At 66.1% G+C, this 107,990-nt stretch carries 98 protein-coding genes and 1 tRNA gene (1 of these 99 cut by a window edge); 37 read left to right on the top strand and 62 right to left on the bottom strand.

Going from position 1 to position 107,990, the window contains the following annotated elements:
* Positions 1-363 precede the first annotated feature (363 nt).
* Entirely contained in the window at positions 364-1,797 is a 1,434-nt protein-coding gene (locus AC07OD_RS11560) for a hypothetical protein (protein WP_494596725.1), read from the top strand.
* A gap of 79 nt (positions 1,798-1,876) precedes the next feature.
* Entirely contained in the window at positions 1,877-2,239 is a 363-nt protein-coding gene (locus AC07OD_RS11555) for a DUF6984 family protein (protein WP_369641055.1), read from the top strand.
* Between the two features lie 120 nt (positions 2,240-2,359).
* Here the strand turns inward: AC07OD_RS11555 and AC07OD_RS11550 are convergent, their stop codons facing one another.
* Complete coding sequence (locus tag AC07OD_RS11550) at positions 2,360-3,535, bottom strand: tyrosine-type recombinase/integrase (RefSeq protein ID WP_494596737.1); 1,176 nt, start codon at positions 3,533-3,535, stop codon at positions 2,360-2,362.
* Positions 3,536-3,911: 376 nt separating this feature from the next.
* Between AC07OD_RS11550 and AC07OD_RS11545 the strand changes: the two genes are divergently transcribed.
* Both AC07OD_RS11545 and AC07OD_RS11540 read left to right on the top strand, forming a co-directional pair.
* Positions 3,912-4,247, top strand: coding sequence for a hypothetical protein (locus AC07OD_RS11545; RefSeq protein ID WP_494596722.1), 336 nt, complete (start codon positions 3,912-3,914; stop codon positions 4,245-4,247).
* A 120-nt stretch (positions 4,248-4,367) separates the two neighbouring features.
* Positions 4,368-4,820: a GFA family protein gene (locus AC07OD_RS11540; protein ID WP_492244531.1), complete on the top strand. Its 453-nt coding sequence runs from the start codon at positions 4,368-4,370 to the stop codon at positions 4,818-4,820.
* 254 nt (positions 4,821-5,074) lie between these two features.
* Here the strand turns inward: AC07OD_RS11540 and AC07OD_RS11535 are convergent, their stop codons facing one another.
* A complete protein-coding gene (locus AC07OD_RS11535) occupies positions 5,075-5,275 on the bottom strand; it encodes a hypothetical protein (RefSeq protein WP_218295992.1) in 201 nt (66 codons plus the stop codon).
* Between the two features lie 290 nt (positions 5,276-5,565).
* Here AC07OD_RS11535 and AC07OD_RS11530 point away from each other — a divergent pair, with 290 nt between their 5' ends.
* A complete protein-coding gene (locus AC07OD_RS11530) occupies positions 5,566-6,399 on the top strand; it encodes a hypothetical protein (protein WP_494596720.1) in 834 nt (277 codons plus the stop codon).
* 52 nt (positions 6,400-6,451) lie between these two features.
* On the opposite strand, the gene AC07OD_RS11525 is transcribed toward AC07OD_RS11530, so the two are convergent.
* The gene (locus AC07OD_RS11525; protein ID WP_218295993.1) at positions 6,452-6,667 is read right to left on the bottom strand and encodes a hypothetical protein; all 216 of its coding nucleotides are present in this window, start codon (positions 6,665-6,667) and stop codon (positions 6,452-6,454) included.
* 330 nt (positions 6,668-6,997) lie between these two features.
* Positions 6,998-7,888: an EamA family transporter gene (locus AC07OD_RS11520; protein WP_218295994.1), complete on the bottom strand. Its 891-nt coding sequence runs from the start codon at positions 7,886-7,888 to the stop codon at positions 6,998-7,000.
* An 88-nt stretch (positions 7,889-7,976) separates the two neighbouring features.
* Between AC07OD_RS11520 and AC07OD_RS11515 the strand changes: the two genes are divergently transcribed.
* Positions 7,977-8,462, top strand: coding sequence for an Lrp/AsnC family transcriptional regulator (locus AC07OD_RS11515; protein WP_218339647.1), 486 nt, complete (start codon positions 7,977-7,979; stop codon positions 8,460-8,462).
* 4 nt (positions 8,463-8,466) lie between these two features.
* Here the strand turns inward: AC07OD_RS11515 and AC07OD_RS11510 are convergent, their stop codons facing one another.
* From AC07OD_RS11510 to AC07OD_RS11500, 3 genes are all read right to left on the bottom strand, one after another.
* On the bottom strand, positions 8,467-9,459 hold the full coding sequence (locus AC07OD_RS11510) for a 2-dehydropantoate 2-reductase (protein WP_494596717.1): 993 nt from the start codon (positions 9,457-9,459) through the stop codon (positions 8,467-8,469).
* 197 nt (positions 9,460-9,656) lie between these two features.
* Positions 9,657-11,042: an ATP-binding protein gene (locus AC07OD_RS11505; RefSeq protein WP_494596715.1), complete on the bottom strand. Its 1,386-nt coding sequence runs from the start codon at positions 11,040-11,042 to the stop codon at positions 9,657-9,659.
* A complete protein-coding gene (locus AC07OD_RS11500) occupies positions 11,039-11,698 on the bottom strand; it encodes a response regulator transcription factor (protein ID WP_218295998.1) in 660 nt (219 codons plus the stop codon). The genes AC07OD_RS11505 and AC07OD_RS11500 overlap by 4 nt, the downstream gene beginning before the upstream one ends.
* Positions 11,699-11,885: 187 nt before the next feature.
* Between AC07OD_RS11500 and AC07OD_RS11495 the strand changes: the two genes are divergently transcribed.
* A complete protein-coding gene (locus tag AC07OD_RS11495; RefSeq protein WP_218295999.1) occupies positions 11,886-12,914 on the top strand; it encodes an ABC transporter substrate-binding protein in 1,029 nt (342 codons plus the stop codon).
* A gap of 51 nt (positions 12,915-12,965) precedes the next feature.
* On the opposite strand, the gene AC07OD_RS11490 is transcribed toward AC07OD_RS11495, so the two are convergent.
* The 10 genes from AC07OD_RS11490 to AC07OD_RS11445 all read right to left on the bottom strand — a co-directional run bounded on the left by AC07OD_RS11490 (position 12,966) and on the right by AC07OD_RS11445 (position 24,542).
* Complete coding sequence (locus tag AC07OD_RS11490) at positions 12,966-14,489, bottom strand: DegQ family serine endoprotease (protein ID WP_494596712.1); 1,524 nt, start codon at positions 14,487-14,489, stop codon at positions 12,966-12,968.
* Positions 14,490-14,693: 204 nt separating this feature from the next.
* Positions 14,694-15,683: a catalase family protein gene (locus tag AC07OD_RS11485; protein WP_494596710.1), complete on the bottom strand. Its 990-nt coding sequence runs from the start codon at positions 15,681-15,683 to the stop codon at positions 14,694-14,696.
* 76 nt (positions 15,684-15,759) lie between these two features.
* Positions 15,760-16,872: an aldose epimerase family protein gene (locus AC07OD_RS11480; protein WP_494596708.1), complete on the bottom strand. Its 1,113-nt coding sequence runs from the start codon at positions 16,870-16,872 to the stop codon at positions 15,760-15,762.
* Positions 16,873-16,893: 21 nt separating this feature from the next.
* Positions 16,894-17,832 carry a DMT family transporter gene (locus AC07OD_RS11475; protein ID WP_494596706.1) on the bottom strand — a complete coding sequence of 313 codons (939 nt, stop codon included), beginning with the start codon at positions 17,830-17,832 and terminating at the stop codon, positions 16,894-16,896.
* A 261-nt stretch (positions 17,833-18,093) separates the two neighbouring features.
* On the bottom strand, positions 18,094-19,668 hold the full coding sequence (gene garD / locus AC07OD_RS11470; RefSeq protein WP_492807117.1) for a galactarate dehydratase: 1,575 nt from the start codon (positions 19,666-19,668) through the stop codon (positions 18,094-18,096).
* 45 nt (positions 19,669-19,713) lie between these two features.
* Positions 19,714-21,006, bottom strand: a complete 1,293-nt coding sequence (locus tag AC07OD_RS11465) for a TRAP transporter large permease (protein ID WP_218296005.1) — start codon at positions 21,004-21,006, stop codon at positions 19,714-19,716.
* Between the two features lie 217 nt (positions 21,007-21,223).
* Complete coding sequence (locus AC07OD_RS11460) at positions 21,224-21,712, bottom strand: TRAP transporter small permease (RefSeq protein ID WP_218296006.1); 489 nt, start codon at positions 21,710-21,712, stop codon at positions 21,224-21,226.
* Positions 21,713-21,783: 71 nt separating this feature from the next.
* Positions 21,784-22,761 carry a TRAP transporter substrate-binding protein gene (locus tag AC07OD_RS11455; RefSeq protein ID WP_218296007.1) on the bottom strand — a complete coding sequence of 326 codons (978 nt, stop codon included), beginning with the start codon at positions 22,759-22,761 and terminating at the stop codon, positions 21,784-21,786.
* Between the two features lie 57 nt (positions 22,762-22,818).
* A complete protein-coding gene (locus AC07OD_RS11450) occupies positions 22,819-23,715 on the bottom strand; it encodes an SMP-30/gluconolactonase/LRE family protein (protein ID WP_492244537.1) in 897 nt (298 codons plus the stop codon).
* An 8-nt stretch (positions 23,716-23,723) separates the two neighbouring features.
* Entirely contained in the window at positions 23,724-24,542 is an 819-nt protein-coding gene (locus AC07OD_RS11445; protein WP_492253821.1) for an NAD-dependent epimerase/dehydratase family protein, read from the bottom strand.
* A 128-nt stretch (positions 24,543-24,670) separates the two neighbouring features.
* Here AC07OD_RS11445 and AC07OD_RS11440 point away from each other — a divergent pair, with 128 nt between their 5' ends.
* The 3 genes from AC07OD_RS11440 to AC07OD_RS11430 all read left to right on the top strand — a co-directional run bounded on the left by AC07OD_RS11440 (position 24,671) and on the right by AC07OD_RS11430 (position 27,860).
* Complete coding sequence (locus tag AC07OD_RS11440; protein ID WP_218296010.1) at positions 24,671-25,399, top strand: FadR/GntR family transcriptional regulator; 729 nt, start codon at positions 24,671-24,673, stop codon at positions 25,397-25,399.
* A gap of 337 nt (positions 25,400-25,736) precedes the next feature.
* Positions 25,737-27,176, top strand: coding sequence for an aldehyde dehydrogenase family protein (locus AC07OD_RS11435; protein ID WP_494596702.1), 1,440 nt, complete (start codon positions 25,737-25,739; stop codon positions 27,174-27,176).
* A 366-nt stretch (positions 27,177-27,542) separates the two neighbouring features.
* The gene (locus AC07OD_RS11430; protein ID WP_218296012.1) at positions 27,543-27,860 is read left to right on the top strand and encodes a hypothetical protein; all 318 of its coding nucleotides are present in this window, start codon (positions 27,543-27,545) and stop codon (positions 27,858-27,860) included.
* A 94-nt stretch (positions 27,861-27,954) separates the two neighbouring features.
* Here the strand turns inward: AC07OD_RS11430 and AC07OD_RS11425 are convergent, their stop codons facing one another.
* Positions 27,955-29,589 carry an ABC transporter permease gene (locus tag AC07OD_RS11425; RefSeq protein WP_494596700.1) on the bottom strand — a complete coding sequence of 545 codons (1,635 nt, stop codon included), beginning with the start codon at positions 29,587-29,589 and terminating at the stop codon, positions 27,955-27,957.
* A 125-nt stretch (positions 29,590-29,714) separates the two neighbouring features.
* Here AC07OD_RS11425 and AC07OD_RS11420 point away from each other — a divergent pair, with 125 nt between their 5' ends.
* The gene (locus tag AC07OD_RS11420; RefSeq protein ID WP_218296014.1) at positions 29,715-30,779 is read left to right on the top strand and encodes an ABC transporter ATP-binding protein; all 1,065 of its coding nucleotides are present in this window, start codon (positions 29,715-29,717) and stop codon (positions 30,777-30,779) included.
* 24 nt (positions 30,780-30,803) lie between these two features.
* On the opposite strand, the gene AC07OD_RS11415 is transcribed toward AC07OD_RS11420, so the two are convergent.
* The 9 genes from AC07OD_RS11415 to AC07OD_RS11375 form a co-directional block, all read right to left on the bottom strand.
* On the bottom strand, positions 30,804-31,193 hold the full coding sequence (locus tag AC07OD_RS11415; RefSeq protein ID WP_494596698.1) for a thiol-disulfide oxidoreductase DCC family protein: 390 nt from the start codon (positions 31,191-31,193) through the stop codon (positions 30,804-30,806).
* A complete protein-coding gene (locus AC07OD_RS11410; protein ID WP_492253826.1) occupies positions 31,190-31,750 on the bottom strand; it encodes a DUF4166 domain-containing protein in 561 nt (186 codons plus the stop codon). The genes AC07OD_RS11415 and AC07OD_RS11410 overlap by 4 nt, the downstream gene beginning before the upstream one ends.
* A 211-nt stretch (positions 31,751-31,961) precedes the next feature.
* Positions 31,962-33,194, bottom strand: a complete 1,233-nt coding sequence (locus AC07OD_RS11405) for a Yip1 family protein (RefSeq protein WP_494596696.1) — start codon at positions 33,192-33,194, stop codon at positions 31,962-31,964.
* 218 nt (positions 33,195-33,412) lie between these two features.
* A complete protein-coding gene (locus AC07OD_RS11400) occupies positions 33,413-34,150 on the bottom strand; it encodes a lysophospholipid acyltransferase family protein (protein ID WP_218339665.1) in 738 nt (245 codons plus the stop codon).
* A 138-nt stretch (positions 34,151-34,288) separates the two neighbouring features.
* Positions 34,289-35,578 (bottom strand): dihydroorotase, encoded by a 1,290-nt coding sequence (locus AC07OD_RS11395; protein ID WP_218296019.1) that lies wholly within the window; start codon positions 35,576-35,578, stop codon positions 34,289-34,291.
* A 79-nt stretch (positions 35,579-35,657) separates the two neighbouring features.
* On the bottom strand, positions 35,658-36,620 hold the full coding sequence (locus tag AC07OD_RS11390; RefSeq protein WP_218339666.1) for an aspartate carbamoyltransferase catalytic subunit: 963 nt from the start codon (positions 36,618-36,620) through the stop codon (positions 35,658-35,660).
* Between the two features lie 2 nt (positions 36,621-36,622).
* Entirely contained in the window at positions 36,623-37,147 is a 525-nt protein-coding gene (pyrR, locus tag AC07OD_RS11385; RefSeq protein WP_218296021.1) for a bifunctional pyr operon transcriptional regulator/uracil phosphoribosyltransferase PyrR, read from the bottom strand.
* Positions 37,144-37,563, bottom strand: a complete 420-nt coding sequence (ruvX, locus tag AC07OD_RS11380) for a Holliday junction resolvase RuvX (RefSeq protein WP_218296022.1) — start codon at positions 37,561-37,563, stop codon at positions 37,144-37,146. The genes pyrR and ruvX overlap by 4 nt, the downstream gene beginning before the upstream one ends.
* Positions 37,560-38,159 (bottom strand): YqgE/AlgH family protein, encoded by a 600-nt coding sequence (locus tag AC07OD_RS11375; RefSeq protein ID WP_218296023.1) that lies wholly within the window; start codon positions 38,157-38,159, stop codon positions 37,560-37,562. Before AC07OD_RS11375 ends, ruvX begins: the two co-directional genes overlap by 4 nt.
* 21 nt (positions 38,160-38,180) lie before the next feature.
* On the opposite strand from AC07OD_RS11375, the gene AC07OD_RS11370 reads away from it, so the two are divergent.
* Positions 38,181-39,671, top strand: a complete 1,491-nt coding sequence (locus tag AC07OD_RS11370) for a cryptochrome/photolyase family protein (protein WP_494596692.1) — start codon at positions 38,181-38,183, stop codon at positions 39,669-39,671.
* Between the two features lie 183 nt (positions 39,672-39,854).
* On the opposite strand, the gene AC07OD_RS11365 is transcribed toward AC07OD_RS11370, so the two are convergent.
* Genes AC07OD_RS11365 through AC07OD_RS11340 form a run of 6 tightly spaced genes read right to left on the bottom strand, consistent with a single transcriptional unit; the run spans position 39,855 to position 49,916 of the window.
* Positions 39,855-46,019 (bottom strand): hybrid sensor histidine kinase/response regulator, encoded by a 6,165-nt coding sequence (locus tag AC07OD_RS11365; protein WP_494596690.1) that lies wholly within the window; start codon positions 46,017-46,019, stop codon positions 39,855-39,857.
* Between the two features lie 47 nt (positions 46,020-46,066).
* A complete protein-coding gene (locus AC07OD_RS11360; RefSeq protein ID WP_218296026.1) occupies positions 46,067-48,355 on the bottom strand; it encodes a methyl-accepting chemotaxis protein in 2,289 nt (762 codons plus the stop codon).
* A 21-nt stretch (positions 48,356-48,376) separates the two neighbouring features.
* A complete protein-coding gene (locus AC07OD_RS11355) occupies positions 48,377-48,904 on the bottom strand; it encodes a chemotaxis protein CheW (protein WP_218296027.1) in 528 nt (175 codons plus the stop codon).
* A gap of 15 nt (positions 48,905-48,919) precedes the next feature.
* Positions 48,920-49,285 carry a response regulator gene (locus AC07OD_RS11350; RefSeq protein WP_010459520.1) on the bottom strand — a complete coding sequence of 122 codons (366 nt, stop codon included), beginning with the start codon at positions 49,283-49,285 and terminating at the stop codon, positions 48,920-48,922.
* A complete protein-coding gene (locus tag AC07OD_RS11345; RefSeq protein ID WP_005796099.1) occupies positions 49,286-49,684 on the bottom strand; it encodes a response regulator in 399 nt (132 codons plus the stop codon). It lies immediately after the preceding gene.
* A gap of 58 nt (positions 49,685-49,742) precedes the next feature.
* Positions 49,743-49,916: a rubredoxin gene (locus tag AC07OD_RS11340; protein ID WP_082836248.1), complete on the bottom strand. Its 174-nt coding sequence runs from the start codon at positions 49,914-49,916 to the stop codon at positions 49,743-49,745.
* Between the two features lie 94 nt (positions 49,917-50,010).
* On the opposite strand from AC07OD_RS11340, the gene thiD reads away from it, so the two are divergent.
* Together thiD and hemL are read left to right on the top strand one after the other, a co-directional pair.
* Positions 50,011-50,970 carry a bifunctional hydroxymethylpyrimidine kinase/phosphomethylpyrimidine kinase gene (gene thiD, locus AC07OD_RS11335; protein WP_218296028.1) on the top strand — a complete coding sequence of 320 codons (960 nt, stop codon included), beginning with the start codon at positions 50,011-50,013 and terminating at the stop codon, positions 50,968-50,970.
* A complete protein-coding gene (gene hemL, locus AC07OD_RS11330; protein ID WP_218296029.1) occupies positions 50,954-52,264 on the top strand; it encodes a glutamate-1-semialdehyde 2,1-aminomutase in 1,311 nt (436 codons plus the stop codon). The genes thiD and hemL overlap by 17 nt, the downstream gene beginning before the upstream one ends.
* An 81-nt stretch (positions 52,265-52,345) precedes the next feature.
* Here hemL and AC07OD_RS11325 read toward each other — a convergent pair whose 3' ends face one another.
* Positions 52,346-53,125: an IclR family transcriptional regulator domain-containing protein gene (locus tag AC07OD_RS11325; protein WP_494596683.1), complete on the bottom strand. Its 780-nt coding sequence runs from the start codon at positions 53,123-53,125 to the stop codon at positions 52,346-52,348.
* 210 nt (positions 53,126-53,335) lie between these two features.
* Here AC07OD_RS11325 and pobA point away from each other — a divergent pair, with 210 nt between their 5' ends.
* A complete protein-coding gene (gene pobA / locus AC07OD_RS11320) occupies positions 53,336-54,520 on the top strand; it encodes a 4-hydroxybenzoate 3-monooxygenase (RefSeq protein ID WP_494596681.1) in 1,185 nt (394 codons plus the stop codon).
* An 83-nt stretch (positions 54,521-54,603) separates the two neighbouring features.
* On the opposite strand, the gene purH is transcribed toward pobA, so the two are convergent.
* From purH to AC07OD_RS11300, 4 genes are all read right to left on the bottom strand, one after another.
* Positions 54,604-56,217 (bottom strand): bifunctional phosphoribosylaminoimidazolecarboxamide formyltransferase/IMP cyclohydrolase, encoded by a 1,614-nt coding sequence (gene purH, locus AC07OD_RS11315; protein WP_494596679.1) that lies wholly within the window; start codon positions 56,215-56,217, stop codon positions 54,604-54,606.
* A 95-nt stretch (positions 56,218-56,312) separates the two neighbouring features.
* On the bottom strand, positions 56,313-56,546 hold the full coding sequence (locus tag AC07OD_RS11310) for a Fis family transcriptional regulator (protein WP_218296033.1): 234 nt from the start codon (positions 56,544-56,546) through the stop codon (positions 56,313-56,315).
* Positions 56,543-57,589 carry a tRNA dihydrouridine synthase DusB gene (gene dusB / locus AC07OD_RS11305; protein ID WP_218296034.1) on the bottom strand — a complete coding sequence of 349 codons (1,047 nt, stop codon included), beginning with the start codon at positions 57,587-57,589 and terminating at the stop codon, positions 56,543-56,545. The genes AC07OD_RS11310 and dusB overlap by 4 nt, the downstream gene beginning before the upstream one ends.
* 151 nt (positions 57,590-57,740) lie before the next feature.
* Positions 57,741-58,322 carry a D-Ala-D-Ala dipeptidase gene (locus tag AC07OD_RS11300; RefSeq protein ID WP_494596676.1) on the bottom strand — a complete coding sequence of 194 codons (582 nt, stop codon included), beginning with the start codon at positions 58,320-58,322 and terminating at the stop codon, positions 57,741-57,743.
* A 150-nt stretch (positions 58,323-58,472) separates the two neighbouring features.
* Between AC07OD_RS11300 and AC07OD_RS11295 the strand changes: the two genes are divergently transcribed.
* Positions 58,473-58,955, top strand: coding sequence for a YqaA family protein (locus AC07OD_RS11295; protein ID WP_494596674.1), 483 nt, complete (start codon positions 58,473-58,475; stop codon positions 58,953-58,955).
* Between the two features lie 97 nt (positions 58,956-59,052).
* On the opposite strand, the gene AC07OD_RS11290 is transcribed toward AC07OD_RS11295, so the two are convergent.
* From AC07OD_RS11290 to AC07OD_RS11275, 4 genes are all read right to left on the bottom strand, one after another.
* Positions 59,053-60,288 (bottom strand): GGDEF domain-containing protein, encoded by a 1,236-nt coding sequence (locus tag AC07OD_RS11290; RefSeq protein ID WP_494596673.1) that lies wholly within the window; start codon positions 60,286-60,288, stop codon positions 59,053-59,055.
* A 228-nt stretch (positions 60,289-60,516) separates the two neighbouring features.
* Positions 60,517-61,395 (bottom strand): EamA family transporter RarD, encoded by an 879-nt coding sequence (rarD, locus tag AC07OD_RS11285; protein ID WP_494596671.1) that lies wholly within the window; start codon positions 61,393-61,395, stop codon positions 60,517-60,519.
* A 130-nt stretch (positions 61,396-61,525) separates the two neighbouring features.
* Entirely contained in the window at positions 61,526-62,620 is a 1,095-nt protein-coding gene (gene ychF, locus AC07OD_RS11280) for a redox-regulated ATPase YchF (RefSeq protein ID WP_218296038.1), read from the bottom strand.
* A gap of 82 nt (positions 62,621-62,702) precedes the next feature.
* The gene (locus AC07OD_RS11275; RefSeq protein WP_494596669.1) at positions 62,703-63,572 is read right to left on the bottom strand and encodes an MOSC domain-containing protein; all 870 of its coding nucleotides are present in this window, start codon (positions 63,570-63,572) and stop codon (positions 62,703-62,705) included.
* Positions 63,573-63,661: 89 nt separating this feature from the next.
* On the opposite strand from AC07OD_RS11275, the gene AC07OD_RS11270 reads away from it, so the two are divergent.
* The 12 genes from AC07OD_RS11270 to mdoH all read left to right on the top strand — a co-directional run bounded on the left by AC07OD_RS11270 (position 63,662) and on the right by mdoH (position 77,873).
* Positions 63,662-64,795, top strand: coding sequence for an FAD-dependent monooxygenase (locus AC07OD_RS11270; protein ID WP_494596667.1), 1,134 nt, complete (start codon positions 63,662-63,664; stop codon positions 64,793-64,795).
* 52 nt (positions 64,796-64,847) lie between these two features.
* A complete protein-coding gene (locus tag AC07OD_RS11265) occupies positions 64,848-65,576 on the top strand; it encodes a DsbC family protein (protein WP_218296041.1) in 729 nt (242 codons plus the stop codon).
* A gap of 76 nt (positions 65,577-65,652) precedes the next feature.
* Positions 65,653-67,464: a M61 family metallopeptidase gene (locus tag AC07OD_RS11260; RefSeq protein WP_494596665.1), complete on the top strand. Its 1,812-nt coding sequence runs from the start codon at positions 65,653-65,655 to the stop codon at positions 67,462-67,464.
* Positions 67,465-67,569: 105 nt separating this feature from the next.
* Entirely contained in the window at positions 67,570-68,349 is a 780-nt protein-coding gene (locus AC07OD_RS11255) for an enoyl-CoA hydratase (RefSeq protein ID WP_218339678.1), read from the top strand.
* A gap of 25 nt (positions 68,350-68,374) precedes the next feature.
* A tRNA-Met gene (locus AC07OD_RS11250) sits at positions 68,375-68,451 on the top strand.
* A gap of 199 nt (positions 68,452-68,650) precedes the next feature.
* Entirely contained in the window at positions 68,651-69,088 is a 438-nt protein-coding gene (locus AC07OD_RS11245) for a hypothetical protein (protein WP_494596663.1), read from the top strand.
* A gap of 95 nt (positions 69,089-69,183) precedes the next feature.
* Positions 69,184-70,527 (top strand): tRNA (N6-isopentenyl adenosine(37)-C2)-methylthiotransferase MiaB, encoded by a 1,344-nt coding sequence (gene miaB / locus AC07OD_RS11240; RefSeq protein WP_218296045.1) that lies wholly within the window; start codon positions 69,184-69,186, stop codon positions 70,525-70,527.
* Positions 70,528-70,549: 22 nt separating this feature from the next.
* Complete coding sequence (locus AC07OD_RS11235) at positions 70,550-72,010, top strand: sensor histidine kinase (protein ID WP_494596734.1); 1,461 nt, start codon at positions 70,550-70,552, stop codon at positions 72,008-72,010.
* 55 nt (positions 72,011-72,065) lie between these two features.
* Positions 72,066-72,698 (top strand): hypothetical protein, encoded by a 633-nt coding sequence (locus tag AC07OD_RS11230; protein ID WP_492244553.1) that lies wholly within the window; start codon positions 72,066-72,068, stop codon positions 72,696-72,698.
* An 18-nt stretch (positions 72,699-72,716) separates the two neighbouring features.
* Positions 72,717-74,132, top strand: coding sequence for a sigma 54-interacting transcriptional regulator (locus tag AC07OD_RS11225; RefSeq protein ID WP_494596661.1), 1,416 nt, complete (start codon positions 72,717-72,719; stop codon positions 74,130-74,132).
* A gap of 238 nt (positions 74,133-74,370) precedes the next feature.
* On the top strand, positions 74,371-75,882 hold the full coding sequence (locus AC07OD_RS11220) for a glucan biosynthesis protein G (RefSeq protein ID WP_494596732.1): 1,512 nt from the start codon (positions 74,371-74,373) through the stop codon (positions 75,880-75,882).
* Positions 75,855-77,873: a glucans biosynthesis glucosyltransferase MdoH gene (gene mdoH, locus AC07OD_RS11215; protein ID WP_492244555.1), complete on the top strand. Its 2,019-nt coding sequence runs from the start codon at positions 75,855-75,857 to the stop codon at positions 77,871-77,873. The genes AC07OD_RS11220 and mdoH overlap by 28 nt, the downstream gene beginning before the upstream one ends.
* A 129-nt stretch (positions 77,874-78,002) precedes the next feature.
* Here mdoH and ffh read toward each other — a convergent pair whose 3' ends face one another.
* Positions 78,003-79,382 carry a signal recognition particle protein gene (ffh, locus tag AC07OD_RS11210; protein WP_492244556.1) on the bottom strand — a complete coding sequence of 460 codons (1,380 nt, stop codon included), beginning with the start codon at positions 79,380-79,382 and terminating at the stop codon, positions 78,003-78,005.
* Positions 79,383-79,481: 99 nt separating this feature from the next.
* On the opposite strand from ffh, the gene AC07OD_RS11205 reads away from it, so the two are divergent.
* From AC07OD_RS11205 to ampD, 5 genes are read left to right on the top strand one after another with little or no spacing between them, the layout of a single operon-like run.
* Complete coding sequence (locus tag AC07OD_RS11205) at positions 79,482-80,279, top strand: cytochrome C assembly family protein (protein WP_218339681.1); 798 nt, start codon at positions 79,482-79,484, stop codon at positions 80,277-80,279.
* On the top strand, positions 80,276-80,497 hold the full coding sequence (locus AC07OD_RS11200; protein ID WP_218296050.1) for a PP0621 family protein: 222 nt from the start codon (positions 80,276-80,278) through the stop codon (positions 80,495-80,497). The genes AC07OD_RS11205 and AC07OD_RS11200 overlap by 4 nt, the downstream gene beginning before the upstream one ends.
* An 8-nt stretch (positions 80,498-80,505) precedes the next feature.
* On the top strand, positions 80,506-82,209 hold the full coding sequence (locus AC07OD_RS11195; protein WP_494596657.1) for a two-component system sensor histidine kinase NtrB: 1,704 nt from the start codon (positions 80,506-80,508) through the stop codon (positions 82,207-82,209).
* Positions 82,210-82,220: 11 nt separating this feature from the next.
* Positions 82,221-83,738 (top strand): sigma-54-dependent transcriptional regulator, encoded by a 1,518-nt coding sequence (locus AC07OD_RS11190; RefSeq protein WP_218339684.1) that lies wholly within the window; start codon positions 82,221-82,223, stop codon positions 83,736-83,738.
* Positions 83,722-84,354: a 1,6-anhydro-N-acetylmuramyl-L-alanine amidase AmpD gene (gene ampD, locus AC07OD_RS11185; protein WP_492244561.1), complete on the top strand. Its 633-nt coding sequence runs from the start codon at positions 83,722-83,724 to the stop codon at positions 84,352-84,354. Before AC07OD_RS11190 ends, ampD begins: the two co-directional genes overlap by 17 nt.
* Before the next feature lie 21 nt (positions 84,355-84,375).
* Here ampD and AC07OD_RS11180 read toward each other — a convergent pair whose 3' ends face one another.
* Positions 84,376-84,549, bottom strand: coding sequence for a hypothetical protein (locus tag AC07OD_RS11180; RefSeq protein WP_492244562.1), 174 nt, complete (start codon positions 84,547-84,549; stop codon positions 84,376-84,378).
* A 174-nt stretch (positions 84,550-84,723) separates the two neighbouring features.
* Between AC07OD_RS11180 and AC07OD_RS11175 the strand changes: the two genes are divergently transcribed.
* The 3 genes from AC07OD_RS11175 to AC07OD_RS11165 all read left to right on the top strand — a co-directional run bounded on the left by AC07OD_RS11175 (position 84,724) and on the right by AC07OD_RS11165 (position 89,765).
* Positions 84,724-87,666 carry a ribonucleoside-diphosphate reductase subunit alpha gene (locus tag AC07OD_RS11175; protein ID WP_218296055.1) on the top strand — a complete coding sequence of 981 codons (2,943 nt, stop codon included), beginning with the start codon at positions 84,724-84,726 and terminating at the stop codon, positions 87,664-87,666.
* Positions 87,667-87,800: 134 nt separating this feature from the next.
* Positions 87,801-88,997 carry a ribonucleotide-diphosphate reductase subunit beta gene (locus AC07OD_RS11170; RefSeq protein ID WP_494596654.1) on the top strand — a complete coding sequence of 399 codons (1,197 nt, stop codon included), beginning with the start codon at positions 87,801-87,803 and terminating at the stop codon, positions 88,995-88,997.
* A 183-nt stretch (positions 88,998-89,180) separates the two neighbouring features.
* Positions 89,181-89,765, top strand: coding sequence for a histone (locus AC07OD_RS11165; protein ID WP_218296057.1), 585 nt, complete (start codon positions 89,181-89,183; stop codon positions 89,763-89,765).
* 141 nt (positions 89,766-89,906) lie between these two features.
* On the opposite strand, the gene AC07OD_RS11160 is transcribed toward AC07OD_RS11165, so the two are convergent.
* The 7 genes from AC07OD_RS11160 to AC07OD_RS11130 all read right to left on the bottom strand — a co-directional run bounded on the left by AC07OD_RS11160 (position 89,907) and on the right by AC07OD_RS11130 (position 96,466).
* Positions 89,907-90,803, bottom strand: coding sequence for a carbohydrate kinase family protein (locus AC07OD_RS11160; RefSeq protein WP_218296058.1), 897 nt, complete (start codon positions 90,801-90,803; stop codon positions 89,907-89,909).
* 30 nt (positions 90,804-90,833) lie between these two features.
* Entirely contained in the window at positions 90,834-92,273 is a 1,440-nt protein-coding gene (locus AC07OD_RS11155; protein WP_494596651.1) for a zinc-ribbon and DUF3426 domain-containing protein, read from the bottom strand.
* A gap of 55 nt (positions 92,274-92,328) precedes the next feature.
* Positions 92,329-93,243 (bottom strand): 50S ribosomal protein L11 methyltransferase, encoded by a 915-nt coding sequence (gene prmA, locus AC07OD_RS11150; RefSeq protein ID WP_218296060.1) that lies wholly within the window; start codon positions 93,241-93,243, stop codon positions 92,329-92,331.
* 79 nt (positions 93,244-93,322) lie between these two features.
* Entirely contained in the window at positions 93,323-94,672 is a 1,350-nt protein-coding gene (accC, locus tag AC07OD_RS11145) for an acetyl-CoA carboxylase biotin carboxylase subunit (RefSeq protein ID WP_218296061.1), read from the bottom strand.
* A gap of 7 nt (positions 94,673-94,679) precedes the next feature.
* Positions 94,680-95,135: an acetyl-CoA carboxylase biotin carboxyl carrier protein gene (accB, locus tag AC07OD_RS11140; protein ID WP_494596649.1), complete on the bottom strand. Its 456-nt coding sequence runs from the start codon at positions 95,133-95,135 to the stop codon at positions 94,680-94,682.
* A gap of 150 nt (positions 95,136-95,285) precedes the next feature.
* On the bottom strand, positions 95,286-95,870 hold the full coding sequence (locus AC07OD_RS11135) for a TlpA family protein disulfide reductase (RefSeq protein ID WP_492253841.1): 585 nt from the start codon (positions 95,868-95,870) through the stop codon (positions 95,286-95,288).
* Positions 95,867-96,466, bottom strand: coding sequence for a hypothetical protein (locus AC07OD_RS11130; RefSeq protein ID WP_218296064.1), 600 nt, complete (start codon positions 96,464-96,466; stop codon positions 95,867-95,869). The genes AC07OD_RS11135 and AC07OD_RS11130 overlap by 4 nt, the downstream gene beginning before the upstream one ends.
* A gap of 181 nt (positions 96,467-96,647) precedes the next feature.
* Between AC07OD_RS11130 and mpl the strand changes: the two genes are divergently transcribed.
* Positions 96,648-98,072, top strand: coding sequence for a UDP-N-acetylmuramate:L-alanyl-gamma-D-glutamyl-meso-diaminopimelate ligase (mpl, locus tag AC07OD_RS11125; protein ID WP_494596646.1), 1,425 nt, complete (start codon positions 96,648-96,650; stop codon positions 98,070-98,072).
* A 50-nt stretch (positions 98,073-98,122) separates the two neighbouring features.
* Here mpl and AC07OD_RS11120 read toward each other — a convergent pair whose 3' ends face one another.
* The 11 genes from AC07OD_RS11120 to rodA all read right to left on the bottom strand — a co-directional run.
* Positions 98,123-98,434, bottom strand: a complete 312-nt coding sequence (locus AC07OD_RS11120; RefSeq protein WP_218296066.1) for a hypothetical protein — start codon at positions 98,432-98,434, stop codon at positions 98,123-98,125.
* Positions 98,435-98,550: 116 nt separating this feature from the next.
* The gene (locus tag AC07OD_RS11115; protein ID WP_218296067.1) at positions 98,551-99,672 is read right to left on the bottom strand and encodes a 3-deoxy-7-phosphoheptulonate synthase; all 1,122 of its coding nucleotides are present in this window, start codon (positions 99,670-99,672) and stop codon (positions 98,551-98,553) included.
* Positions 99,673-99,952: 280 nt separating this feature from the next.
* Complete coding sequence (locus tag AC07OD_RS11110; protein ID WP_218339694.1) at positions 99,953-100,489, bottom strand: hypothetical protein; 537 nt, start codon at positions 100,487-100,489, stop codon at positions 99,953-99,955.
* 113 nt (positions 100,490-100,602) lie between these two features.
* Positions 100,603-101,751 (bottom strand): SGNH/GDSL hydrolase family protein, encoded by a 1,149-nt coding sequence (locus AC07OD_RS11105; protein WP_492253843.1) that lies wholly within the window; start codon positions 101,749-101,751, stop codon positions 100,603-100,605.
* Between the two features lie 3 nt (positions 101,752-101,754).
* A complete protein-coding gene (locus AC07OD_RS11100; protein WP_218296070.1) occupies positions 101,755-101,907 on the bottom strand; it encodes a DUF5989 family protein in 153 nt (50 codons plus the stop codon).
* The gene (locus tag AC07OD_RS11095) at positions 101,907-102,299 is read right to left on the bottom strand and encodes an SxtJ family membrane protein (protein WP_492253844.1); all 393 of its coding nucleotides are present in this window, start codon (positions 102,297-102,299) and stop codon (positions 101,907-101,909) included. Before AC07OD_RS11095 ends, AC07OD_RS11100 begins: the two co-directional genes overlap by 1 nt.
* Positions 102,300-102,337: 38 nt before the next feature.
* A complete protein-coding gene (locus AC07OD_RS11090; protein ID WP_494596730.1) occupies positions 102,338-104,167 on the bottom strand; it encodes a carbamoyltransferase family protein in 1,830 nt (609 codons plus the stop codon).
* Positions 104,168-104,245: 78 nt separating this feature from the next.
* Positions 104,246-105,541 (bottom strand): sialate O-acetylesterase, encoded by a 1,296-nt coding sequence (locus AC07OD_RS11085; RefSeq protein WP_494596642.1) that lies wholly within the window; start codon positions 105,539-105,541, stop codon positions 104,246-104,248.
* Positions 105,542-105,571: 30 nt separating this feature from the next.
* Positions 105,572-107,056: a metalloprotease TldD gene (gene tldD / locus AC07OD_RS11080; RefSeq protein WP_494596640.1), complete on the bottom strand. Its 1,485-nt coding sequence runs from the start codon at positions 107,054-107,056 to the stop codon at positions 105,572-105,574.
* An 83-nt stretch (positions 107,057-107,139) separates the two neighbouring features.
* Positions 107,140-107,478 carry a YegP family protein gene (locus tag AC07OD_RS11075; RefSeq protein ID WP_218296075.1) on the bottom strand — a complete coding sequence of 113 codons (339 nt, stop codon included), beginning with the start codon at positions 107,476-107,478 and terminating at the stop codon, positions 107,140-107,142.
* A gap of 144 nt (positions 107,479-107,622) precedes the next feature.
* A protein-coding gene (rodA, locus tag AC07OD_RS11070; RefSeq protein ID WP_492806940.1) for a rod shape-determining protein RodA crosses the window boundary here: on the bottom strand, positions 107,623-107,990 show its final stretch. Its footprint extends 805 nt past the window's final position; the window shows 368 of its 1,173 coding nt (coding positions 806-1,173); its start codon lies beyond the right edge, outside the window; the stop codon is at positions 107,623-107,625.

Raw genomic sequence — 107,990 nt, 5'->3', positions numbered from 1 at the left:
TCACTATCTGAGCTTCGGAGGATTCTTCGCCAACTTTGAGCGAGAAACAGATGAGCATCCCTGTCTGCTTTGGGCCCCAAGCCGCCGTTCAGAAGTGCCGCCTGGAAGCCGCCATTGACTTGCTGCAGCAGCTACTGGAAATCCGGGTGTCTGCCTACGGCAAGCTATAGTTTGCTGACTTAACGCGTGCCGGGTTTCATGGAATTTTTATGCCTGGACGTTTGAACAGCTCATCGCTTGCAAAGCTATGCAGCAAGCGGACTCCAGGAGAAATCAGTGTCCAGAATATCCCGCACGGTCCAGTTTATCCCGCAGGTCTTGCGGTCAAAATTAGGTTGAGCGTCACAAGAGAGCGCACCGCGTATGGCAAAGCAAATCCTCAGGGTAGGTGTCGACCTCGCAACTGACGCGGTTTCTGAGGAGGACTTCGACTCAAGAACCTCCCTGCTCGACTGGGACATCATTCTTTTTCGTCCATCAATCGAGAGCTGGATTTCTTACCGCGATCAATACAAAGGTAAGCCCAGCCTAGGCGATCAAGCATCCTTCAAGATCAAGGAGGCAAGTGAACATTGGCGGCGGGAGATCAAACAAGCGTTCGAGTCTGGCAAGACGATTGTGCTATTTCTCCCAGCCATCGAAGAGGTATACATAGACACGGGTGAGCGCCAGTACTCTGGAACCGGCCGCAACAGGTCAACTACTCGGATAGTTGATCTATTCAACAACTACAAGTGCCTACCGCTTGATCTGAACCCCGTCAACGCAAACGGAACGTTGGTCAAGCTCGCCTCGAAAGGCGTTGAAGTGCTTGCCCCGTACTGGTCTGAGTTCGCGGAGTACTCCGAGTACTGCGTTCTAATTCAGAACAACGAGTGCCCACCTACGATGCAGACTCGCAATGGCGACAAGACCGTCGGCACGCTGTTGAGGCATCAAAAGTCTGGCGGTTCAATCGTGTGCCTGCCCGACATCGACTTCTATCAAGACGGGTTCCTAGAATCGAAAGATGACGACAAAGGGACCGAGTGGACGGCCGACGCGCGGAAGTTCGCAGCAAGATTGGTAAGCAGCATCGTAGGTCTTGATGCCGCTCTTCAAGCAGAAGGCGAGTCCACACCAGAGCCCGGTTGGGCGGTAGATCCCCGTTTCGCACTAGGCTTGGAGCTGACCCTTCGATCAAAGCTGCTCGAAGTCGAATCGGAGCTTGAACGAGTTCAACGCAACAAAGAAGATGTCCTTCGCCAACTATCTGATGCAGGTTCTTTACGCGGACTACTCTATGAAAAGGGGAAGGCACTTGAGAGAGTTGTAATCGCTGCGCTTAAGTTGTTGGGATTCGACGCCAAGCCCTTTCGCGAAGGTGCATCAGAGTTTGACGTCGTATTCGAATCTACAGAAGGCAGGTTGATCGGCGAGGCGGAGGGCAAGGACAGCAAAGCAATCAACGTTGACAAGCTTCGCCAACTTGCGATGAACCTTCATGAGGATCTACAGAGGGAGGAAGTCACCGCACCAGCAAAAGGAGTTCTCTTCGGAAACGCCTACCGACTGACTGCTCCCGAGAGCAGGACCGAACAAGCATTCACTGACAAGTGCATCGTTGCAGCGAAGTCCAACGGAACGGCACTGCTGGCAACGTCCGAGCTCTTCTATGCTTCGCAGTACCTATCCTCTCGGTCCGACGGGGCGTTTGCCAGTGCATGCCGTCAAGCCATATTGAACGGAACCGGCGCGATATCCCTCCCCAAGGCGCCCGTGGAGCCACCGACCCCAACTGAGGCCACCGAGAGGTGACGCCCAGCCCTTCCATCGAGAGGACATCGCAAGGGCTACGCCCTTGCGACGCCTCTCATGTCAAACGTTGGGCGTCTCAATGAGAAGAATCACTGACCCCGAGAAGCCATTGATCTCCTGGCTACTCCTAGCCGCCGGCCGGAATGAACAGGTTGAAGATCTGACGGTGTCAGAAATGGACGATGGTGGAATGGGAAACATGACCTTCGGGCCGGCGCACGAAAAGCGCAGATTCGGTCAGACAATTGCTGATTGCCAATTCGTCGACAAAGATGGGGTCACCGTTATTGCCTCACTGAATACAGACGAAAAAGGTCAGCTCTACGAATTGGATGTGTGGAAAGTTGACTTCAACCCATTACTGGTCTGGCCCAAGATTTCAGATATCACTGAAACGACGCCCAACCCATCATTCGAGCGGACCGTCTTCGGCGGCCGCTGAATTCAAACGTTGATCGTCCGCTTTCACCTGCCACCACCGACTGCTCCTGGCCGACAGCAGCCACGGCATCTACTTTAGCTTGCCAATCGCGCAATAGCGCCACTGAAGAGCGGATCGGCCTCAAGGGCGCGTTGACCGCTTCCCATCCAAGTAATTTGCCCACCACTGCATCAACTTTGTCCGGTCAGCCATGTACGTGGTCCGGTGATACGCGGCCCGGATTTCGTTTTGCTCCCGGTGCGCGAGCTGCCTCTCGATGACATCGGGATTCCATCCGTGTTCGTTGGCCACGGTCGAGAACAAGGCCCTGAACCCGTGGGCCGTGGCGATGCTCTTGTAGCCCATGCGGGCAAGCGCTGAGTTGAAGGTGTTCTCGCTCAGTGGCTTGCTCGGGTAGTACGGGCTCGGGAACACCAGCTCGCGGCCACCGCTGATGGCCTCGATCCTGGCCAGCACTTCGAGGGCCTGTTTCGACAAGGGGACGCGATGCTCCTCGCGCATCTTCATGCGCTCTGCGGGGATGGTCCACAGGGCCGCCTTACGGTCGAATTCCACCCAGCGCGCGCCGCGCACTTCCCCCGGCCTGCAGGCCGTGAGCATGAGCATGCGCAGCCCCAGCACGATGCTCGGGGCGCCGTCATAGGTCGCGAGTCTGCGCATGAATTCGGGCAGCTCTTTTTCCGCCAGGGCGGCCCGGTGTTGGACGGTGCGCGGCTTGAGGATCTCGGAGGGCACGAGATCGAGCATGGGGTTCGTATCGATGCGCTGGTATGTGACGGCCCAGCGGTAGATGGCCTTCACACGCTGCAGCACGCGGCCGGCCTGATCGCTGGCACCACGCGCCTCCACCGCCTTGACTGCTTCCGTGACCTCCCTGGCCTTCAGGCTGGCCATCGGCCGTGACCCGAGGGCCGGGAACACATCCGATTCGAGAGAAGCCCGGATGCGGCCCATGGTGGCAGGCTCCCATCGGGCCGACTGGTGTTCGATCCAGTCGCGGGCAACCACTTCGAGGGTGTTGCGGTTTTCGTGGATAACCCGGGCCTTTTGCTCCTTGCGGGCCTCCCCGGGGTCTTGGTTGTCTTGGAGCAGTTTGCGGGCCTTGCTGGCGGACTCCCGGGCGACCTTGAGGCTGATGTCGGGATAGACGCCAAAGGCCAAGCGCTTTTCTTTTCCGGCGAAGCGGTACTTCATGCGCCAGTAGCGCCCGCCTGCCTTGGTGATTTCGAGATAGAGGCCCAAGCCCTCGGCGTGTGTGCTTCCTAGAAGTGAGTATTCATGCGACTTGGTGGGCAGAATGTGAGAGCCGTCGAAACCACGAGCCCCCTTGTGAATCAACGGCTTACGCCCAACGATCCGTTCCCGGTGACATTGTGGGAGCACCACGGTACGGCAGTGAGATCGACCCGTAACCTCCCACAGATGCAGCCCCGCTTGCGCCTACCCTCGCTGCTTGGCCGGCCCCGCGCCTACGGGCATTGAGACGGCGCTCCTTCCCCCAGCCCGCCATGGATTCATGCGGCGTTGTCTGACAAAAGCAGGCCGTCAGCCCCCGTACGATTGCTCCGTCGCCCTCCTCTGCGACAACCCTCCCCTCCTTGCCTTGAGCAAGTTAAAGCCCGCTGAGTGCGGGCTTTTTTTTCTTCCGGGTTTCATGGGCAAAATCGAACCCATGGCAGCCCAGAACATTGTTGACCTCCCCCCTTATCGCCCAGGCATGCTGGATGTATTCCGCCGCCTCTCGAACGCGTTCCGCACCCACTGGCGTGACCACGAAAACAAGTACCCCCAGAAGATCATCCTGACAGCCCAGCAGGCAGAGGACTTGTACATCACCCGATGCTATGGCGCTGTTGCGGACCAGAATCGGAAGGAGCCACCTCCCAAGAGCGAGTTCTGGAGCCGTCCGATTGAGATTTACGATTCCACGGCAGGCGTGGTGGTCGCTCATGACGGGACGGAAATGCCGCTCTCGGTTTTCGACCAGATGCCGCCAGCTCGAACCTAGGCACGCGGGCGCCGCACCGTTCGTCATCGGGCAGAATCCGGCCAGGAGCGGACCTGGCGTTGCGCCAGTCGATCCGGATGGCTCATCTGTTCATGTGCTGATTCGTTAGTGGAGGCGATTTTGACCCCAGCTGATTTCGACGGCCGCAAAGAGCTTCACGCCAGTTGCCATTGCGGCGCCGTGAAGTTCACTTTGCTGTTGACCGATGGATTGCGCAGCGCGCGCCGGTGCAACTGCTCGTACTGCGGCATGCGGGGCGCGGTAGCAGTCTCTGTCAACCTGGATGACGTTCATGTGCATGCGGGTGAGGACAAACTGACGCTCTATCAATTCAACACCGGACAGGCCAAGCACTATTTCTGCTCCGTGTGCGGGATATACACCTTTCACTCCCGGCGTTCCGTGCCCACGCAGTATGGTGTGAACGTCGCCTGCATCGATGGGCTCAGCCCGTTCGACTTTGACGAGGTGCCTGTGCTGGAAGGTCGCAGCCATCCCAAAGATCGTCCGGGCGGCGTGCCGACCACCGCGGGCTGGATCACTTACCGCGCCAACTCCGATCACCACAGCTGAAGGCCTGCCCCTGCATCAGCCGCCTGGCAGCTGACAGCCCGCCATTCTTCGAGAGCGGGACCGCTCCTGCCGCGGTCTACGGTGCAAGATTGCTTTAGGCCTCACCGTACGCATGGCGTCACCCACACCCAGCGTCACAGTCGCCCGAGGAGAGGCATGTGCCCTGGTTGCCGAGATACAAGCGCCGTCAGGGCTGCGCAGGCTTGGTGGAGCCGGCCCCCTCGCTCAGGCGGAGCGCCGGGGCGGCTATCGGCTCACATCCTCGGCGGCTTGCCGACCGGGTCATCGTCCTCGTTCTCAACTTCGCCCTGGTAAGGATCTGGACCGGAGCCATCGGGCAGCTGCGGTGGTGGTGGCAGGGTCGGCGGTTCGGTGCTGGGCGGCAGATCGCCCGGGGGCAGAGGAAATTCCTCGGGGACTCGGTGGGCGGGGTGTTCGTTGGGGTCTGTGGCCATGGTGCGCTCCTTGGGCAGAAAGCCCATTGGGCGCCGTACCGTGGCCTGCTGCCGTAGGAGGCGGGCCACAAACCAAGCCCGCCAGAGGATGCACTCCGATGGGAGAGCCGTAGTTCAAAGCACCACGCGCCAGGCCGGATGTCGTGCTCGACCCAGCCCATCGCGCGCATCTGAACCCGGACATTCGCAACCAACGCACGGCCCCAGGCGTGAAAGACGTCCGGGCGGGGGCCGATCTTGGACCACCGCGCCCTGCTTCCGGCCACGAAGGCGTCCTCTAAGATAGCCGCGTGTCCACACCACCACCATCCCCTCCTCTGCCCGCCGCTTCCTTTTCAGAGCCTTCCGCCAGCGTGCTGGCGCAAGCGCTCGGGTTGCCCGTCTTCACATCGCCCTGGCACACGCCGCACTACCCTGATGGTGCCGTGGGTCCCTGGCGGATCAGGCGTGGTGGCGTCGGGCTGGACTGCGGCTACCACAGCGGCCCGTGTGTCGCCTCGGGTTCAGCCGTGCTGATGCGCGAGAACGGCGAGGGCGGGTGGGACACCTGGATGTCGCTCTCGCCCATGGAAATCGAAAGCCAGGAGCTGCCCTTGCGCCATGTCCGCGGCCACGTCGTCGTGATGGGGCTGGGCATGGGCTGGGTTGCGGCCAACATGGCGCTGCAGCCGGCGGTGGACCGCGTGACGGTGGTCGAGCGGGACCAGGACGTGCTGCAGCTGTTTGGCCTGTGCCGTGTGCTGGAGGGTCTGCCCGATGCCGCCGCGCGCAAGGTGGCACTGGTTCAGTCCGATGCGCTGCAATGGCAACCCCAGGGCGCGCCCGTCGATTTTCTGTATGCCGACATCTGGCTCGGGCTGGCCGAACCCCAGGCCCTGGCGGATGTGCAGCGCATGCAATCGAACGTGCACGCGCAGCAGGTGTACTTCTGGGGCCAGGAACTGGTGCTGGCAAAGATGGCCCGCAGCCAGGCAGAACCTGGAACCCCGCAGTGGGCCCCGGCAGTCGGGCACGCGGTGCGAGAGACGGGCTTGCCCTTGCTGGCGCACGCCGAGCCCGGCTATGCCGAACTGGTGGCGCGTGTGCTGCAGTGGCGCGAAGGCCGGGGTTCGGCCACCGGGTGACCGGCGGGCAGGCAGGCCCACCGCAGGCCTCCCATCTCCTGGGGCGTGGTCGTCATTTGAGCCACTTGCGCCGGGCACGCGGCTGGACGGTGATGTCCACGGTCTGGTGCACGGCGGGTTTGCCGCTGGCGGTATCGGTTTCCACGACGTCTTCCAGGTCGATGTCCTTGACATCGGAATCGGTGGTTTCTTCGAGGTCTTCCAGGATGGCGCTGACCTTGCGTTCAGCCTCGTCGACTTCGGATTGGGGCAGCGGGGGAATGCGCATGGGCGACTCCTGTAGGGACTGTGGTGGGTATATCGATCGGTGCAGCGTCCAGGGGACGGCCAGCGCTCCTGCCCCCGGCGCGGGGCCGCGCCCGGGCGGGCATCGGGGATGCCAGCGTGCCATCCCTCCATGGCTTCCACGGTAGAAAAGGCGGCGGCGCGATGACGTAGGCCGCCGCGAGGTTCGGGTGTGGGAATCGCGGTAGCACAACCCATGCATCGCCCGCGCCGGGCCGCCATCGGGTGGGCAAGGGATCGGAGAGAGGGGCCGCGCCCGCCAGACTGGAGCCTGTCCGCGACGGAACCGTCGCGGCGGGCATCGCCCGCCGTGTCAGGCCGGATGCGGCGCGGCGTGCCCCGGTGCGGCGGACCGCCCCGCCGTGAACGCGCTTCCCATCGACGCCGCCACGATGCAGCCGATGGCCAGCCATTGCAGCAGGCTCAGGTGCTCGTCCAGCAGGCCCACGGCCAGCACGGCGGCCACGGCGGGCTCCATGCTGATCATGATGCCGAAAGCCTCCTTGGGCAGGCGCTTGAGCGCCATCATCTCCAGCGAGATCGGAATGGCGCTGGAGACCGCCGCCACCGCCACCCCGATGAGCAGCAAGGCCGGCGACAGCAGCGCAGCGCCCGCATGCGCCACGCCCACCGGCACCACCACCAGCGCCGCCACCAGAAGACCCAGCGATACCGAATGCCCCGCGTGCAGGTGCCCGGCGCGCTTGCCGAACACGATGTACAGCGCCCAGAACACGGCCGCGCCCAGGGCATACAGCACCCCCACCGGGTCCAGCGTGCTGCCGTTGAGCCCCAGCGGCAGCAGCATGCCCAGCCCGGCCATCGCCAGGGCCACCCACACGAAATCCACCGCGCGGCGCGACGACCAGATGGCCACCGCCAGGGGCCCCGAGAACTCGATGGCCACGGCCAGGCCAAACGGCAGCGTGCGCAGCGACATGTAGAACATCAGGTTCATCCCCCCGAGCGCCGCGCCATAGCAGGCAAGGGCTGCGGCATCCGCGCGCGACAGCCGCCAGCGCCACGGCCGCCACAGCAGCAGCACCAGCACGGCGGAAAAACCCACGCGCAAGGCGGTCGTGCCCTGCGCGCCCACGGCGGGAAACAGCAGCTGCTTGGCCCAGGACGTGCCAATGCCCAGGGCGGTGACGGAGCCCAGAACAGCCAGGAAGGGAAAGAATCGTTGAAAGCGCGACGCGGTCATGGGTAAAAATATAGTTCGACCCGTGCGTGCTTTTTTCTCTTATTTCGGGCCGTGCACGCAACTTTCGCTCGCTGCTTGAGAGGATTCCATGCCCACCCCGCCCCCGCTCGACCGCTTCGACCTCGCGATCCTGGACATCCTGCAGACCGACAACACCACGCCCCAGCGGGTGATTGCGCAGGCGGTGAACCTGTCGGCGCCCGCCGTGCAGCGGCGCATCCGGCGGCTGCACGACAGCGGCGTCATCCGCGCCAACGTGGCCGTGCTCGACCCGGTGAAAGTGGGCATGCCGCTGACCATCGTGCTGGAGGTGCACCTGGAGAACGAGCGCCCCGACCGCACCGCCCCGCTGCGCGCGCGCATCGCGGCCGAGGGCGCGGTGCAGCAGTGCTACAGCGTGACGGGGGAGGCCGACTACCTGCTGGTGGTCACCGTGGCGTCGATGGCGGACTACGAGGCCCTGACGCAGCGGCTGTTCGAGGGGGATGACAATGTGCGGCGCTTTCGCACCTCGGTGGCGCTGGGCAGCCTCAAGTCGGGGCTGCGGGTGCCGCTGGACAAGGCGCTGGCCTGACTGGTCACAGCCCCAGCGCCCGCCGCATCTGCTTGCCGCTCAGCCGCTGGCGCGGGCCGCCGAGCAGTTCGCACATGCGCGCGTTGAGCGGTGCCTGTGCCCCATGCTGCGCCGCCAGCCGCACCACCGCGCCGCTGAGCGCATCGATCTCGGTCACGCGCCCGGCTTCCAGGTCGTCCCACATCGACGAGCGCGCCTTGGCGTCGATCTGCAGCATGCGTTTGGCCAGCCGGGTGAACAGCCAGTTGGGCAGGCGCAGCACATGGGGCAGCAGCGTGGGCGACACGGCGGTGACCTGGGCGGGGGTGATGCCCGCGCGCGCCATCACGCGCAGCGCCTCGGTCTGCAGGGCGGCGAAGACGCGGCGGCAGTCGCGGTCGAGCAGTTCCTGCCGCAAGGGCAGGTCCGACAGCGCATTGACCGGGTTGTTCAGGTTGAGCAGCAGCTTGCCCCACTGCACCGCGCGGATGTCGGCGGGCAGCACGGTGGCCAGGCCCGCCGCATCGAACACCGGCGCGATGCGCTCGGTGGCGGCGTCGCGCTGCAGCTGCAGATGCCCCGCGGTGGCGCGGTGCACCTGGGCGCCACGCAGCACCACGTTGTACGGCACCATGCCCGCCAGCACGTTCAGGCCGGGGGCCAGCGCCGCCACGCGGGCCACGTTGTCCACGCCGTTCTGCAGCGAGATGACGGGGGTGCCGGCCGCGCAGGCCGCCGCCAGTTCGCGCGCGGCGGACTCGGTGGCGCCGCTCTTGACGCACAGCAGGATGATGCTGTCGGCACCGGGGGCGGCGTCGGCCAGCGTGGAGGCCAGCCGCAGCGCAGACACGGGCACGGTGCGGTCGAACCCGTCCAGGTCCGTCACCTTCAAGCCCTGCTGGGCGATGGGCTCCAGCGCATGCGGGCGCCCCACCAGGCAGACCGGCTGGCCGTGCGCTGCCAGGCGCCCCCCCACATAACAGCCAATGGCGCCTGCGCCGAGAACGATGAAGTGCATGCGGGTGCTTCCTTGGGCAATGGGAGACGAGGGCGCCACAGTGGGTGCGGCGCCTGCGCATTGTGCGGCGGCGCGCCCACGGGGCCTGGCGCAGAGGCGACGGTGTCTGCGGACACCTCCAGCCTTCAGATTTTGAGTGTTTTTGGCCCTCAGCGCTTATCCATCAAGCGCCAAAAGCTATTAAATTTGAAGCACCATCAACCCATGGCGCCTGCGTCCAGGGGGTTTGCCGCCAGCAGACCTGCACCAAACCGCACGGTCACCAGCAAGCCGCCCAGGCGCGGCGAGGCCCCCAGTTGCACGGTGGCGCCATGGCCTTGCGCGATGGCCTGCACGATGGCCAGGCCCAGGCCGCTGCCGGGAGCGCCATCGGCGGTTTCGCGCACAAAACGCTGCATCACGCGCTCGCGGTGTTCGGGGGCGATGCCCGGGCCGCTGTCTTCCACCGTGAGCACGGCATGGCCGTTGTCGGCGCGCACCTGCAGGTCCACCCGGCCGCCGGGCGGGGTGTATTTGATGGCGTTGTCGAGCAGATTGCGCGCCAGCATGCGCAGGGCCTCGGCGTTGCCGGGCACGGTGGCGGCGTCGGAATCGAGCAGGCCCACATCCATGCCGCGCACCTGGGCGGCGGGGGCCACGTCGGCCAGGGCCAGCTGGGCCACGGCGCGCAGGTCCACGGGGTCGGTGGCGGCCGTTCCGGCCTCTTGCCGGGCGAGGGTGAGCAGTTGCTCCACCAGGCGCGTCGCACGGTCGATGCCGGCGGACAGGCGTTCGATGGCGGCGGCACGCGCCACATCGTCGCCCGCGCGCTGCAGGCCCTGCAGCTGCAGGCGCAGCGCGGCCAGGGGTGAGCGCAGCTCGTGCGCCGCATCGGCCACAAAGTGCTGCTGGGCGGTGAAGGCGCGCTGCACGCGTTCGAACAGCAGGTTGAGTTCGCTCACCAGCGGCTGCACTTCGTCGGGCAGCTGCGCGTCGCTCACCGGCGAGAGGTCGTCGGCCTGCCGCTGGGCCAGCTGCCGGCGCACACGCTCCACCGGGGCCAGCGAGCGGCTCACGCCCCACCACACGGCCAGCACCAGCAGCGGCGCCATGATGGCCAGCGGCGCCAGCGTGCGCAGCGCCAGGCTGCGGGCCATGTCGCGCCGCGCGGCCATGTTCTGCGCCACCTGGATGACCTGCGAGCGCGTCTGCATCGAAAACACCCGGTAGGTGCCGCCGCGCGCCTGCACGTCGGTGAAGCCCAGCACGGCGATCTGCGGCAGGGCCGCGCCCACGGCCGATTCAAAGATGCGCAGGCCCTCGTTGGTCCACACCTGCACGATGAATTCGTGGTTCTCGTCCTCGGGGTCCAGGCCCGGCCCCAGGCCCTGCGCATCCACCGGCAGGCCCGAACGCAGGGCCAGCGCGGTCTGCTGCATGTGGTAATCGAACAGCGCATCGGCCTCGGCCAGCGCCCCCCGGTAGGCCAGCGCGCCCTGCACCGCCCCGGCCAGCACGATGGCCGCGAGCAGAAACACCAGCAGCCGCATGCGCAGGGATCGGGGAAGCAGCCCCTGGAGGGCCTGGGTGAGCTTGCGGGTCATGCCTTGGGTACGAGATAGCCGACGCCGCGCACGTTGAGCAGCACCTCCGCGCCGAGCTTCTTGCGCAGGCCGTGGATGTAGACCTCCACCGCGTTGCTGCTCACCTCGTCGCCCCAGCCGTAGAGCTTGTCTTCGAGCTGCTGGCGCGACAGCACCATGCCGGGCCGGGCGATGAGCGGCTCCAGTACCGCCCATTCGCGCGCCGAGAGCACGACGGGAACACCCTGCACCGTGGCCTCGCGCGTGGCGGGGTTGATGCACACGCCCTTGTGCTCGTACACCGGCTCGGCCCGCCCGGCGGCGCGGCGCAGCAGCGCGCGGATGCGGGCGAGCAGCTCGTCCAGGTCATAGGGCTTGAGCACGTAGTCGTCGGCCCCGGCGTCGAGCCCTTCGATGCGCTGGGCCACGGCGTCGCGCGCGGTGGCCACCAGCACGGGGGTGCGGTTCTTGCGGGCCCGCAGGTCGCGCAGCACGGCCAGGCCGTCGCGCTTGGGCAGGCCCAGGTCCAGCAGCACAAGGTCGTAGGGCTGGGTGCGCAAGGCGGTGTCGGCCGCATCGCCGTCGCGCGCCCAGTCCACGGCGTAGTGCTCGGCGCGCAGCAGGTCCTGCACGGCTTCGCCGATCATGGGGTCGTCTTCAACAAGCAGGAGGCGCATGGCAATGGGTTCAATGGATCGAGGGGAATCGCCCCTCAAAGGATAGCGGTGGCGCCACGGCCCACCGCCATGCGGAGCATCCCGTTCGCCGTTTTTCTGTCACATCACTGTCACAATCATCGTGCGTCGGGCCCACTGCCCGACCCTCAGTTCGATCCATACCAACAGAGAACAAGGAGCAAGATCGATGGCATTCCACAAGATTCGGTTCATTTCCGCCGCGGCCGTGCTGGCCGCGCTGTCGGCAGGCGCCCAGGCACAGGGCGCGGTCAACGCGCTGTGCAGCACCGACGCCCCCTGGTGCGAAGCCGCCGCCAAGGAGTTCACCAGGAAGACCGGCATCAAGGTCAACCAGGCCCACAAAGGCACGGGCGAGATCGCGGCCCAATTGCGCGCCGAGGCCAACAACCCCAAGACCGACATCTGGTGGGGCGGCACGGGCGACCCTTTCCTGCAAGCGGCCGAGCAGGGCCTGCTGGCCGAATACCGCCCGGCCTACCTGCATGACCTGCACGGCTGGAGCGTGCGCCAGTACGCGATGTCGGGCCACCAGGTGGGGGGCTTCTACAGCTCGGCCATCGGCTTTGGCTACAACACCGAGACGCTCAAGAAGAAAAAGCTGCCCGAGCCGCAGTGCTGGGCCGATGTGATCAAGCCCCAGTACAAGGGCGAAGTGGAAATCTCGCACCCTGCTTCCAGCGGCACGGCCTACACGGTGATCGCGGGGCTGGTGCAGCTCATGGGCGAGGAGAAGGCCTTCGACTACCTCAAGGCGCTGCACAAGAACACCACCACCTACACCCGCAGCGGCCAGGCGCAGGCACCCAACGTGGCCAAGGGCGAGGTGGGCGTGGGCATCACCTTCATGTTCAACTTCGAGAAGTGGAAGGCCGACAAGTACCCGGTCAAGACCCAGGCGCCTTGCGAAGGCACCAGCTACGAGGTGGGCGGCATCGCGCTGGTGAAAGGCGCGCGCAACATGGAGAACGCCAAGAAATACTACGACTGGCTGATGAGCCCCGAAGGCCAGGCCGTGGGCGCCCAGGTCGGCAGCTACCAGGTGCCCGCCAACAAGAGCTTCAAGATGGACCCGCGCATCCCGACGCTGGACAACGTCAAGCTCATCAAATACGACTTCGAGAAATACGGCAAGGCCGCAGAGCGCAGGCGCCTGATCGACCGCTGGACCAAGGAAGTGGAGGCGCTGCCGCGCTGATGCGCGCAGCCCGCCGCAGGATCTTTTCCGACGGCGGGCCTCCCCCACGGCTTACCCCAGGCGCACCGGCACGAAGATCTTGTCGCCGTTGCGCTCGATGAGCAGCGCCACCGACTTGCCCGCCTTGGCCATGGCCGTGCGCACCTGCTCGATGTTCCGGGCCGGCGCGCCGTTGATGGCCAGCAGCACATCGCCCGGCTGCACACCGGCCGCCGCGGCGGGGCCCCGCGCCTGCTCGATCACCAGGCCCTCGCTCACGCCCACCTCGCGGCGCTCCTGCGGGTCCAGCGGGCGCAGCGACAGCCCCAGCTGGCCCTTGCCCACGGCATCGTCGTTGCGCCCCTGCTTGCTGGCCTTGTCGCTGGAATCACCCAGCGTGGCGGTCAGCTCCAGCGGCTTGCCCTGGCGCCACACCGAGAGCCTGGCCTGCTGGCCCGGCTGCGCCTGCCCCACCCAGGCGGGCAGGTCGCCCGAGGCCACGATGGGCTGGCCGTCCACCTGGCGGATCACGTCGCCGGCCTGCAGGCCCGCCTTGTCGGCCGGGCTGCCCTTGCTGACGCTGGCGACCAGGGCGCCCTCGGGCTTGTCGAGCGCGAACGATTCGGCAAACGCCTGGTTCACCTCCTGCACGGCCACACCGAGCTGCGCGTGGCGCACCTTGCCGGTGGCGACGATCTGGTCCTTGATCTTGGCCGCCAGCTCGATGGGGATGGAGAAGGACACGCCCTGGTAGCCGCCCGAGCGGCTGTAGATCTGCGAGTTGATGCCCACCACCTCGCCGCGCGCATTGAACAGCGGCCCGCCCGAGTTGCCGGGGTTCACGGCCACATCGGTCTGGATGAAGGGCACCAGGCTGTCGTCGGGCAGCGAGCGGCCCTTGGCGCTGACCACGCCCGCCGTCACGCTGTTCTCGAAGCCGAAGGGCGAGCCGATGGCCAGCACCCATTCGCCCACCTGCAGGTCGCGCGTGCTGCCCAGGCGCACGGTGGGCAGGTTCTTGGCGTCGATCCTGAGCACGGCCACGTCGGTCTTGGGATCGGAGCCCAGCACCTTGGCCCGGAACTCGCGCCGGTCGGTGAGCTTGACGATGACCTCGCTCGCGCCCTTGACCACATGGGCGTTGGTCAGCACCAGGCCGTCGGGGCTCACGATGAAGCCCGAGCCCTGGCCGTGCGTGGGCACGTTGGGCTGGCCCTGCGCACCCCCGCCGGGAAAACCGAACTGGCGGAAGAACTCGTAGAACGGATCGTTCGGGTCGATCTGCGGGCCCCGGCGCTGGCGCGCTGTGGGCTGCCCTTCGTCATCGTCCTCGTCGTCATTGGCCATCGCCGTCTTGGTGCTGCCCGTCACGCTGATGTTGACGACGGCAGGGCCGTTCTGCGCGGTGATCTGCGCGAAGCTGGGCAGCGCGCCGCCCGGGGCCGCCGGGGTCTGGGCCACGATGGGCGCGGAGGGAGTCAGGGCCCGGGCCTGGTGCCCCGTGATGAGGCCCGCGCCGGTGGCACCCACCGCGCCTGCGGCCACCAGGGCCAGGATGAGGCGGCGGGGGGTGGAGGTCAGCGTCGTGGTGTTCATGGTGTGGTGCCTTTCCCATCGGAGTTGCGATGGAGGGCAGTGTGGGCACCAACACTTAGACGAAACTTAGAGCCGGGGACGCGCCAGGCTCGGCGCGTCGAACGTTGCCGCCTGTTGTGGTGCTCATCCTCGTGCTGCCTGCGACACGGCGCCCGGCCAGAACCGCTTCGGCGGGCTTTGCGAGCCGCTTCGGGGCGACCCAGGCTACACCGCCCCGCGCCCCTTCTGGCTCTCGAAGTACACCACCTTGCGGGCGCGCATCACGTCGCCCAGCGGCCGGTGCGCCGCCAGTGCCTGCCAGGGGTCGAAAACGGCGGCCTCCACCTCGGCGGCCAGCGCGGGGTCGGCCGCAGGATCCTGCCGGGGCAGGGTCAGCCGGGCCACGGTGGTGTAGGGTGTGGGCCAGTCCACGCTGGCATCTTCGATGGGGGTGGTGGCCTCGTCCACGAAGGGCTGCAGTTGCAGGTCCCACACCAGGTCCTGCTGGCGCAGGCGGGCCGAAAACTCGGCGTTCCAATCGTCCTGCACCTGGGTGACCGGCGCGCCATTGGCGACATGGGGCACCAGACGCACGCGCACCGCATAGGGCCCACACGCGATGGGCGCGGCACTGTGCACGGCATGGGCGGCAAAGCCGCCGAAGGGCCGGCCGAAAGTCTTGGCCGTCTTGGCGATCTGCCTGGCGGCCCCCAGCAGCCCGTGGCGCTGCACCAGGAACTTGATCAGCGCGCCGCCGCCATGCGAGGCAGCCACCACAAAGTCCACGAACTCGCCGCTTCGGGGAAAGGCGAACTTCTCCTGGTTGATGAGCGTGAAGTCCTGGCTTTTGGCGGGCCCGTTGCCCAGGGCGGAATCGCCCTTCACCCCCAGCACGCTGAACGAAAAGCCCCGGATGTCGGGCTTGCGGTCGGAGGCCTTGTCCATGCCGCCATTGCTCAGCCGCACCCGCACGTCGTACTGTGCGGGCTGGGCAAACAGCCCGTGGGACGCAAACGCAGGCAGATCGCCCAGCACCTGCAGCTGGCCCCGCGCGGCGGTGAGCTGCTTGCGGTGCAGGCCACGGCCATTGCCGTACTTGTGCGACTTGCGCGCCTGTAGTTCGGCGAACTGGCGGGCATACCCGGCAAAGCGCCGGGCTTCGTCGGGCGCCACCACTTCCTTCCAGTCAGTGCTGGGTGCAACGGTTGTATCCATGAGCGACCTCGGTTGAAAGCCAGGTGGCATGGTAGCGCGACCTGCCGAAAATCGGGGCCCTCGCCGGCCACCGCGCTCAGAGGCCGCGAAACCGGTACACGATCGCGCCCCGCACCACCTCCCCGGGCGCCAACCAGCGCATGGGAAAGGCGGCGTGGTTGGGCGCATCGGGGTACTCCATGGGTTCCAGGCAGATACCGTCACCCGGCTGCCAGAGCCAGTTGCCCTGCTGCGCGCCACGGCCTCGGTCCCGCGCCGGGTCCGCCTTCAGGCCATGGCCCGCATAGACTTGCACGCCGGGCGCTGTGCTCCAGACCTCCATCGCACGGCGGCTGACGGGCTCGCTCAGCAGCGCGGCCAGCCGAAGGCCTGACGGGGTGATGGATGACACGGGCGGCGCACGGGATGCATCCGGCTCGTCCAGCACCAGGTAGTGGTCCAGCCCGCCGGCCTGGGCCAGTTGTTCGCTGGGCTCCGCCACAGCATCGCCCACATGGCGGGCCTCGCGAAAGTCGAATGGCGTGCCCAACACGCCAGCCCGCGCACCCGTGGGGCACACGTCGGCGGCCAGCGGCACATAGCGGCTGGCGGGCACCTGCAGGGTGTGGCCGTGGGTGCTGCCACGGCCCGCCAGGTTGAAGAACGCATGCCCGGTGAGGTTCAGCACGGTGGGTGCGTACAGCGCCTCGGCCGTCCAGGCCATGTGCAGCGCGTTGTCGGCCGTGACCTGCAAGCGAAGCTGCAGGCGCACCGTGCCCGGCACACCGTCGTCTTCGGTGCGAAAGGTGTGGCCCAGGGTGAGTGCATCGGCCTGCACCTCCTCCACCGCAAACACCTGGAAGCGGCTGCCCCGGGGACCGCCATGGTGGTGGTGGGGACCGCTATTGGTGGGCAATTGCAAAGGCGAACCCTCCGGCAGAGTGAGCGTGCCCGCACGCAACCGCCCCGCCCAGCGGCCGATGAGTGCGCCCATGGACAGCTGGCCGTCCAGGTAGCCCTGCAGGCTGTCGTAGCCCAGCGCCACATCGGCCAGGCCACCCTGCCCGTCGGGCACCGCCACCTGCACCAGGCGGGCGCCGTAGTTGCTCACGGCCACCTGCAGCCCGCCCGCGCCACGCAGGGTGAACAGGTCGGTGCGCTGGCCGTGGAGCTCTTGTTGAAACGCTTCGCGGGAAAGGGAGTAAGCCATGGCCGCAAGTTTAGGGGGCCTCTATTTGGCGGCGGGTGGCGCGGCTGGCGCATCGCGCGTCACCAGCCAGATGCCCGCGCACACCAGCACCAGGGCCAGCAGGTTCTTCCACTCCCACAGCGCCTCGCCCAAAAACAGTGCCGACAGCGCCGCGCCGAACACCGGCACCGTGAAGTTGAACACCGTGACCTGGCTCACGCGGTTGTGTTTGAGCAGGATGCTCCACAGCGAGAACGCGGCCGACGACAACAGCGCCAGGTACACCAGCAGCGCGGCCGAGCCCCAGGTGAAGCCCGAGAGCGAGCCCCCCAGGCCCCAGCCGAGGGCCAGCAGCGCGGCGCCACCCAGTCCCAGTTGCCAGCCTGTCATCACCACAGAGTCCATGCGCTGCGAGACCTGCTTGCCGTAGATGCTGGCGGCAGCCAGCACCAAGGCCGCGATCACCACGAAGCCTTCGCCCAGCAGCGTGAAGTCCATGTCCAGCGTACCGCGCCCCAGGTTGACCACCATGACGCCCGCGAATCCCACCACACAGCCCCAGAGCTTGGCGTGGCTCAGGCGGTCGTTGTGATAGACCCAGTGCGCCAGCAGCACGCTGAAGAACGTGCCCGTGGCATTCATGATCGAACCCTTGACCCCGGTGGTGTGCGCCAGCCCCACGTAGAAGAACACGTACTGCAGCGTGGTCTGCGCCAGGCCCAGCACCACCAGCTGTCGCCCTGCTGCAAAGCCCAGGCTCCAGACGGCCTTGCGCATGGCCACGGCCCAGGCCAGCAGGATCAGCCCCGCCCCCAGGAAGCGCCAACCGGCGAATACCAGCTGCGAGGGAATGTCGCTCCTGGCAATGCCAAACCAGGCGTAGCCGGTCTTGATGGCAGGGTACGAGCTACCCCAGAGCAGGCAGCACAGCAGCGCCAGCGCCACGACGACCTTGCGGTCGGAAAATCGGGTGTGACCCATGTGAAATCGTGTCTCTCTAGTGAAACAGCCCGCGCTAAGACGGGCTGTTGAGGGGTGTTCAAGCGCTCAGGGACGCAGGCTGCAAGAACGACATTTCAATGATTTATTTACCTATGTGTCACCCCGCCGCATGCAACGGGCGCGAGCCAAGCCAGAGCTCCCGTGCAAGGGCCGCCCCGCCGCGCTGGGAGCGTCCCCCTCCCGCATTGCGCAGCAATGCGAGAGAGGGGGAAGGCGCGAAGCGACTCAGGGGGTGTCACTTCAAGTCACCGGCGCGGGATTGAACAGCACCAGCGCGTTGTGCAGCTTCCACTGCTCGGCCCAGGTCTTCTTGCGACCGCTGGCCACGTCGAGCAGCAGGTGGAACATCTCCCAGCCCAGGTCTTCAATGCTGGCCTCGCCGTCGGCGATCTTGCCGGCGTTGATGTCCATCAGGTCATTCCAGCGGCGGGCCAGGTCGGTGCGCGTGGCCACCTTGACCACGGGGCATTCGGCCAGGCCGTAGGGCGTGCCCCGGCCGGTGGTGAACACGTGCAGGTTCATGCCAGCGGCCAGTTGCAGCGTGCCGCAGATGAAGTCGCTGGCGGGCGTGGCGGCGTACACCAGGCCGCGCTGGTCATGGCGCAGTTTCTCGCCGGGGGCCAGCACGTGCGAGATCGGAGCGGTGCCGCTCTTGATGATGGAGCCCATGGCCTTTTCGGCGATGTTGGACAAGCCACCCGCCTTGTTGCCCGGCGTGGTGTTGGCGGCGCGGTCCACGCGGCCCCGGTCGAGGTACTGGTCGTACCAGCCCAGTTCGCGCACGATGGCCTGGGCCACTTCGGGCGTGGCGGCGCGGCTGGTGAGCTGCTCCACCGCATCGCGCACCTCGGTGTTTTCACTGAACATCACGGTGGCGCCGGCGCGCACCAGCAGGTCGGCGCAAAAGCCCACGGCCGGGTTGGCGGTGACGCCCGAGAACGCATCGCTGCCGCCGCACTGCACGCCCAGCACCAGCTCGCTGGCGGGCAGGGTCTCGCGGCGGCGGGCGTTCAGCCGCGTGAGGTGCGGGCGCGCGCTTTGCACGATGTGGTCGAGCATGGACATGAAGCCCACATGCTCTTCGGCCTGCAGGCACACGGTCTCCGGGCCCAGCGCCGCATCACGCTCGTCGCTGATGGGAAAGCTGCCCGGGGGCAGCAGGCGGTCGGGCTGGAGCTTTTCGCAGCCCAGGCTCACCACCATGACCTCACCCCCAAAGTTGGGATTGAGGCTGATGTTGCGCAGGGTGCGGATGGGGATGATGGCGTCGGGCGCATCGATGGCCACGCCGCAGCCATAGGTGTGCTCCAGGCCGATCACGTCATCCACCTGCGGGTACAGCGGCAGCAGCTCCGTCTTGATGCGGCGCACCGCCAGGGCCACGACCCCCGCCACACACTGCACGGTGGTGGTGATGGCCAGGATGTTGCGCGTGCCCACCGAGCCGTCCGCGTTGCGGTAGCCCTCGAAGGTGTAGCCCGTGAGCGGTTCCAGCACGGGCGGCTTCACGGTGGCCATGGGCAGGCCCTCCAGCGCGCGGGCCGAAGGCATCTGCAGCAGGCGCTCGTGCACCCAGCTGCCTGCCGGGATGGGCTTGAGCGCGTAGCCGATGGGCACGTTGTAGCGGCGCACCACCTCCCCTTCGGCCATGTCCGTCAACGCCACCTTGTGGCCTTGGGGCACCTTGTCGCGCAGGGTGACGCCCGCGCCCGGCACGCCCTCGGGCAGCACCGTGCCTGCGGGCAGGCCACCGTCGTTGGCGACGATGGCGACGTTGTCGTCCGCGTGCATGCGGATGGTGAGGGGTTCTCGCATCGGGTCGTTCACTTCATGTCCGCTTCGTGTTTTGCACGGCCGTGCTCATCCACCGGCCTTCAGCACCAGGTCCGGCAACCACATCGAAAACTGAGGCACGTAGGTCACCAGCATCAGCGCCACGATGAGTGCGCTGTAGAACGGCCAGATGGTCTTCATCACCTCGCCCACGGAGATGCCGCCGATGGTGCAGCCGATGAACTGCGTGGTGCCCACCGGCGGCGTGTTCAGGCCCAGCGCGCAGTTGATGAGCATGACGATGCCGAACTGCTCGGTGGTCATGCCGAATTGCTGGCAGATGGGCAGGAAGATGGGCGTGCAGATGAGGATGGTGGCCGCCATGTCCAGGAAGGTGCCGAGCACGAACAGGATGATGTTCACGCACAGGAAGATCACCCAGGGCGAGGTGCTCATGGACTTGAGCGCATCGCCCGTCAGCTCGGCCACGCCGTACAGGCCGATCAGGTAGCCGAACATGGACGAGATGCCGATCAGCAGCAGCACGGTGCCCGTGGTCTTGACGGCCTTGGAGGCGGCCTTGAGGAACTGTTCGCGCGTGAGCTTCTTGTAGACGAAGACCGACAGCACCAGGGCCCACACCACGGCCACCGAGGCAGATTCGGTGGCCGTGAACGCCCCCGACAGAATGCCCGCGATGATGATGACCACCACCGCCAGCCCGGGGACTGACGCTCTGAAGGAGATCCACACGATCTCCCAGCCGGGGAAAGTGCCCGCAGGGTAGCCGCGCTTGACGGCCACCAGGTAGGCCGCCAGCAGATTGCACACCGTGAGCAGCAGCGCCGGCACGATGCCCGCGAGGATCAGCGCCGCGATGCTCACCTTGCCGCCCGCGGCCAAGGTGAAGATGATCAGGTTGTGCGACGTGGGCATGAGCGCGCCCACCAGCGAGGCGTGCGTGGTCACGTTCACCGCATAGTCGGCGTGGTAGCCCTCTTTCTTCATCTGCGGGATGAGCACGGCGCCCATGGCGGACACGTCGGCCACGGGCGAACCCGACACACCGCCGAACAGCGTGCAGGCGAGCACATTGCTCATGCCCAGACCGCCGCGCACATGGCCGGCCACGCTCTTGGCAAAGTCCACGATGCGGTCGGCGATGCCGCCGTACATCATGATCTCGCCCGCGAAGATGAAGAACGGGATCGCCAGGAACGAAAACGGATTCATGCCCGAAATCATCTGCTGGAAGCCCACGGCCAGCGGCAGGCCTTCATACAGGATGGTGGCCAGCGACGACAGGCCGATGGAAAACGCCACGGGCACGCCCAGCAGCAGCAGGAGCGTGAAGGTCACGCACAGAATGGTCAACGCCATGATGGTGGAATCTTTACAGGAACGTTAGGGTGCTGGGCGGTACGCTGGGATTGCTTCGATCGTCCCCGGGGCGCTCCGCATGCGGCGGGCGTGACCCAGGCCAGGGCAGCCGAGCCAGGGCCGCCCCGCCGCGAGGGCTGCGTCCCCCTGCCCGCGTGGCGCAGCCATGCGAGAGCGGGGGGAAGCGCTGAAAGCGCTCAGGGGGGTGTGCTTCATCTCAATGCCAGGCGGGCTCGACCTCTGTCCCGCGGACCAGGGCGATGATGTGCTCCAGGGAGAACATCGCCACCAGCACGCCAGCGAGCGCGGGGGGAACGTACTTGAACGCTTCGGAGATGCCGAGCGTGGGAATCTTGTAGGGCGCCACGGACTCGGCCAGCACGCCGCAGTTCCAGGCCATGACCACGCCGAAGACCAGCACCAGCACGTGGATCACGATTTCCAGCTTGTGGCGCAGCCAGTCGGGCGCCAGTACCAGGAACGATTCGAGGCCGATATGGCCCGCGTCACGCACACCCACCGCCATGCCCAGCATGGTGACGTACAACACCAGCAGCACCGCGCCGCTTTCGGCCCAGGTCGGCGTGTTGTTGAAGATGTAGCGGCCGATGACCTGGTAAAGCACGGCGCAGACCAGCAGCACCAGCCCCGCCACCCCCAGTTGCAGACAAGAGCGCGCGATGAAGGCGCAAAGACGCGTGTACATAGAGAACATTCGGAAGACGGAAGGAGGGACCCGCCGCAGGACGCACGGCCCTGCGGCATGGAACGCCAGGATTACTGCACCGCGTCGATGCGCTTGACCATGTCCTGGAGCTTGGGGTCCTTCAGGAACTTGTCATACACCGGCTTCATCGCGGTCTTGAAGGCCGCCTTGTCGATCTCCACGATCTGTGCGCCGCCGGCCTTGACGGTGGCCAGGGACTTTTCTTCACGCTCGTCCCAGATCTTGCGCATGAAGCCCACCGATTCCTTGGCGGCGGCGCGGATGGCCTTCTGGTCGTCGGCGCTCAGCGTGTCCCACACGCGCTTGCTGAACAGCAGGATCTCGGGCGCCATCGAGTGCTCGGTCTTGTTGAAGTACTTGGCCACTTCGAAGTGGCGCGAGCTTTCGTAGCTGGGGTAGTTGTTTTCGGCGGCGTCCACCAGGCCGGTCTTGAGCGCGGTGTAGACCTCGCCGAAGGGCATGGGGGTGGCGTTGGCGCCCATGGCCTCGAGCAGGGACACCCACAGGTCGCTCTGCTGCACGCGCACCTTCAGGCCCTTGACGTCGGCCAGGGTCTTGACGGGCTTCTTCACGGTGTAGATCGAGCGCGCGCCGCTGTCGTAGAAGGCCAGGCCCACGAAGCCCTGCGATTCGCAGTCCTTCAGGATCTCGTCACCGATGGCTCCGTCGAGGACCTTGCGCATGTGTTCCTTGTCGCGGAACAGGAAGGGCATGGTGGGCACCATGGTGGCGGGGCAGATGTTATTCATGGGCGCGACGTTCACGCGCGTCATGGCGATGGCGCCCAGCTTGGTCTGCTCGATGGTGTCCTTCTCGATGCCCAGGGAGCCCTTGGCGTACACCTTGATGCTGTGCTTGCCGCCCGTGGCCTTGGACAGTGTCTCGCCCATGTGGCGCACGGCCAGCACGGTGGGGTAGTCCTCGGGGTGGATGTCCGACGAGCGGAATTCCGTGGCCTGCGCGGTGAGGCCGCCGAGCACGATGCTGGCGGCAAACGCCACGCGGCCCATCAATTGGGGAATTTTCATGGTTGTCTCCTGGGTTGAAGTGTTGTGAATGGGGGAGAGTTCCGAAGCCTGTTGTCTTCAGGCGCTCCGATAGGGTGTTTCCGGCAACCCCGCCACGCCGGGGCGGGTGGCAAAAATGGCGCCGCCCAGCGCCACGTCGTCGCCCTGGGGCTGCCCGGGGCGGATGGAGGTGATGAACAGCACGTCCAGCCCCGGGCCGCCGAAGCTGCACATCGAGGGCTTGCTGGTGGGCACGGCGATGGACCGGTCCAGCCGGCCGTCGGGCGTGAAGCGGTGCACCACGCCAGCGTCGTTGCCGCAGATCCAGTAGCAGCCGTCGGCATCCACCGCGCCGCCGTCGGGCCGGCCGGGCAGATCGCGCATGTCCACGAACAGCGAGCGCTCGCCCAGGGACCCATCGTCGTGCAGCGGCAACTGCCAGATCTGCTGCACGCTCGGGTGGCTGTCGCTCAGGTACAGGGTCTTGCCGTCGGGGCTGAAGCCCAGGCCGTTCTGCGTGACCAGTCCCTGCACCTGCGGTGCCGACAGGCCGCGCTGTCCGTCCATGCGGTACAGGCTGCCCGCGGCCTGCGCCAGCGACATGTCGCGCACCATGGTGCCCGCCCAGAAGCGGCCCTGGCGGTCGCAGCGGCCGTCGTTGAAGCGCATGCCGGGCCGGGGGTGGTCCACGCCGGCCAGCAGGGTGGCGGCCAGGGTGCCCCCCACTTGGGGCTGCAGGTGAAAGACGCCCGTGTCCATGCCTGCGATCAGCCCGCCGGCCGCATGCAGCGCGATGCAGGCGGGGCGCTCCACCGTCTCCCAGCTTTGCACGCGCTGGTCCGCATAGGTCCAGCGGTGCAGCTGGCGGCCTTCGATGTCCACCCAGTAGAGCGCCTGCTCGGCGGGGCTCCAGACGGGGCTTTCGCCCACCTGGTCGCGGTGGTCGGGCAGCAGCAGGTCCACGGGGGACGTCATCGGGGCGCTCATTCGAAGGGACCCGTGCGCACGAACGGGCCGCCCTGGTAGATCACGGCGGGGTCGGTCAGGTCGGGGTGCGGGTCGGCCGCCTCGACCTTGGCGCGGAAGGGCTCGGAGCTGTCCTGCGGCCGGTAGCCGATGTGGCGCGCCAGCGTGTTGTCCCACCAGGTGGTGGTGTTGTCGCCCATGCCGTAGATGGTGCTGTGGCCCACCACCGGAGCGGTCAGGCTGGCGACCACCAGGCGCTCCAGGTCGTCATAGCTCATCCAGGTGGCGAGCATCCGGCGGTTGCGGGGTTCCGGGAACGAGGAGCCGATGCGCAGGCACACCGTCTCGATGCCATGGCGGTCGAAGTAAAAACGGGAGAGGTCTTCGCCAAACGCCTTGGACAGGCCGTACAGGCCGTCGGGCCGGGCCGGGTCCTTGAGGCCCACCACCTCGTCTTGCCGGTAGAAGCCGGTGACGTGGTTGGAACTGGCGAACACCACCCGCTTGACGCCCTGCTTGCGCGCCGCCTCATACAGGTTGTAGGCACCGATGATGTTGGCCTGCAGGATCGGCTCCCAGGGCTGTTCGGTGGACACGCCGCCCAGATGCACCACGGCGTCGACGCCCTCCAGCAGCGCGAGCATGGCACCGGCATCCTCCAGCCGCGCGGGGCGCACCTCTTCCCCCGCGCCTTCCTGGCCCAGGTCGGCCACGTCGGACAGGCGCAAGGTACCGCAGTAGGCTTTCAGGCGCGTGCGCAGCTCGCGCCCCAGCCCCCCGGCCGCCCCGGTCAGTAACAAGCGTTGGAAACGGATGGGGGTGGGATGGCAAGGCATGGCGGTTACAAAGGCGGGGGTTCTTGGTACAGTGGCAACAGATTCTGTTGAACGTCATCAGTTGTCGTACAACAAAAATGCAATGTACTGCTTCTCCCCACGGCGCCACATAGGGATAACACCAAGAGATGAACACCGATACCGCGCTTCGCCGCAAGCCCCGCACCCTGGCCCTGGAACTGGTCGATTCCCTGGGGGACCGCATCCGCGATGGCAGCCTGGCACTGGGCGACAAGCTCCCCACCGAAGCGGCCATCATGGCCGAGTTCAGCGTCAGCCGCACCGTCGTGCGCGAGGCGATTTCCAAGCTGCAGGCCTCCGGCCTGGTGGAAACGCGGCACGGCATCGGCACCTTTGTGCTGGGGCTGGGGCAGGCACCGGGCTTCAAGATCACCCCCGACCAGTTCAGCACGCTGCGCGACGTGATCGCGGTGCTGGAGCTGCGCATCGGCGTGGAAACCGAGGCGGCCGCATTGGCCGCCCAGCGCCGCACCGAGGCCAACCTGAAGGCCATGCGCGAGGCGCTTGATGCGGTGGCCGCCGCCGTGGATGCCGGCCGCGACGCGGTGGCGGCGGATTTCCAGTTCCACCTGGAAATTGCGCGCGCCACGCAGAACAGCCATTTCGCCGAACTGATGGGCACGCTGGGCAGCATGATCATCCCGCGCGCGCGGCTGGCCTCACCGGATTCGGGGGACGATGAACGGCGCCAGTACCTGCGCCGCGTCAATGGCGAACACGAAAGCATCTACGACGCCATCGTGGGCCAGGACCCCGACGCCGCGCGGGCCGCCATGCGCACCCATCTGGCCAACAGCCGCGAGCGCAGGCGGCGCGCGCAGGCCGAGGCGAGTTGACGCGCCCGCGCCGTGGGCATCGGCCCTCTCCTCTGCCAGATGCGAAGTGCCCGGTTGTCTCATCAGTACTAACCCGCAGGTCTGAGAGGTCTCAAATGTTGTACGATGACATACAACAAGACTTTCAAGCCCCTTGGCCGCACGATGGCAGATGGCGGCGGGCACCTGCGGGCGAGCTGCCCGCGCCGCGCCACCGCCACCCGGCCTTGCGGTACGCTGCGCAGCCACAGCCCGTCGGCGCCCCGCCACGGGCCCTGGGCGCGGTGCGGCATTCCGCCGAGGGCAGGCACTGCCTTCCGCACACCCTTTTCACTTCACTCACCAACCCACCACAGCCATGCATGCAAACCTGATCGGCGGCGCCTGGACAGACGGCGTCCGCACCTATAGCAACACCAACCCCTCGGACACCCGCGACGTGATCGGCGACTACGCCGTGGCCAGTCGCGAGCAGGCGCTGGAGGCCGTGTCGGCAGCCCACGCGGCCTTCCCGGCCTGGAGCGTGTCCACGCCCCAGCAGCGTTTTGACATCCTGGACGCGGTGGGCAACGAGATCATCGCCCGCAAGGCCGAGCTCGGTGACCTGCTGGCACGCGAAGAAGGCAAGACCCTGCCCGAGGCGATTGGCGAAGTGGGCCGCGCGGCCGCCATCTTCAAGTTCTTCGCCGGCGAGGCGCTGCGCCCCGGTGGCGAAGTGATGCCGTCCGTGCGCCCCGGCGTGGGCATCGAGATCACGCGCGAGCCCCTGGGGGTGATCGGCATCATCACGCCGTGGAACTTCCCCATCGCCATCCCGGCCTGGAAGATCGCCCCGGCACTGGCCTATGGCAACTGCGTGGTGTTCAAGCCCGCCGAAGTGGTGCCCGGCTCCGCCTGGGCGCTGGCCGACATCCTGCACCGCGCGGGCCTGCCGGCCGGCGTGTTCAATCTGGTGATGGGCCGCGGCTCGGACGTGGGCCAGGTGCTGCTGGAAGATGAGCGCATCGCGGGCGTAAGCTTCACCGGATCGGTGGGCACGGGCCAGCGCGTGGCGGCGGCCTGCGTGCCGCGCGGCGCCAAGGTGCAGCTGGAGATGGGCGGCAAGAACCCCTTCGTGGTGCTGGACGACGCCGACCTGACCGTGGCCGTGGGCGCGGCCGTCAACAGCGGCTTCTTCTCCACCGGCCAGCGCTGCACCGCCAGCAGCCGCGTGATCGTGACCGAGGGCATCCACGACCGTTTCGTGGCCGCCATGGTCGAGAAGATGAAGACCCTGAAGGTGGACGACGCGCGCAAGGCCGGCACCGACATCGGCCCCGTGGTGGACGACCGCCAGCTGGCGCAGGACCTGGAATACATCGGCATCGGCCAGCAGGAAGGCGCCAAGCTCGCCTACGGCGGCGAGGCCCTGGAGAAGAACGCCGACGGCGCACCCGGCTTCTACCTGCGCCCGGCCCTGTTCACCGAGACCACGCCCGGCATGCGCATCAACCGCGAAGAGATCTTCGGCCCCGTGGTGAGCGTGTTGCGCGCGAAGAACTACGACGAAGCGCTGGCCCTGGCCAACGACACGCCCTTCGGCCTGGCCAGCGGCATCGCCACCACCAGCCTCAAGCACGCCACGCACTTCAAGCGCCACGCGCAAGCCGGCATGGTGATGGTGAACCTGCCCACGGCCGGCGTGGACTACCACGTGCCGTTCGGCGGCCGCAAGAGCAGCAGCTACGGCCCGCGCGAGCAGGGCCGCTACGCCGCCGAGTTCTACACGACGGTGAAGACCGCCTACACGCAGGCCTGAACCGGGGGCCTTCCCGCATCACCGGCCTTGCGGACGGTGGTGCGCGGGCACGGCGCACCACCCGCCGGGTTTTGAGCAAAATGGCTCGCAAGCGCTCATGGGTAAAGCGCTGACAGCTATTCTATTGATAGCAAACAATGCCCATGCTGGTGGCGGCGCGCCCGGCAACCGGGTGCGAGAACATGCCAGGGGCGGCACGCCCACCGTCTGCAAGCCGCCACGCGGCAGGGCCCGGCAAAGATAAAGCCGCAGGGCGGACTCCAAAAATGTATCCAATGGTTACACTGACGATGCCGCCTTGTTTCACGGGCGGCAGTGTCCATCCCTGCCCTCTCTTCTTCACCCCCCGCACGGGGAATCTGCGCCATGAAAATCTCCCCCCTCTTCGCCGCCCTGGCCCTTGTTCTTTCGGCCAGCAGCGCGGTGCACGCCGCAGATGACTACAACCGCCCACCCGCGGGCGACGCGCAGTTTCGCCAGTGCCTGAGCCATTCCGCCAAGGTCTACCAGGGTGGCAACGAAGCCAGCCCCATCAAGGGCCAGACCAAGGCCCAGGCGTGGTGCACCTGCATGTGGAACGAAACGCCCGAGGACTTCAAGGGCAACCTGGTGACCTTCTCCGAAACCCGCAAGGGCAAGGAAACCAACAAGCTGTGCGAGAAGCACGCCGACTGGAGCGAATGAACGAGCGCCCGGGCACTGCTCACAGGCCCCATGAACAAAGCCGCCCTCGGGCGGCTTTGTTCATTGCGCAGATGACCGGAACATGCTGACGGCCTCAGGCCCGGCTGCGCAGGGTGCGGCTGAGCAAAATCACGGGAACCAGCCCCACCGCCACCAGCGCCAGCGACGGCAAGGCCGCCTCGCCCAGCCGCTCGTCGCGCGCCAGCTGGTAGGCCACCACGGCGAGGGTGTCGCTGTTGAAGGGGCGCAGCACCATCGTGGCGGGCAGCTCCTTCATCACGTCCACGAACACCAGCAGCGCGGCGGCGGCGGTGGAACGCTTGAGCAGCGGCCAGTGCACGCGCGCCAGCAGCCCGCGGCTGCCGACACCCAGCATGCGGGCCGAGTCGTCCAGGCTGAGCGGAATGCGCGCGTAGCCGCTCTGCATGGACTGCAGGGCCACCGCGCAGAACCGCACAAGGTAGGCCCAGACGATGCCAAACGCCGTGGCGGTGACGAGCGCGCCCACGCCCCACTGCGGCATGGCCGCCTGCAGCCAGCCCACGGGCAGCAGCAGGCCCACCACGATGACGGCGCCCGGCACCGCATAGCCGACGCTGGCCAGCTGCACCACGCCGCGCGTGACGGGGTCGGGCTGGCGGCGCACCGCAAAGGCCAGCGCCAGCGCGATGGCCACCGCCAGCGCGGCCGTGATGCCGCCCAGGCGCACGCTGTGCCAGGCCCATTCCATGAAGCGCTCCCACGGCAGCACCGACCAGTCGGCCGCCAGCGGCCGCAGCATGAAGGCCACTGGCGCCACGAAACCCATGACCACCGGCACCGTGCAGACCGCCCATGCCGCCCAGCGGCGCGCTCCGCGCAGCGCCAGGGGCTGCGCCTCGGCCGAGCCCGCTCGCCCGCCGCCGGTGGCAAAACGCATGCGCTTTTGCGCGCGGTGCTCCATGTGCAGCAGCACCATCACCACCACCAGCAGCATGGTGGCCAGTTGCGCGGCCGCCAGGCGGTTGTCCATGGACAGCCAGGCCTTGTAGATGCCGGTAGTGAAGGTCTGGACGCCGAAATAGCTCGCCACGCCGAAGTCGGCCAGGGTTTCCATCAGCACCAGCGCCACGCCGGCGGCGACGGCGGGGCGCGCCAGCGGCAGGGCCACCGCGCGGATGCGGCGCGGCAGCGGCGCGCCCAGCAGGCGCGCGGCCTCCATGAGGTGCGCGGCACGCTCGCCCAGCGCCGTGCGCGCCAGCAGGTAGACATACGGGTACAGCGAGAAGATGAACACCCACACCGCGCCGCCCAGGCTGCGCACTTCGGGCAGGAGGCGGCCTTCGAGGCCGAAGGTGCTGCGCAGGCCCACCTGCAGGGGGCCGCTGAACTGCAGGAAGTCGGTGTACGCGTAGGCCGTCACATAGGCGGGCATGGCCAGCGGTAGCAGCAGCAGCCACTCCAGGGTGCGGCGGCCGGGAAAGTCGAACAGCGTCACGGCCGCCGCGGCGCTGGTGCCCACGATGGCGGCGCCCAGCGCCACCATCACGCTCAGCTGCAATGTGGTCCACACATAACCGGGCAGCACGGTGGCGGCCATCTCGCGCAGGATGGCCCCGGCCTGGGCGTCGCCCTGGCCCGAGGGCGAGAACGGAAGCCACGAGGCCAGCACCGCCAGCACGGGCAATGCCAGAAAGCCTGCGAACAGGACCAGGGGAATGGTGCGAAAGGCGAAGGGCGTGCGGCGCAAGGGGCGGGAGCTCGGCAGAGGGGGTGGGAAGAAAACGCACACCCGCACGGACGGCAACCGGGCAACGCTCAGGAATGCAAATGCGAATTTTAAGCATTCACTCCCCTACCCCATAAAATGCAGACATGTTTCTTGAGGTCTCCCAACTCGAAGTGCGCTATGCGGGCCGTGCGCAGGCCGCGGTGCAAGGTGTCACGCTGGGCCTGCACGCAGGCGATATCGGCGTGCTGATCGGCCCCTCGGGCTGCGGCAAGACGACGCTGCTGCGCGCGGTGGCGGGGCTGGAGCCGGTGAGCGGCGGCGAAATCCGGCTGACCAAGGGCCTCGTGAGCAGTGCCGCGCTGAGCGTGCCGCCCGAACTGCGGCGCATCGGCATGGTGTTCCAGGACTACGCCCTGTTTCCGCATCTGTCGGTGGGCCGCAACGTGGCGTTCGGCATCCACGCGCTGCCCCGGGCCGAGCAGGCCGCGCGCGTGACCGAGGTGCTTCAGCTGGTGGGGCTGGAAGGCAGCGAGAACCGCTTTCCGCACGAACTCTCCGGAGGCCAGCAACAGCGCGTGGCGCTGGCACGCGCCCTGGCGCCGCGCCCGCAGCTCATGCTGCTGGACGAGCCCTTCTCCAACCTCGACGTGGACCTGCGCGAGCGCCTCGCGCACGAGGTGCGCGGCATCCTCAAGGCCGCGGGCGCCACGGCGCTGTTCGTCACGCACGACCAGTTCGAGGCCTTTGCCATCGGCGATGTGATCGGCGTGATGCACGAGGGCCGCCTGCACCAGTGGGACGACGCGTACACCCTGTACCACCGCCCCGCCACGCGCTTCGTGGCCGACTTCATCGGGCACGGCGTGTTCGCCCCCGCCACGCTGGTGCAGCGCGGCAACAACGTGGTGGCGCAAACGCCCCTGGGCGAACTGACCGACCTGGACGAATGCCCCCTGCCCGGCAGCTACCCGGGCGGCGAATGCGATGTGCTGCTGCGCGCCGACGACATCGTGCACGACGACGATGCGCCGGTGCAGGCGCAGATCGTGCGCAAGTCGTTCCGGGGCGCCGAATTCCTCTACACGCTGCGCCTGGCCAGCGGCCAGACCATGCTGGCCCACGTGCCCAGCCACCACGACCACGCCCTGGGCGAATGGATCGGCATCCGCGCGCAGGTGGACCATGTGGTGACCTTCCCCCGCGAGTGACGGCGTGCGCGGCCCGATGCCGCGTCAGTCCAGGAACCGTGCGGCCATCCCGGGCGCGGGCACCAGGCAGGTCTTGGAGCGCCCCCATATCCGGTAGCGATTGCGCGCCACCCGGCGGTAGAGCGCGTCGCGCACGGGCGCGGGCACCAGCCATCCCAACCAGGCCAGGCGCCAGGGCCACCCCAGGCGGTGCAGCACGCGCAGGATGGCCGCCGTGTGCTGCCAGTTGCGGCCACCCTCGATGACGAGCAGGGTCTGCAGCCCATCCACCTGCAGGCCCGCGCCGGCCAGCAGCCGCCGGCCGGTGGCGCCCTGCATGGAGGCGAAACGGATGCGCCCCGCGCGGTCGTGCCGCAGCAGGAACCGCACCCAGCCGTTGCACAGCAGGCACTGCGCGTCGAACACCACGATCATGGAGGAAGCCTCTCGGTGGCTGGCACGACCAGGTGGCCCCGGTAGTGAACCACCCGCCCCACCCACGGCACGGTGGCCTGCACGTGGAAATGCAGGGTATCGCCCCGCCCGGTCTCCTCGGCCACCACGCGCGGGCGCAGCCACGCGGGGCAAGGGATGCCCAGGAAATGCAGGTGCTGCAAGCGCATGATCAGCCGGCCCTGCTGTTCATCGAGCACGAAGCCCAGCCGCGCGGCCCCCAGATGCTCCACCACCCGGCCGCCGGATTCGCGCAGGGTGGAGCGCATGGTCCGCGCGGGGAAGCAACGCGTCCACACCTCGGCGCCGGGGGTGGCATCCAGCTCGAAGACGATGTCGCCCTGGACCGGGCGCAGCGGCGCCCCCAGCGCCCACGCGAGCAGGCGGCCCATCGCGCCCGCCGGAGCCTCGACCACCACCTTGCCCCGAAGCCTGTGCCGGCCCGACAGGCTGTGAAACCGCGCCAGCGCGGGCGCCAGGCGCCCGAAGGCCGGGCCCATGGCGCGCTGGTACAGGGAAGCAAGGGTGGGAGCAGGCATGGGAAGGGGCTGGAAGATCTGGCGGCGCGCAGCGTCCGGCCGCACCGGCAAGGGAAACGAACCGGCAGGGCCCGCGCCTGCCCGCCAGTCTAGCGCGCGGACACCGGTTGCTTCGCAGGCCCGGACACGAAAAAAAGCCGGCGCGTGCCGGCTTGCCTGTGCAGGGGGCACGGTGCCCATGCCCGGGGCGTGCGCCGCGTACGCCGGGACGTCAGAACTTGCCCTTGCGCTGCAGGCCCTCCAGGCCATTGAGGTCCACCTGGCCCAGGATGCCTCGCAAGTCCTTGACGCCCATGTGGTCGCCCTCGACGCTGACCACCAGCCCGTTCTTCAGGATGGCCTTGAACTCGGCATGGCTGCCGTCCTTCTCGTAGCGCTGGTGCAGCGTGCGGCCGCCCTCCTGCCACGTCTTCTCGGCGCTGGTCTGGTCTTCCTTCTCGCCCTGGGCCATGCCCATGGCCATCACCGCCATCTGGCCCAGGCCGCCGATGTCGGTGATCTCCAGGCGCACCTGCTTGCTGTCGCTGCCGTATTGCGCGCTGGCCTGGCTGGTGGGCAGGCCCAGCGCCGCGCCGTCCTGCACGTCGAAGCCGGTGCGCGGCAGGCCCGCCAGGCTTTCGGGCAGCGCGGCCTTGAGCGATTGCGCGGCAATGGCCTGGCCGCCCCCCAGCGCGCCCGCCGCGGCCGCTGCGGCCTTGCCGGTGGCGGCCGCGATGGCGGCGGGGTCCTGGCCCTTCTGGGCCTGCTCCAGCTGGCGCGCGGCTTCTTCCATCTTCTTGCCGGCAGCTTCCAGGCCGGCGGTGTCGATGGACACCGACCCCTTGGGCGTGTTCAGGGTGACGGCAGGCGCCGCGGCGCCGCCGAACAGACTTCCGCCACCGGGCATGAAGACCGAGCTGAGGGCACCGATGACCACGCCCATGACGATGGCCGCGATGATGACGACCACGGTGTATGCCACCGACTTCTCCGGTGCGCTCTTCATCAGCACGGGCAGGCCGGTGTAGAGCAGGTAGATGGAATACAGCGCCGCCAGCAAACCCAGCATGGCCAGCGCCGGCAGCAGGCTGAACACCCCGCCCAGCATGGCGGCCGTGCTGGCATAGACCGCCACCTTGAGGGCCTGGATCTGGTTCTTCTGCCCCCCGAACGCAGGGGCGAGCGCATCAATGATGAGCGCGAGCACGAACACGCCCACCAGGCTGAGCACGTACGACACCACCATGTTCACCAGGCCGGAAACCAGGGGCACGCGAACGGTCACGCCAAAGCCGCCGAAGCCGATCAGCGACAGGCCGATGAAGCCGCAGACCACCGGGATCGCGGCCAGGATCATGTAGTAGCGGGTGAAGAGGGTCGCCGCATCGGTGGATTCGGATTCGATGGCGACCCAGGCCTCCTTGGGTTGCAGAAGAATGCTCTTGGCGCGCTCAATCAGGTTCATGGTGCCCTCCCGGCAGTGTGAGTGGTGCCTGCTGCCGCCGTGCCGCAGGCCGAAAGACGCGGACGATACGGGAAATTGCCCGCAATTGGGCGCTGTTGCCACACCGTCGCCGCCGCAAACGTGGAATATGCACGTTTTTGGGCCGCAGAACCACCCCGCTTGCGCGCCGCGCACGCGGGAGGAGCGGCGCGCCTGGCCCGCCCGCCGCTGCCGCCGCCTCAGGTTTTCCGCAACTGGTCGACGGTGTCGTGCAGGTGCTGCGCCCATGCGCGCCGGTCGCGGCCTTCGGCCGGCTGCGGGTCGCCGTAGTGCACCACGGCGTCGATGGACGGCGCGCACAGCGTGCGCCAGATCGAGCCCACCAGGGTCTCGTCGCCGATGTAGCTGGGCGCGAAACTGGTGGCGCCGGTGGCCCTGTCGGCAAAGCGCAGGCCCACGGGCTGCACCGGCGCGCTGGCGGTGACGGCGGCCTGCAGCAGGTTGGCATGAAACGGCAGCATCTCGCGGCCATCGCCCGTGGTGCCCTCGGGAAACACCGCGAGCACCTCGCCGCGCTCCAGCGCCTCGTGCATGGACCGCACCATGCGCAGCGCATCGCGGCGCGAACTACGCTCGATGTAGAGGGTGCCGGCGGCGGTGGCCAGCGTGCCGATCAGCGGCCAGCCCTGCACGTCGGACTTGGACACGAAGCGGCAATGCCGGGCCGCGTGCATCACGGGAATGTCAAGCCACGAGATGTGGTTCGCGACCAGCATCACCGGCCCCGCCACTGGCGGCTGCCCCACGATGCGCAGGCTGATGCCGGCATGGGCCAGCAGTTGCAGCGACCACACCTGCACCCGCGCATGCTGCTGATCGGGCGACAGCGCCGGAAAACGCAGCGCCACGATGGCCAGCCCCTTGGCGATGTGGCCCAGCAGGCGCAGCAGGCGCCAGCAGGCGCGCAGATGCCTCATCTCAGCCGTCCGTGGCGATTCGCCATGCCCATGGCCCACGCAACGGGCCTGGCCGATGCCGGTGCCACCGTGGAACCGGCCCTGCCGGACCACCGGCGGCGTCCCCCTCGGGGGATGGCGCGAAGCGGCACAGGGGGGTCACCCGTACGCCACCTGCCCGCCCACCAGCGTCATGCGCACCCGGCCTGGCAGCTCGTAGCCGGAAAACGGCGTGTGCTTGCCCTGGCTGCGCAGCGCATCGTCCTGCACGGTCCACGCGGCCTGGGGGTCGAAGATGCACAGGTCGCCCACGCCGCCTTCGACGATCTGGCCCACGCTGGCCTGCAGCGTGCCCAGGGCACTGCCCAGCACGCGCGCGGGTTCGGACGTGACCGTGGCCAGCGCGCGCACGAGCGGCACGCCGCTGTCCTGCGACCACTTGAGCGCCAGGCTCAGCAGCAGCTCCAGGCCCGTGGCACCGGGTTCGGCCTCGGCGAACGGCAGGGTCTTGGCGTCTTCATCAACAGGGGTGTGGTCGGACACCAGCGCATCGACGGTGCCATCCAGTAGCGCCGCGCTCAGGGCATCGCGGTCGCGCTGCTGGCGCAGCGGGGGCGTCAAGCGCGCGCGGCTGTCGAAGAAGCCAATGTCGTTTTCGGTCAGGTGCAGCGTGTTGATGCTGATGTCGCAGGTCACGTTGAGTCCCTCGGCCTTGGCCCGGCGCACCAGCTCGACACCGGCCGCGCTGCTGAGGCGGCACAGGTGCACGCGCGCACCGGTGGTCTTGAGCAGCTCGAAGATGGTGTGCAGCGCAATGGTCTCGGCTGCCACGGGCACGCCCGACAGGCCCAGGCGCGTGGCCAGCGCACCGCTGGCGGCCACGCCTTTGCCGAGGTGCATTTCCTGCGGGCGCAGCCACACGGTGTAGCCAAAGGTGGCGGCGTACTGCAGCGCGCGCTGCAGCACCTGGGTGCTGGCCAGGGGCACTTCGGCCTGGCCGAAGCCCACGCAGCCCGATTCGGTCAACTCGGCCATCTCGGTCAGCACCTCGCCGGCGAGGCCACGCGTGAGCGCACCCAGCGGGAACAGGCGCGACTGGTGCAGCTTCTCGGCGCGGAACTTGAGCATCTCCACCAAGCCCGGCTCGTCGAGCACGGGGTCGGTATCGGGCGGGCACACCAGGCTGGTCACGCCCCCGGCCACGGCGGCCGCCATCTCGGATTCGAGCATGCCCTCGTGCTCATGGCCGGGCTCTCGCAGGCGCGCGGCCAGGTCCACCAGGCCGGGCAGCACGATGCAGCCCGTGGCGTCCACCACGCGCTTGGGCGCAAAGTCGGGCGGCACGCGGTTGACGCCGACGATGCGGCCCGCCGCGATGGCGATGTCACAGGTCTGGTCGAGGCCCGAAGCGGGGTCGATCACACGGCCGTTCTGGATCAGTATCTTCATGATTTGAAGCCAAATTGGCTGCTAGCGCTTATTGGATAAGCGCTAGCAGCTATGAAAACAGGAGTATTCATTCCGAGCATCACGCCTCGTTCCCCGCCACTATGGACATGACGGCCATGCGCACAGCGATGCCGAAAGTCACCTGCGGCAGGATCACGCTCTGCTTGCCATCGACCACGGCGGAGTCAATCTCGACCCCCCGGTTGATGGGGCCGGGGTGCATCACGATGGCATCGGGCTTGGCCAGCTGCAGCTTGTCCTGCGTGAGGCCGAAGCTCTTGAAATACTCCTGGCTCGACGGCAGCAGCGCGCCGCTCATGCGCTCGTTCTGCAGGCGCAGCGTGATGATCACGTCCGCGTCCTTGATGCCTTCTTCGAGCGTGTGGCACACACGCACGCCCATCTGCGCCATGTCGGACGGCACCAGGGTGCGCGGCCCCACCACGCGCACTTCGGCGCAGCCCAGCGTGGTCAGGCCATGGATGTCGGAGCGCGCCACACGCGAGTGCAGCACGTCGCCCACGATGGCCACGGTGAGGTTGGAAAAATCCTTCTTGTAGTGGCGGATGGTGTACATGTCCAGCAGCCCCTGCGTGGGATGAGCATGCCGGCCGTCGCCCGCGTTGATCACGTGCACATGCGGTGCCACGTGCTGGGCAATGAGGTAGGGCGCGCCCGATTCGCTGTGCCGCACCACGAAGATGTCAGCCGCCATCGCGCTGAGGTTGGCGATGGTGTCGAGCAGGGATTCGCCTTTGCTGGCCGAGCTGCGCGCGATGTCGAGGTTGATCACGTCGGCCGACAGGCGCTTGGCCGCGATCTCGAACGTAGTGCGCGTGCGCGTGCTGTTCTCGAAGAACAGGTTGAACACGCTCTTGCCGCGCAAGAGCGGCACCTTCTTGACCTCGCGGTCGTTGACGGAGACGAAGTTGGCGGCCGTGTCGAGGATGTGCGTGACGATGTCGCGCGGCAGGCCCTCGATGGACAGCAGGTGGATGAGTTCGCCGTTGCCGTTGAGTTGGGGGTTGCGCTTCTTCAGCACGGTCAGGCCTCTTTGACTTGGAAGTGGAAGGTACCGCTGTCGCCACGCGCCAGGGCCAGCGACTGGGCGGCGGGCAAGGCCACGCGGGCCGCGGCGAAGTCGGCCTGCACGGGCAGCTCGCGCCCGCCCCGGTCCACCAGCACGGCCAGGCGCACGCTGGCAGGGCGGCCGTAGTCGAACAGCTCATTGACCACCGCGCGGATGGTGCGGCCCGTGTAGAGCACGTCGTCGAGCACCAGCACGTCGGCGCCGTTCACGTCGAACGGCAGCGAGGTCTGCGCACTGGCCGAGAGGCCGCGCTGGGCGAAATCGTCGCGGTGCATCACGGAAGACAACACGCCGGGCGCGCCCTCCAGGCCCAAGTCCTTCTGCAGGCGCTCGGCCAGCCAGGCACCGCCCGAGGCGATGCCCGCCAGGCGCGTCGTGGGGGTCCACAGGCTGCGCACGCCGCGCAAAAGCTCGCGGTACAGGGCCTCGGCATCCAGCACGAGACTGCCGGACGCGCCGGGGGATGGGTTGCTGCTCATGGGAGGTTCCTCAAAAACTGTTCCAGGATGATGCAGGCCGAAGCGGCGTCCGCATCCTTGGCACCGCCGGCGATGGCCTCGGTGGTGCTGTAGCGCTCGTCCACCTCGAACACCGGCAGGCCGAAGCGGCCGCGCAGCTGGCGCCCGAACTTGAGCGCACGTTCGGTGTTCTCGTGGCTCGCGCCATCGGGGTGGTAGGGCACGCCGATCACCAGCGCGTCGGGCTGCCATTCCTTGATGCGCTGCGCGACCTGAACAAAACGCGCGTCGCCTTCGGCCTTGATCGTGGCTTGCGGCGTGGCGCTGCGCAGCATGCGGTTGCCCGTGGCCACGCCCGTGCGCTTGAGGCCAAAGTCGAAAGCAAGAAAGGTCTGGAAGTGCGCGGGAACGGCGGGCTGAGCGGGCAAGCCGGTCATGCGTGCCCCGCCTCGGGCGACAGCATCCAGGCCTTGAGGCCCAGCAGCGACAAGGCGCGGTCGTAGCGCTCGGGCACCGGGGTGTCGAAGATCACCGACAGGTCGGCCGCCACGGTGAGCCAGGCGTTTTCGGCCAGCTCGGACTCGAGCTGGCCCTCGCCCCACGACGAGTAGCCCAGCGTGATGAGCACCCTGCGGGGCCCCGCGCCCGTGGACAGGGCCTCGAGCACGTCCTTGGAGGTCGTCATCTCCAGCCCGCCCGGAATGGTCATGGTGGAAGCGTAGGCGGATTCGTCCGTTTCGGCCGTGTCCATGAGCATGGGCTCGTGCAGCACGAAGCCGCGCTCGGTCTGCACGGGGCCGCCCTGGAACACGGGTTCCCGGCTCAGGTCCTCGCGCCGCAGGGACAGGTCGACCTTGTCGAAAAGCCCCTTGAGCGTGATGTCGGTCGGCTTGTTGATGATGAGCCCGAGCGCGCCGCGCTCGCTGTGCTCGCACAGGTAGACGACGCTGCGCGCAAAAGACTCATCCTCCAGACCAGGCATCGCGATCAGGAAGTGATGCGTCAGGTTGATGGGCGCAGAATCGGAAGACATCTGCCAATTTTAACGGTGAACATGGCGCACTCTCCAGAGCCTTCCTACCCCAGCGGCCTTGTCTGGTTCCGGCGCGACCTGCGGGCCCATGACCAGGCGGCCCTGCACCACGCGCTGACGCAGTGCCGGCAGGTGCATTGCCTCTTCGTTTTCGACCGCGAGATTCTCGATGCCCTGCCCCGGGCCGACCGGCGCGTGGAGTTCATCCGGGAGGCGCTGGTGGAGCTGGACGAGGCCCTGCGCGCGCTGTCGGGCCACGCGCAGGGAGGGCTCATCGTGGCCCACGCGGCGGCCAGCGAGTCCGTTCCCGCATTCGCGCGCGCGCTGAACGTTCAGGCGGTGTTCGCCAACCACGACGACGAGCCGCAGGCGCTCGCGCGCGACAGCCTCGTGCGCACCCGGCTGGCGGCCATGGGCAAGGCCTTCCACACATCCAAGGACCACACGATCCTTGAGCGCAGCGAGGTGCTGACACAGAGCGGCACGCCCTACAGCGTGTTCACGCCCTACAAGAACGCGTGGCTGAAGAAGATCGACGCGTTCCACCTGACGGGCTACCCGGTGGAGCGCCACGCGCACCGGCTGGCGCCCCGGCCCGCGGAGCACTGCAAGCCCATTCCCGGCCTGGCGGCACTGGGCTTCGTGCCCGCCGCAGGCACAACAGCGCAGCCAGGGCTGCCCACCGGCGCCAGCGGGGCCCGGCAGCTGTTCGACGACTTTCTGGGCCGCATCGCGCGGTATGGGGTCACCCGAGATTTCCCGGCGGTCAAGGGCCCGAGCTACCTGAGCGTGCACCTGCGGTTTGGCACCATCTCGCCGCGCCTGCTGGCGCACGCGGCCCACCAGCTCGCGGCCCAGGGCAATCCGGGCGCCGCCACCTGGCTCAACGAGCTGATCTGGCGGGACTTCTACTTCCAGATCCTGCACCACCACCCGCACGTGGTGGGGCATGCCTTCAAGCCGGCCTACGACGCCATCGACTGGGAAACCGGCCCCCACGCGGACGCCCTGTTCGCGGCCTGGTGCGCGGGCCGCACCGGCTACCCGCTGGTCGACGCCGCCATGGCGCAGATCAACCAGACGGGCTACATGCACAACCGCCTGCGCATGGTGGTGGCCAGTTTTCTGGTGAAGGACCTGGGGATCGACTGGCGCCGGGGCGAGGCCTATTTTGCAACCCACCTCAACGACTTCGACCTGGCCGCCAACAATGGGGGATGGCAATGGGCCAGCTCCAGCGGCTGCGATGCGCAGCCGTACTTCCGGATCTTCAACCCTGTCAGCCAGAGCGAAAAGTTCGACCCGCAGGGCAAGTTCATCCGCCGCTACCTGCCGCAGCTCGCCGGATTGCCCGACAAGGCCCTGCATGCGCCCTGGACGGCGCGGCCCCTGGAGCTGCAGGAGGCGGCCGTGCAGCTTGGCCAGAACTACCCCCTGCCGATCGTGGACCACGCGGCGGCACGCCAAAGAACGCTGGAGCGCTACGCGGTGGTCACCTCGGCGGCGGCCTGAGAGGCCGCCCCGCGCCAGCGCGGCCCAGCCCCCGCGCGGCGTGGCGTGGCATAGCGCACACGGTCGGCTCTGCCATGTTCAGGGGGTGCAGCGCTCTGCCGGGCACCACGGCTGCACCAGGAAGGGCAGGAAGTGCGCCACGGGCCCGCCCCGGGAAGGGCAGGCCGCGAGACGCGCGATGGGTCAGGCCTCCACCGCGGCTGCGATGCGTGCGTAGTGCTGAATGAGGCTCAGCAGTTCTTCGTCGGAGTACGGCTTGCCCAGGTAGTGGTTGACGCCCAGCTCCATGGCATGTTCGCGGTGCTTCTCGGCGATGCGCGACGTGATCATGATGATGGGGAGGTCGCGCAACGCACCGTCCGCGCGGATGTTGCGCGCCAGGTCGAAGCCGTCCATGCGGGGCATTTCGATGTCCGACAGCACCACCGTGGGACGCTCTTCCTGCAGCCGCTCGAGCGCCTGCAGGCCGTCGGCGGCCAGCGCCACACGGTAGCCTTCGCGCTGCAGCAGGCGCTGCGTGACGCGGCGCACCGTGATCGAATCGTCCACCACCAGCACCAGGGGCACCTGGCTGGGGCCCGCCAGCTGGAGCGACACCACGGATTTGCCGCCAGCGCCCGAACCATCGGCCTCCAGCACGGGAGGCAGATCCACATGGGCTGCCCGCACCTGATCGCCGTACACCGTGGCCAGCGCCACGGGGTTGTAGATCAGCACCACGGCACCCGAGGCCAGCACCGACATGCCCGCCAGGCCCGGCAGGCGGGACAACTGGGGCCCGAGGTTCTTCACCACGACTTCCTGGTTGCCCAGCACTTCGTCCACGTGCATGGCGATGCGCTGCGATGCGCTGCGGAAAATCACCACAGGTCGCGTCTTGCCAGCCGGCTCGTTGCTGCGCGCAGAAGCCTGCAGCAGCGCCCCGGCCCAGAAGAACGGCAACTGCTCCGTGCCATCGTCGAAATGGCCGGTACGGTATGCAACTTCAAGGTCTGCCGCCGAGGTGCGCCGCACGATCTCGACCACGTTGGCGGGCACGCCGATCGCCAGATCGCCGGCACGCAGCATCACCACCTGCGTCACCGCCGTGGTCAGTGGCAGCACCATGCGGAAGGCAGCGCCCTTGCCGGCCTCGGTCGAGGTCTCGATGCGCCCGCCCAGTGCATTGATCTCCGAGCGCACCACGTCCATGCCGATGCCCCGGCCCGCCAGGCCGGTCACTTCGCTGGCGGTACTGAAACCGGGCGTGAAGATCAGGTTGGCCGCTTCGGCATCGCTCAACTGCGCATCGGGTTCGATCAGGCCCTGGGACAGTGCCTTTTCCCGGATGCGCGGCAGGTTCAGGCCGGCGCCATCGTCACGGAATTCCACAGACACGTCGTTGCCTTCGTGGTGCAGATCCACCGTGATGGTGCCGGACGCCGGTTTGCCCGCGGCGACCCGGTCCTCGGGGTTCTCGATCCCGTGGGCCACGCAGTTGCGCAGCAGATGTTCGAACGCCGGGGTCATGCGGTCCAGCACGCCACGGTCCATCTCGATGGAGCCGCCGGTGATATCGAGCTTGATCTGCTTGCCGGTTTCCTTGGAGGCCTGGCGCACCACGGCGTACAGGCGCTCGGCAATGCCTTCGAACTCCACCATGCGGGTGCGCAGCAGGTCGCGCTGCAGTTCGCGCGCCTGGCGGCCCTGGGCGATCAGGTCGTCTTCAGCGCCTTCCATGGTGCGCTGCAGGTTGCGCTGCACGGTGGCCACGTCGTTCACCGACTCGGCCATCATGCGCGTGAGTTCCTGCACGCGGGTGAAGCGGTCGAACTCCAGCGGATCGAAACCAGCGGCCGAATCCTTGGACAGGGCCAGGCGCGACTGCATCTGCGATTCGGCCTGCACCTCGATGTCCCGCAGCTGCTGGCGCAGGCGGTCCAGATTGCCCGACAGGTCGGCCAGCGAACTGCGGAACTGGCCCAGCCGCACGTCCAGGCGCGATCGGCTGATCATCACTTCGCCCGCCTGGTTCACCAGGCGGTCCAGCAGCTGCGCACGTACACGCACCGACTGGTTGGACGCCACGCGCAGCGGCGCAAGCTGGGAGGGTGCCGGCAGGCGCACGGCAGGCGCCGATGGCGGCGTTGCCAGCGCCTGTGCAGGCGCATCCACCGGCACTGCCGACAGGTCCACCGGGGAACTGGCGCGCACGGCCTCGACCGGCAGCGACACCACCGTGTCGGCGGGGCTCTGCCCAATGGTCCGCAGGGCTTCGAAGTTGGCCTGCAGGCCGTCAAAGCTGGCCTGCAGGGGCTCGATCTGGTCGGAGGTGACCGTCTCGGCGTCCAGTTGCTCGATGGCGGATTCGAGGCGGTGGGCCATTTCGCCCAAACGCATGGCACCCGCCAGGCGCGAGCTGCCCTTGAGGGTGTGCAATGCCCGCAGCACCTCGCTGCGCGCACCCAGGTTGTCCGGGCGCGAAGCCCACTGGCGCAGGGCTCCACCGAGCTGCGGCAGCAATTCCGCGGCCTCTTCCTCGAAGATCGGGAACAGGTCCGGATCGATGACGTCGATCGCATCGATGTCGTCATCCACGTCCGAACCCAGCGCCACGGCATGGGCAATCGCGTCGTCGACCATCTGGTCGTGGTCGTGCACCACGGCGGACAGCGCGGGCGCCACATGCCCCTTGGGAACCGGCACGGGCGTCAGCTCGGCGGGGACATCGGGTACGGGTTCGGCTGGGGGCAGCGGCTGCGCGGCTTCCGCGCCGATCGGTGCCACCGACTCCACCGCCAGCCCGTCTGCGGCTTCCGCATCTTCTTCGGGCGGCGACAGGGTGTTGTCCACCTCGGTCTGCAAGATCTGGCGCAGTTGCTCCAGCACTTCCTGGCTGGGCTCCTTGAGGAAACCGGCCGCGAACTGGTGCAGCAACCGGCGGATATCTTCCGCCGCCGCCATGAAGGCCTGGGCCTGTTCCTGGGTGCCGCCGGACTGCAATGTCACGTGCTGGAGCGCATGCTCCAGTACGCGCGCCATTTCGGACAGGGCATTGAAGCCCACGGTGGCGGAGCTGCCCGCGAGCGAGTGCGACAACGCCACCGCGATGTCCGGCAGGGGCTCGTGCAGTTCCAGCGACCATTCCTGCAGGCAGGTCACCAGGCGGCGGGACCATTCATCGGCTTCGTTCAGATAGACGTTGTAAAGCGGAATGCCAATGCGCAGCGTGTCAATCACCTTGACCGCTTCGTCGCTGCTGCTGTCCTCCAGCGGCAGGGCCTCGGCCAGTTCCGGCGTTGCAGCAACGGGCTCGGCGTCCACGGTTTCCACCGCTTCGGCAGGCACGAGGGCTTCGGGCTCGGGCGCACCGGCCTCCGGCAATGGCTCCAGCGCCTCCAGTTCCCCCGGCTCCGGAGCTTCCAGCGGCTCGGCGGCATCCAGGGATTGCGCCGACAGCAGCCCGGCCACTTCGTCCTCAGTCAGTTCGTCGGACAACGCGGGCGCTGGCGCCGGAAGTTCGGCCTCAGGCGCCGCCACGGCGGGTTCCAGGTCGGGCAGTTCGAGATCCAGCACGAAGTCGGCACTGGAAGGATCGATCACCGCGGCGTCTGCGGGCGCTTCGTCCAGCGCGGCTGCAAACACGGAGAAATCGATCTCCTCGGCCACCTCGGGGGAGGCCACGGCCTGATCCGCCGGCACTTCGGGTGCGTGGTCGAAGATTTCGGTGGCTTCGAAGTCGGGGATGGCCAGCGCCTCTTCCACCGCCTGTGGGGCGTCTGCAGCTTCTGGCTCCAGAGATTCGATGGGCACGCCGTCCAGGGCCGCAGCTTCCTGCATCTGCTCCTGCACGGGCGCAGCCTGCGGGGGGCTGTCCTCGCTGGCGAACGGGGTGGCCAGCGGCAGCAGGGTGCCGTCGAGCCGCATGGCATCCGCGGACTTGCAGAATGCGTCTGGCTGCCAGCCCGAAGCCTGGCCAGAGGCGATATCGTCCGCCCAGCGGCTGAATGCCCGCAGCGCGTCCGAGGACAGCTGCAGCAAGCTGGGCTGCATCGGCTTTTGCTCTGCCAACCAGGCGTTGAGCACCTGTTCCATGGACCAGGCCGCTTCACCGAAATCGTTCAGCCCGACCATCCGCGAACTGCCCTTGAGCGTGTGGAAGGCACGGCGCAGCGTGGTCTGTTCGCTGAGGTTGCCCGGCTCATCCTGAAGCACGTCGATGGCGGCCAGGCCATTGACCACCACTTCGCGGGCCTCCTCCAGGAAGACCTCCAGCAGTTCATCCTCGATCTCCGGTGCCTGCGCCGCTGCGGGCGCGGGCGCTGCCGCCTGGGACACCGGCGCGCCGCCGCCCTCTGTGGCGACGGGCAGATCAAAGGAAATGTCGGGTGCGAGCGACCCCGGATCCACCGGCGCCAGCTGCGCAGGGGCCACCTCGGACGGCATGTCCGGCAGGGAAGGCAGGGATCCGAAATCCGTGGGCTCGCCGAAGGGTTCCGGCACGGGAAAACGTGGCACCACGTCGGGCAATGGGATGGCGGCCCGCTCTTCCAGCTTGGCCGGCGCCTCTTCCACGGCATCCGACGCACGCGGACGGGTCTTGCCCATGAGGATGCGCAGTTCACCGAGCTCTTCGTCGTACACGAACAGCTTGCGGGCCATGGTGCGCTGGTAGCTGAGCATGTCGATCAGGAACCCCAGCGCGCCGAGGCTGTTGCCCAGCTTCTCGAAGACACCCTGGCGATCGGCCTCGGGCACCTCGTTGATGAGCAGGCGCTCCACCATGTCGCGCATGCGAACCACCGCGAGCGACGCCTGGTCCAGGCCCAGCACGGACAGCACACCGCGCATCTGCGCGAGATGGCCGGGGACGGTCGCCAGGACCGCCGTGTCCTGCGGATTGCGGAAAAACTGATCCAGCGCCTTCTCGGCTTCGCCGAGCGTGGAGCGCAGTTCGTCGACAACGCTGCCCATGGTCTGGTTGTCGCTGACCCGGCGGTACAGCTCCTCCATCCACTGTTCCAGGGGCTCGGGCTCCGCGCCCGCACCGACGGCATCCAGGCGCTGCGCGAGCCTGCCCGCGCGGATTTCCATCTGGTCGTCGCCCGCATCCAGCTCTTCAAAGGCCGCCTGCAGGTACAGGACCGAGGTTGCCACTTCCATGGCCAAGGCGGCCGAGGGCGGTTCGCCGGAACGGGTGGTGGATTCCAGTGCGCGCGTCAGGGCCTGCGCAAGGCTTTCGCTTCCGGGATGCAGCTTGCGCAGCGAGTCGCACACCAGGCTGAATTGATCCGCCGCGGGCTTGAGCTTGTTGCGGTCCCCGCCGGCCAGCGCGGACCAGGTCTCGGTGGCCGCGGCGATCCGCTTACGTGCCTGCGCCAGCATGGCGGGGTCAAAACGGCCGAACCGCGCAGCTTCATAGTCGACCGGCTTGAACCGGTCCAGCGCGAAGGCCTGCCGCACGGCCTGCAGCGAGGGCACGTCGCTGGCGGCCGCATCGGCCGGCCTGGCCTGGGAACAGAAGAACAGCAGGTCCTGCACCAGGCGGTCTGCAATGGTCGTGTCGCCCTTGGCCAGGGTGGCGTACTGCATCAGCACACGGGACGCCACGCGCTTGACGTAGACATCCGCGGGCAGCAGGCCGGAGCCAAAGGCCTCGAAGAAGCCCGCGCAGATCTTCCAGAAAGCGCGGGACTGGCGGTCCGGCTGGGCCGCCACGAAGCCCAGGCAGGTGTCCCTCAGGCTCAACGAGGCCCGCAGATCACCGGATTTGACGATTCGCAGCACCGCGGCGTCCAGGCGCGCGCGCGCTTCAGGACCGTACGGCAGCGGCGTGACCGACACTGCACCCTCGGGCTCGCGAAACCTGCGCTCCACAGGCCACAGGTCGGCAGGATGGACGCGGTCCGCGCCGGCCAGCGCCTGCGCGTCGCGGTACTGGGGGAACAGCGCAACAGGCGAAGCCGCCTTGCCCGCCAGAACGGTTTCCAGGTATTCGATCAGCGCAAAGCTCGCACGCTCAATGACGGCCGCGGCGTCGTCGCTGCAGGTCTCGGGCCGCTGCACGAACTTCTGGACCGCAGACTCCATGGCCCGCAGGACCAGCGCCGGCGGGCCCATGCCCACCATTTCCAGGGCCCCGCACGCCTGGTGCAGCTGCTGCCGGGCAATGCGCAGCGGGCCGGCATCGAGCGCCGCGAGATCCGATTCGCGGGCGGCTTCCGCATCGCGCACAAAGCGGCGCATGGCCTTGACAGCACCGTCAAGGGATTTGCGCAGTTCGTCAAGCACCCACGCCAAAGGACCCAGGTCCTGATCTCCCTGGGTCCCATCCGCGGCCGGTGCATTGTTGACATCAATAGATGACATGGATTCGTCCCCGGCTGCTATGAGCCAGCTGGTTGATGACTACAGCGTCAGGCGATCTTGAACCGTGCCACCGATTGGCGCAGTTCTTCAGCCATGTGCGAGAGCTCGCGCACCTGCTGCGCTGTGGTTCGGGTACCTTCACCCGTTTGCTCGGTCACCGCAAAAATGTGCTGGATGTTGTCGGCCACTTCGTTGGCCAGAACGGCTTCCCGGGATGTTGAGGACGAAATCTGCTCAATCAGTTCGGCAAGGCGGCGCGACACGCGGTCGATCTCGGTCAGTGCGGTACCGGCGCTGTCGGACAGGCGCGCCCCTTCCACCACACCCTGCGTGGAGCGTTCCATAGCGGCCACGGCATCCTGCGTGTCGGTCTGAATCGCCTTCACGAGCGCCGAGATCTGGCGCGTGGCGTCTGCGGAACGTTCAGCCAGCCGCTGCACTTCTTCGGCCACCACCGAGAAGCCTCGGCCGGCTTCACCGGCGGACGCTGCCTGGATGGCAGCGTTCAGGGCCAGAACGTTCGTCTGCTCGGTAATGTCGGAAATCAGTTCGGTGATTTCACCGATCTCCTGCGAGGATTCGCCCAGGCGCTTGATCCGCTTGGAGGTGTCCTGGATCTGGTCGCGGATGGAGTTCATACCGCCGATGGCGTTCTGCACGGCCTGCAGGCCCGAGTCGGCAGCTTGCAGCGATTGACGGGCCACCGTGGCGGACTCTTGCGCTTGTGTGGACACCTCGTTGATTCGGGTGGCCATGTCGAGCACCGAACGGCCGGTTTCACGAATTTCGCGCAGCTGCTCGGTGGATGCCGCCAGCAGCTCCGTGGACGTGTTGTCCACCTGGGCCGTCGTCTGCGCCACCCGCGTGGCCGTGTTCTGCACGCTGCCCACCAGCTGGCGCAGTTCTTCCACCGTGTAGTTCACCGAGTCGGCGATGGCGCCCGTGATGTCTTCCGTCACGGTGGCTTCCTGGGTCAGGTCACCTTCAGCGACCGACTGCAGTTCGTTCATCAGCCGCAAAATGGCGGCCTGGTTGGCGTCATTGACGCGCTTGGCTTCCTGCTCCTGGCGCTTGGCGTCCTTCTGCTGCATTTCGGCAGCAGCCTGGCGGCCACGGCTGTCCAGCAGCTGCACGCGCGAGATGCCCACGCCGCAAAAGATCACGAACAGGCCGGCGAGGGCCAGGGCAGCGAGCTGTCCACCACCCACACCCGTCTGGGCGGACAGTTTGCTCTGCAGGCCTTCGAGCTGGCGGCGCAGGGGCTCGCTGTCGGCAATGATCGCCGACTGGGCTTCGCGGGCAGACACCAGACCTTGCAGGTTGCCCAGAATGGCGCTGGCTTGCGTGCGGGTCTGCTCATAGAGCTTGACCAGGGCTTCGAGCTGTTCGCGGGTCTGGGCATCCTTGGTGGCGGCCAGGCGCAGTTCAGGGCTGCCATCGAGCAGGCCCTGGGCGATTTCCTTGAACGAATTCAAGTCCTTGCCCAGCAGGAACACGGCCTCGGGGCTCACGCCTTCCATGGTCTGGAATTCGTTGGCCGACTTGCCGATACGCTGGGTCAGCATCACGAGCTGGCCGGCGGCGGAAATCTCGGCGGCAGGCGCGTTCTGCTGCAGCTTGAGGGACGACACCGTCTCGGCGATTTCCAGCAGGTCGGACGATTGGCGGTTGATGGTGCGCAGAGCGTCCCCCACCTGCGTCAGGATCTTCTGCTGGCCCATCACCACGCTGGCATTGCGCTCGGCACGTTCCATGAGCGGGTTCACGGCGTCCAGATCGGGCTTGTAGGGCTCGCCCAGCGATTCCACGCCGAGTTCGCCATCACCTGCATTCAGGGCGCGCACATTGCGCGCCAGCACGCCGGAGCTTTCCACCACGTCCGGGAAGGCCTGCGGACTTCCCACCAGCGCCTGCGACACCGACTTCGCCAGGCGCTGCGACTGCATGAGGGACTGGCCCGTTGCAGCAAGCTGCTGCGCGGAGCGGTCGGCCTGCCGCAGCACCCAGGCAGCGATCAAGGCGAGGACGATCACGCCCACAGCCAGCAGGCCGAGCAGGCGGCGCTGGTGGGCTGCAGCGGTCGAGCGGCCCAGCAGTGGCAGGGAGATGAGGTCTTCCTCCGCGTCCTGGGCAGACTGCTCGGGGGCATAGCCGTCCGGGTCACCCTGAACACTGTTCATGGCTTCGGCCTGGTACGCGTCGCGCAATTGCGCGCCGTCCAGCGAACCCGTGGCAAGAATATCCTGCCCGTCGTCGGCCGTGCCGGCAATCGCGCCTGCATCCGGTGTGGCAGGTTTCCGGTTGAACAGTTTTCCAAATTGATTGACGACGGACATGGTGCAGCCTTACAGAAAAACTCAAGCACTGATGCTCAGGAAAGCGGGATGTTGGGACAGGATCTGCAAGTTCAGTTCCTGCCAGCGCGCGCCGCTGGAATCGATATACGTGGTGCCGAAGAATGCAGGGGAATCCTCGGCCGGAGGCTCGGAGGACACGAACGCATCGGTCCCGCGCAGGCCGGCCAAGCGGTCCACCAGCAAAGCGGCATTGACTTCGAGGGCCGCGTTGAAAGCCAGGAGGCTGGCCTCCGACAGGGCCTGTTCGGTACGGGGCGCCGCGGAGCCCAGGAGCCCCGCGAGATCCACCACGCCGACCAGCCCGCCGCGCAGGTTGGCAACGCCCAGGAACCAGCTTTGGGTATAGGGCACCGCCTGGATCGAGACCCAGGGGAAAATCTCCCCCGACTGTCCAAGGGGCAGCAAATAGAAACTCCCGGCGGACTCGACAGCCAGCCAGGATGACACAGAGGTCCCTTCGGTTCTTGCGGCCTGAAGGCGGCTGGCAAGTCGGGTCTGGAGCTCTCGCAGGGCTTCGCGGTTGGCCATGAACGCGCCGCAGCCTCAGTTCAGGGCGTCGATTTTGGCCTGCAGTTCGGCGGGATCGACGGGCTTGGTGATGTAGCCCCGCGCACCCTGCCGCATCCCCCAGACGCGATCCGTTTCCTGGTTCTTGCTGGTGCACATGATGATGGGCACGTCGGCATACAGCGGGTCGCGGGTGATGGCGCGCGTGAGCTGAAAGCCATTCTGGCCGGGCATCACGACATCCATGAGGATCAGATCGGGCTTTTCTTCCGCCAGGCGGCGAAAGGCTTCATCGGCATTTTCAGCGGTGCGTACCTGCATGCCTTTTTTCTGAAGCAGGTCCGTCAAAAACATCAACTCGGTCTTCGAGTCGTCGACGACCAGTACTTTCTGGATGGGCATTTACATCGCTCCTTGTTGGGAATTGCCAAACTGCTGCACTGCCTGCAGCAGCTGGTCTTTGGTAAACGGTTTGGTGAGATATTCCTGGCAGCCGACCATGCGCCCGCGCGCCTTGTCGAATACGCCGTCCTTGGAAGACAGCATTACCACCGGAGTATCTGCAAAACGGGCGTTGCGCTTGATGATGGCGCAGGTCTGGTACCCGTCGAGCTTGGGCATGAGGATGTCGCAGAAAATCAGCTGAGGCTGGTAATCGTTGACTTTGGCCAAAGCATCAAAGCCGTCGTCGGCCAACAAGACTTCGTGCCCCCCCTGCTTGAGAAAAATCTCGGCGCTTCGACGGATGGTGTTGCTGTCATCCACCACTAGCACTTTGAAAGATGCGCCTGTTGTAGTCAATTGTTACTGCTCCCGATGGAAAAATAAACAACGCGGCAGCACATGATGCTGGTGCGCCTCAAATCTGAACCATCTCGAAGTCTTCCTTGCGGGCGCCACATTCAGGGCAGGTCCAATTCATGGGAACCTGATCCCATGGAGTGTTGGGTGCAATGCCGTGCTCAGGTGAACCCTCTGCTTCGTCATAAATCCAACCGCAAATCAAACACATCCAAGTTTTAGAGTCGGTCACAGCTTAAAGGGCCTTCACATAGAATGCAACGATTGTATCTAGTCATCTCCGCGGGCCACGGCGCCGGTGCCGCCCCTCAAGCAGGATCTGGTCCATGACCGCCAAAGCATCCCCTCCCCCCCCAGAAATCATAGATCTCGAAGATGACGGTTCGGAGGACGCAAGCCCTGCGTGCGTGCTCGTCTTCAACGCCAGCGACCCCAGCGGCGCCGGCGGACTGACGGCCGACATCACCACCATCGCCTCCGTGGGCGGGCACCCGATCGCCGTGGTCTGCGGCGCGTACGCCCGCGATACCGCGGAGATTTTCGACCACTTCAGTTTTGACGACGAGGCCGTGGCCGAGCAGGCCCGCGCCGTCCTGGAGGACCTGCCGGTACAGGCCATCAAGGTCGGTTTCGTGGGCAGCCCGGAGAACATCAGCACCATCGCCGAGATCACGACCGACTACGACGAAGTGCCCGTGATCGCCTACATGCCCAACCTGTCCTGGTGGCGCGACGAGCTGATCGACGAGTACCTGGACGCCTTCCGGGAATTGTTGTTACCGCAGACCTCGGTGTTGGTTGGAAACCACAGCACCCTGTGGCGCTGGCTGCTGCCGGACTGGACCAGCGACCGCAGCCCGACCGCGCGCGACATCGCCCGGGCCGCCTCCGAGATGGGTGTGCCCTACACCCTGGTCACCGGTATTCCGCTGCCCGAGCAATTTGTCGAGAACGTGCTGGCCTCGCCCCAGACCGTGCTGGGCAGCGGCAAGTTCGAGTTGTTCGACGCCACCTTCTCCGGCGCTGGCGACACCTTGTCCGCCGCGCTCACCGCCCTGGTGGCCAGCGGCAACGACCTGGGCGAGGCCACCAGCGAGGCCCTGGGCTACCTCGACCGCTGCCTGGACGCCGGCTTTCGCCCCGGCATGGGGCACATCGTGCCCGACCGCATGTTCTGGGCCCAGCCCGACGACGACGAGGCCGACGGCGATGAAGAAGAACCCCCGATTGACGAAGCACAGGCCCTCGAAGGCTTTGTGATGCCACCCCATGACACCAAGCACTGACCTCAACATCCCCCTGTTCGAACGCGCCAAGGCGCTGATCCCCGGCGGCGTGAACTCGCCCGTGCGGGCCTTCAAGGCCGTGGGCGGCACGCCGCGTTTCGTGAAGCGCGCCCAGGGCGCCTACTTCTGGGACGCCAACGACCAGCGCTTCATCGACTACATCGGCTCCTGGGGTCCGATGATCCTGGGCCACGGCCACCCCGCCGTGCTCGAAGCCGTGCAGAGCGCAGCGCTCGAAGGCTTCAGTTTTGGCGCGCCGACCGAGCGCGAAGTGGAGCTGGCCGAGGAAATCCTGAGCCTCGTCCCTTCGATGGAGATGATCCGCCTGGTCAGCTCGGGCACCGAAGCGGGCATGAGCGCCATCCGACTGGCGCGCGGTGCCACGGGCCGCAGCAAATTCATCAAGTTCGAGGGCTGCTACCACGGCCATGCCGACTCCCTGCTGGTCAAGGCCGGTTCGGGCCTGGCCACGTTCGGCAACGCCACCAGCGCAGGCGTGCCGCCCGAGGTGGTGCAGCACACCCTGGTGCTCGAATACAACAACGTCGCCCAGCTGGAAGAAGCCTTTGCCCTGCATGGCAAGGAACTGGCCTGCGTGATGATCGAGCCCATCGCGGGCAACATGAACCTGGTGCGCGCCAGCGTTCCGTTCATGAAGCGCTGCCGCGAGCTGTGCACCGAATACGGCGCGCTGCTGGTGCTCGACGAGGTGATGACGGGCTTTCGCGTGGCCCTGGGCAGCGCCCAGAGCGTGTACGCCCGGAGCATCCCGGGCTTCAAGCCCGACATCACGGTGCTGGGCAAGGTGATCGGTGGCGGCATGCCGCTGGCCGCCTTTGGGGGCCCGCGCGCCATCATGGAACACCTGGCACCGCTGGGGGCCGTGTACCAGGCGGGCACGTTGTCGGGCAACCCGGTGGCCACGGCCTGCGGGCTGGCCACGCTGCGCGAGATCAGGAAGCCGGGTTTCTTCGACGCCCTGTCGGCCACCACGCGCTCGCTGGTCGATGGGCTGGCTGCCGCGGCGGCGGCCGAAGGCGTGCCCTTCAGCACCGACAGCGAAGGCGGCATGTTCGGCTTCTTCCTGATGCCCGAGCTGCCCCAGAACTACGCCCAGGTGCTCAAGACCGACAGCGCGCGTTTCAACCAGCTGTTCCACGGCCTGCTCGATCGCGGTATCTACATCGCGCCGGCGCTGTACGAGGCGGGCTTCGTGAGCGCGGCACACACCGCCGACGACATCGCCGCCACCGTGGCAGCCGCCCGCGAAGTCTTCAAGGAACTATCAAAATAATAGCTGCCAGCGCTTACCCATCAAGCGCTTTCGGCCATTTTTATGGGTATTCCCGCTTGCTAACTCGACGTTGGCATTCGTTCACAGCAGCCCCCGCAGCTCGCGGGCGGCCTCCTGCAGCAGTGGCAGCATGTCGCGCTGCAGGCTGCGCTCGTCCACCTGCTTGGGCGACGCCACCACATTGAGCGCGGCCACCGTGTCGCCCTGCAGATTGCGCAGGGGCACTGCCAGCGCGTGCACGCCCAGCTCGTGCTCCTCCACCGCCAGGCAATGGTCGTCGCGGCGCGCCTTGGCAATCACCTGCCGCAGCGGGCCGACCTGGGTGATGGTGTGGGGCGTGAGCCGGTGCAGCGGGCAGGCCTTGAGCCACGCCGTCAGCGCCGCCGGTGGCAACGCGGCCAGCAGCACGCGCCCCGTGGACGTGGGGTGCGCCGGCAGCCGCGCCCCCAGGTGCAGGCCATAGGCCAGCACGCGCGAAGGCGCGCCGTACACCCCGCTGCGCGCCACGATCACCACCTCGCCGCCATCCAGCACCACGGCCGAGAATGACTGCTGCGTCTGTGCCGCCAGCCGGTTGAGCGTGGGCTGCAGCACCCGCGGCAGCCGGGCCGATGCCAGGTAGCTGCCCGAAAACCGCAGCACCTTGGGCGCCAGCCAGAAGTAGCGGCCATCCGTCTCCAGATAACCCAGGTGCGCCAGCGTGAGCAGGTGGCGGCGCGCCGCCGCGCGCGTGAGGCCGGTGCGCTGCGCGGCCAGCGTGGCATTGAGCCGCTGGCGCTCGGTGTCGAAACTCTCCAGCACCGCCAGGCCCTTGGCCATGCCTTCGATGAAATCTGCCTTGGCGATGGGAACGGTGGTCATGCGGGGGTCCATGGTCGGCCGGTCGATGCCCGGGGTGCGGGCGCCCGATGCGCCGGGGCTGTGGAAGATTGCGCGATGATCGCACATCACGTCCACCCACCGCGCGCCAGGGCGCCGGGCGGGCGCCGCGTTGACATGGATCAACCTACGCTTGGCGCTGTTGTTTTAGCGCTTTCCAGCGCCCTTGTTTGCTTTGTGAGGTTGTCCACCATGCGTACCCAGGTTGCCATCATCGGCGCAGGCCCCGCCGGCCTGCTGCTCGGCCAGTTGCTTTACAAGTCCGGCATCGACGCCGTCATCATCGAACAGCGCAGCCCCGACTACGTGCTGGGCCGCATCCGCGCCGGCGTGCTGGAGCAGGTCAGCATGGACCTGCTGGACCAGGCGGGTGTCGGCGCCCGCGCCCATGCCGAAGGACTGCCACACGACGGCATCGAGCTGCTGTTCAAGGGCGCGCGGCACCGCATCGACCTGCACGCGCTGACCGGCGGCAGCCGCGTGACGGTGTACGGCCAGACCGAAGTGACCCGCGACCTGATGGACGCCCGCGCCGCCGAAGGCCTGACCACGGTGTACGACGCGCAGAACGTGAGCGTGCACGACTTCGACGGCCAGCAGCCGCGCGTGACCTACGAGAAGGACGGCCAGACGCACGAGGTGCTGTGCGACTTCATCGCAGGCTGCGACGGCTACCACGGCGTGTGCCGCGCCAGCGTGCCCGAGGGCGCACTGCGCACCTACGAGCGTGTCTACCCCTTTGGCTGGCTGGGCGTGCTGGCCGACGTGAAGCCCGTGTCCCACGAGCTGATCTACGCCAACACCGAGCGGGGCTTTGCGCTGTGCAGCATGCGCAGCAACACGCGCAGCCGCTACTACCTGCAAGTGCCATCGACCGACAAGGTGGAGCAGTGGAGCATCGAGCAGTTCTGGGCCGAACTGGGCAACCGCCTGGACCCCGAGGCGCGCGAGAACCTTGTCACCGGCCCGGCGCTGGAGATGAGCATCGCCCCGCTGCGCAGCTTCGTGGCCGAGCCCATGCGCTTTGGCCGCCTGTTCCTGGCGGGCGACGCGGCCCACATCGTGCCGCCCACCGGTGCCAAGGGCCTGAACCTGGCGGCGAGTGACGTGGGCTACCTGTGGAATGCGTTCGCCGACTACTACAGCGAGAAGTCGAGCGCCGGCATCGACACCTATTCCGACCGCTGCCTGCGCCGCGTGTGGCGCGCCGAGCGCTTCTCGTGGTGGTTCACCTCGTTGATGCACCGTTTTCCAGAGACTGGCGAATTCGGCCAGAAGATTCAGGAAGCCGAGCTGGAATACCTGGTGCACTCGCGCGCAGCCTCGGTCTCACTGGCCGAGAACTACGTAGGGCTGCCGATGAACTTCGGAACCTGACTCTCTCCCCGTTCCGAGAGTACCTCACAAAAAAAAGCGGCTTCCCAGGAAGCCGCTTCTTGCATGGCGCCCCGCCGCCCGAATCAGTGGCGGAAGTGGCGCACCCCGCTGAACACCATGGCCACGCCGCGCTCGTTGGCGGCATCGATCACTTCGTTGTCGCGCATGGAGCCACCGGGCTGGATCACGCAGGTCGCACCTGCATCGACCACCACATCGAGGCCGTCGCGGAAGGGGAAGAATGCGTCGCTGGCCACCACGGTGCCCTGCAGCGTGAGGCCCGCGTGGCCCGCCTTGATGCTGGCGATGCGGGCCGAGTCCAGGCGGCTCATCTGGCCGGCGCCCACGCCCATGGTCATGCCGCCCTTGCAGAAGACGATGGCATTGCTCTTGACGTACTTGGCCACCTTCCAGGCGAACAGCAGGTCTTCCATCTCTTCCAGCGTGGGCTGCTTGTGCGTGACCACCTTCAGGTCGATGAGCGACAGCTCGTGGTTGTCCGCGGTCTGCAGCAGCAGGCCGGAGCCGATGCGCTTGGCGTCCATGGCGTTGCGGCCGCGCTGCCAGTCGGTGAGCTGCTGCGCCTTGCCGGCATGCGGCGGCAGGGCGATCTTGAGCAGGCGCACATTGGCCTTGGCCTTGAACACCTCCAGCGCCTCGGGCGTGAACTCCGGCGCCATCAGCACTTCGACGAACTGCTTGGCGATCTGCTGGGCGGCGCCGCCATCCACCGTGCGGTTGAAGGCGATGATGCCGCCGAAGGCGCTGGTGGGGTCCGTCTGGAAGGCCTTGCCGTAGGCATCGAGCGCGTCCAGGCCCACGGCCACGCCGCAGGGGTTGGCGTGCTTGACGATGACGCAGGCAGGCGCCTCGAAGCTCTTGACGCATTCCCACGCCGCATCGGCGTCGGCGATGTTGTTGTACGACAGCTCCTTGCCCTGCACCTGCTCGGCCGTGACCAGCGAGCCGGGCGCGGGGTACAGGTCGCGGTACAGCGCGGCCTGCTGGTGCGCGTTCTCGCCGTAGCGCAGGTCCTGCACCTTGGTGAAGATGCCGTTGCTCTGGCCGGCGAACTGGGCACGCGCGGGCACGTAGGTTTCGGACAGCTTTTCCTCTTCGAAGGTGACGGACGAGAGGTAGTCGCTGATGGCGCCGTCGTACTGCGCGATGCGGTTGAACGCGGCCACCGACAGCGCGAATCGCAGCTTGTCGGAAAGCTTGCCCTTTTCCTTCAGCTCGGCCAGCACGGCCGGGTACTGCGAGGCGTCGGTCAGCACGCCAACGTCCTTCCAGTTCTTGGCGGCACTGCGCACCATGGCCGGGCCGCCGATGTCGATGTTCTCGATGGCGTCGGCCAGCGTGCAGCCCGCCTTGGCCACGGTGGACTCGAAGGGGTACAGGTTGACCACCAGCAGGTCGATGGTGTCGATGCCATGCTCCTGGAGCGCGGCCATGTGCTCGGGCAGCTCGCGGCGCGCCAGCAGGCCGCCGTGCACCTTGGGGTGCAGCGTCTTCACGCGGCCGTCCAGCATCTCGGGGAACTGGGTGACCTCGGCCACCTCGGTCACGGGCAGGCCCTGGTCGGCCAGCAGCTTGGCGGTGCCGCCGGTGGACAGCAGCTTGATGCCCAGCGCATGCAGGGCCTGTGCAAATTCGACGATGCCGGTCTTGTCGGAGACGGAAAGAAGTGCGTTCATGGCAGTGGTGGTGGGGAGAGTTTGAATAAAAACAGGGCCTGGCGCTTTATGGATAAGCGCCAACAGCTATACATTTAATAGCAATCGTGCGCCGGTCAGAGCAGCTTGTGCAGGGCCAGCTTCTTGCGCAGCGTGTTGCGGTTCAGGCCCAGCCATTCGGCGGCGCGGGACTGGTTGTTGTCGGCATGGGTCATCACCACTTCCAGCAGCGGTTTCTCGACCACGCGCACCAGCATGTCGTACATGCCGTCGGGCGTCTCTCCGCCCAGGTCGCGAAAGTAGCCTTGCAGGCTCTCGCGCACGCATTCTTCTATGTGTTTCTTGCTCATGCAGCCATTCCCTCTTGTTCTTCTGGTTCTGCGTCCGTGCCGGTGGCGGCGGGCAGCCGGTCCATCTGTTGCGCAAGGGCATCCAGGTGGTCGGCCACGGCCTGCCACTGCGCGGCGCAGTCCTCGATCGTATTGATGTGTTGCCTGAAGGCCTCGCCGCCCGGCAGCGCACGCAGGTACCACGCGATGTGCTTGCGCGCACTGCGCACCCCGGTCAGCTCGCCATACAGGCCGTAGTGGTCTTGCAGGTGGTCCAGCAACAGGCGCCGCACCTCGGCCACCAGCGGTGGCGCCAGGTGCTCGCCCGTGGCCAGGAAGTGGCCGATCTCGCGGAAGATCCACGGCCGGCCCTGTGCGGCACGGCCGATCATGATCGCGTCGGCCCCGGTGGCGGCCAGCACGTCGCGCGCCTTCTCGGGTGAAGTGATGTCGCCATTGGCCACCACGGGCACCCTCACCGCCGCCTTCACCGCCGCGATGGTGTCGTACTCCGCATGGCCCTTGTAGCCTTGCTCGCGCGTGCGGCCGTGCACGGTGAGCATCTGGATGCCCACGCCCTCGAACGCGCGGGCCAGCGCCACGGCGTTCTTGTGCTCCTGGCACCAGCCGGTGCGCATCTTCAGCGTGACGGGCACGTTGAAGGGCGCGCACGCCTGCACCACGGCCTCGGCGATCTCCACGGCCAGCGCCTCGTTCTGCATCAGGGCGGAGCCCGCCCACTTGTTGCAGACCTTCTTGGCCGGGCAACCCATGTTGATGTCGATGATCTGCGCGCCGCGCTCCACGTTGTAGACCGCGGCCTCGGCCATCATCGGCGCATCGGTGCCTGCGATCTGCACGGCGATGGGCCCGGGCTCCCCTTCATGGTTGGCCCGGCGCGAGGTCTTGAGGCTGTTCCACAAGTCCTTGCGCGAGGTCACCATCTCGCTCACCGCGTAGCCCGCGCCCAGCGCCTTGCACAGCTGGCGAAACGGCCGGTCCGTGACGCCCGCCATCGGGGCGACGAACAAGCGGTTCGCCAGAGGAATGTGGCCGATGTGCATGAAGGGGCGCGGTAGGTGCAGCAGCGAATGCTGAAAAAGGAGGCAGGATTGTACCTGCTCAAAATTTCAGCAAATGAAATGTTCCGCCCACTGAAATGACGCCCCTGTCCACCCCGATGCTCTCCGGCGCGGCGACGCACGGCCGCCACGGTCAGCGCGCGGCGAGGTCGGTTTCCGCCGTCGGTGCAGGAACCCGGGCACGTTGCGCAAAGCGCCACCAGGCATCGGCGGCATTGTCGAATTCATGGCGCGCCATCAGCGTGCGCAGCCACTGGCGGTTGTGCAGCACATCCGGCGAGAAGCCCCGCGCGGCCAGCTCCGCGCCCCCCTGCCTCACGCCGGCGGGCGTGCCCATGTCCACATCGTGACCATCGGCCAGGGGGCCGCGCACGACCTTGCTGGCCTTCATGCCGTCCACCACCCGAACCCGCACCACCCATTCGCCGGCGACGACGGGGCAGGTGGCTTCAAGTGCCATGCCTTGCGCCTGCAGCTCCCGGGCCACGCCATCCAGCGCGGCGCGCCCACCGGGCATCTCGCTGCAGCCGCTACCGCTGCCGGCATGTGCGTGCGAAGCCGGCGGCAGTGAAGAAGACACAGGGGGCACCGCCGCCTGCGGGCTGTGCACGCAGGCGGCCAGCAGCAGCGCCAGGGCCGCTGACGACCAGCGGGTGCCCACCGGCACGGCGGCAGGTGCCGGGCGGGCGATGGCAGGGATTGCGAAACAATGCATGAAGCCTCCCGGGGTAAATTCATTCAGGGACGGTGTTGCTTCACGATACAAATAGGCGCCGCCCACGGCCATGCGCGGATGGCGCACCCCTGCGTAGGACAGCGCCCCCTGGCATGAAAGCGATGCCGCCGCCGCCCTACACTTCCTCCCATGGAAATCTGGATGCACCAGCTGCTGGAATGGCTTGCGCTGCCGCAGTTCGGCCTGAGCACGGTCTTTGTCGTTTCGTTCATCTCGGCCACGCTGCTACCCCTGGGCTCGGAGCCGGCGGTGTTCGGGCTGATCAAGATCAACCCCGAACTGTTCTGGCCCGCGATCCTGGTCGCCACGGTCGGCAACACGCTGGGCGGTGGGGTGAGCTGGTGGATGGGCCTGGGGGCTCACAAGGTCGTGGACAAGGCCCGTGGCAATGCCACCGACGTGCGCGCGCTGCACTGGCTCCAGCGCTTTGGCGCACGCGCCTGCCTGATGAGCTGGCTGCCCGTGGTGGGCGACCCGCTGTGCGCCGCGGCCGGATGGCTGAAACTGCCGTTCTGGCCCTGCCTGGCCTATATGGCCGTGGGCAAGTTCTTCCGCTATCTGCTGATGACGAGCGTGCTGCTGCACTTCATGCCGGGGCACCTGGCGCTGTGACTTCTCACCCGGTGTTTCGTTGAGGCCGCTTGGCGCCAGCAATGACAAGGGTGTGCAACTGCCGTCCCCAGGCGCCCCTCTCCCGCATGCCCACGTCTCACGACAGCGGTGCGTGTGCGCCGATGTCGGACAACAGCGAATCGCCACGGGCCACCGGCTCCTCGACCACCACCTGGTTGCGCCCGCCTTCCTTGGCCATGTACATCGCGGTATCGGCCCGCGAGAAGAACTCCAGCACCGACTCTCCCAGCACGTACTGGGTCACGCCGATCGACACCGTCACCCGCCCCTTGAGAAGCCCGGTCCATGCATGGATCTCGACCTGGGCGCGGATGCGCTCGCAGGTATTGAGCGCAGGCAGCAGGGATGTGGCGGGAAAGATGAGCAGAAACTCCTCGCCCCCATAGCGCCCGAACACATCGCCTGCGCGCACCCCCTGCTGTGCCACGCGGGCGAACGTGCGCAGCACCTCGTCACCCCCCAGATGCCCCAGTTCATCGTTGATGCGCTTGAAATGGTCGATATCCACCACGGCGAGGCACAGGGGAATGCCGCTTTCATCCGCCAGCTGCTTTTGCTCCTCCAGCGCGGCCAGCACGTAGCGGCGGTTGAAACATCCGACCAGGGGGTCGCGCTGGGCGTCTTCCTGGATGTTCTTGATCTTCCGGCTGGCGTGGTACAGGCTGCGGTAGAGGCGCTGGACCCTGCCCATCAGGAGGATGTAGGTGGGCAACGATAGCGCCAGGGCCAGCCAGTGCAGCGCTTCCAGGCGCAGCAGCGCGTCATTTTTCTGCTCCACGTAATGGAGCCCCACCACCACGGCGTACAGGCACAGCATGCAGGCCGCCAGCGCCAGCAGCGCGGGCCGCGGCACGGTGAAGATCCCGTAGGCCACCGCCACGAAGGTGAACGGGACCAGCAGGATCTGCGTGACCGGCGCCAGATAGAACACCCCGACCATGCAGGCCAATGCCGTGGCCACAATAGCCAGCTTCAGGTGCCTGTGCCGCACCTTCTTGTGCAGGCCCGAACTGAAAATCCCCCAGAAGGCCCCGCATCCCAGCACCACCAATACGGCCAGGACGGCGAGCACCTGCACATCCACCATGCCCAGCGCATAGAACCCGGCCATCGCCAATACATACAGGCCGATCAGCCCCCCGGCCAGCCGCCATTTCTGCCCCGCGCTGCGCCCGCTTCGCGGCCCCAGGCCATCCATGGCCCTGCGCGCGGGACGCGCCATGGCCGACGATGAGTCATCGAATTCCATGACGGCGTCGGACAGCGGAAAGGCGTCCGTCGCCGAAAACGGATTCTTGCGGCCAAAGAACATGCGGAGGCAGGCGTGGGCCCGGGTTCGTTCGGGTGACAGGTTCACCGAAATACACAGTCCGCCAGCGCTGACGCCCGGCAGACGGGCCCGCGCATCTTACGCAGAACTGACACGGAAGCGCTCCGTGTTTTCCAGTAGCTCGCGCGCTGCAGCGCACCCTGCGGGCGGCGTTTGGCGCCGCGCACCCCGCCTTGCGGCCACTGTTTGCGCCCGGAAAAAGATGCCTCTTCAGGCCGCCGCAACCTGCCGGCGTGTCCACCAGCCTTCCAGGCTGTAGACCAGCAACGCAGTCCAGATCAACACAAACCCCACGAGGCGCGCAGGCTGGAAGGGTTCATGGAACAGCCACACGCCCAGCGCAAACTGCAGGCTCGGGGAGATGTACTGCAGGATGCCCAAGGTGGACATCGGGATCAGGCGGGCACCCGCGGCAAACAGCAGCAGCGGAACGGCCGTCATGGGGCCCGCGAGCAACAGCCATCCCACGGCGGCTGGCGACCCCTGGACCAGTGCGCCCTCGCCCTGCCAGGCCCACCAGCCCAGCATGATGGCGGCCACCGGCGCGAGCACCAGGGTTTCCAGCGCCAGCCCCTCCAGCGCGCCCAGCACGGCAAGCTTGCGCAGCAACCCGTAGAAGCCAAAGCTCAGGGCCAGCACCAGCGCAATCCAGGGCAGGCGGCCCGCCTGCACCGCAAGCCACAGCACTCCCGCGGCAGCCACGGCCACCGCAAGCCACTGGCCCGGGCGAGGCCGCTCTTTCAGGAACACGAAGCCCAGCGCCACGTTCACCAGCGGCAAAATGAAATAGCCCAGGCTGGCATCCACCACATGCTGGTTCTGCACCGCCCACACATAGGTGAGCCAGTTGCCCGACAGCAGCATCGCCGACAGCGCGAACGCGCCCAGCACACGGGGCTGGCGCAGCACGGCGCCCAGCCAGGACCATTGCCTGCGCACCATCAGCACGCCAAAGACAAACACCAGCGACCACACCGTGCGGTGCATCACCACCTCCAGCGAGGGCACATCCGCCACCTGCTTGAAATACAGCGGGAACAGGCCCCAGGCGGCATAGGCCAGCGCGGCGTAGAGGATTCCAGTGTTCATAGAAATCGGTGGTGCCAGGGGCGCGAAGGCCCCTTCGAACGGTCGAAAAAAATCCCTGCATGCCAGGGGCCGTGCAGGGATGCGATGCCATCGGGCCCATGGCCCGGCGGAGCTTTCAGCCCCCCAACCCCTAGACGTTGAACAGGAAGTTCAGCACGTCGCCATCCTTGACCACGTACTCCTTGCCTTCGGCTCGCATCTTGCCTGCGTCCTTGGCGCCCTGCTCGCCCTTGAGCGCGATGAAGTCCTCAAACGCAATGGTCTGCGCACGGATGAACCCGCGCTCGAAGTCGCCGTGGATCACGCCGGCCGCCTGCGGCGCCGTGTCGCCGATGTGGATGGTCCAGGCGCGCACTTCCTTCACGCCCGCGGTGAAGTAGGTCTGCAGGCCCAGCAGCTTGAAGGCGCCGCGGATCAGCCGGGCCAGGCCGGGCTCCGTCTGGCCCATCTCGGCCAGGAACATGTCGCGGTCCTCGTCGCTCATCTCGGCCATCTCGGCTTCCATCTTGGCGCAGATGGCCACCACGGGCGCGTTCTGGCTGGCGGCGTATTCCTTCAACCGGTCCAGGAAAGGGTTGTTCTCGAAGCCGTCCTCGCTCACGTTGCCCACGAACATCGCGGGCTTGGCGGTGATCAGGCACAGGGACTTGAGCAGGGGCTGCTCTTCCTTGGTGATCTCCACCGAGCGGGCAGGCTTGCCCTCGTTGAGCGCGGCCTGGATGCGCGTGAGCAGCGCCACCAGCTTGGCGGCATCCTTGTCGTTGCCCGACTTGGCGGCCTTGGTGTAGCGGTTGAGCGCCTTCTCGACGGTGCCCATGTCGGCCAGGCACAGCTCGGTCTGGATGACTTCGATGTCGGAGATCGGGTCCACGCGGCCGGCCACGTGGATCACGTTGTCATCCTCGAAGCAGCGCACCACGTTGACGATGGCGTCCGTCTCGCGGATGTGGGCCAGGAACTGGTTGCCCAGGCCTTCGCCCTGGCTGGCGCCCGCCACCAGGCCGGCGATGTCCACGAACTCGACGATCGCAGGCACGATGCGCTCGGGCGAGATGATGCTGGCCAGCTGCTGCAGGCGGGGGTCCGGCACCTCCACCACGCCCACATTGGGCTCAATGGTGCAGAAGGGATAGTTTTCGGCGGCGATGCCGGCCTTGGTCAGCGCGTTGAAAAGGGTGGACTTGCCGACGTTGGGCAGGCCCACGATGCCGCATTGGAGGCTCATGGCAGGGCTTTCTGGAATTCGGAGACAAACCGCCGATTTTACGGGCCTGCCGGCAACCGCCGTTCGGGGGCCGGTTCACGCCTCAATCGAAGCGCAGATCCGCCCCCACCCGCTGCCCCACGCGCAGCATCTGGCCCGCGCCCCGGGCCACGATGGCATTCATGCCGAAGGTGATCGCACCATCGAGGCGCTTGTCCTGGCGGTAGGTCCGCAGCATGTCGCCCACTGCGGGGGTGCTTTCGGCCGTGGCGGGGTCGATGTCGGGGATGGGGCATCGTGAACACGGCTTCACGGGCTGCAGGTGGATCCCGCCTTCCGGGGCCTCCACCCGAATCATGTCCACACGGTCTTCGTCATGGGCATCCACGCCGGCCAGCACCACATTGGGCCGGAACCGCTCCATCCCCACGGGGGCATGGCCTGCCGCCTGCAGCCGCGCATTCAGCTCCTGCATGGAAGCCTCGCTGGCCACCAGCACGGGAAACCCGTCGGCGAACTGATTGGGTGCCTCGATCCCACCCGTCCACTCCATGCTGGACAGGCGGCGGTGCTCAGGGTCGAAACGGACAAGCCGGCACGGCTGACCCAGGAAATCCGTGAACCACTGGGCGGCCACCGCGCCCATGTCCCAGGCGAGCACCGTATCCCGCCACACGGTCACGGTGGCAGGCGCCTCGACCGCATCGATGGACACGTGCAGGGCCAGCATGCCGGGCGCGCGCAAGACCATTTCGTCGCTCTTGAGCTGCGGCCGGATGAGCGCCATGCGGGGCAGGACGCGCTGGGTCAGGAACATGCCCTTGGCATCCACCACCATCCAGGCGCGGTCCAGGTCCAGCCCGGTCTCCGTGAGCAGCGCCTCCTGCACTTCAATGCCGGCGCACGACTTGACGGGATAGACGAACAGCCGTGCGATGGTGCCCGACAGATCGGAATCAGGGTTGAAGCTCACGCCGGGGTACTCCTTGAAAAACGGGCGGGGATGCGGGCCCCGATTCTGCACTGCGCGCGCGGGCACAAGCCCCCTCCTACAATGCCGCCATGGCCCAAACCTTTGATATCTGTATTCGCGGCACCGGCATCGTGGGCAAGACCCTGGCGCTGCTGCTGGCCCGCGAACGGCTGAAAGTGGCCCTGCTGCCGGCCCCCGGCCCCAGAGGCGCCGCAGCCGCCGATGTGCGGGCCTACGCGCTGAATGCGGCCTCGCGCCATCTGCTCGAATCGCTGCGCAGCTGGCCGGACGAGCAACACGCCACGCCGGTGCGGACCATGCAGGTGCAGGGTGACCACGACGGCGCCGTCCATTTCGACGCGGCCACCCAGGGGGTGGATGCCCTGGCCTGGATCGTCGACGTGCCCGCCCTGGAAGCACGCCTCACGGAAGCCGTGCGCTACCAGCCGCAGGTGGAATGGGTGGAGTCGCCCGTGCCCGCGGCGCTGACGGTGGTGTGCGAGGGCCGCGCCAGCAGCACGCGCCAAGAATTTGGCGTGGATTTTCAGGTGACGCCCTATCCCCAGCACGCCATCGCCACCCGCTTGGAGTGCGAACGTGCGCATGGACAGGTGGCGCGCCAGTGGTTCTTGCCCGACGGCATCCTGGCTTTTTTGCCCTTGGGCGGACCCCAGGGGAACTCCGTGGCGGTTGTATGGTCCGTCTTGCAGGACCAGGCGGCGCCGCTGATGGCCTTGCCGCCTGAAGAATTCGCGAAAAAGCTCCAGGCGGGCAGCCAGGAGGTGCTGGGAAAGTTGGTGCTGAGTGCGGAGCGCGCAGCCTGGCCCCTTCAGCTTGCCAAGGCGGATCGCTGGTGCGGGGCCCTGCCCGCCAGCGGCAAGAACCCGCGCAGCTGGGTGCTGGCCGGCGATGCGGCGCACAACGTGCACCCGCTGGCGGGCCAGGGGCTGAACCTGGGCCTGGCCGATGCGCAGGCCCTGGCAGGCATGCTGCAGGGACGCGACTACTGGCGCAGCGTGGCGGATGTGCGGCTGCTTCGGCGCTATGAAAGGGAGCGCAAGGCCGCGCTCCTGCCGATGAGTTTGGCGACGGACGGGCTGCAGCAGCTTTTCTCCCGCCACGAGGGCCCCCTGCAGGCATTGCGCAACTGGGGAATGAAGGGCTTTGAACTGAGCGGCCCCTTGAAGAACTTCGTGGCCCGCCAGGCCATGGGTATACATTGACCACATTGCGGCCTCCACCGGGAGGCCGACAGATCTCCGGAACAAGAACACCATGAAACTGATTCCCACCCTGCTCGCCGCAGCCGCCCTGGCTTCAGGCATTGCCGCCTCCGCGCAGGAGGCAGATATCCGGAAGGCCCTCGCCGAGCGCATTCCGCAAATGGACAAGATCGACGAAGTGCGCCCCACGCCCATGAAGGGCCTGTACGAAGTGCGCATCGGGACGGATCTGTTCTACACCGATGCCAAGGGCAACTATGTGATCCAGGGCGAGCTGATCGATGCGAAGGCGCGCCGCAACCTGACGGAAGACCGCATCGCCAAACTCACCGCGGTCGAGTTCTCCGCCCTGCCCCTCAAGGATGCCTTCACCATCGTGCGGGGCGACGGGAAACGCAAGGTGGCCGTTTTTGAAGACCCCAATTGCGGGTACTGCAAGCGCTTCGAACGCGACCTGCAGAACGTGGACAACGTGACGGTGTACCTGTTCCTGTACCCCATCCTCAGCCCAGACTCCGCCGAAAAATCGCGCAACATCTGGTGCGCCAAGGACCCTGTGACCGCCTGGCAGGACCTGATGGTGCGGGACAAGCCCGCGGCTGCGGCAAGCTGCGACACCAGTGCCTTGCAGCGCAATCTGGCCTTTGGGCGCAAGCACAAGATCACGGGCACCCCCACGTTGATCTTTGCCAACGGGGCCCGCGTGCCGGGCGCGATCGGTGCGAAGGAAGTGGAAAAGCGCCTGGCCGAGGCCAGCAGCGAACCCTCCGCAGCGAACTGACCCGCGTTGCGCCGCCGTTGACGCCCTCTCCCACGGGCTGTGCCATCTGCCCGCAAGCCTGAACCTGCAGCTGCCCATGCCCTCTTCCCGCACGCCAGAACCCGCCGCCATCCACTACCGCGTCGAGCCCTCCGACCTGTACGCCCATCTCTTTCGCGTGGCACTGACGATCACCCGTCCCCAGGCCCTGCAGGAGGTCTCGCTGCCGGTCTGGATTCCGGGGAGCTATCTGGTGCGCGAATTCTCCAAGAACCTGCAGGAGCTCAAGGCCCACCAGGGCAAGCGCGAGGTGGCGCTGATCCAGTTGGACAAGCACCGGTGGCAGGCGGACTGCAGCGTGGACAAACCCCTGGTGCTGACCTATTGCGTCTGCGCCTACGACACCTCCGTGCGCACGGCCTGGCTCGACACATCCCGGGGCTTTTTCAATGGCACCAGCCTGTGCCTGCGCGTGCATGGACAGGAAAAGCAACGCCACACCCTCGACATCGCCAGCACGCCCGCCACGGCCGGATGGTCGGTCGCCACCGGGCTTGCCGCGCTCAAGGCCGACAAAAAGGGCTTTGGCCTGTATGCCGCCCAAGACTACGACGAGCTGGTCGATTGCCCGGTGGAGATGGGCATGTTCTGGATCGGCCGGTTCACGGCCGGCGGCATTGCGCACCGCTTTGTGGTGGCCGGGGCGGCGCCATCGTTTGATGGCAAGCGCCTGCTGGCGGACACCCAGAAGATCTGCGAAACCACGATCCGCTTCTGGCATGGCGATGGCAAGGCTCCCTTCAGGAGCTACCTGTTCATGCTCAATGCCGTGGGGGACGGCTACGGGGGGCTGGAGCACCGCAACTCGACCGCGCTCATCTGCGGGCGCCGCGATCTGCCGCGGCTCGGGGAAACACGCGCCGCGGAAGGCTACACCACCCTGCTGGGCCTCATCAGCCATGAGTACTTCCACACCTGGAACGTCAAGCGGCTGCGCCCGTTCGAGTTCACCGAGCACGACTACTCGCGGGAGAACTACACGCAGCTGCTCTGGTTCTTCGAGGGCTTCACCAGCTACTACGATGACCTGCTGCTGCGCCGCGCGGGGCTGATCGATGAGTCCACATACCTGAAGCTCGTCACCAAGACCATCAACCAGGTACTGCAGACCCCCGGCAGGGCCGTACAGACGGTGGCACAGGCCAGCTTCGATGCCTGGGTCAAGTACTACCGCCAGGACGAGAATACGCCCAACGCGACCGTCAGCTACTACACAAAGGGCTCGCTGGTGGCCCTTTGCCTGGACCTCGCCCTGCGCCGCGAAAGCAAGACCAGCCTGGACGAGGTCATGCGCGCGCTCTGGACACGCTGCCATGGCGGCCCCATGGCCGAGGACGATCTGCGCACGGTATTGGAAGAGCTGGCCGGCCGATCCTTTGATGCCGAACTGGCGCAGTGGGTGCACGGCACCACGGAGCTTCCGCTGACGGAACTGCTAGCGGCCCACGGCGTGCACCTCAAGGCCGAAACACCCCAATGGGCCCAGCGGCTTGGGCTGCGGGTGGGAGAAAGCCACAGCGTGCACATCAAGACCGTATTGCGCGGCGGTGCCGCGGAAAAGGCGGGCATGACGCCAGGCGACGAATGGCTGGGCATCGAGGTGAACCAGCAGGGATGGCGCATCAGCAAGCTGGAGGACGTGGCGTTCTATGCAGGCACCGAGACGGCATTGACGGCCCTGGTGGCGCGCGATGGCCGCCTGCTGCGCCTGGCGCTGGAACTCCCGTCCCGGGGCCCGTCCTCCGCGCCCAGAAAAACCGCCCGCGGCCCCGTGCCAGCCCCTGCCGTTCCTGACACGATCAGCCTGTCGGTTGCCAACGCGGCCGCGGTGGGGCGCTGGCTGAACTGATTCCCGCTGCGCGGTACGGTGTTCTACCTACCTCCGCGCGCTGCAGCCTCGCTTGGGTATATTCGTTCACGCCGTCATAACCACCTATAAATCCAGGAGATTTCCATGTCCTACGAAACCATCGAGGTCCGCACCGAGGCGGACAAGGTTGGCATCATCACGCTCAACCGCCCCAAGCAGCTCAACGCGCTGAATGACCAGCTCATGAACGAACTGGGCACCGCGCTGAAGGCCTTCGACGCGGACGAGAAGATCGGCTGCATCATCGTCACGGGAAGCGAAAAGGCGTTCGCGGCGGGCGCGGACATTGGAGCGATGGCGAAGTACAGCTTTGCGGACACCTACAAGGGCGACTACATCACCCGCAACTGGGAGGCCATCCGGTCCATCCGCAAGCCCGTGATCGCCGCCGTCAGCGGCTTTGCATTGGGGGGCGGCTGCGAGCTGGCCATGATGTGCGATTTCATCATCGCCGCCGACAACGCCCGGTTCGGCCAGCCTGAAATCAAGCTGGGTGTGATCCCTGGCGCGGGCGGCACGCAGCGGCTGCCGCGCGCCGTCGGCAAGGCCAAGGCCATGGACATGGCCCTGACGGGCCGCATGATGGACGCCGCGGAAGCCGAACGCGCCGGGCTGGTCAGCCGCGTGGTGCCCTACGACAAGCTCATGGACGAGGCGCTGGGCGCCGCGATCATCATTGCAGGCTTCTCGCAAATCGCCGTGATGGCGGCCAAGGAGTCCGTCAACCGCGCCTTCGAAGGCAGCCTGTCGGACGGCGTCATGTTCGAGCGCCGCCTCTTCCACGCCCTGTTCTCGACCCAGGACCAGAAGGAAGGCATGGACGCTTTCATGAACAAACGCACCGCGAACTTCACACACCAATAATTTTTGTTCTATAATCTGGGGCTACGGTCGTATAGCTCAGTTGGTTAGAGCGCAGCATTCATAATGCTGATGTCGGTGGTTCAAGTCCACCTACGACCACCACATCCAACCCACAGTGCGGCAACCCACTGTGGGTTTTTCTTTGGTGCCGGGCTTTCGTGTTGCCTGGGCTGGCCCTGACAATGCGCAGGCCCCTCCACAGCCGATGGGGTCATTTCCCGCCTCGGACGGTTTGCTGGCTCACGCACCCCCAACGGCAGGTCCGCCCTAGAATTCTCCCTTCAGCCCCTGGATGTAAACCATGAATCGCTGCACTGTTCCCCACCGCGTTCCCGCACGGAACCTACGCCATCACATCGTCGCCGGGCTCGCTTGCGCCCTCGTGTACGCCGCTCTGCCCGCCACCGCCCAGGTACAGCCTGGCCTCGGAGGCATGCGCACGTTCCCTGATGCGGCCCTGCGCGGCACCTTGACCCTCAATACGGTGTCGGAAGCCACGCTCAACGGCCGCAACATCCGCATGGCACCCGGCATGCGCCTGCTGAGCCCGCAGAACACGCTGGTGATGGCGCACACGGTGCTGGGCCAGAGCTACAAGGTGAACTACGTCATCGAAAACAGCACCGGCATGCTGATCACCGCCTGGATCCTGACCCAGGGTGAAGCCGAACAACCCCGCAAGGGCAGTGACACGGTCGAGCGCAACTACCGCGCGGAATCCGACCCCATCAAGAAGTAACACGGCGGCTGCGCCCTGCGCAACGGCGCAGCCGATTGCATGCTTGCGGAGCGCCGGGCGCCCCGCCTTATCCCTTTCCCGATCGCGAGCCCGCCATGGCCAAAAAAGTCTTTATCAAAACCTTCGGCTGCCAGATGAACGAGTACGACTCGGACAAGATGGCCGACGTGCTCAATGCCGCCCAGGGCTACGAGCCCACGCAGAACGTGGACGAAGCCGACCTCATTCTGTTCAACACCTGCTCGGTGCGCGAGAAGGCGCAGGAGAAGGTGTTCAGCGACCTGGGCCGCATCAAGCACCTGAAGGCGCGCGGCGTGAAGATCGGCGTGGGCGGCTGCGTGGCCAGCCAGGAAGGCGCCGAGATCATCAAGCGCGCGCCCTATGTGGACGTGGTGTTCGGCCCGCAGACCCTGCACCGCCTGCCCGAGATGCTGAACCAGCGCGAACGCCTGGACAAGCCCCAGGTGGACATCAGCTTCCCCGAGATCGAGAAGTTCGACCACCTGCCCCCGGCGCGGGTCGAGGGCGCGAGTGCCTTTGTCTCCATCATGGAAGGCTGCAGCAAATACTGCAGCTACTGCGTGGTGCCCTACACGCGCGGCGAAGAGGTCAGCCGCCCGTTCGACGATGTACTGGTGGAAGTGGCGGGCCTGGCCGACCAGGGCGTGAAGGAAATCACCCTGCTGGGCCAGAACGTGAACGCCTACCTGGGCAAGATGGGGGGCACGGCAGAGATCGCCGACTTCGCGCTGCTGCTCGAATACGTGTCCGACATCCCGGGCATCGAGCGCATCCGCTACACCACGAGCCACCCCAACGAATTCACGCCCCGCCTGATCGAGGCCTACGCCAGGCTGCCCAAGCTGGCCAGCCACCTGCACCTGCCCGTGCAGCATGGCAGCGACCGCATCCTGATGGCCATGAAGCGCGGCTACACCGCCATGGAATACAAGAGCACGGTGCGCAAGCTGCGCGCCATCCGCCCCGACCTGGCCATGAGCAGCGACTTCATCGTGGGCTTTCCCGGCGAGACGGAGGACGATTTCAACAAGATGATGAAGCTCATCGACGACATCCACTTCGACAACAGCTTCAGTTTCATCTTCAGCCCGCGCCCCGGCACGCCCGCCGCCGGCCTGCACGACGACACGCCGCACGACGTGAAACTGCGCCGCCTGCAACACCTGCAAGGCGTCATCAACGCCAACATCAAATCCATCAGCGAAAGCCGCGTGGGCTCGGTGCAGCGCATCCTGGTGGAAGGCGCCTCCAAGCGCGACGCCACTGAGCTCATGGGCCGCACCGAATGCAACCGCGTGGTCAACTTTGTGGGCCAGCCCCGCCTGGTGGGGCAGATGGTGGATGTAACGATCACCGAGGCCAAGGCCTATACCCTGCGCGGCGAAGTGCGCACCCACGAGGCGGCATACGCCGCCTGAGACGCAGCAGACACCCGTGGCAATGCCTGAACACCTGCCACACGCGGATTCGCAGAAGGTCGACGGCCCTCTGCACGGCCTCTCGTTTCAGCAACTGCTGCTCCTGGCGTTCCTGCTCATAGCGGGCCTGCTGGGCGTGAGCTCCCTGCGGGCGCTCTATACGCTGGAACAGCTCATGGTGCAAAGCCGCCACGGCGGCGCGGAGGCAACAGCCCTGAGCACGGCCGCCCAGGCGCTGAACCAGCGTGGGCAGGCGCTGGAGCGCGCGGCCCGCCAGTCCCTGGTGCTGCGGGATGCGCCGCTGCGCCGCAGCTTCAACGAGATGTCCGTGGAGGCGCTGGCCGTTCTCGACCAACTGCACAAGGGTGGACTCCCCGAAGAGCAGTCCGCGCAATGGCGCAGGCATCTGGACGCCGTCAAGGATCTGCTCGATGCCCCGCCAGAGCGGGCGCTGGAGAACGAGCGGCTGGTGGCGGAAGAATTCGTCACGCTGGAGGCGCTGCACACCACCATTGCGCAATCGGTGCAGGACATCAATGCCCAGCGCAACCGTGAACTGCAGGACCGGGTCGAGGCGAGCCGCCGCAGCGTGACCCACCAGGTGGTGGGGGTGATCGTCCTGGCCCTGGTGCTGGCCCTGGCGCTGGGCATCTGGCTCGCCCGCCCCTTCAAGCGGCTCGAAGGCACGATCCGGCGGCTGGGAGAGAACCAGCTCGAGGCGCCCGTGGTGATCTCGGGCCCCGACGACGTGCGCCGGGTCGGTCAGCAACTGGAATGGCTGCGGCTGCGGCTGCTGGAGCTGGACGCCGACAAGGCCCGCTTTCTTCGCCATGTCTCGCACGAGCTCAAGACCCCCCTGGCCGCGCTGCGGGAAGGCGTGGCGCTGCTGCAGGACGGCGTGACCGGCGAGCTCAACGCCGGCCAGCGCGAAGTGACGCAGATCCTGCACCACAACACGCTGGTGCTGCAGGGGGAGATCGAAGCCTTGCTGCGCTTCAATGCCGCGGCGTTCGAGGCACGCCAGCTGCAGCGGCGCGACACCGATCTGCTTGCGCTGCTGGAGGCCCAGGTGGAGGCCCAGCGCCTGCAATGGCAGGCCCGTGGCCTGCGCGTGCTGGTGGAGGGGCCGGCTGTGTCCCTGCAGATCGATGCCGACAAAATCGCCTCGGCCGTCAGCAACCTGCTGTCCAACGCCATCCGTTTCTCCCCCAAGGGCGGAACGGTGCGGCTGTCCCTCTCGCGCCACGCCGACCACGTGCGCGTGGATGTCTCCGACCAGGGGCCCGGGGTGGCCAGCGCCGACCGCGACCGCGTGTTTGAACCCTTTTACCGGGGCATACGCCAGCCCGACGATGCAGTGCGAGGCACCGGCATCGGGCTTTCGATCGTCCACGAGTACGTTGTTGCCCACGGTGGCCGCGTGCGGCTGGTGGAAGACGGCGTCCACTCCTTTTTTCGCATGGAACTACCACATGCCGCCTAGTTATGTCCCTTGCCGCCCTGCCGGCCAGCAAGCGCTGAATTCCCCTGCATGGATCTTGCCGCTGGCCGCAGCGCTCGTGCTGACGGGCTGCAATGCCACCTCGCCCAAGGCGGCAGCAGCGGCGGCAGGAGCGCCCGCCCCCATCGTGGCGGTTGCCGCCCCGGCCCCGGACGCACCGGAGTCCTTCCCGGCGGGCGAGGCCGCGGCCGCCGGCACAACCCAGGCCGCCGAACCGGTGCTGCAGGTGCTGGCCCAGGCCGACCGGACGCTGCGCATGCCCGCTGCAGAACTGGCCAGGGAAATCGCCCGCCTCGGCGAGGCGGAAGACGCGACGGCGGAAACCCCGCTTCTCCTGGCTGTTGCGCTTGCGCAGACACGCCAGCCCGTCGATACGGCACGTGCCCTCGGGCTGGTGCAGCGCGTGATGGGCAACACCGCTGCCGCGGCGCAGCCCCTGCATCCCCTGGCGCGCCTCATGGAGGCACGGCTGCTGCAGCAACGCCGGCTTGAAGACCAGCTGGAGCGGCAGGCACAACAACTGCGCGATGCACAGCGCCGCAACGACCAGCTCAACGAACGGCTGGAGGCCGTGCGCGCCATCGAACGCAGCCTGACCACGCGCCCCGCCCCGCTTCCTGCCACACCGGCATCAACCCCAGGCAGCAGCCCGCAGCGCCCGGCACCCTGAGCTTGCGAGACAACGACCATGGCAGCCGCTCCCCGCCCCTCCCGCGCAACGCCCGCCGCCCGCATTCTTGTGGTGGACGATGACGCCGACATGCTGCGGCTGTTGTCCCTGCGGCTCCATGCCGCCGGATACGACGTGGTGGCCGTGGGCTCGGCCGAGGCCGCGCTGGCCCAGCTCGACATGGCGCGCCCCCAGCTCGTGCTGAGCGACGTGCGCCTGCCAGGACGCGACGGACTCGCGCTGTTCGACGAAGTGCGTGCACGCCACCCCTCGCTGCCGGTCATCCTGCTCACCGCCCACGGCACCATTCCCGATGCGGTGGAAGCCACGTCGCGCGGGGTGTTCACCTACCTCACCAAGCCCTACGACGGCAAGGAGCTGCTCGAGAAAATCGCCCAGGCCCTGGCGCTCAGCGCCCCTGCGGTGGCACATGCCCATGCCAACGAGGCATGGCGCGCCGAGATCGTGAGCCGCTCCAACCGCATGACCGACCTGCTGGCCGAAGCCTACATGGTGGCCCAGTCGGATGCGAGCGTGCTGTTGCTGGGCGACAGCGGCTCGGGCAAGGAGCTGCTGGCCCAGGCCATCCACCGCGCCAGCCCCCGTGCGAGCCACCCCTTTGTGGCGGTCAACTGCGGCGCCATCCCCGAGGCCCTGCTGGAGTCCGAACTGTTTGGCCACGTCAAGGGCGCCTTCACCGACGCGGTGAGCAACCACAAGGGGCTGTTCCAGGCCGCCGAAGGCGGCACCTTGCTGCTGGACGAGATCGGCGACATGCCCCCCGCACTGCAGGTCAAGCTGCTGCGGGTGCTGCAGGAGCGCGCGGTGCGCCCCGTGGGGGCCAGCCAGGCGATCCCGATCAACGTGCGCATCATCTCGGCCACGCACCGCGACCTGGAGGCGGCGATGGCCACGGCCCAGTTCCGCGAAGACCTGTACTACCGCCTGAACGTGGTCACGCTGATGCTGCCCACCCTCGCAGACCGGCGCGAGGACATCGCGCTGCTGGCCAACCACTTTCTGGACAAGCTGGCGCGCAAGTACGACAAGCGCCTGTCAGGCTTTGCGCCCGAGGCGCTCAAGGCCCTGACCCTGGCCGCCTGGCCCGGCAATGTGCGCCAGCTCTACAACGTTGTCGAGCAGGTGTGCGCGCTGTCCACCACCCCTCTGGTGCCCCTGACGCTGGTGCAGCGCGCGCTGCGCACGCCGTCCACCCAGGTGCTGAGCTTTGCCGAAGCCCGGCAACGCTTCGAGCGCGAGTACCTGGTGGGCCTGCTCAAGATGACGGACGGCAACGTGGCCGATGCGGCGCGCCTGGCGCAGCGCAACCGCACGGAGTTCTACCGGCTGCTGCAAAAACACGCGCTGACCCCCGGAAACTTCAAGAATGACGCCCCGGACAACGACGACGTCGCCGATGGGCGACACGACTAAGCATTTGATTTATCTGGATTTTTTAGCAGCGACCCCATTCGCTGTCGCCAGATGGCGACAAAAAGCCGGTATTTCGGCTCCCATGGCGGGGTTGCACATCTGCTTACATGCAGTTGATGGCCTAAGCATTTGATTTAGAACAGTTTTTTCAAGCTGGCACAGGGTTTGCCCTAGTTCCAGCATGCAAGCTGTTTTTTCTCTCCGTTCACGCGCCATCGGCCGCCTCCCGCGGGCCGTGATGGCGCTGGCCGCCGCCCTGCTCGCAGGCACTGCGCAGGCGCAAGGCTTCGATTTCGACAGCGTCACCCGCCTCGCCCGGGAGCGGGCACAGAAGCCGTATCGCGCATCCAGCGACAAGCTGCCCGCCGACCTCGCAAAACTCAACTACGACCAGGTGCGCGACATCCGCTGGCGCTCCGACCGCGCCCTGTGGCGCACCGAGAAGCTGCCGTTCGAGGCCATGTTCTTCCACCTGGGCCTGTACCAGAAAGAGCCGGTGCTGATCAACGAAGTCACGCCGCAGGGCGCGCGCCACATCGGCTACAGCCGTGCGGACTTCGACTATGGCAAGAACCAGGTGCGGCCTGAGGCCTGGGGAGACCTGGGCTTTGCAGGCTTTCGCCTGCACAACCACCTCAACTCCAGCGCCTACAAGGATGAGCTGGTGGTCTTCCAGGGCGCGAGCTACTTCCGCGCGCTGGGCAAGGGCCAGCAGTACGGCCTGTCGGCCCGGGGGCTGGCCATCGACACCGTGGGCGGCAGTGGCGAGGAGTTCCCGCGCTTCACCGAGTTCTGGCTGGTACGACCCGACCCCTTGTCCACACAGGTCACGGTGTACGCGCTGCTGGATTCGCCCCGCGCCACCGGCGCCTACCGCTTCGACATCCAGCCCGGCGCGCAGACCACCACCACCGTGCGCAGCCGCATTTTTGTGCGGCCCGGCTCCGGCAAGCCCATCGCCACGCTCGGGGTCGCGCCGCTGACCAGCATGTTCTTCTTTGGCGAGAACCAGCCCCGCAAGGACGACTTCCGGCCCGAAGTGCATGACTCCGACGGCCTGATGATCGCCACGGGCGAAGGCGAATGGCTGTGGCGGCCGCTGCAGAACCCCAGGCAGACACTGGTCACATCGTTTGCCACCCAAAACCCCAAGGGCTTTGGCCTGATGCAGCGCGACCGCCAGTGGTCGAACTATGAGGACGTGGAAGCCCGGTATGAGCGCCGCCCCAGCGCCTGGGTGCGCCCCCTGCACGACTGGGGCGCTGGCCGCGTGGAACTGGTGCAGCTCCACACCCCCGACGAAACGCACGACAACATCGTGGCGTATTGGGTTCCGGCCCAGATGCCGGCCCCCGGCCAGCCCCTGGAATTTGCCTATGAGCTGAGCTGGCAGGGCGACGAGCAGCAGCGCCCCCCCGGGGCCTGGGCCACGCAATCGCGCCGGGGCATGGGCTACACCAAACAAACCGCCGAGGCCCTGCGCCAGCAGGCCCAGTACGTGGTCGATTTCGACGGCCCCGCCCTCAAGGCCCTGCCCGCCGACGCCACCGTGAAGGCCGTGGTGACCAGCGATGCCAACGGCAAGGTGCTTGAAAACATCGTCTACCGCAATCCCGCCACCGAGCAGTGGCGCATGACCGTTCGCGTACAGCGCCAAAAGGCCGATCGCCCGATCGAGCTGCGCGCTTTTCTTCAACACGACAACCACGCTGTGAGCGAAACATGGACGCACATCATTCTTCCCGAGTAAGCCCCCTACAGCAGCACCGGACTGTCGGCATCCCGCGCAGCACGCTGCGCGAGGAACGGCACCCCAATGCCGTGACCGCGCCCCCCGTCAACCGGGGCTCCATGGCACCGCTTCCCTGGCGCGGCTTCTGGAACAGCATGGGCACCGCCCTCCTGCTGCGCCTGACAGGCCGCAGCGCAGCGCCCCACCCGGCCCTGCCCGCGGCCCCCGCCGTGGCCCAGGCCTGGGAGGGCGCGGCGCAGCGCCGCCGCTGGACCTTTGCCGTGCTGACCGCGTTGACCACGGCCCTGGCCAGCTTTCTGTTTGCGGGCGTGCAGCCCGACTATGAAAACGCCTGGCTGGGGTACGGCCAGATCGCGCTGTTTGCGCTGCTCTCCGCCTGGGTGGTCACCGGTTTCCTGACCGGCCTGATGGGTTTCTGGGTGATGCTGCGCGGTGACCGGCACGCGCTGTCCGTGCGCAGCGTGCTGGAGCACGAACTGGCGCCCGACGCGCGCACGGCCATCATCATGCCGATCTGCAACGAAGATGTGGCCACGGTGTTTGCCGGGCTGCGGGCCACGTGCGAGTCGGTCGCATCCACCGGCCACGGTGCCACCTTCGACGTGTTCGTGCTGTCCGACAGCTACGACCCCGCCATCGCCCAGGCCGAGCGTGCCGCATGGGAGGCGCTGCGCGATGCCCTCGCCCAGCACGGCCAGCAGCCGCAAGTGCAGGTGTACTACCGCCTGCGCACCCGCCGCACGCACCGCAAGGCCGGCAATGTGGCCGACTTCTGCCGCCGCTGGGGCAAGGACTACCGCTACATGGTGGTGCTGGACGCCGACAGCGTGATGAGCGGCGACTGCATCGTCTCGATGGCCAAGCTGATGGAAGCCAACCCCAGCGCCGGCATCATCCAGACAGCCACGCAGGCCATCGGCCACGTCACGCTGCACGCCCGCGCGCAGCAGTTCGCCTCGCGCGTCACAGGCCGCCTCTTCACCCTGGGCATGCAGTACTGGCAACTGGGCGAATCCCACTACTGGGGCCACAACGCCATCATCCGCGTAGCTCCTTTCATGGAGCATTGCGCACTCGCACCCATCAAGGGCAAGGGCGGTCTGGCGGGCGGCATCATGTCGCACGATTTCGTGGAAGCAGCCCTGATGCGCCGCGCGGGCTACCACGTGTGGCTGGTGGCCGACCTGGTCGGCAGCTACGAGCAACAGCCTCCCGACCTGCTGGCCGAACTGCAACGCGACCGCCGCTGGTGCCAGGGCAACCTGCAGAACGCTCGTCTCATGGCCGAGCCCGGCCTCCACGCCGTGCACCGCTCGATGTTCATCACGGGCGCCATGGCCTACCTCTCGGCCCCATTGTGGCTGGCCTTCCTCACTCTGGGCACGGCGCTGTGGCTCTCGGGCGCCAAGCTCGTGGCCGACTGGCACATCCTGCCGGCCGAACTGCTCTCGCTGTGGGCATGGACGCTGTGCATGCTGTTCCTGCCTCGCATCCTGGGCGTGGCCGCGGTGTTCATGCGCCGCGAGCAAAAGGAGTACGGCGGCGCCTTCAGCCTGCTCAAGAGCGCCGCGCTCGAAAGCGTGCTGGCCATCCTGCAGGCCCCCATCCGCATGCTAGCGCATTCGCTGTTCGTACTGATAGCGCTCACGGGCCTGAAGCTGGAATGGAAATCGCCTCCGCGCGAGGCCCACGCCGTGCCCTGGCTCCATGCCGTGCGCCAGCTGGCCCCCATGAGCGTGGTGATCGGCCTGCTGGCGCTGGGTGTTGCGCTGATCGACAGCAGCGCCCTCCTGTGGCTGATGCCCGTGGGCCTGCCGCTGGCGCTGGCGATTCCGCTGGCCGTGCTCACCAGCCAGATCGCGCTGGGCAAGGCGATGCGCGCACAGCGCCTGCTGCTGATTCCCGAGGAGTCCTGGTCGCCCCCCGTGCTGCGCCGCGCATGGCTGCATGCCAGCCGCCTGGCACAGCCGATGCTGAAGGCAGCCTAGTCCGTCGCCTCCTCGCGATCACATCGCCCACAAAAAAAGCCGGCATGCATGCCGGCTTTTTATTTTGCTATATTTTTTTTAGCTTTTCGCGCTTTATCCATCAGCGCCAGAGGCCGAAATGCCTCTATCTCAGAAGGGCATCTTGGGCATGCCGCCCCCGCCCAGGCCCTTCATGCCGCCCATCTTCTTCATCATCTTCATCAGGCCGCCGCCCTTCATCTTCTTCATCATGCCCTGCATCTGCTCGAACTCCTTGAGCAGGCGGTTGACTTCCTGCACATGCACGCCCGCGCCGTTGGCGATGCGTTTCTTGCGCGTGGCCTTGATGAGGTCGGGCTTGCGCCGCTCCAGCGGCGTCATGCTCTGGATGATGCCCTCCTTGCGCTTGATGTCCTTCTCGGCCTTGTCCATGTCCATGGCGCCGGCCTTGGCGGTGAGCTGGGACGGGAGCTTGTCCATGAGGCTGGAAAGCCCGCCCATCTGCTTCATCTGCTGGATCTGGGAAAGAAAGTCGTTCAGGTCGAAGCCGTCACCGCTCTTGACCTTGGCCGCCAGCTTTTGCGCCGCCTCCATGTCCACGCCCGCCGTGACCTGCTCCACCAGCGCCACGATGTCGCCCATGCCCAGGATGCGGCCCGCGTGGCGCTCGGCGTCGAACACCTCCAGGCCGTCGAGCTTCTCGGACACGCCCGCGAACTTGATCGGCGCGCCCGTGATCTGCCGCACCGACAGCGCCGCACCGCCGCGCGAATCGCCATCGAGCTTGGTGAGCACGATGCCGGTGAGCGGCAGCGCCTCCTTGAAGGCCTTGGCCGTGTTGATCGCATCCTGGCCCTGCATGGCATCGACCACGAACAGGGTCTCGACCGGGTTCAGCGCCGCGTGCAGGTCCTTGATTTCCTTCATCAGGGCTTCATCGATGGCCAGGCGACCAGCGGTATCGACCAGCAGCACATCGAAGTAGTGCTTCTTGGCGTAGTCGAGCGCGGCGTGCGCGATATCGAGCGGCTTCTGGTCCGGCGTGCTCGGGAACCACTCGGCACCGGCCTGCTTCGTCACCGTCTTGAGCTGTTCGATGGCCGCCGGGCGGTACACGTCGCCCGAGACGGTGAGCACCTTCTTCTTGCGTTTTTCGATCAGGTGCTTGGCCAGCTTGGCCGTGGTGGTGGTCTTGCCCGCCCCCTGCAGGCCGGCCATCAGGATCACGGCCGGCGGCTGCGCAGCCAGGTTGATGTCGGCCACGCCTTCGCCCATGGTGGCGGCGAGTTCGCGGTTGACGATGCCCACCAGCGTCTGGCCCGGCTTGAGCGAGCCCAGCACCTCCTGGCCCAGTGCCTTTTCCTTGACGCGCGCGATGAAGTCGCGCACCACGGGCAGGGCCACGTCGGCCTCGAGCAGGGCCATGCGCACCTCGCGCAGCATGTCCGTGACGTTGGACTCGGTGATGCGGGCCTGGCCACGCATCTCCTTGACGAGGCGCGTGAGTTTGTCGGTAAGGGCGGAGGCCATAGGAGAAGTTCCGGTATTGCCTGCGCGCCATCAACGCTGTCGTTGTGCACGCGGGCCCGCCAGGGCGCTGGCGGTGGGGCGAAAGGCTAAACTGTACCCATGATTTTACCCAGTGCTTCCCCCGTCAGCTGGCTGCTGGCCCTGGCCGCGGCCGTGGCATACGCCGTGCCCGCCGCAGCCGCCTCGCGGCTGGGGGCCGCGGCAGCACGCAATGCGCTGCTGGTCGCCTGGATACTGCATGGCGCGGTGCTGGTGTGGGGGCTTTGGGGCGAGGCGCCCCGCTTTGGCTTTGCCCCGGCCCTGTCGATGACGGCCTGGCTCGTGCTCACGGTGTATGCGGTGGAACGGCAGCTGTTTCCGCAGATGCAGGCCCGGTGGATCCTGGCCGCGCTCGGCGCCATCGCCGTGGTGCTGGCCTTGGTTTTCCCTGGCCAGCCCCTGCATGTCGCGGCCTCCGCCTGGCTGCCCCTGCACCTGGCGCTGGGCATCGCCTGCTACGGCCTCTTTGGCGCCGCCGTGGTGCATGCATGGCTCATGACCCGCGCCGAGCGCCATATCCGGCAGGCCGAAGATCCGCACAGCGGCATTCCGTTGCTGACCCTCGAACGCCTGACCTTTCGCTTCGTGACCGCGGGCTTCATCCTGCTGACCGCGACCCTGCTGGCGGGCTGGCTGTTTGGCGACACGCTGTATGGAAGGGCCTGGCGGTGGGACCACAAGGCCGTGTTCTCCCTGCTGTCCTGGCTCACGTTCGCCACCCTTCTGGTGGGGCGTGCGCGCTTCGGGTGGCGGGGCCGCAATGCGGTGCGCGTGCTGTACGCAGGCTCGGCGTTGCTGCTGCTGGCCTACGTGGGATCCCGCTTTGTCATGGAAGTCGTTCTGGGCCGCAACGCATGAAATACCTGGTCTTGCTGGTGGTGCTGGTCGTTGCCATCGGTATCTGGCGCGGACGCCGCGCGACCGGCGCGGAGTCTTCCAGCCCCCCGCCCCTGGCGCTTCCGCAAGACATGCTTGCCTGTGCCCACTGCGGCGTTCACGTTCCCCAGGCCGAAGCGCTGATGGTCGGCCCCCAGGCCTACTGCTGCGCCGAGCACCGGCGCTTGGGCCCGGCCTGAGACCGGCCATGCCAGCGCTGTCCGCCAGCACCTTCACATCCGTGGTCGATGCGCCGTTCGTGCGGCTGTGGCGGGGATTCCTGACCGGCCGCGTCATGGTGGCACTGGCTCTCCTCGTGCTGCAAGGTGCGGGTCAGGCCATCAACCAGGCCACGGAGCCGACCGTGCTGGTGGTGTGTGCGCTGTATCTCGCGGCCACCACCTTGCTGCGCATCCTGGCAAGGCACCGCCCCCCGTCGCCGGGGGCCGGCCCGCAATGGCTGCCCTCCATCGGGGTGGACCTTGCCGCCATCGCCGCGCTGCAATTGCTGCATGCGGGCACCATGAACTACACCCCCCTGTTTGGCCTGCCCATCCTGATGGCGGCCGTGCTGGGGACCCTGACCCTGGCACTGGGCACCACGGCGGGCGTGACGCTGCTGCTGCTGGGCTGGGCCTGGTGGATGGGCTCCGGCACCGCGGGCGACGATGCGCCGCGCTACCTGCAAAGCGCGCTGACTGGCACGGGCTACTTCATCGTGAGCTACCTCGTGCACCAGCTCGCGAGCCGCCTGGCCCGCGAGCAGGAAGTGGCGCAGCAAAGCCAGGTCGCCGCCCGGGTGCAGACCCAGGTCAGCGCGCTGGTCATCCAGAACCTCACCGACGGGGTGCTGGTGGTGGACGAAAGCGATGTGGTGCGCATTGCCAATCCCGCCGGGCTCCAGCTTCTCGGCGGCTCGGCCCTGCCCGAACTGCCCTTCATCCTGTCGTCCGAGACGCCCTGGAACCCGCTGGTCACGCTGGCACGGAGGACTTTCCGCCAGGAACATTCCCAGACCGCGGACGTGGACCTGCTCCATCCTGGACAGAGCCCCACCGGACTGCATGTGCGCACCTGGCTGACCTCGACGCGCGAAGCCGCGCGCCAGGCGCAGACCGAGCGCCTGTGCGTGATGTTCCTGCACGATCTGCGGGAGATGGAAGCCCGGCTGCGCACGGAAAAGCTCGCCGCCATGGGCCGCATGTCCGCCGCCGTGGCGCATGAGATCCGCAACCCGCTGGCCGCCATCGTGCAGGCCAACGCCCTGCTCGAGGAAGACCTGCACGACCCCGCCCAGAAACGCCTGGCGCGCATGGTGCAGCAGAATGCGGACCGCCTGGCCCGCATCGCCGAAGAGGTGCTGGACATCGCCCGCGTGCAGCACCAGATCAGCCACGCGCCGGCATCCACCTTGCCGCTGGATGAAACCGTGGCGCTGGTCTGGAATGACTGGCAGGCGCAGGACCCCCTGCAGCGCCGCGCGGTGGTGATGCTCGAAGCGGGCAATACCCAGGTGGAATTCGACACGGAGCATCTGCGCCGCGTGCTCGTGAACCTGTTGGACAATGCGCTGCGCTACATGGGCCAGGAGCCCGATTCGCTCACGGTGACCACCCGGACCCTGCCGTCGGGACAGATCAGCCTGCAAGTCTGGAGCGACGGCGCCCCCATGGACAAATCGGTGGAGCGCCACCTGTTCGAGCCCTTCTTTTCATCCGAAAGCCGCTCCAGCGGCCTGGGCCTGTATATTTGCCGCGAGCTGTGCCAGCGCCATGGGGCGTCCATCAGCTACCAGCGGCTTACCCGCACCACCCTGCGGGGCGAGGTGGGAGGCAACGCCTTCACCGTGGGCTTTCGCCGCACCACACGCCCCACCGAAGCCGCCACGCTGTTTGACACCATCGTGGTCTGAAACGCATTGCCATGAACGCCCCTGCCGCCTCCATCCTCGTCGTGGACGACGAACCCGACCTGCGCACCTTGTACGAGCTGACGCTGCTGCGCGAAGGCTATCGTGTGGAGACTGCGTCCAGCGTGCAGGAGGCACGCGAGCAGCTCAAGGCCCACCGGTTCGATGCCGTCATCACCGACATGCGCCTGCCCGACGGGTTCGGCATGGAACTGCTGCAGGACCTGCGTGACCAGCAACGCCGCGAACGCTGCGTGGTCATGACGGCCTACGGGTCGGCCGAGAACGCCGTGGAAGCCCTGCGCTCCGGCGCGTTCGACTACATGACCAAGCCGGTGGACCTCAAGCAGTTCCGGTCGGTTGTCGCCTCCGCGGTGCAGGGCACGGGTGGTGTCCCCGCGCCCCGGGCCGCGCGCAGCGGTGGAGTGCAAGGCCGGCCGGCGCCGGCCGGCGCGGATCCCCTGGCGGCGGGCACCGCCCTGGACCGGCTGGTGGGCACCTCCGAGGCGATCCGCAACGTCAAGCAGCGGGTGGCCAAGGTCGCGCGCGGCATGGCGCCCGTGCTGATTCACGGTGAATCAGGCACGGGCAAGGAACTGGTGGCGCAGGCCCTGCATGCCAGCAGCCAGCGCGCGGATGGCCCGCTGGTGGCCGTGAACTGTGGTGCCATTCCCGAGAACCTGCTCGAGGCGGAGTTCTTCGGCGCCCGCAAGGGCTCCTACACCGGCGCCGCCCAGGATCGCGACGGCTACTTTCAGGCGGCCCGTGGCGGCACGCTGTTTCTCGACGAGATCGGCGACCTGCCCCTGGCCATGCAGTCCAAATTGCTGCGTGCGATCCAGGAGCGCAGCGTGCGGCCCCTGGGCTCGACGCAGGAGGAGACGGTGGATGTGCGCATCGTCAGCGCCACGCACCGCGACCTGGCCGCCGATGTGCAATCGGGCCGCTTCCGGCAGGATCTGTACTACCGGCTCAACGTGATCGAGATCCTGATCCCCCCTCTGCGCGAACGGCGCGAGGACCTGCCGGTGCTGTGCGCCGCGCTGCTCTCGCGCATCGCGCAGGAATCGGGCATGCCGGTCCCCCCGCTGACCGACAGCGCGCTCCACGCCATCGCCGCGCACCCGCTGACCGGCAACGTCCGGGAACTTGAAAACCTGCTGCACCGGGCCGTGGCGCTCAGCGATGGGGAAGAGCTGCATGTGGACGGGCCCTCGGGGGGGACCGCCGAGTCCCCGAGGACACGGGCGGCGCCAGCGCCCGCGATGCCGTCCCCCGCCGACCCGCAGAGCACCTACCCGGCCGCGCCGCCGCCCGGCGCGGGCAGCCTGGTGACGCTGCCCAGCGATCTTCAGGCATGGCTTGACCAGCAGGAGCGCGACATCCTGATCCGCGCCCTGCGCGAGGCGGGCTTCAACCGGACCGCCACCGCCGCCCGGCTGGGCATCAGCCTGCGCCAGATACGCTACAGGATCGCCCGGCTGAACATCGCCGTGCCCAACGACCAGGACCCGCATGACGACGTGGGCTGAGGAGGCAGCGCCGGCGGACCCACCGCCGTGGGACGGCGGCTGGCACCGCGCGGCCACGAGGCTCCCATCCCCCAACCATGGCACGCGCCCGGCAGCGGCCAGGTCCGCCATCGACCTGATCGTGGTGCATTCCATCAGCCTGCCGCCAGGCGAGTACGGGGGGGGTGCAGTGCAACAGCTGTTCACCAACACCCTGGACTGGGATGCCCATCCCTACTACCAGAGCATCCGCGGACTGGCGGTGTCGTCGCATTTCTTCATCGAGCGCACCGGTGCGCTCTGGCAGTTCGTGGATTGCGATCTGCGGGCCTGGCACGCAGGCCAGTCGGCCTACCGCGGGCGCAGCCAGTGCAATGACGACTCGATCGGCATCGAGCTGGAGGGCCTGGAGGGCCTGGCGTTCGAACCCGCCCAGTACCGGACGCTGGCCACTCTCTGCCAGGACATCGCGCGGCGCTATCCCATCGCGCACATTGCGGGACATGAGCACATAGCGCCCGGGCGCAAGCAGGATCCCGGCCCCGGCTTCGACTGGGTGAAGGTACAAAAGGCATTGCGCTGGCCGCCGCACCGTTTTCCCGCGGCGACCCGGCCCGCCATCCTGGCCGCCAGCTGAACGCGCTGTCGCAGCGCCGCGTCACAGCAACTTTTTCTTTGTGCAACCGCACAAAGCCGCATCGCCAAGCTCCACGCGGCCTCGCGAAGAAAAACCGCCCGTATCGCCCGCCGCGGCGCGGATTCGCTGCTGCTTTTTCGGTGGGACAAGGGATTCCAGCGGGGTCATCGCAAGAACTCGCAGCATTGAAAACATGCTGTTTCCCTTTTCCCAGGGGTTTGGGGCGGTACACTACCGGTAGTGTCTTGAATGCACCTGACACACCATATATAGTGTGCGGCAGACAGAAGTCCGGCCCATCACTCACACCTTGCGATGGCTTCACGCCCCGCGCCACACATCCCAGACAGCCCACAGAAGAGGACACCCATGCAAGCTGCTTTGACTACGCCTTCCACCACCCACGCCAACCCAGCGCAAGCTCCGGCTTCGCAGCCCGCGCCAACGTCGGCGGCCAACTCGCTGGCGCACTACCAGATCATCCGCCGCAACGGGGCGGTGGTGCCGTTTGAGCCGCAAAAGATCGCGGTGGCGATGATGAAGGCCTTCCTGGCGGTGCATGGCACACAAGGCGCCGCGTCCGCCAGCGTGCGCGAAGTCGTGGACACCCTGACCCAGAATGTCACCCGCGCCCTGGTGCGGTCGCGCCCCGGAGGCGGCACCTTTCATATTGAAGATGTGCAGGACCAGGTGGAACTCGGACTGATGCGTGGCGGCCACCATGAGATTGCCCGCGCCTACGTGCTGTACCGCGAGCGCCGCACCCAGGAGCGTGCACGCCAGGTCGAGCAGCAGGCTCCGTCCGCCCCCGCTCCGCTGCTCCACGTGCTGGACGGCGGAGAACGCGTTGCCCTCGACCTCCACCGGCTGCAGGCATTGATCGAGTCGGCCTGCGTGAATCTTGGCGCGGACGTCAGCGCAGACCCCATCGTTGCCGAAACCATGCGCAACCTGTACGACGGCGTTCCCATGGACGAGGTCTACAAGGCCTCCATCCTGGCGGCCCGCACGCTCATCGAAAAAGACCCCGACTACACCTACGCCACCGCCCGCCTGCTGCTGCACACGATCGTGCGCGAAGTCCTGGGCCGCGAGGTGACCCAGAGCGCGATGGGACAAGCCTATATCGACTACTTCCCCGAATTCATCAAGAAGGGCGTGGAAAACGAGCTGCTGGACGAGCGCCTGTTGCAATATGACCTGCAGCGCCTGGGCGCCGCCCTGCAGGCGGACCGCGACCTGAAGTTCGACTACCTCGGACTGCAGACCCTGTACGACCGTTACTTCCTGCACGTCAAAAAGACGCGCATCGAGTTGCCCCAGGCTTTCTTCATGCGCGTGGCCATGGGCCTAGCCCTCAACGAAGTCGACCGCGAAGCCCGCGCCATCGAGTTCTATGAAGTGCTCTCGTCGTTCGACTTCATGTCCAGCACGCCCACGCTGTTCAACAGCGGCACGCTGCGCTCGCAGCTGTCTTCGTGCTACTTGACCACGGTGCCCGACGACCTGGACGGCATCTACGAGTCGATCAAGGAAAACGCCCTGCTGTCCAAGTTCGCGGGCGGCCTGGGCAACGACTGGACCCGGGTGCGCGCGCTGGGCAGCCACATCAAGGGCACCAACGGCGAATCGCAAGGCGTGGTGCCTTTCCTCAAGGTCGTCAACGACACGGCCGTGGCCGTGAACCAGGGCGGCAAGCGCAAGGGCGCTGTCTGCACCTACCTGGAATCCTGGCACCTCGACATCGAAGAATTCCTGGAGCTGCGCAAGAACACGGGCGACGACCGCCGCCGCACGCACGACATGAACACGGCGAACTGGATTCCCGACCTGTTCATGCGCCGCGTGATGGAAAAGGGCACCTGGACCCTGTTCTCCCCTTCCAACGTGCCCGACCTGCACGACCTCTTCGGCGCCGACTTCGAGAAAGCCTACGTGGCCTACGAGGAAAAGGCCGCGCGCGGCGAGATCAAGCCTTCCAAGACGGTGCAGGCCACCGACATGTGGCGCAAGATGCTGACCATGCTGTTCGAGACCGGCCACCCCTGGATCACATTCAAGGACGCCTGCAACGTGCGCTCGCCCCAGCAGCACGCCGGCGTGGTGCACTCGTCCAACCTGTGCACCGAGATCACGCTGAACACCAGCGACACCGAGACCGCCGTGTGCAACCTCGGCTCGGTCAACCTGCTGCAGCATCTGAAGGACGGCCAGATCGACCATGACAAGCTCAAGAGGACCATCAAGGTCGCCATGCGCATGCTCGACAACGTGATCGACATCAACTACTACGCCGTCAAGAAGGCGCGCGACTCCAACCTGCGCCATCGCCCGGTGGGCCTGGGGGTGATGGCGTTCCAGGACAGCCTGTATGAGCTGCGCATTCCCTACGCGTCGCAAGAGGCCGTGGAGTTCGCCGACAAGTCGATGGAAGCCATCTGCTACTACGCCTACTGGGCCTCCACCGAACTGGCACGGGAACGCGGCCAGTACTCCAGCTACAAGGGCTCGCTGTGGGACCGCGGCATCCTCCCGTTCGACACGCTGGACATGCTGTCGGATGCCCGGGGCGGGTATGTGGAAGTGGACCGCTCTTCCACCCTGGACTGGGACGCCCTGCGCAAGAAGATCGCACAGGACGGCATGCGCAACTCGAATTGCGTGGCCATCGCGCCCACCGCGACCATCTCCAACATCATCGGCGTGGATGCATCGATCGAGCCCTCGTTCGGCAACCTGTCCGTGAAGTCCAACCTGTCGGGCGAATTCACCGTCATCAACGGCGGCCTGGTGCGCGACCTCAAGCGCCTGGGACTGTGGGATGACGTGATGATCATGGATCTCAAGCATTTCAAGGGCTCCCTGCACCCCATCGATCGCGTGCCGCCAGACATCAAGGCGCTGTATTCGACCGCCTTCGAGGTGGAGCCCCACTGGCTGGTGGAGGCCGCATCGCGCCGCCAGAAATGGATCGACCAGGCGCAGAGCCTGAACATCTACATGGCTGGCGCATCGGGCAAGAAGCTTGACGACACCTACAAGCTGGCCTGGGTGCGCGGTCTGAAGACCACCTACTACCTGCGCACGCAGAGCGCCACGCACGTCGAGATGAGCACCGTGAACACGCGCCAGCTCAACGCGGTTTCGTCCGGCAACGACGGCGGTGCGCCACAGGCCTCCGCGTCCCCGCAGGCCAAGCCCAGCGCGCTGGAAGCCGCCGCGGCAGCGGCCGCCGCGCAGGCCGCCGCGCTGCCCGCCACGGACATCAAGTTCTGCGCAATCGACGATCCAACCTGCGAAGCCTGCCAATAAGGACTTCGCGCGCAACGCCTCGACACATCCGAGGCGTTGCGCATGTGCTGTGAAGCAACAAATCGTTGCCACACAACGCTTCAGTGCTTTTCTTTTCGCAGCACTGCTTTCATAATCCGAACACTGGAAAATCTATGTTGACCTGGGACGAAGAAGTCAAGCCCTCATCGCAAAATCAACTGGACGGCGGTCTGCAAAACAACCGCCCGGCGGGGCAACCGCCTCTGTCTTTTCAGTCCCCCTCGCTGCACCCCGTTGCTGCGACCGCAACGGCCGCGGCCGGCCCGCAAGTGGCGGAGTCCACTGTAGTGCATCGGCGCGTCAATGCCGCCGACAAGCGCATCATCAACGGCCAGACCGACGTCAACCAGCTGGTCCCGTTCAAGTACAAGTGGGCGTGGGAAAAGTACCTCGCCACCTGCGCCAACCACTGGATGCCGCAGGAAGTGAACATGACGCGCGACATCGCGTTGTGGAAGGACCCGAACGGCCTGACCGATGACGAGCGCCGCATCATCAAGCGCAATCTCGGCTTCTTCGTGACCGCCGACTCGCTGGCCGCCAACAACATCGTGCTGGGCACCTACCGCCACATCACGGCGCCCGAGTGCCGCCAGTTCCTGCTGCGCCAGGCCTTTGAAGAAGCCATCCACACGCACGCCTACCAGTACATCGTGGAGTCGCTCGGACTGGACGAGTCCGAGATCTTCAACGCCTACAACGAAGTCCAGTCGATCCGTGACAAGGACCAGTTCCTGATCCCTTTCATCGAAGCGATCATGGACCCCAACTTCCGCACCGGCACCCCCGAAAACGACCAGACGCTGCTCAAGTCGCTGATCGTTTTCGCCTGCCTGATGGAAGGCCTGTTCTTCTATGTCGGCTTCACGCAGATCCTGGCGCTGGGCCGGCAAAACAAGATGACCGGCGCTGCCGAGCAATACCAGTACATCCTGCGCGACGAGTCGATGCACTGCAACTTCGGCATCGACCTGATCAACCAGCTCAAGCTCGAGAACCCGCACCTCTGGACCGCCGAATTCAAGGCCGAGATCAAGGCGCTGTTCCTCAAGGCGGTCGAGCTGGAATACCGCTACGCCGAAGACACCATGCCCCGCGGCGTGCTGGGCATGAACGCGTCCATGTTCAAGGGCTACCTGCGCTACATCGCCAATCGCCGTGCCACGCAGATCGGACTGGAAACGCTGTTCCCCAACGAAGAGAACCCGTTCCCGTGGATGAGCGAGATGATTGACCTCAAGAAGGAACGCAACTTCTTCGAGACCCGGGTTATTGAATACCAGTCCGGTGGTGCGCTGTCCTGGGACTAGCGCCTTTCGCATCACACCACCATGGATTTTTACACCACGCCCCACACAGACAGCGCCGCAGAGCGTTGCCGTGCGGGGCGTTCCCGTGTTCATGGCGATGGGGGTTTTCTCCATCGCCATGGATCGCTTCGTGTCCACTGCAGACACGAAGTGCTCTTTGCAAATTGACCCAAGGAGAACATGATGGCAACTGCGAAAAAAACGGCCGCCAAGAAGGCAGCCCCAGCGAAAAAGGCCGCATCGGCAAAGCCCGTAGCGGCAAAGAAGGCTGCACCGGCCAAGAAGGCCGCTCCCGCCAAGAAGGCAGTAGCAGCGAAGAAGGCTGCACCTGCCAAGAAGGCAGCAGCGCCAGCCAAGAAGGCCGCTCCCGCCAAGAAGGCAGTAGCAGCGAAGAAGGCTGCGCCCGCCAAGAAGGCAGCAGCACCAGCCAAGAAGGCCGCTCCCGCCAAGAAGGCAGTAGCAGCGAAGAAGGCTGCACCTGCCAAGAAGGCAGCAGCACCAGCCAAGAAGGCCGCTCCCGCCAAGAAGGCAGTAGCAGCAAAGAAGGCTGCGCCTGCCAAGAAGGCAGCAGCACCAGCCAAGAAGGCCGCTCCCGCCAAGAAGGCAGCAGCAGCAAAGAAGGCTGCACCCGCCAAGGCCGCCCCCGCGAAGAAAGCTGCACCGGCCAAGAAGGCCCCCAAGGCGCCTGCCCCTGCGGCCGCTCCTGCAGCACAGACTACCCTGAACCCTCAGGCAGCCTGGCCCTTCCCTACGGGCAACAAGCCGTAATCAGCACGTATTACGCGCTCAACCCGGTGCCGTTGCACCGGGTTTTTTTATGCCCGCCGAGACACGCGCTTCGGGCAAAGCGGCACCTCGAACCGAAGCCGCCCCCACCCGCCTGCCCCGCAGGCACCGCACCCTCAACCCTCACGCGGGAGTGAAATCCAGCGTGTAGTTCTGCGGGCCGCGCTGCGCAATCTTGAGGGCCCCGACCCGGTTGCCCAATTCGGCGCAGCGGGCCAACGGCCAGCCCTTTTCCAGGCCGAACAACAGCGCGCCACGCCAGGCATCGCCACAACCCGTGGGCTCGACCACGGCGGCCGGCTTCGCGGCCGGCACATGCTCGCGCTCGCCGTCAATCCAGACTTCGCAGCCTTCCGCAGCCAGGGTCACGACCAGCCCGCGCACGCGCCGGGAGATGTCGGCCAGGCTCCAGCCCGTGCGCTGCGAGAGCATTTTCCCCTCGTAGTCGTTGACCACCACCCAGCTGGCAAGATCCACGAAATGCGCAAGCTCCTTGCCGTCGAACATGGGCAGGCCCTGGCCAGGATCGAACACAAAGGGAATATCCGCCGCCTTGAATTGCTCTGCATGCTGCAGCATCGCCTCGCGCCCGTCGGGTGCGACGATGCCAAGGCGGATGTCTCCGCGCGCGGCAACGCGCGTGATGTGCGCCTGCTGCATCGCCCCGGGATGGAAAGCCGTGATCTGGTTGTTGTCACGGTCGTTCATGATCATGGCCTGGGCCGTGAAGCTGTCGTCCACTTGCCGCACAAATTCGGTGCTGATGCCCAGCGTTCGCAGCCGCTGCAAGTAGTCCGCGCCGTCGCTTCCCAATGTCGCCATGGGCAATGGTTCGCCGCCCAGCAGCTTGAGGCTGTACGCGATGTTGCCCGCGCACCCCCCGAAATCACGGCGCAACGAAGGCACCAGGAAAGAGACATTCAGGATGTGCAGCTGGTCCGGCAGTATCTGCTCGGCGAAGCGGCCCTCGAAGGTCATGATGGTGTCGAATGCCAGGGAACCGCAAATAAGGGCAGCCATATCAGAAAAGTAGGTTGGTAGAAATCAGTATCAGGGATAGAACGCCAGCAGCCGATAGCCGGCCACACGCGCCCCGCCAGTGGTCACGATCACCGACACCGAGGCGCTCCATTCACCGCGCGCCGGCAACTCCATCGGAGCTCCCAGATCGGCCGGCAGCAGGACACGCCGGAGAACGGGCTGGTCCTGCGCGTCCGTCAGGGTCAGCTCCACGGCGGGCATGGCCAGGGGTATCGAGGCCTTGCTCTTCATGGCCAGGGCCAGCTGATAGCTGTCACCCCGGGCCTTGTTGAAGGAGGAGCTGTCGATGACCACATCCGCAATCTGGCGTTGCGGCGCAATCTGGCATTGCAACGGAACGCACAACGCCATCAACCATGGCCTTGTGCGCGGATCCATCGCCGCCACGCGGTCACGCTCCTGAATGGCGACCTGCAGCGCGAGCGCCGCGACCGACAACAACAGCACGAGGGCAAGCCCCACGCGCACCATCGGCTTGCGCCAGAACGCCTTTCGCCGCGCCGCGACGACAAAGCTGACCTCCTGCCCGGCATCCACTCCCTCGTCCTCGTCGTCATCCAGGTCTGGCGCGTCCCGGGGCGAATTGCGCGAGGGCGCCAGCAAGACGGCTGCGGGAGAACGGTCCTCCACGAGCGCCAAGGCCTCCGGCCCGGGCACCACGGACTCCCGCACAAACTCCACTGGCGGCAGGGGCTCTGCGGCGCCGTCCGGCGCGGCGGGTGCCACCTCGACGCCACCGTCCTCCTCCGGCGCGGAGGCGGCCGCCGGTTTCACAGGCAACTCGAGCGCTGGATAGCCCATGTCGGTCAGGGCCGCTGGCGAAACCGGTTCAGGCTCCTCCTCGGGGTCTCGCAACGCGGCGTACGGCAATTCATACCCGCCCGGCACGGACTCAACGGCCACATCCGGCCGTGCGGCGGGCAAGGGATCCGAGACCACGGGGGAGGAAGGCGGCACCGGAGCCGGTGCCGCGCCATCGGGACTGCCAGGCGACGAAGAATCTTCCGGACGCCACGCAAATCGCGTCAGGCGCGCCATGCGGGCGTCCTCGCCGTCAGCCACGTCCCCGCTTGCCGCGGCAAGAAAGGCAGGCACCGCCGGCTGAGGGACATCCAGGACAGGGGTCGCGGGCAATTGCGGAAGCGCGGCCTGCGCGGGCCCGCTTGCCGGCGACACCGCCGGAGACGGTGAAGCAGGCGGTGGAGAGAAAGGCTCGCCCCATGCGCGCTCGGCATCCGCCCTGCGCGCCACGGGCACCGGCGGCGGACGCACGTCGGTCAAGGACACATCCGGCAAAAGCGCGGGAGGGGCCGCTGGCAGCAGATGCGCCGACGCATCGAAAACCTCTTTGCATTGGCCGCAGCGCACCCATCCTTCGGAGATGCGCAATTGGTCTGCCACCACCTTGAAGGAGGTAAGACAGGACGGGCAGCGAGTGATCTGGCTCATCAGCGATGGATTGTAGATAGCGGCGCACGCAACCCCGCCGGGCGTGTGGCTCTGCCTACGCCGCCTCGTCGCGCCGTGCGGTCATCAGGATCCAGCCGTCCTCCAGGTCGGCCACCTCGAGCCGAATCCAGGGTGCATAGGCTTCTTTCAGCTCATCGGCCTGGCGCTCCAGGATGCCCGCCAGCACCAGGTGCCCGCCCGGCATCACATGCCCGCACAGGAGGGGCGCGAGCACCCGCAAGGGGGTGGCAAGTATGTTCGCCAGCACGGTCTGGTATGCGCCCCGGGCCTTGTCGGGCAGGCCGGCATGCAGCTGCACCTCATTGGCTTGCGCGTTCAGCGCCGTGGATTCCACGGCGGCAGGATCGATATCCACCGCATCAATGTCCGTGGCGCCAAACTTCGCCGCGCCAATCGCCAGGATGCCGGAGCCGCAGCCATAGTCCAGAACCCGGCCCAGCGGATTGCCCATGGACGACTCGGTGGCACCGTTGCGGGCAATCCAGCGCAGGCACATGCGTGTCGTGGGATGGGTGCCGGTGCCGAAGGCCAGGCCCGGGTCCAGCCGGATGCTGCGCTTCGCCTGCGCCGGCAGTTCATGCCAGGTGGGAACGATCCAGAAGTCCGGGGTGATGTCCACGGGTGCGAACTGCGATTGCGTCAGGCGCACCCAGTCCTGGTCGGCCACCTGGGACACACCCAGGACCTGGCAGCCGGCAAAGAAGTCCTGCACGGCCAGCAGCTGCTGCGCATCGCGCGCAGCCCCTTCGGAGGGGAAGAGCGCCGTCACCCGGCTGCGCTGCCAGCCATCCTTGGGCGGCGGCATGCCAGGCTCGCCGAACAGGGCCTGTTCGGCATCGGTCTGCGCATCGGCATCCTCCACCGACACGCTCAGTGCATCCAGTGCATCCAGGGCATCGCTGACCGCTTCGATCCGGTCCTCGGGGCACATCAGGCTCAGCTCAAACATAGGCGCCTCTCAGAAAAAATGAAATGCTGGCACCCGTCGCCAGGAGCCAGCATGCGAATGACCGTGCGCAGCCGCAATCTCAGCGCTTGTGCTGCGACAGCCACTCTTCCAGATAGTGGATGTTGGTGCCGCCAGCCATGAACTTGGCGTCCACCATCAGCTCGCGGTGCAGCGGCACGTTGGTGTTGATGCCTTCGATCACGGTCTCGTTCAGCGCCGTGCGCATGCGGGCCAGGGCCTGCTCGCGCGTGTCGCCGTGCACGATGATCTTGCCGATCATCGAGTCGTAGTTGGGCGGCACGAAGTAGTTGGTGTACGCATGTGAATCCACGCGCACGCCGGGGCCGCCCGGTGGGTGCCAGGTGGTGATGCGCCCGGGCGAGGGGATGAACTTGTAGGGGTCTTCCGCATTGATCCGGCACTCGATGGCATGGCCCCGGATCTCGATCTGGCGCTGGGTGAACGGCAGCTTCTCGCCGGCCGCCACCATGATCTGCGTCTTCACGATGTCCACGCCGGTGATCCACTCGGTCACGGGGTGCTCGACCTGCACGCGCGTGTTCATCTCGATGAAGTAGAACTCGCCGTTCTCGTACAGGAACTCGAACGTGCCCGCGCCGCGGTAGCCGATCTTCTTGCAGGCCGCCACGCAGCGCTCACCGATCTTTTCGATCAGCTTGCGGGGGATGCCGGGTGCCGGCGCCTCTTCGATGACCTTCTGGTGGCGGCGCTGCATGGAGCAATCGCGCTCGCCCAGGTAGACCGCGTTGCGGTGCTTGTCGGCCAGGATCTGGATCTCGATGTGGCGCGGGTTCTGGAGGAACTTCTCCATGTACACCGCAGGATTGCCGAAGGCGGCGCCCGCTTCGGCCTTGGTCATCTGCACGGCATTGACCAGGGCGGCCTCGGTGTGCACCACGCGCATGCCGCGGCCACCGCCGCCGCCGGCGGCCTTGATGATCACGGGGTAGCCCACGGCCTTGGCAATGCGGCGGATCTGCACCGGGTCATCGGGCAACTCGCCCTCGGAGCCGGGCACGCAGGGCACGCCCGCGCGGATCATGGCCTGCTTGGCCGAGACCTTGTCGCCCATGATGCGGATGGACTCGGGCGTGGGGCCGATGAACTGGAACCCGCTCTTTTCCACGCGCTCGGCGAAGTCCGCGTTCTCGGACAGGAAGCCGTAGCCGGGGTGGATGGCCTCGGCATCGGTCACCTCGGCGGCCGAGATGATGGCGGGCATGTTGAGGTAGGACAGCGGGGACGGGGCGGGGCCGATGCACACCGCTTCTTCCGCCAGCTTGACGTACTTGGCGTCGCGGTCGGCCTCGGAGTAGACCATCACCGCCTTCACGCCCAGCTCATGGCAGGCGCGCTGGATGCGCAGCGCGATTTCGCCGCGATTGGCAACAAGAATCTTCTTGAACATGAGCGCCTTATTCGATCACGAACAGCGGCTGTCCGTATTCCACGGCCTGGCCGTTTTCGCCCAGGATGCGGGTGACCGTGCCCGACTTGTCGGCCTCGATCTCGTTGAGGATCTTCATCGCCTCGATGATGCAGATGGTCTCGCCTTCCTTGACCTGGCTGCCCACTTCGACAAAAGCCTTCGCGCCGGGGCTGGAGGAGCGGTAGAACGTACCGACCATGGGCGACTTGACGATGTGGCCCGCAGGGGCTGCGGGTGCGGAAGGCGCAGGCAGCTCGGCCACCTGCGCGGCGGCGGGTGCGGAGGCGGCAGGCGCCTGCACCGGGGCGGGCACATACTGCTGAACCACGCCCCCCACGCTCTTGACGATGCGGACTTTGCCCTCGGCCTCCGTGATTTCGAGTTCGGATACGTTCGACTCGGACACGAGATCGATGAGGGTTTTGAGTTTTCGCAGATCCATGGGAGCTCCAACGGCTATAAAACTGAATAGGGCGCGAATTTACTCCAATTTCGGCCTATCACCGTCTTCCACGGGTATTTTTCATGAACTACATCATGCCAATAACCGCCGGATATCCCAGCGGAACCGCCAGACGGCCGGTGCGAGGGGTCAGCGCAAGGCAGCCCAGCGCTGCAGGTCCTGCGGGGTGATCTGCCCCATTTTACGGTGCAGGACACGGCCGCTGCCGCCCAGGACCACGGTGAACGGCAAACCTCCCGTGAGATTGCCCAGCGATCTGCCCAGGTCCGTGCCGCCCAGGCCGGCCAGCCCCACAGGGAATTCCAGCGGGATGCGCTGCAGGAATTTGCGCACGGCGGACGGCTGGTCGATGGCCAATCCAAGAACTTGCCATCCGTTCGCTCCATGTTCGCGGTAGAAGGCATTGAGCATGGGAAGCTCCTCTACGCAAGGCGGGCACCACGTCGCCCAGAAGTTCAGCAACAAGGGTTTGCCGGCCAGCGACTTGAGCGCCACCGAGCCGCCTTCCGGTTTTTCGAATTCCATGGTCCAGAGCGCTTGCTCGGCCCCCTGCTCCATCGCGTGGGGCTGGAATTTCCACCAGGCCAGGCCCGCGCCGCCCAGCGCGGCGGCGCCCGCCACGCCCGCATAGAGCAGGCGCCTGCGGGAGGCTACGGGCGCAGTGCCAGAGACGGGGGCCGCAGAGGCAGGGTGATCGGAAGAAGGTGTCGTCATGGGGCTGGGGTTTCCTGGAGCAGGCGCCGTACGGCAGTCATGTCGCCCCGCGGCACACGTCCCTTCGCGTCCGGGCGCAAGGCGCCGCGCAGGTCGTCAAGGTCATAGATCAGCAGGTGCACCCCGATCATCTCATTGAGTTCGGGGGATTTGCTGCCCAGGCTCAATGCTTCGACCGACTCGCCATGGAAACCGGTCACCGTGCGCGGTTCATAGTCGACGTGGTGGTCGATCAGGGCTATTTCTGCCGATTTCGGGTCATCGCAGAACAATTGCAGATAAATATCGGACAACCGCGTGGCCGTTCCATGCCAGACCGCGCCTGCCAGATGGGGGCGGAAGGCCGCCATGCGCTCCATCCACACCAGGGCGAGCTGGCGCAGCGCCCGCAACTCGCGCGGCTGGGTGTCGGCACAGAAAAGCTGGATGTACTCCCGCACCGCGGCCTCGACCTGGTCGTTGTCCGGCAGGGGGGTGCGGGCGGGCAGCCCCATCTGGCGCAGCGCCCGGCGCTTGGCCGGGCCCCATTCAAGCCCTTCCTCCACCACCAGCCGGGCCGTGGTGTGGGCGATTTCGTCGCTCAAAGGTGTGTGCATGGCAGTGGGAAGGCGGCAAGGAACGAAACCGCATTGTGGCCCGAACCGCCCACCAGGACTACGGGTTGACCCTAGTCTCCACTCCGGCCACACCCGCATTTACTATATTTTTCATAGCTTCTTGCGCTTGCCAGCCAAGCGCTGGAGCCCCGTTTTCTGTTGAACCTTAGAATCTGCGCCCATGCATATACACATACTGGGCATTTGCGGCACGTTCATGGGAGGCCTCGCCGCACTCGCACGCGAGGCGGGCCACAAGGTGACGGGCTGCGATGCGGGGGTCTATCCGCCGATGAGCGACCAGCTCCGCGCGCTGGGCATCGACCTGATCGAAGGGTTCGGGGCCGACCAGCTTGACCTGCAGCCCGATGTGTTTGTGGTCGGCAACGTGGTCAGCCGGGTTCGGCAGCCCGATGGATCGCCCAAGTTTCCCCTGATGGAAGCCATCCTGGACGCCGGCCTGCCCTACACCAGCGGCCCCCAGTGGCTGGCCGAACAGGTGCTGCAAGGCCGCCACGTGCTCGCGGTCGCGGGCACCCATGGCAAGACGACGACGACCTCGATGCTGGCCTGGATCCTGGAAAGCGCGGGCCAGCAGCCGGGTTTTCTGATTGGCGGCGTACCCCTCAATTTCGGGTTGTCGGCCCGGCTGGGCGCACCCCGGCGCCCGGTGCCCGCGCCCTCGCCACTCGGTGCGGCGCCGCTGTTCGTGATCGAGGCGGACGAATACGACACCGCGTTCTTCGACAAGCGCAGTAAATTCGTGCACTACCGGCCCCGCACCGCCGTGCTGAACAACCTGGAGTTCGACCACGCGGACATCTTTGACGACCTGGCAGCCATCGAGCGGCAGTTCCACCACCTCGTGCGCACCGTGCCCCCGTCGGGCCGGGTGGTCGTCAACGGCCTCGAGGAAAGCCTCGCCCGCGTGCTGCACACGGGTTGCTGGAGCGAGGTGGCCAGCTTTGGGGAGGCCGTCAGCGACTTTTCGGCCGAGGGCGATCCCCAGGCGTTTGATGTGCTGCACCAGGGGCGCAAGGTGGCCCGGGTGGAATGGGCGCTGACCGGCGTGCACAACCAGCTCAACGCGCTGGCGGCCATTGCCGCCGCGCACCATGTGGGCGTCAGCCCCCAGCAGGCGGCCACGGCACTGGCGGCCTTCCAGAATGTGAAGCGGCGCATGGAGCTGCGCGGGACCGTGCACGGGATTGCCGTGTATGACGACTTCGCGCACCACCCCACCGCCCTGAGAACCACCCTGGACGGCCTGCGCCGCAGCCTGGGCCACGGCGTGCGCATCCTCGCGGTATTCGAGCCCCGCAGCAACACCATGAAGCTGGGCGCGATGAAGGCGCAGTTGCCGTGGGCGCTGGAACCCGCCGATCTCGCGTTCTGCCACACGGCCGGGCTGGACTGGGATGCAGCCGAAGCCCTCGCCCCCCTGGGCGTGGGCCCGGGCCTGCGGGCACAGACTGCCGGCGACATCGCCACCCTGGTGCAGCAAGTCACCGCGGCAGCCCGCCCGGGTGACCACATCGTGTGCATGAGCAACGGCGGATTTGGCGGAATCCATGCGAAGCTGCTGGATTCGCTACAAAATAAATAGCTGCCTGCGCTTGTATGACAAGCGCTAGGACCCTGTTTTATTCAAAAGGGTCAGAACGACACGGCCATGCCCGGCACGTCCACGCGCACCACCGGCTTGGCCAGGGCGGCGCTGGCGGCCCGCGCAAAGTCGCGTGACCATGCCGGATCGGCCAGGAGCGAGGCCCCTGCCGCGCGTGCGACGGTAAGCACCTTGTCGGCCAGCAGCACCTTGCCGCTGGCGCGCAGGGGTTCGCAATCGAGCGCGGTGAACTGGTCGTCGAGCCAGCGCCTTCCGGCCTCATGGCCCATGGGCTCGGCGCCCTCCAGATCGAAACGGAATTCCTGGTTTCCGGCCAGATGGACCGACACTTCGCTGTGCATGATGGTTTGCCTTTCTTCTGAAGCCGTGGTGCTTCCCGTGCGTCATCGCACGGGCCGCCACAGGCTTGCAGTTTAGGGCCTCCCGCCTGCGGCGCGGACCATCGGCCCGTCCGCCGTCAACGCGCGCGGCGCGCCTTGACCGCGTCGGACAGCTCGGCGAGCGACACCAGCGAGTCATCCCACCCCAGGCAGGCGTCCGTGATGCTCTTGCCGTACTCCAGCGCGCCGGGCTGGTCCTTGCCGGGCGAGAACTTCTGGGCACCGGCGATGAGATGGCTTTCGATCATGAGACCGAACACGCTGCGCGATCCGCCGGCGAGCTGCGCCGCGATGTCGCGCGCCACGTCCAGCTGCTTTTCATGCTGCTTGCTGCTGTTGGCATGGCTGCAGTCCACCATCAGCGTGGCGGGCAGCTTGGCGGCCTCGAGGTCCTTGCAGGCAGCGGCCACACTGGCGGCGTCATAGTTGGGAGCCTTGCCGCCCCGCAGGATCACATGGCAGTCCTTGTTGCCCTTGGTGTTGACGATGGCCACCTGGCCGTTCTTGTGCACCGACAGGAAGTGGTGGCCCCGGCTGGCCGACTGGATGGCATCGGTGGCGATGCGGATGTTGCCGTCCGTGCCGTTCTTGAAGCCAATGGGCGCCGAGATGCCGGACGCCAGTTCGCGGTGCACCTGGCTCTCGGTGGTGCGGGCACCGATCGCGCCCCAGCTGATGAGATCGCCGATGTACTGGGGCGAGATCACGTCCAGGAACTCGCTGCCCGCCGGCATGCCCAGTCGGTTGATGTCGATCAGCAACTGCCGCGCGATACGCAGCCCTTCGTCGATGCGGTAGGTCTCATCGAGGTAGGGATCGTTGATGAGGCCCTTCCACCCCACCGTGGTGCGCGGCTTCTCGAAGTACACGCGCATCACGATTTCCAGGGTGTCGGCGTACTGCGCGCGCACGGCCATCAGGCGGCGTGCATATTCCAGGGCAGCGGCCGGATCGTGGATGGAACACGGCCCGATGACGACCAGCAGGCGGTCGTCCTTGCCCGCCATGATGTTGTGGATGTTCTTGCGGGTCTGGGTGATCAGCGTCTCGACCGGCGTGCCGCGGATCGGGAAAAAGCGGATCAGGTGCTCTGGAGGAGGCAACACGGTGATGTCCTTGATACGTTCGTCGTCGGTCTGGCTGGTTTTCTCGACGCTGCGGTACCAGGCATCGCTGGTGGGGGTGGTAGGGGCCGTCATGGTTGCTTCCTCGTGGAGTCGGTTGAAGTGGATGGAAAAACGGGAGGGCGGAAAAACAAAAACCGCCGGGCTTTGCAGCGTCGGCGGTTGGTATGGGAAGGTTGTGTCAGCTTGCGCGTTTTCCTCTCATCCGCCGGGGACCGAGATAAAAAACCAAAAATAAAACGCGCTGCGAACTTGCATGGCGACCAATGTAGCACAGGAGTGCGGCAGTGCAGCAAGTTTGAAATGTTGTGAATTCACTACAAGCCAGCAGCATGGCCGCGGCCAAGCTTCTGGTTTACCGCCCCCAGCCGCGAAGCCATTCGCGTGCGCGCTGCAAGGCGGACGGCTTGCGCCGTGGCGCGTCTGGCAGATCACTGAGGGGATCGCTTTGGTGTTCATACATATCGATGAGCAAAAGCGCCTCGCCCAGCGTGCGCCAGGCCAGGAGTTCGAAGTGATCGAAGCTGGCGCCTTCTTTGGCACTGCGGCGCTCCAACATCTGCTGCCAGGCTGCAATGGCGTTCCGCAATTCCCGCAACGCACGCTGATAGGCGCCAAACTCATACAGTGCGTGCCAGGCCGATCCCAGGCCGGTAAGAAGCAATTGGTGTTCGCGCAGCGCCCGAACCAGCGTGGCCACACACGAAAGGATCGCCTGGGGGTCAGCGCCTCCCCGCCGGGCCCTGACGGCCTCGTCAATGAGTTGCGACATCAGCCCGAGACTTTCGCGCAGCTCCCGCGACTCCTCGTCAGCCACCCCCTCCCGCAAGAAGCGGCTGAGGTCACCGAACGACTGGCCCGAATACTGCGAGCCAAAACGCGTGGAAGTCATGGACGTATTGTGCGCGAGCCGGGTCGTTTGATTGAATCTCGCAAGAAGCCCACCACTCTGGCCTCAGAACAAACAGCCCTGCCCCATGCCGCGAAAACGCGATCCGGCGGAGGCTATGGCGCCCGCCGCACCGCACTCAACTTTTTGGACACTTCAGAAAAAATAGCTTTGGCGATCACGGCATTGCCCTTGTCTCCAAAATGAAACTGATCCAGGAACATGTCATCCTTCGCCGAGTACCGGTCGAAGATGCCGGACAAATCCACAAAAGTGAAATTATCCAATTTCAGGTTCGAGAGATTTGAAGACATGGCCTTATAGCAGTCAATGTAATAATCTTTCGAAGCCGAAATGAAGTCTCTTTCACGCTGGGTCAGATCCTTCTTCGTCACGGAAAGAGTGGGCTGCAGGAAAAATACCCAATCCACTTTACTTTCCTGCAGTGCATACGCACCCAAGCGTGCATTCTTTTCAATCCGGCGGGCTACGATTTGCGGCGACACCGGCTGAGCGGCCGGACGCGCATTGACCAACTCGGGCAACTCCTGCCTTCCAGCCACCTTCAGGGCGATGTTCACCAGAGACCGGTAGTAGTCATCGGCGAATGCGCTGAACCACAACACATTTCGCCCCGCATCAGCCCAGAAAACATCGTTATTTCCCGAGAGGGAGATGACCAGATCTGGTTGAAGCTCGGAAAGATAGTTCTCAATGGCAATGCGCTCATGGGTAGAAGACCATGCGGGGTTCGCGAACGTGAAAACCTCGAAGCGGGCCTTGTCCTTCTCCGTTGCATTCGCATTGAGAAGATCACCAAGAATACTGCCAATAGTCTGTTCCTGGCTCGGAGAACCAGAACCAAAAGCGGTTGACCCCCCCGTCAGGAAAATGCGATAGGACCCATTGGGCTTCGGATTCACCAGCTCCTGCTGGCTCCGCATCTGCCAGGAGTTGATATGGGCATTGTGGTGCTGCCCCGGTGTCGGGGCCGTCCCTACAAAAGGCGTGGGCTGATTAGGAACCGACCAGCTGATCTTGCCGGTATCGACAGACGGGTCGCTATAGGCATTGCGATAGTTGTTGCGTTGCTCGTCTGTCAGCTTGGTGGCAGACAACACGCCCGCCAAGGTTTCACCTTGTTCCACCCAGCGAATGGTTCGCTCGAATTTTCCCGCCGCGACATACCCTCCTGCCCAGTATCCGACAGCCACCAGCGAGCACAGCAGAAATGAAGGAAGGAAGAAATATAGAAATTTCTTCATCGTTCAAAATAAAGTATAAATAAACGGAGCTATTACCGATCCTTGACCGAACACGAGCAGAGCCCCCAGCAGCAACAGGACCGCCAGCACGGGAATCAACACATACCTCTTGTGCTCGCGGAAAAATAAAATAAGCTCCTTGATAAGTTCCAGCATCAGAATTGGCGCTCCATGTGTTCAGGTTTTCGGGGCATCTTGTTAATTCGATATGTCTGCAAATCGCCATTCCACTTCTTCTGCAGCGTATCCTTGCCAAGGAGACGCATCAAAAAACCTAGCGGAAAAAATACTAAAATATAAACAATGCCCAGGATGATTCGGGTGTTGATCCAACCCAGCACGTCGCCGACGCGCATCCAGTATTTATAAACCAGGCTCAGCGCAACAGGAAAAACAGTAGCTACCAGGAAAAATATGCCCGCAACGATCCAGGGCCAGTGGGGCCATCTGGCCGACCACAACCAGGGAAGCAGCAAGCCGAAAATCAGGGCAACGAAGCCCCCCATGACATAGCCGAATTTGCGCAGCTCCTGCTTGCGCTCATTCATGCTTTTTTCCAGAGCTGGTTTCATCATATGAAGAATACTCAATCCAGGGCGAGCGCACCCTTGCGCTGACCTACCAACGCATTGTTCTGCGCATCCTTGGACAGCAGTACATTGCCCAATACGAGATAATCCATGTCTGTTCCCATAAAACAGCGATAGGCGTCCTCCGGCGTGCACACGATGGGCTCGCCCCGGACGTTGAAAGAGGTATTCACCAGAACCGAGCACCCCGTCTGGCGCTCAAAAGCGCTCAGAAGCTGGTAAAACTCTGGATTGCTAGTCCTGCTCACCGTCTGGACCCGCGCGGAATAATCCACATGGGTTACCGCAGGAATATCCGAACGCACCTGATGCAGCTGCGCCAGGCCTTGCAGGGATTGATCGGGTTTTCGTTGAATATCTTCATTCACCTGTGCAACAAGCAACATGTAGGGGCTGGGCCGGTCAAGATCAAAATATTTTTCTACATTTTCCTCTTTGACGGCAGGTGCAAACGGGCGAAATGATTCGCGGAATTTTATCTTCAGATTCAGTTGCGATTGCATCGCCGTCGAACGGGGGTCCGCCAATATGGATCTGGCGCCCAGCGCCCTTGGTCCAAATTCCATCCTGTTCTGGAACCAACCCACCACCTTTTCATCTGCGAGCAAGCCTGCAACCGTCTCGTACAGGCCCGTTTGATCCAAGACCGTGTAGCTTGCCCCCAGAGCATCCAGTTTTTCAACAATATCCAGCTGCGCGAACTTGGGCCCCAATAGAGACCCCTGCATCTGATCCACTCCGTTGAAATACTTCCGTTCTTCTTTTCTGAATTTGTGGAAGGCGGCATAAGCGGCACCCAGCGCTCCGCCGGCATCCCCTGCGGCTGGCTGAATCCAAATGTCCTTGAAAATGCCTTCCCGCAGCAGCCGCCCATTCGCAACACAATTCAGCGCCACGCCCCCCGCCATGCACAAGTACTCCGCGGCGGTTTCTTTCTGCAGCTGCCTCGCCAACTTCAGTACAACCTCTTCCGTCACCACCTGTATGGACGCAGCTATATCCATGTCGCGCTGGGTCGGGGCTGTTTCGGCACCACGGGGCGGGCCACCAAACAAATCGGAGAATTTCCGATTGGTCATCTGCAGGCCCGTGCAGTAATCAAAATACTCCAGATTCAGGCGGAATGACCCATCTTCCTTGACATCGATCAGGTTATCAAAAATCAGATCGACATACGTTGGCTTGCCGTATGGCGCCAAACCCATCAGCTTGTATTCTCCAGAATTCACCTTGAACCCAAGGTAATAGGTGAACGCAGAATACAGCAATCCCAGGGAATGCGGGAAATTGATCTGCCACAAGGGAGTCAATTCTGGACCATCCCCCAGCCAGGCGGACGTCGTTGCCCACTCACCGACCCCATCCAGGCACAATACCGCAGCCTTCTTGTACGGACTCGGATAAAACGCAGAAGCCGCATGCGATTCATGATGCTCTGCAAACAGGATCGGCGGCAGGTCGGATTCCTTGCACGACAGCAGGCCGGCAAGCTCCCTCTTGAGAGTTTTCTTTAAATACAGCTTTTCTTTCAACCATATCGGCACCGCAGTGACAAATGATTGAAATCCACGGGGTGCATAGCTTAGATACGTATCCAGCAAGCGCTCGAATTTTAAAATAGGCTTATCGTAGAATACGATGGAATCCAGATCATGCGAGCGCACCCCTGCTTCTTGCAGGCAATATTCAATAGCATGCCTGGGAAACTGCGCATCATGCTTTTGCCGCGTGAACCGTTCTTCTTGCGCCGCAGCAATTATCCGACCCGACTGCAACAGCGCGGCGGCACTATCATGGTAGTATGATGATATACCCAATATATTCACAACGTACAAGCCTTTATATCAAAATACCAGAACAAGTGCCGCAAACATAAATAATGTGCGCATTTTACACATGGCCTTTCAATACACCGGGGCGCATGCGTAGCCTCGGCATGCCCCGCCATATCCGTATGTCCAGGGGAAGTACTTCTGAAGCTGCCTGTCGATCAAATCACCAGGCTTGCAGCAAGGCACTCTCTCGAGCGCTTCCGTGATGGGAGTCGAGTTCTGCCGTTTGGATTTCACTTTTTTCCACACCACGCTCTGAAGGTTTCCTATCGCAGCCCTGCCCACAAGCGCCTGGTACGCTCTTGCACCCAGGTGAAATTGACCATACTCATTGAAGTGGACCCCTCCGGCCACAAGATGCTCCGCGAAATCGTCCGTGTCCACAATGCCCACTTGCGGCAAGCTCCGCGCCACATCCATCTGAGCGGATCTCACGTATTTTCTATATGTCCAGGCAGGATTGTCTTGGATTCTACCAATAATCACAGGAAATTCCATTTCATCGGAACATCCCATATCACTCACATCCCGCCTTATTCTTGTAATAAAGTTTTTTAGATTATTTTTATAATTTTTCGCCCATACCTCATTTAAAGCATCAGTTTCGCCTTGCATGAAAAAGAGCCCTCCCACCCTGAGCCGCACATTTGCCCGTTTGGAATTATAAGCATCTGCAATCACTGCCAGCAATTCATGATACAAGCGACCTCCGGGCATCCAGCTATCAGCAGATGCAGTGTAGTTCAACGATGTATTTGAAATCGCCAATTTGGCAATATAATGATCGCGTGGTGGCTTGTTGTTTAAGAAATGAGCAAGATACAATTCCGGGCCAAAAAAGTCCGTGGATTTTGTACCAAATGGGAATAATTGAGAATTGCCAGCCAGATTTTTATACCCAAAGCCTGGGCCTGCGACTCTCCATCTGGCAAAGTAACTCCAATTGATCGCCCGGGATCGCACAGCGTCGTCATTCCCTGCCACCCCAGGAGGCGCACCATAAATTCCATAAATACTTACATTGGAATAAGTAGTATTCTCTTGGGCATACCTTTCCCCCCTGGAATCAATGTCCTTGACAGACGCCAATCCAACAGCATTCGACTGTCCAGCAACGACATATAGCTGCCTGGGTGGCGCGGACGGATTGGCAGTCTGCGTCATGCATGTTTGAGCATGCGCAGACATAGCGGGAAGGAGCAGCCCAAAAAGGCAAGCCAGGCGCCTCAGGAAATCAGCAGCCTTGCTACTATTCGCCCCCCCGGGTTTCATGCCTTCTTTTAAAAATGCAACGCGGCCGGATGCCGATATTGACCGATCAGGCAAGGCTACTCCAACCGCAAGCAAACCACTAAATTGCGCATGCATGAGCCGTGGCTACCAGGAATACTGCGTCAGTCAGGCCGTGCCGCCCACCGTCAGCCCCTCGATGCGCAAGGTAGGCTGGCCGACGCCCACGGGTACGCTCTGGCCTTCCTTGCCGCAGGTGCCCACGCCGCTGTCCAGGCGCATGTCGTTGCCGATCATGGTCACCTTCTTGAGCGACTCGGGGCCGCTGCCGATGATGGTGGCGCCCTTCACGGGGTAGAGGATCTTGCCGTTCTCGACCCAGTAGGCCTCGCTGGCGGAGAACACGAACTTGCCCGAAGTGATGTCCACCTGGCCGCCGCCGAAGTTGCTCGCGAACAGGCCTTTCTTGATGCTGGCCACGATCTCCTGGGGATCCTTGTCGCCGCCCAGCATGTAGGTGTTGGTCATGCGCGGCATGGGGATGTGGGCGTAGCTCTCGCGCCGTCCGTTGCCGGTGGGCGCCACGCCCATCAGGCGTGCGTTGAGGGAATCCTGGATGTAGCCCTTGAGGATGCCGTCCTCGATGAGCACGTTGCGCTGGCTGGCGTGGCCTTCGTCGTCCACGTTGAGCGAGCCGCGGCGGTCGGCGATGGTGCCGTCGTCCAGCACCGTGACGCCCTTGGCCGCCACGCGCTGGCCGATCCGCCCGCTGAATGCGCTGGAGCCCTTGCGGTTGAAGTCGCCTTCCAGCCCATGGCCGATGGCCTCGTGCAGCAGGATGCCAGGCCAGCCAGGGCCCAGCACCACGGTCATTTCGCCAGCAGGCGCGGGGCGGGACTCCAGGTTCACCAGCGCGGCATGGACCGCTTCGTCCACGTAGCGGCCCATCTGCTTGTCGTCGAAGTAGGCCAGGCCGAAGCGGCCACCGCCGCCGGCGGACCCCATCTCGCGGCGGCCGTTCTGCTCGGCGATCACCGTCACCGACAGGCGCACCAGGGGGCGCACATCGGCCGCCAGCGTACCGTCGGCCCGGGCCACCAGCACCACGTCGTACTCGCTGGCCAGGCCCGCCATCACCTGCGCCACGCGCGGGTCCTTCGCGCGCGCGCGCTGTTCCAGCTTCTCGAGCAGCGCCACCTTGGCGGTGCTGTCCAGGGAGGCGATCGGGTCCACGCCGGGGTACAGGCTGCGGCCAGCAGCTATCTTTTTAGTAGCTACCCGCGCTTTCCCCGCCTGCGCTGCAGACGAAATGGATCGCACCGTGCGGGCCGCATCCATCAAGGAAGCCTGCGAGATGTCGTCCGAGTAGGCAAACGCCGTCTTTTCCCCGCTGACCGCCCGCACCCCCACCCCCTGGTCGATGCTGAAGGAGCCCGTCTTGACGATGCCCTCTTCCAGGCTCCAGCCCTCGCTGCGCGTGTACTGGAAGTACAGGTCCGCATCGTCCACCTGGTGGGTGCGGATCTCGGCCAATGCCCGTGCGAGATGGCTCTCATCGAGCCCGAAGGGGGTCAGCAGCAGTTCGCGAGCGACGTCGATGCGCTGGCTGGTGGCCGCGCGCTGGGGCGCGGCAGTGGTGGAGCGGGAAGTCATCGGGGCATTTTAGGCGCGCGGCCATGCCCGGCAGGGCACGAGGCGGTATGTCCCTATGCCGCATCACGCGGCCGCCCCGATGCTCAGGCTGCCGTCTGATCGTCCAGGCCGGCCTGCGGGGCGTGCGCCTGCACGGATTCGATGCCCGCATCCCGCGCCTTGGCGCCGGAGTACATCTGGCTTTGCCCGATGACCTGGCCATTGCCCGCCTTGAGCGTGAAGTAAGGGGATCCGTCCTTGGCGCTCAGGCGTCCGAACCGGCCGCCCTCGGGCGCGTTCTTGCGCACGGCCTCGATCCCGCCCAGCGCGCTGGCCCGGGATTCGTACAGCTCGCTGGTCAGGATCACCTGGCCGTTGGTGGCCAGCAGGTTGAAGACAAATTTATCGTTCTTCGACTTCTTCAGCTCGAACTTCGCCGCCATGGGGAATCCCTTCGGTTGCTCTGAGGCCAAGGCACAGTTGGCCTGCCGGTTTGTACCCTCTTGCGGCGGCCCGCGCAACGCCCGGGCAGAGACCCTGGGCCTTGCCAAGATTCATCCGGGGCCACGCCGCCCCGGCGCGGTGCGCTACAGCGCGGGACGCGCGTCCTTGGGTTCCTGCTTCTGGGCGCGGGCGACCGACATCAGGATGCCCAGTGCCAGGCCCAGCGTGACCATGGCGGTGCCGCCATAGCTGATGAAGGGCAGTGGCACGCCCACCACGGGCAGTATTCCGCTGACCATGCCCATGTTCACGAAGGCGTAGGTGAAGAAGATCATGGAGACCGCCCCGGCCATGAGGCGCCCGAACAGGCTCGTGGCCCCCGCGGCGATCGACAGCCCGCGCCAGACCAGCATCAGGAAGCAGACCAGCAGGAAAAGGTTGCCCGCCAGGCCGAATTCCTCGGAAAACGCGGCAAAGATGAAGTCGGTGGTGCGCTCCGGGATGAACTCCA

It is taken from the genome of Acidovorax sp. GW821-FHT10E03, from assembly GCF_059415205.1.
The sequence above is the reverse complement of the archived record's forward strand: the minus strand, read 5'-3'. Positions and strand labels throughout refer to the sequence as shown.

Coding starts and splice junctions, on each gene's coding strand:
- AC07OD_RS11560 (WP_494596725.1), top strand. CDS start 364: ATGGCAAAGCAAATCCTCAGGGTAGGTGTCGACCTCGCAACTGACGCG.
- AC07OD_RS11555 (WP_369641055.1), top strand. CDS start 1,877: ATGAGAAGAATCACTGACCCCGAGAAGCCATTGATCTCCTGGCTACTC.
- AC07OD_RS11545 (WP_494596722.1), top strand. CDS start 3,912: ATGGCAGCCCAGAACATTGTTGACCTCCCCCCTTATCGCCCAGGCATG.
- AC07OD_RS11535 (WP_218295992.1), bottom strand. CDS start 5,275: ATGGCCACAGACCCCAACGAACACCCCGCCCACCGAGTCCCCGAGGAA.
- AC07OD_RS11525 (WP_218295993.1), bottom strand. CDS start 6,667: ATGCGCATTCCCCCGCTGCCCCAATCCGAAGTCGACGAGGCTGAACGC.
- AC07OD_RS11520 (WP_218295994.1), bottom strand. CDS start 7,888: ATGACCGCGTCGCGCTTTCAACGATTCTTTCCCTTCCTGGCTGTTCTG.
- AC07OD_RS11515 (WP_218339647.1), top strand. CDS start 7,977: ATGCCCACCCCGCCCCCGCTCGACCGCTTCGACCTCGCGATCCTGGAC.
- AC07OD_RS11510 (WP_494596717.1), bottom strand. CDS start 9,459: ATGCACTTCATCGTTCTCGGCGCAGGCGCCATTGGCTGTTATGTGGGG.
- AC07OD_RS11505 (WP_494596715.1), bottom strand. CDS start 11,042: ATGACCCGCAAGCTCACCCAGGCCCTCCAGGGGCTGCTTCCCCGATCC.
- AC07OD_RS11500 (WP_218295998.1), bottom strand. CDS start 11,698: ATGCGCCTCCTGCTTGTTGAAGACGACCCCATGATCGGCGAAGCCGTG.
- AC07OD_RS11495 (WP_218295999.1), top strand. CDS start 11,886: ATGGCATTCCACAAGATTCGGTTCATTTCCGCCGCGGCCGTGCTGGCC.
- AC07OD_RS11490 (WP_494596712.1), bottom strand. CDS start 14,489: ATGAACACCACGACGCTGACCTCCACCCCCCGCCGCCTCATCCTGGCC.
- AC07OD_RS11485 (WP_494596710.1), bottom strand. CDS start 15,683: ATGGATACAACCGTTGCACCCAGCACTGACTGGAAGGAAGTGGTGGCG.
- AC07OD_RS11480 (WP_494596708.1), bottom strand. CDS start 16,872: ATGGCTTACTCCCTTTCCCGCGAAGCGTTTCAACAAGAGCTCCACGGC.
- AC07OD_RS11475 (WP_494596706.1), bottom strand. CDS start 17,832: ATGGGTCACACCCGATTTTCCGACCGCAAGGTCGTCGTGGCGCTGGCG.
- garD (WP_492807117.1), bottom strand. CDS start 19,668: ATGCGAGAACCCCTCACCATCCGCATGCACGCGGACGACAACGTCGCC.
- AC07OD_RS11465 (WP_218296005.1), bottom strand. CDS start 21,006: ATGGCGTTGACCATTCTGTGCGTGACCTTCACGCTCCTGCTGCTGCTG.
- AC07OD_RS11460 (WP_218296006.1), bottom strand. CDS start 21,712: ATGTACACGCGTCTTTGCGCCTTCATCGCGCGCTCTTGTCTGCAACTG.
- AC07OD_RS11455 (WP_218296007.1), bottom strand. CDS start 22,761: ATGAAAATTCCCCAATTGATGGGCCGCGTGGCGTTTGCCGCCAGCATC.
- AC07OD_RS11450 (WP_492244537.1), bottom strand. CDS start 23,715: ATGACGTCCCCCGTGGACCTGCTGCTGCCCGACCACCGCGACCAGGTG.
- AC07OD_RS11445 (WP_492253821.1), bottom strand. CDS start 24,542: ATGCCTTGCCATCCCACCCCCATCCGTTTCCAACGCTTGTTACTGACC.
- AC07OD_RS11440 (WP_218296010.1), top strand. CDS start 24,671: ATGAACACCGATACCGCGCTTCGCCGCAAGCCCCGCACCCTGGCCCTG.
- AC07OD_RS11435 (WP_494596702.1), top strand. CDS start 25,737: ATGCATGCAAACCTGATCGGCGGCGCCTGGACAGACGGCGTCCGCACC.
- AC07OD_RS11430 (WP_218296012.1), top strand. CDS start 27,543: ATGAAAATCTCCCCCCTCTTCGCCGCCCTGGCCCTTGTTCTTTCGGCC.
- AC07OD_RS11420 (WP_218296014.1), top strand. CDS start 29,715: ATGTTTCTTGAGGTCTCCCAACTCGAAGTGCGCTATGCGGGCCGTGCG.
- AC07OD_RS11415 (WP_494596698.1), bottom strand. CDS start 31,193: ATGATCGTGGTGTTCGACGCGCAGTGCCTGCTGTGCAACGGCTGGGTG.
- AC07OD_RS11410 (WP_492253826.1), bottom strand. CDS start 31,750: ATGCCTGCTCCCACCCTTGCTTCCCTGTACCAGCGCGCCATGGGCCCG.
- AC07OD_RS11405 (WP_494596696.1), bottom strand. CDS start 33,194: ATGAACCTGATTGAGCGCGCCAAGAGCATTCTTCTGCAACCCAAGGAG.
- AC07OD_RS11400 (WP_218339665.1), bottom strand. CDS start 34,150: ATGAGGCATCTGCGCGCCTGCTGGCGCCTGCTGCGCCTGCTGGGCCAC.
- AC07OD_RS11395 (WP_218296019.1), bottom strand. CDS start 35,578: ATGAAGATACTGATCCAGAACGGCCGTGTGATCGACCCCGCTTCGGGC.
- pyrR (WP_218296021.1), bottom strand. CDS start 37,147: ATGAGCAGCAACCCATCCCCCGGCGCGTCCGGCAGTCTCGTGCTGGAT.
- ruvX (WP_218296022.1), bottom strand. CDS start 37,563: ATGACCGGCTTGCCCGCTCAGCCCGCCGTTCCCGCGCACTTCCAGACC.
- AC07OD_RS11375 (WP_218296023.1), bottom strand. CDS start 38,159: ATGTCTTCCGATTCTGCGCCCATCAACCTGACGCATCACTTCCTGATC.
- AC07OD_RS11370 (WP_494596692.1), top strand. CDS start 38,181: ATGGCGCACTCTCCAGAGCCTTCCTACCCCAGCGGCCTTGTCTGGTTC.
- AC07OD_RS11365 (WP_494596690.1), bottom strand. CDS start 46,019: ATGTCATCTATTGATGTCAACAATGCACCGGCCGCGGATGGGACCCAG.
- AC07OD_RS11360 (WP_218296026.1), bottom strand. CDS start 48,355: ATGTCCGTCGTCAATCAATTTGGAAAACTGTTCAACCGGAAACCTGCC.
- AC07OD_RS11355 (WP_218296027.1), bottom strand. CDS start 48,904: ATGGCCAACCGCGAAGCCCTGCGAGAGCTCCAGACCCGACTTGCCAGC.
- AC07OD_RS11350 (WP_010459520.1), bottom strand. CDS start 49,285: ATGCCCATCCAGAAAGTACTGGTCGTCGACGACTCGAAGACCGAGTTG.
- thiD (WP_218296028.1), top strand. CDS start 50,011: ATGACCGCCAAAGCATCCCCTCCCCCCCCAGAAATCATAGATCTCGAA.
- hemL (WP_218296029.1), top strand. CDS start 50,954: ATGACACCAAGCACTGACCTCAACATCCCCCTGTTCGAACGCGCCAAG.
- AC07OD_RS11325 (WP_494596683.1), bottom strand. CDS start 53,125: ATGACCACCGTTCCCATCGCCAAGGCAGATTTCATCGAAGGCATGGCC.
- pobA (WP_494596681.1), top strand. CDS start 53,336: ATGCGTACCCAGGTTGCCATCATCGGCGCAGGCCCCGCCGGCCTGCTG.
- purH (WP_494596679.1), bottom strand. CDS start 56,217: ATGAACGCACTTCTTTCCGTCTCCGACAAGACCGGCATCGTCGAATTT.
- AC07OD_RS11310 (WP_218296033.1), bottom strand. CDS start 56,546: ATGAGCAAGAAACACATAGAAGAATGCGTGCGCGAGAGCCTGCAAGGC.
- dusB (WP_218296034.1), bottom strand. CDS start 57,589: ATGCACATCGGCCACATTCCTCTGGCGAACCGCTTGTTCGTCGCCCCG.
- AC07OD_RS11300 (WP_494596676.1), bottom strand. CDS start 58,322: ATGCATTGTTTCGCAATCCCTGCCATCGCCCGCCCGGCACCTGCCGCC.
- AC07OD_RS11295 (WP_494596674.1), top strand. CDS start 58,473: ATGGAAATCTGGATGCACCAGCTGCTGGAATGGCTTGCGCTGCCGCAG.
- AC07OD_RS11290 (WP_494596673.1), bottom strand. CDS start 60,288: ATGTTCTTTGGCCGCAAGAATCCGTTTTCGGCGACGGACGCCTTTCCG.
- rarD (WP_494596671.1), bottom strand. CDS start 61,395: ATGAACACTGGAATCCTCTACGCCGCGCTGGCCTATGCCGCCTGGGGC.
- ychF (WP_218296038.1), bottom strand. CDS start 62,620: ATGAGCCTCCAATGCGGCATCGTGGGCCTGCCCAACGTCGGCAAGTCC.
- AC07OD_RS11270 (WP_494596667.1), top strand. CDS start 63,662: ATGGCCCAAACCTTTGATATCTGTATTCGCGGCACCGGCATCGTGGGC.
- AC07OD_RS11265 (WP_218296041.1), top strand. CDS start 64,848: ATGAAACTGATTCCCACCCTGCTCGCCGCAGCCGCCCTGGCTTCAGGC.
- AC07OD_RS11260 (WP_494596665.1), top strand. CDS start 65,653: ATGCCCTCTTCCCGCACGCCAGAACCCGCCGCCATCCACTACCGCGTC.
- AC07OD_RS11255 (WP_218339678.1), top strand. CDS start 67,570: ATGTCCTACGAAACCATCGAGGTCCGCACCGAGGCGGACAAGGTTGGC.
- AC07OD_RS11245 (WP_494596663.1), top strand. CDS start 68,651: ATGAATCGCTGCACTGTTCCCCACCGCGTTCCCGCACGGAACCTACGC.
- miaB (WP_218296045.1), top strand. CDS start 69,184: ATGGCCAAAAAAGTCTTTATCAAAACCTTCGGCTGCCAGATGAACGAG.
- AC07OD_RS11235 (WP_494596734.1), top strand. CDS start 70,550: ATGCCTGAACACCTGCCACACGCGGATTCGCAGAAGGTCGACGGCCCT.
- AC07OD_RS11225 (WP_494596661.1), top strand. CDS start 72,717: ATGGCAGCCGCTCCCCGCCCCTCCCGCGCAACGCCCGCCGCCCGCATT.
- AC07OD_RS11220 (WP_494596732.1), top strand. CDS start 74,371: ATGGCGCTGGCCGCCGCCCTGCTCGCAGGCACTGCGCAGGCGCAAGGC.
- mdoH (WP_492244555.1), top strand. CDS start 75,855: ATGGACGCACATCATTCTTCCCGAGTAAGCCCCCTACAGCAGCACCGG.
- ffh (WP_492244556.1), bottom strand. CDS start 79,382: ATGGCCTCCGCCCTTACCGACAAACTCACGCGCCTCGTCAAGGAGATG.
- AC07OD_RS11205 (WP_218339681.1), top strand. CDS start 79,482: ATGATTTTACCCAGTGCTTCCCCCGTCAGCTGGCTGCTGGCCCTGGCC.
- AC07OD_RS11200 (WP_218296050.1), top strand. CDS start 80,276: ATGAAATACCTGGTCTTGCTGGTGGTGCTGGTCGTTGCCATCGGTATC.
- AC07OD_RS11195 (WP_494596657.1), top strand. CDS start 80,506: ATGCCAGCGCTGTCCGCCAGCACCTTCACATCCGTGGTCGATGCGCCG.
- AC07OD_RS11190 (WP_218339684.1), top strand. CDS start 82,221: ATGAACGCCCCTGCCGCCTCCATCCTCGTCGTGGACGACGAACCCGAC.
- ampD (WP_492244561.1), top strand. CDS start 83,722: ATGACGACGTGGGCTGAGGAGGCAGCGCCGGCGGACCCACCGCCGTGG.
- AC07OD_RS11180 (WP_492244562.1), bottom strand. CDS start 84,549: ATGTTTTCAATGCTGCGAGTTCTTGCGATGACCCCGCTGGAATCCCTT.
- AC07OD_RS11175 (WP_218296055.1), top strand. CDS start 84,724: ATGCAAGCTGCTTTGACTACGCCTTCCACCACCCACGCCAACCCAGCG.
- AC07OD_RS11170 (WP_494596654.1), top strand. CDS start 87,801: ATGTTGACCTGGGACGAAGAAGTCAAGCCCTCATCGCAAAATCAACTG.
- AC07OD_RS11165 (WP_218296057.1), top strand. CDS start 89,181: ATGGCAACTGCGAAAAAAACGGCCGCCAAGAAGGCAGCCCCAGCGAAA.
- AC07OD_RS11160 (WP_218296058.1), bottom strand. CDS start 90,803: ATGGCTGCCCTTATTTGCGGTTCCCTGGCATTCGACACCATCATGACC.
- AC07OD_RS11155 (WP_494596651.1), bottom strand. CDS start 92,273: ATGAGCCAGATCACTCGCTGCCCGTCCTGTCTTACCTCCTTCAAGGTG.
- prmA (WP_218296060.1), bottom strand. CDS start 93,243: ATGTTTGAGCTGAGCCTGATGTGCCCCGAGGACCGGATCGAAGCGGTC.
- accC (WP_218296061.1), bottom strand. CDS start 94,672: ATGTTCAAGAAGATTCTTGTTGCCAATCGCGGCGAAATCGCGCTGCGC.
- accB (WP_494596649.1), bottom strand. CDS start 95,135: ATGGATCTGCGAAAACTCAAAACCCTCATCGATCTCGTGTCCGAGTCG.
- AC07OD_RS11135 (WP_492253841.1), bottom strand. CDS start 95,870: ATGACGACACCTTCTTCCGATCACCCTGCCTCTGCGGCCCCCGTCTCT.
- AC07OD_RS11130 (WP_218296064.1), bottom strand. CDS start 96,466: ATGCACACACCTTTGAGCGACGAAATCGCCCACACCACGGCCCGGCTG.
- mpl (WP_494596646.1), top strand. CDS start 96,648: ATGCATATACACATACTGGGCATTTGCGGCACGTTCATGGGAGGCCTC.
- AC07OD_RS11120 (WP_218296066.1), bottom strand. CDS start 98,434: ATGCACAGCGAAGTGTCGGTCCATCTGGCCGGAAACCAGGAATTCCGT.
- AC07OD_RS11115 (WP_218296067.1), bottom strand. CDS start 99,672: ATGACGGCCCCTACCACCCCCACCAGCGATGCCTGGTACCGCAGCGTC.
- AC07OD_RS11110 (WP_218339694.1), bottom strand. CDS start 100,489: ATGACTTCCACGCGTTTTGGCTCGCAGTATTCGGGCCAGTCGTTCGGT.
- AC07OD_RS11105 (WP_492253843.1), bottom strand. CDS start 101,751: ATGAAGAAATTTCTATATTTCTTCCTTCCTTCATTTCTGCTGTGCTCG.
- AC07OD_RS11100 (WP_218296070.1), bottom strand. CDS start 101,907: ATGCTGGAACTTATCAAGGAGCTTATTTTATTTTTCCGCGAGCACAAG.
- AC07OD_RS11095 (WP_492253844.1), bottom strand. CDS start 102,299: ATGAATGAGCGCAAGCAGGAGCTGCGCAAATTCGGCTATGTCATGGGG.
- AC07OD_RS11085 (WP_494596642.1), bottom strand. CDS start 105,541: ATGCATGCGCAATTTAGTGGTTTGCTTGCGGTTGGAGTAGCCTTGCCT.
- tldD (WP_494596640.1), bottom strand. CDS start 107,056: ATGACTTCCCGCTCCACCACTGCCGCGCCCCAGCGCGCGGCCACCAGC.
- AC07OD_RS11075 (WP_218296075.1), bottom strand. CDS start 107,478: ATGGCGGCGAAGTTCGAGCTGAAGAAGTCGAAGAACGATAAATTTGTC.